The organism is Oryzihumus sp. JJN4-3R (assembly GCF_057747915.1).
The window spans coordinates 3,320,669-3,436,011 of sequence record NZ_CM173229.1; the positions used below are offsets into that span (position 1 = coordinate 3,320,669).

The following is a 115,343-nucleotide window of genomic DNA, read 5'->3' on the forward strand; positions in this document are numbered from 1 at the left end:
AAGGCGCCGCTGGGCGTGGCGTGGTCCCGGTGGACCACCGCGACCTCCCAGGTGTCGACCTCGCTGGGGCTCGCGGCGAGGACCTGCTCCGCCTTGCTGCGCAGCGGGCGGACCGCCTCGGCTGTGGCCGCCATGGCCTCCTCGGACTGCCACGCGGCTGTGGCGATGCAGCGGCCGGACCCACGGTCCACCAGGACCGACATCCCGACACAACCGTCCATGCCCGTCACGGCAGGGAGGACCTCGTCGCGGATGACGGCGAGGCCGTCCTCGATCCGGGCGGGGTCCGCCTGCATGCTGCTGGTGCGTGCGTACACGACGCGCTCCTCTGCTCGAGGCAGCGCCACGACGGCGCTGCCGTCCCGGGCCACGCTTCTCTCCGAGGGTGCCCGGGTCAAGAGTCGCGGTGGCATGGCCCGCGGGACGCCACGGGACCCTCAGAGCAGGCCGCGGGACTTCAGCAGCAGGTAGTGGTCGGTCAGGGCCACCGGCAGGTCCTCCGGGGCCGCGTCGATGACGTGGACACCGAGCCGGCCGAGGACCTCGCCGGTGCGCTCCCGCAGCGTCGTCGTCCGCTGCGCCGCTGCCGCGTCGTAGACCTCCGGCACCGAGTCGCGCGCCCCGCCCATCCGCGCCAGCGCCGGGTCGGCCACCGACGCGAGGACCACGCGGTGGTGACGGGTCAGCGTCGCCAGGGTGGGCAGCAGGCTCTCCTCGACCGCGGCCGGCTCCAGGGTGGTGAGCAGCACCAGCAGCGAGCGGCGCCGGCTCATCGCGCTGACCGCCCCGGCGAGTGCCGACCAGTCGGCCTCCAGCAGCGCCGGCTCCAGCGGCGCCATCGCCGTGACGAGGTCGGCGAGCAGCTCGGTGCGCGAGGCGCCGCTCACCTTGGCCCGGACCACGCGGTCGCCGGCCAGGAGGTCCACGCGGTCGCCGGCGCGGGAGGCCAGCGCGGCCAGGAGCAGCGCCGCGTCCATCGAGGCGTCCAGCCGCGGCGCGTCGTCGACCCGGCTCGCCGACAGGCGCGAGGTGTCCAGGACGAGGATGACCCGCCGGTCCCGCTCGGGCTGCCACGTCCGCACGACGACGCTGCTGCGTCGGGCGGTCGCCCGCCAGTCGATGCTGCGCACGTCGTCGCCGACGACGTAGTCACGCAGCGAGTCGAACTCCGTGCCCTGCCCCCGCACCCGCACCGCCGAGCGACCGTCGAGCTGGCGCAGCGTGGCCAGCCGGCTCGGCAGGTGCTTGCGGGAGGTGAACGGCGGCAGCGCCCGGATCACGCCGGGGGCCTCCAGCGACCGCTGCCGGCCGGCCAGCCCGAGCGGTCCGATGCTGCGCACGGTGACCCGGTCACTGCGCCGGTCGCCGCGCCGGGTGGGCGTCAGCACGGTCGTCACCGCGGCCCGCTCACCGGCCGCGACCGAGACGGTATGCCGTGCGGTCGCCGCCCCGGCCGAGGGCTGCCACGCGTCGCGCACGACGGCGCGCAGGCGCCGTCCCATCGGGTTGGTCACCAGCAGCGCGGTCGACCCGGACTCGCCCAGACGCACCTGGCCGCTGGGCCGGCGCTCCAGCACGAGCCGGCGCGGGCTGACCGCCAGCAGCAGGTCGAGCACCACCCCGACGAGCACCAGACCCCACCACAGCAGGACCGTCTGCTCGTGGGGCGAGAGCACGACGGGAACCAGGCCCAGCAGCAGCACCAGCGGGGTGCGCCCGGTCAACGCCACGGGAGCCCCCGTGGGGCGGTCGCGCCGCAGAGGTGCGCACCCGGCATACCGGTGGGGGCCATGCTCAGCGGGGCACCGGGACGGCGGAGAGGGCGCTGGCCAGGACGGAGGCGACGTTGACGCCCTCCAGCTCGGCCTCGGGGCGCAGCTGCAGCCGGTGCGCCAGGGTCGCCTGCGCGAGCGCCTTGACGTCGTCGGGGGTCACGAAGTCGCGGCCGTTGAGCCACGCCCACGCCCGGCTGGTCGTCATCAGCGCGGTCGCGCCGCGGGGGCTCACGCCCAGGGCCAGCGAGGGTGACTGCCGCGTGGCGCGGGCGATGTCGACGATGTAGCCGGCCACCTCCGGTGAGACACGGACCTCGCGCACCGCCGCGGCCCCGGCCGCGAGGTCCTCGGGGCCGGCGACCGGGCGGACGCCCGCCGCCGCCAGGTCGCGCGGGTCGAACCCGTCGGCGTGCCGGGTCAGCACGGCCACCTCGTCCTCGCGGGGCGGCAGGGGCAGCTGCACCTTGAGGAGGAACCGGTCGAGCTGGGCCTCGGGCAGGGGGTAGGTGCCTTCGTACTCGACCGGGTTCTGCGTCGCGGCAACCAGGAACGGCGCCGGCAGCGGCCGGGGCCGGCCGTCCACGGACACCTGCCGCTCCTCCATCGCCTCCAGCAGCGAGGCCTGGGTCTTCGGCGGCGTCCGGTTGATCTCGTCGGCCAGCAGCAGGTTGGTGAACACCGGCCCCTCGCGGAAGGAGAACTCCGCCGAGTGCGCGTCGTAGACCAGCGACCCGGTGATGTCGCCGGGCATGAGGTCGGGCGTGAACTGCACGCGCTTGGTCTGCATGTCCAGCGCCGCGGCGAGGGTGCGCACGAGCAGCGTCTTGGCGACGCCGGGCACGCCCTCGAGCAGGATGTGGCCGCGGGCGAGCAGGGCGATGATGACGCCGGAGACGGCGGCGTCCTGGCCGACGACGGCCTTGGCGACCTCCTGGCGGACGGCCATCAGGGCCTCGCGCGCCCGGGTCGCGGTCTCGACGGGGACGGTGTCGGTCATGGTCGGCGGACCTCTTTCTCCAGGGTGGCCAGCAGTTGGGCCAGGGCGAGCAGCGACGGGTCGTCGTGCGGGGCGCCGCTCAGCGCCGCCGCGACCTCGGTGTGGGGGCGTCCGGTGACGCCGGCGACGGCGGCGGACAGGGTGGCCGGGTCGGTCCCGCGGGGCAGGCCGAGGTATGCCGCGAGGCGGGTCCGGGTGCCGGCCTGCAGGACCGCGGCGGCCCGGGCCCGGTCCCCGGCCTTGTGGTACATCCGGGAGCGGCTGCGGGTCGTCTCGGTGGCGCTGACCACGGCGGGCAGCGGCTCGGTCACGAGCCGGCCGAGGCGCCGGCCGCGCCAGAGCATCAGGGCCAGGAGCGCGCCCGCCCCGACGGCCAACCCGGGCCAGACCCAGCGGGGGACCAGCGTGTCCATCGAGGTCGGGTCGTCGGCGGGCACGTCCGCGGGGTCGGCGACGTACCACAGCAGCCGGGGGCTGGCGCCGAGGAGCCGGAGCGCGACGGCGGCGTCGTCGGCCTGCAGGACGCTGCCGTTGGCCAGGACGTCAGGGCTGCCGAGCAGGGTCACTGCCGGGCGCTGCGCCGACGCGGGCAGGGTGAGGACCACGCCGCCACCGCCGTCGATGAAGCACTGCTCGGCGCCCTCGGCCGCCCGTCGCGGCCGGTAGGTGTGGTCGCCCCCGGAGATGTGCAGCTCGGGAGTCAGCCCGGCGGTGCGGCAGCCGGCCCGGACGACGTCCCACACGGCCGCCGGGGTGGCGTCCACCGGCAGGCCCATGCCCTCGACCGCGTCCCCGCCGGGGGAGAGCAGCACGACCCGGTCGGCCCGGGCCGCGTAGGCGAGGACGCGGGCCGCCACGCTGCGGGAGAGGTATGCCGTGCTGGTCACCAGGACGGTGGTGCCCGCCCCGACGTCGCTGGACTGCAGCGCCGACAGGGAGCGGACCACCTCGACGTGGACACTGTGGTCGGACAGGACGCGGGCCACCGCCTGAGCGCCCTGCGGCCCGGGGTTCTCCGGGTCCGAGGGGGTGGTCACCTGACCGGTGGTCCCGGTCATGACCGTGAGCAGGGCCGTGCCGAGCAGGACGAGGGCGACGACGACGGCCAGGCCGCGGCGACGGCGCAGGGCCGCTCGCCAGCCCTGGGGCGCGCCGGGGCCGTGCCCGGCGGCCCGCTCGGGTGGCTGCGTGGCACCGGTCGCCGCGGGCCTGATGGGCGAGGACGTCTCCTGCCCGGTGACGGGGGCGGTCACGGCGCGACCACCGCTGCGCCTGGGGCCACGGTCAGGGCCGGCCGGGTGCGCGCCAGGTGGCGGTCGAGCTCGGCGACCTGCTCCGCGTCGGAGCGGGAGATGTGGCGCGACCCGTAGCGCACGGCGTCGAAGAGGTCGGCCGCGTGGTGCAGCCTGTCCCGGTGGTCGGGGAACACCGGGCCCAGGGCCAGCGCCACCTCGTGGGCGGTGCGGCCGGGACCGTCGTCCAGCAGGGTCCGCTCGGTCGCACCCCGGGCGATGGCGCGGTAGGCGTCGGCCAGGGCGTCGTCGAAGCGGCCCCGGGCGAGCGCCTCGGCGGCCCGCGCGCGATACATGGCGGCGGTGACCGAGGGGTCGGTGAGCACGGCCTCGTCGCCGCCGGCCCGGCGGCGCTCGCGTCGGACGCGGGGCAGGACGAACACGAGGAGGGCGAGGACCGCGGCGGCCACCAGCGCGGTCACCACCGGTGACCAGCCGGAGCCGTTGGCGCCCTGGGCCAGCAGCCGGTCCCACTGCTCGTGGATCCAGTGCATGATCCGCTGCACCAGGGAGTCCTGGTGGTAGGCGCCCTTGCTGAGCTCGTGTCGCAGCCAGCTGCGGGCCTCGTCCGGCGAGGGCTCGAGGCCGCGGGGCAGCATCAGGGACAGCGACGGTGTCAGGGCTCAGCCCTGCCGGGAGGTGGCGTCAGCCTGGGCGGCGCGGATCAGCGTGACGTCCAGCCCCTCGAGCCGGATCCGCCGGTCGATGTAGAGCAGGCCGGTGACCCCGGCGACGAACGGCGTGGTCAGCGCACCGGAGAGCAGCTGTCCGAGGTGGGAGACGAAGACCATCGTCAGCAGCGGCGCCAGCCCGTCGCCGCCGAAGGCCAGGGCTGCCACCGCCCCCACGACCGAGAACGGCACGGCGAGCATCGAGGCGGCGACCGAGGCCATCACCGAGGCCAGCAGCAGGATGCCGAAGGTGCGCCAGAACGCGTTGCGGGTCAGGGCGAGGGACCGACGCAGCGCAGCGCGGACCCCCAGGCCCTCGAGCACGATCGCCGGCGCGGCCATGCAGGTGCGCACCGACAGCCACACGCCGAGGGCGAGGCAGGCCAGGCCGCCGACCACGGCGACGGGCACTCCCACGGCGGGCGGGCCGGTCAGCGCGATGGCGACGCCTCCGCCGACGAGGACGAGCAGCGGCAGGAGGACAACCAGGCCGACCAACAGCGCCGCCCCCAGCACCGGCAGCAGGCGGCCACGCGTGCTCGACCAGGTGCGGCCCAGGGTGGTGTGCCGGCCCAGGACCGCCTCGCCGATGACGTGGACGAGCATCCCGCTGAGCAGCACGGTGGCCAGCTCGGTGAACAGCACCTGCACCAAGGAGGCCGGCAGGGTGCCGACGCCGCCCCCGTAGGGGCTCTGGTCGCTGTCGAAGGCGAGGGTCGTCAGCAGGGCGGAGAGGGCGGCGGACGGGATGAGGCAGGCCGCGGTGACCAGCGCGGACAGCCCGATGGTGGCGCCGGGGTTGCGCCGGATCGCCTTGACCGCGCCGTCGAGCAGGTCGCCGAGGCCGAGGGGACGCAGCGCGACGATGCCGGGCTTGTGCAGCATCGGCAGGCCGTAGGCGGCGGACGGTCCGGCCGGGTAGCCGGGCGCGGCCATGCCGGGGTGACCCGGTGCCGCCGCCGGCCCCACGGGCGCCGGGGCGCCCACGGAGCCGGCTGGCGGCCACACGAGAGAGGGCGTGGCTGCCCCGGGCGGCGGGAAGGCCTGCCCGGGTGGCGGGAACCCGCCGTCCTGCGTCATCTGATCCCCCTCCGGCGTGATGGCTGGTGCCATGATCGCCCATCGCGCGACTGCGCGCAGGCAGACCCGGCGGCCGAGTCACATCCCGGGGATCGTGGCGATCTGCGAGGCGCGGGGGACGGTGATGGGCTTGACGGCGTCCCACTCGGTGAAGTCCATCGTGCCCTTGTCCTTGCCCTTGGGCATCGCGATCCGCAGCACGTGGTAGGCGCCGTCGGCGCTGACGTAGAGCTTGGCGTCCTCGCCGCCGACCCGGTCACTGAGCACCCAGGCGTCCTGGCCGTTGACGGTGCCCGCCTCGACCTTGGTGGTGAGCCTGGCGAAGGTCGGCATGCTCTCGTCCTCGAACATGCTCTTGAGCAGCCCGGTGACCGACAGGTCGTTCATGTCCTTGGCCGAGTCCGCAGGCAGCTTGATGTACTTCGTGCCGATCATCCGGGCGGCCTCGGCGCCGGCGTTCTTCTTCCAGTACTCCTGGGTGGAGCGCAGGTAGGTGGTGCCGGAGACGCGGCGCAGCTCGAAGGTGCCGTCGCTGGCCATACCGATGCTGCCGTTCACGTCGCCGGACTTCGTCCCGGCGAGGTCGAGCACCATGTGCTGGCCGTCGGTCGTCATGTCGCCCTTGAAGTGCACGCTCTTGGCGGCCAGGGCGCTGGCCCGGGCCTTCTTGTAGAGGACGTCGGCGGCCGGCTTGGCAGGAGCGGTCCTGGCCCCGGCCTTCGCCGAGTCGGACGCCGCAGGACCGCAGGCGGTGAGTCCGGCGACAGTGAGGACGCCGGCGGCGGCGAGGGCAACGGGCGTCAGGGCACGACGAAGAGAGCTGGTCACAGGAATCCCCCGGGGAAGGTGACGGCTTGTGTCATCCGTCACGAATTGTCCGAAACGAGCGGAACCTATCAGTTTGCTGTGAGTCCGGACCAGAGGGTCGGTCAGTGCCGGGAGGCGGGCCGGGAGGGGTGCCCGGCGAGGATCCGCTCGGCCCGAGACGGCGAGCACGGGCGCGCGCCCAGTGACTCCTGCCGGGCCACGATCGCGGGCTCCTGGTGGCAGAGGAGCAGCCCGCGCCGCCACAGCCCCAGCGGCGGCTTGCGCCGCTCGGACAGGTCCCGCAGGAACCGCCGCCAGAAGGTGAGCCACCGGTTGTGCCGGACGCAGAACGCCTCGAGCAGCAGGCCCTGCGCGGCCAGCAGCGGCACGATCTCGGCGGCGAAGATGCCCTCGGCCAGGATGACGTCGTCCGGCCCGGCGTGGACGGTGGCGTGACCGGCCGCCTGCGAGGCGGCGATGTCGTACTGCGGCACCCGCACGCGGCCGTGGGTCACCAGCTCGGTCAGCGCCGCGACCGCCTTGTCGGCGTGCCACGAGTCCGGGTGGTCCCAGTCGACGATGCCCATCTCGAGCACCGGCAGGGCCGGGTCGTCACCGTCGCGGTAGAAGTCGTCGAGCCGGACCACCGGCCAGCCGTGCTGCTCAGTCAGCCGCCGGGCGAGGCGGGACTTGCCCGAGCCGCTCGGCCCGGCGAGGACGACCACCCGGCGCCGGTCCGGCGTCGCCGGAGGGGGCTCGACAGGGGGTGCGGCGTGCACGGTCACCGGGGCGGGATCAGCTGGCACGGACCCAGATTGTATGCCGTCCGGTCACCTCCCGGCCGCCCCGAGGTCGCGCGACGGGACGGGTCGGCAGCGCAGGTCACGGATGGGTAGCGGTGCTGGCGCACCCGGCACGGCGGGGCGCATGCTGGACGGGTGGCGAGGTTCCCCCGCGCTCGGGTGGCGATGCTCCGCGCGCTGCTCGCGCTGGGGCAGGCGCTGGGTGTCTCGCGGGTGCCGCCGCAGCCGACCGGCCCCTCGCTGGAGCGGATCTGTGCCGACCTGCACCGGCTGGACCTCGAGCGGGCGTTCCTGCTGTCCAACCCGCACATCCCGGCGCTCTACCACCGCCTCGTGGCGGTCAGCTGGGCCTACGACCGGGCCCTGCGCGATGCGTGCGAGGCCCTCGGGCTGCCCGCTCCCGAGCGGGACCCGTTCGGCTACGCCGAGCGCCTCGCGACCGAGGCGGAGCTGAGCGCGGCCGGCCTGCGCTGGTGAGGCGCCGCAGGCACGAACGCGCCGAGGGACCCCGCGCCGTGCGCGAGGTCCCTCGGGTCGGGGTCGTGGCGGGTGCTCAGACGCCCTTGGGGTGCCAGACCGTCTTGGTCTCCAGGTAGGCCCGTACCGAGGACAGGTCCGGCGTGGCCGACCAGTCCGGCTCGACCGCGGACTCGCCGCTGCCGGCCGGCCGCACGACGCGCTTGAGGTTGTCGCTCGCGGCGAGCTCGAGGTCGCCCCACGCGACGCCGTCGGCGTCGGCGGCGCCCGCGAGGTTGATCGCGTTGACGTCCATGTGCGAGGCCAGCCACGGGGCCACCTCGGCGGTGCGGCCGGTGACCAGGTTGATCACGCCTCCGGGCACGTCGGAGGTGGCGAGCACCTCCGAGAGGGTGATCGCCGGGAGCGGGCGCTCCTCGCTGGCGAGGACGACGGCGGTGTTGCCGCTGACCACGATCGGCGCGAGCACCGACACCAGGCCCAGCAGCGAGGACTTCTGCGGCGCGAGCGCGGCGACGACACCGGTCGGCTCGGGCGCGGAGATGTCGAAGTAGGGCCCGGCGACCGGGTTGAGGTTGCCGAGGACCTGGGCGATCTTGTCGGTCCACCCGGCGTACCAGACCCAGCGGTCGATGGCCTGCGAGACCAGCGACTCGGCCAGGGCAGCGGTGACGCCCTCGGCGGCACCGACCTCGGCGACGAACTGCGCCCGACGGCCCTCCATCAGCTCCGCGACCCGGTAGAGGACCTGCCCGCGGTTGTAGGCCGTGGCGCCGGCCCACTTGGGGAAGGCGCCCCGCGCGGCGACGACCGCGTCACGGGCGTCCTTGCGCGAGCCCATCGCGGCGTTGGCGAGGAACCGCCCGCGGGAGTCGGTGACCTCGTAGGTGCGGCCGGACTCGCTGCGCGGAAAGGCGCCGCCGACATACAGCTTGTAGGTCTTGCGGATCTCGACCCGCTGCTCCGCGGCCGGGGCCGGGGCGGTGGCCTTCTTCGTCGTGGCCTTCTTGGCGGCGGCGGGGCTCACTTGGCGGCTCCTGTCGTGACGTAGGCCTCGAGGCCGTGGCGGCCACCCTCGCGGCCGTAGCCGGACTCCTTGTAGCCACCGAAGGGCGAGGTCGGGTCGAAGCGGTTGAAGGTGTTGGCCCAGACCACGCCGGCGCGCAGCTGGTCGGCCATCCAGAGGATGCGCGAGCCCTTCTCGGTCCACACGCCGGCGGAGAGGCCGTAGGGGGTGTTGTTGGCCTTGGCCACCGCCTCCTGCGGGGTGCGGAAGGTCAGCACCGACAGGACCGGCCCGAAGACCTCCTCCTGGGCGATGCGGTGCGTCTGGGAGACGCCGGTGAACACCGTGGGGGCGAACCAGAAGCCGCGCTCGGGCAGGTCGCACGGAGCGGTCCAGCGCTCGGCGCCCTCGGCCTCGCCGATGTCGGACAGCTCGCGGATGCGGGCGAGCTGAGCGGCGGAGTTGATCGCGCCGACGTCGGTGTTCTTGTCCAGCGGGTCGCCGACGCGCAGGGTCTGCAGGCGGCGCTTGAGCCGGCTGACCACGTCCTCGGCGACGGACTCCTGCACCAGCAGGCGCGAGCCGGCGCAGCAGACGTGGCCCTGGTTGAAGAAGATGCCGTTGACGATGCCCTCGACGGCCTGGTCGACGGCGGCGTCGTCGAAGACGATGTTGGCCGCCTTGCCGCCGAGCTCCAGCGTCGCGCGCTTGCGCGTGCCGGCGATCGAGCGGGCGATGGCCTTGCCGACGTCGGTGGAGCCGGTGAAGGCCACCTTGTCCACGCCGGCGTGCTCGACGACCGCGCGGCCGGTGTCACCGGCGCCGGTGATGATGTTGACGACGCCGGCCGGCAGGTCGGCCTGCTGGCAGACCTCGGCGAAGAGCAGGGCCGTCAGCGGCGTGGTCTCGGCCGGCTTGAGCACGACCGTGTTGCCGGCGGCCAGGGCCGGGGCGATCTTCCACGCCAGCATCAGCAGCGGGAAGTTCCACGGGATGACCTGGCCGACGACGCCGATGGCGCGCGGGTTGTCCCCGAGGCCGGCGTACTCCAGCTTGTCCGCCCAGCCCGCGTGGTAGAAGAAGTGCGCCGCGGCGAGCGGGACGTCGACGTCGCGCGACTCCTTGATCGGCTTGCCGTTGTCGATGCTCTCCAGCACGGCGAACTCGCGGGCACGCTCCTGGAGGATGCGCGCGATACGGAAGAGGTACTTGCCGCGCTCGGCGCCGGAGAGGCGACCCCACGGGCCCTCGAACGCCCGGCGGGCCGCGCGCACGGCGCGGTCGACGTCGGCGTCGCTGGCCTCGGTGACCTCGGCCAGGACCTCCTCGGTGGAGGGGCTGATGGTCTTGAAGGCGGAGCCGCCCTCGGACTCGACGAACTCACCGCCGATGAACAGCCCGTAGGAGGGCTTGATGTTGACGATCGCGCGCGACTCGGGGGCGGGCGCGTACTCGAACTTGGACACAGTTATCGCCTCGAGGCTCTCAGTCGATCGTGACGTAGTCGGCGCCGGAGTAGTGGCCGGTGGCCAGCTTCTGGCGCTGCAGGAGGAGGTCGTTGAGCAGGCTGGAGGCGCCGAACCGGAACCAGTCCGGGTCGATCCAGTCCTCGCCGGCGATCTCGTTGACCATGACGAGGTACTTCATCGCGTCCTTGGTCGTCTTGATGCCGCCGGCCGGCTTGACGCCGACCATGCGACCGGTGAGGGCGCGCCAGTCGCGCACGGCCTCGAGCATGATCAGCGTGACCGGCAGGGTCGCCGCGGGGGAGACCTTGCCGGTGGAGGTCTTGATGAAGTCGCCGCCGGCCAGCATCGACAGCCACGACGCACGGCGGACGTTGTCGTAGGTGACCAGCTCGCCGGTCTCCATGATGACCTTCAGGTGGGCGTTGGCACCGTCCTCGGTGCACAGCGCCTTGATCGCCGCGATCTCCTCGAACACCTGCAGGTAGCGCCCGGAGAGGAACGCGCCGCGGTCGATGACCATGTCGATCTCGTCGGCGCCGGCCCGGATGGCATCACGGGTGTCGGCCAGCTTGACCTCCATCGAGGCGCGGCCGGAGGGGAAGGCGGTGGACACCGCGGCGACGTGGATGCCGGTGCCGCGCAGGGCGTCGACGGCCACCGGGACCATGTCGTTGTAGACGCAGACCGCCGCGACGCGCGGGGTGTCGGGGTTGCCCGGGTCCGGGTTCTTGGCCTTGGCACACAGCGAGCGCACCTTGCCCTCGGTGTCGGCGCCCTCGAGGGTGGTCAGGTCGATCATGCCGATGGCGGTGTCGATGGCCCAGGCCTTGGCCGTCGTCTTGATGCTGCGGGTGCCCAGACCGGCGGCGCGCGCCTCGGCGCCGACCTGGTCCACGCCCGGGAGGCCATGGAGCCACGTCGTCAGCGCGGCGTTGGTCAGGGTGCCGACTCCGAGCAGGTCAGCTGCTCGCTCGGCTGCGGGGGATGAACTCACCACGGGAGTCTATCGGCCTATGCTCGAGGGGTAGGACGCCCCGATCGGTGGCCGCCGGGTGCGGCGCCGACGCCCCTTGAGAACCCGAGGTCATGACCCCTTCCGCCTCCACCAGCAAGACGTACCGGCAGCGGTCGTCCCAGCTCCTCGCCCTCCTGTTCATCGCCGCCGCGGTGTTCCTCATCCTCTCGATCCTGCGTTCGTGGGGCCAGGACCCCTCACCGCTGTTCCTGTCGGTCATGCTGCTGGGCATCGCCGGCTCGTGGGCGCTCTTCCTGCGCCCGGCGGTCGTGGTCGACCAGCAGGGGGTGACGCTGCGCAACGTCCTGCGCGACATCCACGTGCCGTGGCACCTGCTCGACGACGTCGACGCGCGCTGGAACGTCCGGGTCTTCGTCGGCGAACGGCCCTACATCGCCTGGGCGGTCGCGACGCAGATCGAGCGGCCCAAGGGCGGCGGGCTGCTCGGCGGCTCCTCGGCCCTGTCCCGCTACGTCAAGGAGGACTCCGCGGGTGCCCCCGAGCCCGGTGGCCGCAAGGTCACCTCGCGCATGGTCGCCGACGTCATCGAGCGGACGCGGGAGGAGTATGCCGCGGCCGTCGCCGACGGGCAGATCGTCCCGCCGGCCGACCCGCGCGTCTCGGTGACGTGGGTGCCTCCGGTGATGGCGGCCCTCGCCCTCCCGGCGCTCGCTGTCCTGGTGTTCGCCCTCACCTGACGGGCGCGTCCCTCGCGGTGACGGTCGGCCGGCGGGACACTGACCGCCATGGCGTATGACGAGGAGCTGGCCCACCGCATCCGCGAGGTCCTGCAGGACGAGCCGGGCATCCGGGAGAAGGCCATGTTCGGCGGCCTGGCCTTCCTGGCCCGCGGCAACATGGCCGTGGCGGCGAGCGGGCAGGGCGGGCTGATGGTCCGGGTCGACCCCGCCGACACAGCAGCCCTGGTCGACGGCACGGGTGCCAGCCGGATGGTGATGCGGGGGCGCGAGATGGACGGCTGGCTGCGGGTGGACCTCGCGGCGGTCGACCGCGACGAGGACCTGCGCGGCTGGGTCGGGCGGGGCCTGGCCTACGCGCGCTCGCTGCCACCGAAGTAGGCGATGCGCCAGGGCGGCGACCTCGGAGCCCGCGAAACCTCGTGGCGACCGATGACCCCCGTCCCTAGGGTGTGGCCCATGGCATCGGTCAAGCAGGTCCAGGTCACCTTCGACTGCGCCGAACCGGAGCGCGTCGCCCGGTTCTGGTGCGAGGTGCTGGGTTACGTCGTCCCGCCGCCGCCGGAGGGCTTCGCCAGCTGGGACGACGTCGACCGCGCGCTGCCGCCGGAGCGCCAGGGCTCGGCGTTCGCCTGCGTCGACCCCTCAGGGGTGGGCCCGCGACTGTTCTTCCAGCGCGTCCCCGAGGGCAAGGTCGTCAAGAACCGGGTGCACCTCGACGTGCGGGTCGGCACCGGCCTCGTGGGCGAGGAGCGCCTGGCCGCACTCGAGGCCGAGTGCGCACGACTGGTCGAGCTCGGCGCGGCGCGCGTGCGACTTCTGCGCGCCGACGGGTTCAACGAGTCGTGCCTCGTGATGCAGGACGTCGAGGGCAACGAGTTCTGCCTCGACTGAGGGTGCTCAGACCGCGGTGAGCTCCTGCATCGCCGAGCGCATCGCCGCGAGCCGGCGGCGGCCCTCCTCCCGGGCAGCGCCCAGGCCGGCCTCGCCGACCGGCACGACCGCCTCGAGGTAGACCTTGAGCTTGGGCTCGGTCCCGCTGGGCCGGACGATCACCCGGCCGCCGTCGGCCAGGTAGTAGCGCAGCCCGTCCGTCGGGGGCAGCTCCGCCGAGCCGGTTGCCAGGTCGTCGGCCCGCTCGACGGCCACGCCGCCGACCTGCGCCGGCGGTGCGGAGCGCAGCCGCTCCATGACGGTGCCGATCAGCGACAGGTCGGCCACGCGCACCGAGAAGGAGTCGGTCTCGTGGGCGCCGTGGGCCACTGCGAGGTCGTCCAGGACGTCGAGCAGTGTGCGGCCCTGCGCCTTGAGCGTCGCCGCCATCTCGGCCACCATCAGCGCGGCGCTGACACCGTCCTTGTCGCGCACGGTCTCCGGATCGACGCAGTAGCCCAGCGCCTCCTCGTAGCCGTAGCGCAGCCCCGGCACCCGGGAGATCCACTTGAAGCCGGTCAGCGTCTCCTCGTGCCGCAGCCCGGCCGTCTTGGCCATCGCCGCGAGCAGCCGCGAGGACACGATCGAGTTGGCGAGGACCGCGTCGGCACCGACTCCGCGCTCGAGCACGTGGGCGCCCAGCAGCGCGCCGACCTCGTCGCCGCGCAGCATCCGCCAGCCGGCGGGGTTGGCGTCGGTGACGGCGGCCGGGTCCGGGACGGCGACGGCGCAGCGGTCCGCGTCCGGGTCGTTGGCGAGCACCAGGTCGGGGTGGACCCGGCCGGCGAGTTCGAGCGCCGCGTCGATGGCGCCGGCCTCCTCCGGGTTGGGGAAGCTCACGGTGGGGAACTCCGGGTCCGGGGCGGCCTGGCTGTCCACGACCGCCGGCGCCGGGAAGCCCGCGCGCTCGAACGCGGCGAGCACCACGTCGCTGCCGACGCCGTGCAGCGCGGTGTGCACGACGGACACCTCGCGCGGGGTGTCCGTGGCGACCACCGCCGCGGTCGCGGCCAGGTAGGCCTCCAGCACCTCCTCGCCCAGGGTGGTCCAGCCCGACTCCGCCCGCGGCACCGAGGCCACCGTGTCGACCCGGGAGATCCAGGTGGCGATGTCGGCATCGGCCGGCGGCACGATCTGGCTGCCGTCGCCGAGGTAGACCTTGTAGCCGTTGTCCTGCGGCGGGTTGTGGCTGGCCGTGACCATGACGCCGGCGGCCGCGCCGAGGTGGCGCACCGCGAACGCCAGGACGGGCGTGGGCAGCGGTCGGGGCAGCACCACCGCGCGGCCACCGGCCGCGGTCACCACCGCCGCGGTGTCGGCCGCGAACACGTCGGAGTTGTGGCGGGCGTCGAACCCGACGACGACCAGCGGGCTGGGGTCCTTCTCCTTGAGGTATGCCGTGAGGCCGGCTGCCGCGCGGATGACCACGCTGCGGTTCATCCGGTTCGGGCCGGCGCCGAGGGCGCCGCGCAGGCCGGCGGTGCCGAACTCCAGCATCCCGGAGAACCGGTCGGCCAGGTCGGCGGTCGCCGCCTCGTCCCCGCCGCGGGCGGCCCGCACCACGGCCTCGAGCTCGGCGCGCGTCGCCTCGTCCGGGTCGTCCTCCAGCCACGCCTGCGCGGCCTCGACCAGCTCGGAGTCGCGCGCCTCGGCGCTGGTGGGCGCGGCGCCCGCCCGGCCGTGCCGGCCGGCATACGGCGTCTGCGGCGCCATCAGATGCGGCCCACGACGGCGGCCAGCAGGCGACCGCAGCGCTCGGCGGCGGCCTGACCGGCCTCGAGCACCTCGGCGTGGTCCAGCGGCTGGTCGGAGATGCCGGCCGCGAGGTTGGTGACCAGGGAGATGCCGAGCACCTCCATGCCGGCCTGGCGGGCGGCGATCGCCTCGAGCGTGGTCGACATGCCGACCAGGTCGCCGCCGATGACCTTGGCCATCTGCACCTCGGCCGGGGTCTCGTAGTGCGGGCCGCGGAACTGGACGTAGACGCCCTCGTCGAGGCCGGCGTCGACCTCGCGGGCGACGGCGCGCAGGCGGGGGGAGTACAGGTCGGTGAGGTCGACGAAGTTCGCGCCCTCGATCGGGGAGGCGGCCGTGAGGTTGATGTGGTCGCGGATCAGCACCGGGGTGCCGGGACCCCACGCCGGGTTGAGCCCGCCGCAGCCGTTGGTCAGCACGATGGTGCGGCAGCCTGCGGCGGCCGCGGTGCGGACGGCGTGGACGACGGCGCGGACGCCGCGGCCCTCGTAGAAGTGGGTGCGGGTGCCGTAGACGAGCGCGCGGCGGCCGGTGTCGCCGATGGCGACCGAGCGCATCACGCCGGAGTGGCCGGCCACGGCTGCCTTGGCAAAGCCCGGAACGTCGGCGTTGTCGATGCTCGCGAGGGTCTCGCCGATGAGGTCGCCGGTCTGGCCCCAGCCGGAGCCGAGGACGAGGGCCACGTCGTGCTGCGCCGCCCCGGTGCGCTCCGCGATGACCGCAGCGGCCGCCCGGGCCACCTCGAACGGGTCGGTCGCGGGGTCGTTGAGGTCTAGGGCGCTCTGGGCTGTCTCAGTCACGGCGGAACTCTACTCAGCGCGCGGGCCGGCGGGATCCGCCCCGGCGGCGGCCCCCGCGAGGGTCGCCCGCCTCCGCCCACCGGGCTCTGAGAAACGGGTGCAACACTGCGCCCGTGACCGACGACACGACCCGTCCCACACCCGAGCCCGCGCGCCTGGACCGGCGTACCGCCCTGGTGTCCCTGGCCGCGGTGCTGGGCACCGCCGCCTGCGCGGGACCGGCGCCCAAGCCGGCCGCCGGGGGGTCGACCGGGGCCACGACCTCGGCCGGCTCGCCCACCACGGCACCGACGAGGGCCACGCCGGCCGCGACGCCGTCCGCGACCCGACAGCCGGCCGGCCCGGCTCCGCGGCCGAGCATCGCGAGCACCAGCGGACCGGACATCGTCCACGGCCCGCGCACGCGCCACGAGGTCGCCCTGACCTTCCACGGGGCGGGCGACCCGGCGCTGGCGCGCGGCATCCTCCGGGCCTGCGCCGCGCACGACGCCCGGATCACGGTCTTCGCCGTGGGGCAGTGGCTCGCCGCCGAGCCGCACATGGCCACCGAGATCCTGCGGGGCGGGCACGAGCTGGGCAACCACACGTGGAGCCACCAGCAGATGAAGCAGCTCACCGCCGACCAGGCCCGGTCCGAGGCCGTGAAGGGAGCGGCGGCGCTGCGCGCCGCCACCGGCACGGAGGGCTGGTGGTTCCGTCCCTCGGGCACCCTGCACAGCACGGCGACGATCCGCGCGGCAGCCGAGGCTGCGGGATACCGGCGGTGCGTGTCCTACGACGTGGACCCGGAGGACTTCCGCGACCCGGGCGCGTCCCTGGTCCACAGCCGGACGCTCGCGGCAGTGCAGCCGGGGTCCATCGTCAGCCTGCACTTCGGGCACGCGGGCACCCTGCAGGCCCTGCCGGCGATCCTGGAGGGCCTGGCGGCCAAGCGACTCGAACCCGTCACGTTGTCGCGACTCCTGCGCGACGGCGCCTGACCTCTGCCACCATGTCGAGGACTCCCTCGCCCACCCCTCGAAAGGGACGCTCAGTGCTGACCCCGCACCGCCCCGGCCACCGCACCGCGGCCGCGCTCGCCGTCACCGTCGCCGTGCTCCTGTCGGCCTGTGCCAGCGGCGGTGGCTCCACCGCGGCCACGACCCGGGCGACGTCCGCTCCGGCCAGCAGCGCCCCGTCCAGCCCGAGCGCCACGGCCGCGGCAACCGGCTCCGGCGAGGCGGAGGCCGCCTCGGTCTACGCGCACACCGGCCCCGGCGACCTCACCGGCGCGGCGACCTCCGCCAAGCCGCTGGTCTACGTGCCCAACACCGTCTCCGACACGGTGCAGGTGATCGACCCGAGCACCTACAAGGTGATCGGGCGCTTCCACACCGGTCGCGAGCCACAGCACGTCGTGCCGAGCTGGGACCTGAAGACCCTCTGGGTCAACGACGACCAGGGCAACGACCTCATCCCGATCGACCCGCGCACCGGCAAGGCCGGGCGCAAGGTCGCCGTGGACGACCCCTACAACCTGTACTTCACCCCGGACGGCAAGTACGCCCTCGTCATGGCCGAGCGCCTGCACCGCATCGACGTGCGCGACCCGCACACGATGAAGCTCATCCGGTCGCTGCCGGTGCCCTGCTATGGCGTCAACCACGCCGACTACTCGGCCGACCAGTCCTTCTTCGTCGCCAGCTGCGAGTTCAGCGGCAAGCTGCTGGTCATCGACAAGCACGCGACGCGGATCCGCAAGGTCATCGACCTCAACGCCATGAAGACGCCCGGGGCGACCTCCCCGGCCATGGCGCACAGCATGGGCGGGGCCAAGAGCAACCTGCGCCCCGGCGCGTCGGCCATGCCGCAGGACGTGCGCCTGACCCCCGACGGCACGCGCTTCCTCGCCGCCGACATGCTGCGCAACGGCGTGTGGGTGATCGACGCCAGGACCCTGAAGATCCAGCGGTTCCTGCACCTGGCCACGGGCACCCACGGCATCTACCCCTCGCGGGACGCCACGAAGCTCTACGTCAGCAACCGCGACGCCGGCTCGATCTCGGTCCTGGACGCCAGGACCTTGAAGGTGCTGCACACGTGGACGATCCCGGGCGGCGGCTCGCCCGACATGGGGGGCGTCAGCCTCGACGGCACGAAGCTGTGGCTGTCCGGGCGCTACCACGGCGTCGTCTACGTCTTCGACACCGCGACCGGCAAGGTGCTGCGCCGGATCCCCGTCGACGCCGGCCCGCACGGCCTTGCCGTCTGGCCGCAGCCCGGCCGCTTCTCCCTGGGGCACACCGGCAACATGCGCTGACCGCGCCCGCAGTGCCGCCCCCGCAGCACTGCGGACGGTGAGGGACCCCGGTATGCCGTCCACACGGCATACCGGGGTCCCTCACCATCTAGCGGGTCAGCGCAGCGCGGCGAGCCCTCCCCTCAGGGCGAGGCGCAGCGAGCCGCTGCCCGAGGACGTCCCCGACGCCGCGGTCGGCACCGGCGGCGGCAACGGCGCGCACGTCGCGTCGGCCCGCGAGCCCGACTTGCGGTCCGGCAGGGCGCCGGTGGACAGGTAGGCCGCGATCTTCGTGTCCAGGCAGGTGTTGCCGGACAGGGAGAAGGCGTGGTTGGTGCCGCCAGGCAGGGCGATCAGCGAGGCCTTGGGGAAGCGGCGGCGCACCTCGAGGCTGCCCGGGTACGGCGTGGCGGCGTCGAGGGTCTCGTCGATGAGCAGGATCGGCGGCACGGCGCTGCCGTCCACGTGCACCGGTTGCTGCGCGGGTGCCGGCCAGACGCGGCAGGGCGCGTTGAACCAGGCGTTGGCCCAGGTCAGGAACGGCGCGTCCTTGGCCACGCGGGTGTTGTCCCGCATCCAGACGTCCCAGCTGTGCGGCCAGGGGGCGTCGGTGCACTGCACGGCGAGGTACATCGCGTAGCCGTTGTCGTCACCCACGCCGGCCGCGCTGTTGTAGGCGTCGACGAGGGCCTTCGAGTTGGGCGTGTGCACCCAGCCGGTGAACAGCGCCGCCAGGTCGGGCCAGAGGAACTGCACGTAGCCGGCGCCGGTGAAGATGTCGGTCCACTCGGCCGCGCCGACGACGCCTCCTGCCGGGTTGTGCTGGAGCTTGTCCTTGACCTCGTACCACCGCTCCTCGACGGCCCGCTCGGTGGTGCCGAGGTGGTAGGTGGAGTCGTACTTCGCGATCCACGCGAAGAACTTGGTCAGCACGACCTCGAAGGCGACGTCCTGGCCGAGGTTGTCCTGGTACCAGACGCCGCGCGGGTCGACGTTGGAGTCGAGCACGAACCGGCGCACCTTGCCGGGGTAGAGCGTGGCGTAGACCTGGCCGAGGTAGGTGCCGTAGGAGAAGCCGTAGAAGTTGAGCTTGCTCGCCCCGAGGGACCTGCGGATGCTGTCCATGTCCTTGACGGCGTCGACGGTGGTCAGGTGCCCGAGCAGGGCGCCCCCGGACCGCCGGCAGTCCTGGGCGTAGCCGGCGACCTTGGCCAGCCACTTGTTCACGGTGCCCTTGGACACCGGGTCGTAGGGCGGCCGCGGCCCGGCCGCGTAGCTCGGGTCGCAGGACAGCGCCGGCTTGCTGTTGCCGACGCCGCGCGGGTCGAAGCCGATCCAGTCGTAGGCGTTGCCGGCCCCACCGGGCACGAAGCTGCCCAGGATGGAGTAGATCTGCCCGGACCCGCCCGGCCCGCCGGGGTTGACGAGCATGACGCCCTGGTACTGGCTGGCGGGGACCGTGTGCTTCACGCGCGACACGGCGAGCTGGATCTTCGCCCCGGAGGGGTGCGCGTAGTCCAGCGGCACGGTGAGCATCCCGCACTGGGCGTGGGCCTGCACCAGCGTCGGGTCGGAGCAGGAGCCCCAGGTGATCGGTGCCGGCGACCACGCGGCCGTGGTGGCGGCCCGTGGTGCGGCTGCGGCCTGCCCGCCCGGCGCCACAGCGAGGGTGCCCGCTGCCGCCACCAGCGCGGTGACCGCGACTGTCAGCTTCTTCATGACCGTCTCCCTCCGGGCGGTCCCGGTTGCCCGCCCCGGGGACAGGTCTAGACCCAGCCGGCGGGAGCGGCGTCCGCAGAAGGGACGACGGCGGCTACGGCGCGTGCCGCACCACCACCCACGGCAACGGTCCCCGGTATGCCGTGGGCACGGCATACCGGGGACCGTTGGGGGAGAGAGGTGTTCAGTCCGCGACGGCCAGGGCGGGCGTGGGTCGCGCGGTGAGGCGGACCCGGTCGCCGGGGGTGAAGCGGGCGACGGCGTCGTTGTCGACCTGCGCCATGATGTCCAGGCCGTCGTCGGTGCGGACGTTCACCCGGCCCCAGGAGCCGAGGAAGCTGGCCGTGACCACACTGGCCGTGCCCTGCGGGTCGGGGGTGACGGCCACGGCCTCCGGCCGGATGAGGACCACGGCGGGTCCCGAGGCGGCCGAGCCGGGCAGCAGCGGCACCCGGCCCCCGAACACGACGGCGTGCTCGCCCTCGACGGTGGCCGGGACCCGGTTGGTGACCCCGACGAAGTCGGCCACGAACGCCGTGGCGGGCCGGGAGTAGAGCTCCTCGGGGGCGGCGAGCTGCTCCAGGTTGCCGGCCCGCATGACCCCGACCCGGTCGGCGATGGCGAGCGCCTCCTCCTGGTCGTGGGTGACGAACAGGGTGGTCGTGCCGACCTCGAGCTGGATCCGCCGGATCTCGTCGCGCAGCTGGACGCGGACCTTGGCGTCGAGGGCGGACAGCGGCTCGTCGAGCAGGAGGACCTGCGGCTCGATCGCCAGCGCCCGCGCGAGGGCGACGCGCTGCTGCTGCCCGCCGGACATCTGGTGGGCGTAGCGGTCGGCCTGGGTGGACAGGCCGACCAGGTCGAGCATCTGGGTCACCCGCTCGCGCCGCTGGGCTGCCGCCCGGCCGCGCATCTGCAGGCCGAACTCGACGTTCTGCCGCGCCGTCATGTGCGGGAAGAGGCTGTAGGCCTGGAAGACCATGCCCATGTCGCGCTTGTTGGTCGGGACCCGGGTCAGGTCCCGGCCGCCGACCTCGACCCGGCCCGCGTCGGCGTCCTCCAGGCCGGCCAGCACCCGCAGGGCCGTGGTCTTGCCGCAGCCCGACGGCCCGAGCAGTGCCACGAGCTCGCCGGGCTCGATCTCCAGGGTGAAGCCGTCCAGGGCGTTGATGCTGCCGTAGGTGCGGCGCAGGTCGGTGAGCCGGACCCCGACGCCCTTGGTGGTGGCGCCGGTGGGGGTGGTCGTGGTGGAGGTGGACATCAGCTCTCCTTGGCGCGGCGGCGGCCGCGGCGGGTGAAGGGGGAACGCGACTCCCGGCGGGTGACGCCCACGAACGACAGGGCGAACAGCACGGCGAACGCGAACGCGAGCGCGGCGAGGGCGACGGCCACCGAGACCTGGGCGTCGCTCTTGCCGAGGCGGAAGATCGCCACCTGCAGGTTCACCCTGCTGTAGAGGTTGGCGATGGTGAACTCCCCGAGGACGAGGGCCACGGCGAGGAACGACGCGGACAGCACCGCCGTGCGCAGGTTCGGCAGGATCACGCGGGTCATGATCGTGAACCACGACGCGCCCAGGGAGCGCCCGGCCTCCGAGAGGGTCTTGACGTCGATCGCCCCGAGCCCGGCGTCCAGGGCCCGGTAGGCGTAGGGCAGCACCAGCACGACGTAGGCGAAGCAGAGCCAGATCGTGTCCTCGCTGAGCAGGTAGGTCACCCAGGCGTAGACCGGGGTCAGGCCGACGACGAGCACGATCGCCGGGATGGTCAGCGGGAGCAGGCAGATGAACTCCACCGTCCGCCGCAGCCCGGGCAGGCGCAGCCGCACCCATGTCATCGTCGGCAGGAGCAGCAGCAGCATGATCAGCACGGTCAGCACGGCCAGGCCGGCGGACGCGACCAGGCCGTCCTTGAGGTCGGGGTAGTTGGCGTTGATCGCGCCGAAGTCGGCCAGCTTGGCCCAGGTGTCGAGGCTGCGGCCCTTGCCGGCGGGCCCGCGGGTGGTGAACTCGAGCATGCCCACCAGGGGCAGGGCGAAGAACAGCAGCACGAGGCCGACGACGACCCAGCGGAAGGTGGCCTGCTTGCGGCGTCGCGCCGCCTGCAGGCTCATCGGCCCAGCCACTTCGACGTGCGCCGCTCGAGCAGCGCGTAGCCGGTCATCACGACAGCGACGACGGCGACCATGGCCAGGGCCATGGCCTTGCCGACGTTCTCCTGCCCGAGGATGACCTCGGAGCTGAAGGTGCCGGCGATGTTCAGGGGCAGGATCGGCGAGCCCTGGGAGACCAGGGCCGCGGCCGTGGCGTAGGCGCTGAAGGCGTTGGTGAACAGCAGCAGGGTGGCCCCGATGAACGAGGGGGCCAGGATCGGGCCGCCCACCTTGCGCCAGTAGTCCCAGGAGCTGCCGCCCAGGGTCTCGGCCGCCTCCCGCCACTGCGGGCGCAGGCCCTCCACGGCGGGCAGGAACACGATGAGCATCAGGGGGATCTGGAAGTAGGTGTAGACGAGCATCAGGCCCTTGTCCCACTCGAACAGCCAGGTGCTGTTGCCCAGGTCGATCCCGATGGATTGCAGGCGCAGGGTCAGGAAGCCCTGGAGGCCCACCGTGGCGATGAACGCGAAGGCGAGGGTGACCCCGCCGAACTGCGCGAGCACGCCGCACAGGCTGGTGACCAGGCGGCGCAGGGTGCCGCCCTCGCGGGCGGTGGACACGGCATACGCCAGGAGCGCGCCGACGACGGCACCGATCACCGACGTCACCGCCGAGAGGATGACCGAGTGCTCCAGGGAGGACAGGATCGCCGGCTGGGACAGGGCCGAGATGTTGCTGGTGGTGAAGGTGTTGTCCTTGCCCAGGAAGGCCCCGATGGCGACAACCAGCGTGGGGATGAGCAGGAAGATCGTGGTGTAGGCGAAGAAGGGGAGGACGCCCATGAGGGCGCCCACCGGCATACCGCCGGTGAGCGCCCCCGTGCGTCGTCGGTCAGCCAACGGCGTTGGCCCAGTTGGCGGACAGGTAGGTCTTGGCCTTGTCCTCCTGCTCCTTGGTCAGGAACACCGGGGTGCCCTGCGTCGGGGGCAGCGCGGCGTGGGCGGCCGCGTCGATGGTGCCGGCCTTGGTCATGGCGTCCTCACGGGCCGGGCGGGCGCCACCCTTGAGCCAGAGGTTCTGGCCCTCGTCGGAGTAGAGGAACTCCTCCCACAGGCGCGCGGCGGCCGGGTGCGGGGCGTCCTTGCTGACGGCCTGGACGTAGTAGCCACCGACGACCGCGTTGGCCGGGACCACGGTCTTCCAGTCCATCTTCCCCTTGAGCTTGGTGCCCTGGGCGACGTTGAGGTAGTCCCAGTCGATGACCACCGGGGTCTGGCCGGACTCGATGGTCGCCGGCGTGGGGTCGACCGGCAGGAAGTTGCCCTTGGCCTTGAGCTGCTTGAAGAAGTCGACGCCCTTGCTGATGTCGTCGGCGCTCCCGCCGTTGCCGAGGGCGGCCATGACGACACCGCTGAACGCCGCGCCCGCCTTGGTCGGGTCGCCGTTGAGGGCGACCTTGCCCTTGTAGGCGGGCTTGAGCAGGTCCGTCACCGACGTGGGCGCGGGCACCTTGCCGGCGTCGTAGCCGATGCTCATGTAGCCGCCGTAGTCGTTGACCCAGGTGCCGTTGGCGTCCTTCAGCTTGTCCGGCACGTCGGCGAACGTGGCGACCTTGTACGGCGCGAACATGTCCGTGCTGGTGCCGGCCACCGCCGCGCTCAGGTCGAACACGTCCGGCGCCTTGGTCTGGCCCTTGAGGTTCTTGGCCGCGGTGATCTCGTCGGCGCTGGAGGCGTCCGGCTGGGCGCTGTCGACCTTGATGCCGTACTTCGCGGTGAACGCCTTGATGATCTCGCCGTAGTTGGCCCAGTCCGGGGGCAGGGCGATGACGTTGAGGGTGCCCTCCTTCTTCGCCGCGGCCACGAGGGCGTCCATGCCGCCCAGGTCCTTGGCGGACGTCGCCGAGGCCGCCTTGTTGCCGCTGGAGGAGCTGGTCTTGGCCGGCGGCGAGCACGCGGCGATGCCGAGCGCGGTGAGCGCGACCAGCGCGGCGACTCCGGTGCGGCGGGTGGCAAGGGTCTTCACGTCAACCTCCTGGGGTGACTGCAGTCTGTGGCGCGGGGACGGGGTCCCTGCGCCGCGAGGGGGACTAGACCGGACACTGACCAATGCGGGTAAACGGATCATGACGTGTCGGCGTCGATCTGGCCACAGTCCGGGACCAACCTGCCGGATGGTTGGATAGCGGGCGTGACTGATCGGAAGACCTCTGTTGTCGTGCTCGGCGGTGGCCCCGGTGGCTACGAGGCCGCCCTGGTGGCCGCCCACCTCGGGGCGTCGGTGACCGTGGTGGACCGCGACGGACTCGGCGGCGCGGCCGTCCTGACCGACTGCGTCCCGTCCAAGACGCTGATCTCGGTCGGTGACTTCATGCAGCGCTTCGAGGCGGCCACCGACCTCGGGGTCGGCTTCGAGGCCGCCCGGGCCGGTCACGAGGCGTCCGCCGACGCCACGCGGGTCAACCAGCGCATCCTCGCGCTCGCGGCCGCCCAGTCCCACGACATCGAGTCGCGCCTCCTCTCCGAGGGGGTGCGGGTATGCCGTGGTGTCGGTCGCGTGCTCGCGCCCGGCCGGGTGCGCATCGAGGCCGAGGGCGGGGGCACCGAGGACGTCGACACCGACGTCATCCTCGTCGCCACCGGGGCGACCCCGCGGGTCATGGACACCGCCCGCCCGGACGGCGAGCGCATCCTCACCTGGCAGCAGATCTACGCCCTGAAGGAGCTGCCCGAGCGCCTCGTGGTCGTCGGTTCCGGCGTCACCGGCGCGGAGCTGGCCCACGCCTACCTCGGCCTGGGCAGCGACGTCACGCTGGTCTCCTCCCGTGACCGGGTGCTCCCCGGGGAGGACGCGGACGCCGCCGAGGTCATCGAGGACGTGTTCCGCCGCCGCGGCATGACGGTGCTCAACCGCTCCCGCATGGCCTCCGCCGAGCGGGTCGGCGACGGCGTCGTCGTGACGCTGGAGGACGGCCGCACCGTGGAGGGCACCCACTGCCTGCTGGCCGTCGGCTCGGTCGCGCAGACCCGGGGCCTGGGCCTGGAGGAGGCCGGCGTCGAGCTGACGCCGTCGGGCCACGTCCAGGTCGACCGCGTCTCGCGCACGTCGGTCCCGGGCATCTACGCCGCCGGCGACTGCACGGGGGTGCTGCCGCTGGCCTCGGTGGCCGCCATGCAGGGTCGGATCGCCATGGCCCACGCGCTCGGCGACGCGGTGGCCCCGCTGAACCTGCGCGGCGTCAGCGCCAACATCTTCACCGACCCCGAGATCGCGACCGTCGGCTACAGCCAGAAGGACATCGACGAGGGCAAGGTCGACGCGCAGACGGTCATGCTGCCGCTCTCGACCAACCCGCGGGCCAAGATGCAGAACGTGCACGACGGCTTCGTCAAGCTCTTCGCCCGCAAGGGCATCGGCACGGTGGTCGGCGGCGTCGTCGTGGCCCCGCGCGCCTCGGAGCTGATCTTCCCGGTGACCCTGGCGGTCCAGCACCGGCTGACCGTCGACCAGCTGGCGGCCACGTTCACGGTCTACCCGTCGATGTCCGGCTCGATCGCCGAGGCTGCCCGTCGCCTGCACTCCACCGACTGACGAACCCGCAGCACGAGCCAGGCGGGGATTGGGTCAGGCGTCGGGGCCCGGCTCCTCGTGGCGGGTCTGGCGCTCCTCCTCGGCCCACCGGGCCCGGCGCTTCTGCGAGGTCCGGCGCCGCAGCTGCCCGACCAGGGGCACCACCACGAGGATCACGACCGCGATGATGAGCAGGTTCACCACACGGAACCCGGTCGCCGAGGCGGCAGGGGCGGACGCGGCGAGGGCGATGAGCATGGGCGGCAGTCTAGGCAGTGGGCCCGCGGTCGCCGAGGGTTGCGCCGTCACTGTGGCCGGGTAGTGTCCGAACCGTTGCCGGCCGGGCACCCCGGCCCCGGGGAGGCGAGCACATGACCCAGCCACACGACATACCGCCGCGGCGACCCGCAGGGTCCGAGCCCCCGGTCGAGCCGCCTCCGGTGCCGCCGCCGACACCCGAGCCCCCGGCCCCGCAGCCGGAGCCGCTGCCCGGCCAGGAGCCCCCGCAGCAGCCCACGCCGGCGGACCCCGACGCCGACCCCCACCGTCCCGGGTGGGGCGTGCCGACCCCCGAGTGAGACGACGACGGCCCCGACCAGGTGGTCGGGGCCGTCGTGACGGGTGGTGCCCGGGGTCAGTCCTTGATCTCGGCGATGACCGCACCGTTGGTCACCGTGTCGCCGACGGACGCGACGATGCCGGTGACGGTGCCCGACTTGTGGGCGTTGATCGGCTGCTCCATCTTCATCGCCTCGAGCACGACGACCAGGTCGCCCGCGGCGACGGTCGCGCCCTCCTCGACCGCGATCTTGACGATGGTGCCCTGCATGGGAGCGGTGAGGGCGTCACCGGACACCGCGCCGCCGCCCTTGCTGCCGCCGGAGCGCTTGGGCGCCTTCTTCTTGGCGGCGCCGCCGCCACCGAGAGCCAGGCCACCGGGCAGGACGACCTCGAGCCGCTTGCCGCCGACCTCGACGACGATCTGCTGGCGCTCGCCGTCCTCCTCGGGAGCCTCGGCCGTGGGGCCGGCATACGGGGGGATCTGGTTGTCGAACTCGGTCTCGATCCACCGGGTGTGCACCGCGAAGGGCTGCTGCGGGTCCGCCGGCGCGAATGCCTCGTCCTCGACCACGACGCGGTGGAAGGGCAGGACGGTGGGCATGCCGTCGACGACGAACTCGGCCAGGGCGCGGCGCGAGCGCTGCAGCGCCTCCTGCCGGCTGCTGCCGGTGACGATGAGCTTGGCCAGCATCGAGTCGAACGCACCGCCGATGACGTCACCGGCCTCGACACCGGAGTCCAGACGCACGCCCGGGCCCGAGGGGGCGCGGAACTCCGCCACGACGCCCGGCGCGGGCAGGAACCCGCGGCCGGCGTCCTCGCCGTTGATGCGGAACTCGAAGGAGTGCCCGACCGGCTCGGGGTCGGTGAAGTCGAGCGCCTCGCCGTTGGCGATCCGGAACATCTGGCGGACCAGGTCGATGCCGGTGACCTCCTCGGTCACCGGGTGCTCGACCTGGAGGCGGGTGTTGACCTCGAGGAAGGAGATCGTGCCGTCCTGGCCGACGAGGAACTCGCAGGTGCCGGCGCCGTGGTAGCCCGCCTCGCGCAGGATCGCCTTGGAGGCGCGGACCAGCTCGGCGTTCTGCTCATGCGAGAGGAACGGCGCGGGCGCCTCCTCGACCAGCTTCTGGTGCCGCCGCTGGAGCGAGCAGTCGCGGGTGGAGACGACCACGACGTTGCCGTGCATGTCGGCCAGACACTGGGTCTCGACGTGGCGCGGCTTGTCGAGGTAGCGCTCGACGAAGCACTCGCCGCGGCCGAAGGCGGCCACGGCCTCGCGGGTGGCCGACTCGAACAGGTCGGGGATCTCCTCCAGGGTGCGGGCGACCTTCAGGCCGCGGCCGCCGCCGCCGTAGGCCGCCTTGATCGCGACCGGCAGCCCGTGCTCCTTGGCGAAGGCGACGACCTCGTCGGCGCCCTCCACCGGGTCGGGGGTGCCCGGCACCAGCGGGGCGTTGGCGCGGGAGGCGATGTGGCGGGCCTTGACCTTGTCGCCGAGGGAGTCGATGGCCTCGGGGGAGGGGCCGATCCACGTCAGCCCGGCGTCGATGACGGCCTGGGCGAACGAGGCGTTCTCGGCGAGGAAGCCGTAGCCGGGGTGGACCGCGTCCGCGCCGGCCTTGCGGGCGGCGTCGAGGAGCTTCTCCTGCACGAGGTAGGAGTCGCCTGGCGTGGTCCCGCCGAGGGCGAAGGCCTCGTCGGCCACCTTGACGTGCAGTGCGTCGCGGTCGGGATCGGCATAGACCGCAACGGATCCGATGCCGCTGTCCTTGCACGCGCGCGCGATGCGGACGGCGATCTCGCCGCGGTTTGCGATCAAGACTTTGCTGATGGGCGCCATGCGCCGGAGCCTAGCGCCTCCCGTGGGGGGCGTCGGGAGGGGAGTTAGGGTCGACACATGACTTCTGTTCCGAACGTGACCCTGACCGCCGGTAACAGCACCATCCACATCCCCCAGCTCGGCTTCGGCGTGTGGCAGGTCTCCGACGAGGAGGCGACCGCCGCCGTCACGACCGCCCTCGAGGTCGGCTACCGCAGCATCGACACCGCCCGCATCTACGAGAACGAGGACGGCGTGGGCCGGGCGCTGGCCACCACCGACGTCTCCCGTGACGAGATCTTCCTGACCACGAAGGTGTGGAACGACGACCAGGGCTACGACTCGACCCTGCGCGCGTTCGAGGCGTCGGCCAAGCGGCTCGGGCAGGACTACGTCGACCTCTACCTCATCCACTGGCCCACCCCGGCCAAGGACGCTTACGTCGACACCTGGAAGGCGCTGCTGCAGCTGCGCGCCGACGGCCGCATCCGCGCCGCCGGTGTCTGCAACTTCCAGTCGGCGCACCTGCAGCGGCTCATCGACGAGACGGGCGAGGCACCGGCCATCAACCAGGTCGAGCTGCACCCGCGCCTCCAGCAGCAGGAGCTGCGCCGCTTCCACGCCCAGCACGGCATCGTCACCGAGGCCTGGAGCCCCCTTGCCCAGGGCGGTGACCTCCTCCAGGACGAGTCCATCGCCGGTATCGCGCGCAAGCACTCCCGCACGCCCGCCCAGGTGATCCTGCGCTGGCACCTGCAGCTGGGCAACGTCGTGATCCCCAAGTCGGTGACGCCCTCGCGCATCGCGGAGAACTTCGACGTGTTCGGCTTCGAGCTCGACGAGGCCGACATGGCGGCGATCGCGGGCCTGGACGACGGCGGCCGGATCGGCCCCGACCCGGACACCATGAACCCCGGGGCCTGAGCACCTGACGCCGCGGCGCGGCCCCTGAACCCGCTGGTCAGGGGCCGCGTCGCAGCCGGGCGTTCCAAGGCTGGTGGGCTATGGTGCGGCGGCAAGTGACCGGCAGCTTTCCGCTGCGTGTGACCCAGGGGCCCCGAGCATGAACACCAGAACAACGATTGCGGCGATCGTGCCTTGCTACAACGAGGAAGCCGCCGTGGCCAAGGTGGTCAACGACCTGCGGGCGGCCGTCCCCGGCGCCGTGGTCTACGTCTACGACAACGCCAGCAGCGACCGGACGGCCGAGGTGGCCGCCGCCGCCGGCGCGGTGGTGCGCCAGGAGACGCTCAAGGGCAAGGGCAACGTGATCCGCCGGGCCCTGGCCGACGTCGACGCCGACATCTACCTGATGATCGACGGCGACGACACCTACGACGCCGACGCGGCGCCGCGGATGATCAAGACGATGCTCGAGGGTCCCTACGACCACGTGACCGGCGTGCGCACCCCCGAGGGGGACGGTGCCTACCGCTCGGGCCACGAGATGGGCAACCGCTTCTTCAACCGGGTCGTCTCGGTGATCTTCGGCCACCCGGTCAACGACATGCTCAGCGGCTACCGCGTCTTCTCCCGGCGCTTCGTGAAGTCCTTCCCCGCGGTCTCCCGGGCCTTCGAGATCGAGACCGAGCTGACCGTGCACGCGATCAACAACCGGGTGCCCCAGGCCGAGGTGCCGGTGGGCTTCCGGGACCGGCCCGAAGGCTCGGAGAGCAAGCTGCGGACCTACCACGACGGCTTCCGCATCCTGCGGATGATCGCCCGGCTGCTGCACCACGAGCGCCCCCTGGCCCTCTACGGCGTGCTGTCCGCGGCCCTGGTGCTGGTCGGCCTCGGCCTGGGCGCCCCGGTCATCGTCGAGTTCGCCCGGACCGGGCTGGTGCCGCGCTTCCCGACCGCGTTCCTGGCCGCCTCGGTGATGCTGCTCTCGGTGATCACACTGCTGATCGGCATCCTCCTCGACGGCCTGCGCAAGGTCCGTCAGGAGAACACCCGGATCGCCTACATGAGCCTGCCGGCTCCGCCCAGCGAGGCCTGAGGGCGCGCGATCGCCACGGCCGGGTCAGCGACCGGCGCCGGGTCAGTGACCCAGTGCCGCGTCGGCCCGGGCCAGCACGACGGGGGCGACCCGCCGGGCGAACCGCGACGTGAAGTGCACGCCGTCGGCGCGCACCACGACGCCGTCGATGAGCGCCGGGCAGGTCCCGCCGGGGCAGACCACGTCCGAGACGTCGACGACCACGGCCGCACCCGCGCTGTCAGCGGCCACCCGCCGCAGCACGTCGTTGAACCCCGCGACGTAGCTGCCGCCGGGCGCCAGCGGCTGCGACGAGCCGGCCGGCCGCCCGCGCGCGACCACCGTGCCCAGCGAGGGCCCCGGCGGTGGCAGGGCCAGGAAGACCACGCGCCCGCCCCGGGCGCGCACCTCCTGCACGAGCTGCCGGTATGCCGTCTCGACCGCCTGCGCGTGGGCGGCAGTCCCCGGCGACACCAGGGTGCCCCCGGCGAGGATGCCCTGGTGGTGCGACCAGAAGTCCGCGACCAGCACGACCGGGGTCCGTCCGGCGGCGCGCTCGGCGTCAAGGACCTCCAGCTGGCGCTGCCGGGCCCGGTCGTGGCAGGTCTGCGCCGGCGCGTCCGGGGCCGGTGAGCCGTTGGGCACCACGAGCAGCGCGGTCGGGGTGCACCGCACCCAGGCGGACTGCACGTAGCGGGCGTCGTGGGTGGCGGCCCATGCGCGCAGCCCCGGGTCCAGCGCCCGGGCCGTGGAGTCGCCGAAGAGGACCACCGACCTGGAGGCCCCGGAGACCTTGACGCAGGACGTCAGCGGGTCGGCGTCCTCGCCGGGGCAGGGGGAGTCGGCGCGGTCGGCGAGCTGGGCCCCGAGGCCCGAGGGCAGGGCGGTGGCGGTCACCGACGCGCCGGCCACGACGGCCGAGGCCAGGGCCGCGGCCACGGCGAGCCGGGGCACGGACCGGCCGGCCCACGGCATACGGCCCTGCTGGACGGGGCGCTCGACGAGGCGCCAGGAGGCCACGGACAGGGTCAGGGCGATGGCGACGCGGGCGGCCTGGCGCAGCCACCAGGACGGCTCGCCCGGCGAGCCGGTCACCGGCAGGGCGACGATGACCGGCCAGTGCCAGAGGTAGACGCCGTAGGAGATCGTGCCGAGCGCGACCAGCGGCCGCCACGACAGGGCCCGACCCAGGGGCGAGCCCGGCGCGAGCTCGACGCCGGCGATGACGGCGGCGACGGCCACGCAGACCACGAGCGCCCCGCCGCGGTAGAACAGCGGCGAGGAGTCGGGCAGCAGCACCAGGCCGGCGGCCAGCACGACGGCGCCGGCCAGCGGCACCAGCGTGAGCCCGCGGCGGGCCACGCGCTCGCGCAGGCGCGGCAGGGCCACGGCCAGCAGCACCCCGACCGCGAGCTCCTGGACCCGGCCGTCGGTGCCGTAGTAGGCCCGCGAGGGCGTGGTCAGCGCGTGCTCGAGGGCCATCGCCGCCGCGGAGAGCACCAGGCCCACGCCGGCGGCGACGGCGACCCGGCGACGCCCGCCGAGCCCCCGGCGGCGCCCCCACGACAGCAGGGCCCAGACCAGCGCCGGCCAGAGCAGGTAGAACTGCTCCTCGACGGCCAGGGACCAGGCGTGCCGCAGCGGCGAGGCGCCGGCGTAGGCCGCGAAGTAGTCCTCGCCGCTGCCGGCGAAGTGCCAGTTGGCGACGTAGAACAGGGTCGCCAGCAGGTCGCCGCGCCGGTCGGCCCAGTGCTCGACCGGGCCGGTCCACCAGACCCACCCGGCGCAGGCCAGCAGCACGAGGACCAGTGCGGGGAAGAGCCGCCGGACCCGCCGTCCCCAGAAGGCGACGAGGTCGACCCGGCCGGTGCGCTCGTGCTCGGCCAGCAGCAGGCTGGTGATCAGGTAGCCGGAGAGGACGAAGAAGGCGTCGACGCCGAGGTAGCCGCCGGGCAGGACGGCGCCGGAGCCGCCGCCGAGGTGGTAGACCATCACCGCGCCGACGGCGACGGCGCGCAGGCCGTCCAGCGCAGGGCGGCGTGAGCTCACGAGGGGATCCTTCGGCGGCGGGTGCAGGGCGCGACGGCCCTTCACGGTAGACGACCCCGGTGGGCCCGGCCCAGATGGTGCGGCACGGCTGGTCGGCCCCGGCCGGCGCAGGACGCCGGCGGTCAGCCCAGGTGCCGCAGGTCCTCGCGGCAGCGCCGCTCGAGGTCGTCGAGCTCGGTCAGGGAGTCCTCGATGTCCTTGCGCCGGCGCTCCAGCTCCAGGCGGCGGTCCCCGATCTGGTCGAGCAGGTAGGTGAGCTGGCCCGCCTCACCCGGCTGCTCGTCATACATGTCGACGATCTTGCGGATCTCCTCCAGCGGGAAGCCGAGGCGCTTGCCGCGCAGGATCAGGTTGAGCCGGGTGCGGTCGCGGCGGTGGTAGACGCGCTGGGTGCCGCGGCGCTCGGGGGAGATCAGGCCGAGGTCCTCGTAGTGGCGCACCGTGCGGTGGGTGACGCCGAACTCCTCGGCGACCTGCGCGATCGACCAGGTGGGGGACTCAGGCCTTGTCATGGGCCTGATCGTGCTTTACGTTGACGTCAACGTCAAGCAGTCGTCGGCCCACCCCTCGCCGGCGCGATCGAAGGGCCCCTGGATGTTCGAGCTCAGCAAGGACCATGAGGACTTCCGCGCCGTCGTGCGCGAGTTCGCCGAGGCCGAGGTGGCCCCGCACATCGCGCAGTGGGACCGCGACCACTACTTCCCCTCCGAGCTGGTGCCCAAGATGGGCGAGCTGGGCCTGTTCGGCCTCGTCGCGCCGGAGGAGTTCGGCGGTGCCGACGCCGACTTCACCTCGCTGTGCGTGGCGATCGAGGAGCTCGGCCGGGTCGACCAGTCGATCGGCATCACCCTCTCGGCCGGCGTCGGCCTGGGCATCAACCCGATCCTGACCTACGGCTCCCAGGAGCAGAAGGAGCGCTGGCTGCCCGACCTGGTCGCCGGTCGCGCGCTCGCGGCGTTCGGGCTGACCGAGCCCGAGGCCGGCTCCGACGCCGGGGCCACCCGCACCAAGGCCCGCCTCGAGGGGGAGGAGTGGGTCATCAACGGCGCCAAGGCGTTCATCACCAACTCCGGCACCGACATCACCTCGGTCGTCACCGTCACCGCCCGCACCGGGGAGAACCCCGACGGCTCGGCGCAGCTCAGCGCGATCATGGTTCCCGCCGGCACGCCCGGCTTCACCGTCGAGCCGGCCTACGACAAGCTCGGCTGGCACGCCTCCGACACCCACGGCCTCTCCTTCGACGGCTGCCGCGTCCCTGCCGGCAACCTGCTCGGCGAGCAGGGCTCGGGCTTCAAGCAGTTCCTCAAGACCCTCGACGACGGCCGCATCGCCATCTCGGCGCTCGCCGTCGGCCTGGCGCAGGCCTGCCTGGAGGCCTCGACCTCCTACGCGAAGACCCGGATGGCGTTCGGCCGCCCGATCGGCGCCAACCAGGGCGTCTCCTTCCAGGTCGCCGACCTCGCCGTCATGGTCGAGGCCGCCCGCACGCTGACCTACAAGGCCGCCTGGCTCAAGGACGAGCTGCACCACGGCCGCCGCTCGGTCGCCGAGGTCAAGCAGGCTGCCGCGATCGCCAAGCTCTACTCCACCGAGGCCGCGGTCTCCGGGACGCGCATCGCCACCCAGGTCTTCGGTGGCAACGGCTTCATGGAGGAGTTCCCGGTCGCCCGCTTCTACCGCGACGCCAAGATCCTGGAGATCGGCGAGGGCACCAGCGAGGTCCAGCGCATGGTCATCGCCCGCGGCCTCGGCCTGCCCACCGCCTGAACCCGTTGTCCTTCAAGGAAGATGTCGGTATGACGAGCCTGAGCTCCCAGCCCAAGCGCCCCTTCGCCGGTCCCACCGACGGGGGAGACCCGCGGGTGGCCAACGTGCGCCAGCGCCTGTCGGCGGCCTACGACGCCTCGGCGCTGCCGCCGGAGAAGGCGGCGGCCAAGCTGGCCTCGCAGAACAAGCTCTACGTCCGCGAGCGGATCGCGCTGCTGTTCGACGAGGGTTCGTTCGTCGAGGACGGTCGCTACGCCAACGCGATGGCGGCCGGCCTTCCGGCCGACGGCGTGGTCACCGGCCGGGGCACGGTCGACGGCCGGCCGGCGATCGTCGTGGCCAACGACCCGACGGTCAAGGCGGGCTCGTGGGGCGCGCGCACCGTGGAGAAGATCGTGCGCGCCACCGAGATGGCGCTGCGCGAGGAGCTGCCGATCTTCTGGTTCGTCGACTCCGCGGGCGCCCGGATCACCGACCAGGTCGAGCTGTTCCCGGGGCGCCGGGGCGCGGGCCGCATCTTCCACAACCAGGTCGCGCTGTCGGGCAAGGTGCCGCAGATCTGCTGCCTGTTCGGGCCCTCGGCCGCCGGTGGCGCCTACATCCCGGCGTTCACCGACATCGTGATCATGGTCGACGGCAACGCCTCGATGTACCTCGGCAGCCCGCGCATGGCCGAGATGGTGGTCGGCGAGAAGGTGTCGCTGGAGGAGATGGGCGGGGCGCGGATGCACTGCACCGTCTCCGGCTGCGGCGACCTGCTGGCCTCCGACGACACCGACGCCATCGAGCTGGCCAAGCTCTACTTCTCCTACCTGCCCCCCAGCTGGCGGGTTGAGGCGCCCTCCTACGTGCCGGAGGAGCCCTCCCGGCCGCTGACCCGCACGACGGTCCCGGAGAAGGAGAGCCAGCCCTTCGACATCCACGAGGTGATCGACGGCCTGGTCGACGAGGACTCCTTCTTCGAGGTCAAGCCGCTGTTCGCCGCCGAGCTCGTCACCGGGTTCGGCCGGATGGCCGGCGAGACGGTCGGCATCGTGGCCAACAACTCGATGGTCAAGGGCGGGGTGCTCTTCTCCGACAGTGCCGACAAGGCCGCCCGGTTCATCTGGCTGTGCGACGCCTTCAACATCCCGCTGATCTACCTCGCCGACGTGCCCGGCTTCATGATCGGCTCCGAGGTCGAGCGGGGCGGCATCATCCGCCACGGCGCCAAGATGATCACCGCCGTCTCCGAGGCCACGGTGCCGCAGTTCTCCGTGGTCGTCCGCAAGGCCTACGGCGCCGGGCTCTACGCCATGGCCGGGCCGGGCTTCGGTCCGGACGCGACGCTGGCCCTGCCCACCGCGCGGATCGCCGTGATGGGTCCGGAGGCCGCGGTCAACGCGGTCTACGCCAACAAGATCAACGAGATCGAGGACCTCGACGAGCGCGAGCGCTTCGTCCGGGACAAGCGCCGGGAGTACGAGGAGGACGTGGACCTCGAGCGCCTGGCGGCCGACCTGGTCCTCGACGGGATCATCGAGGCCGACGCGCTGCGCGAGGAGCTGCTGCACCGGCTGCGCTACGCGGCCCGCCGCGACCGCGCCTTCAGCCAGCGCCGCCGGGGGGTCCCGCCGGTCTGAGGGTGGGCGGGATTTGACCCGCACAGGAGGTTAGGTAAGGCTAACCTTCGTGAATCCCCGCGTGGTCCTCTCCTTCGTCCTGCCTGCCCTCGCGGCCACGGCCTGCGGCAGCCCTGCCGCAGGCCCGTCGGCTGGCACCCCGTCCGCCGACCGGACCGGTGCGGCCCGTCCGGCCGTCGTCGTCACGTCCACGGCCAGGGTGTGCAGGGCCGACGTGGCGTCGGTCCCCGCCGGCACGCAGGTCGTGCGGGTCCACAACGGCGGCAGGGAGGTCACCGAGCTCTACGTCCTGCGCCCCGACGGCACCCAGGTGGTCGAGCGCGAGGGCATCCAGCCCGGCACCTCCCAGGACATGACCCTCGAGCTGACCGCCGGCACGCACACGCTGCAGTGCCTGCCCGGCACGAGCGGCACCCCGGTCAACGGCAGCCTCGTCGTGACGGCGGCGAAGGCGGGCGGCAGCACGGACCCCCGCCTCGCCAGGGCGGTCGCGGCATACCGCGCGTATGTCGCGCAGCAGGCGAGTGCCTCCCTCACCGGGGCACGCCGGCTCCAGGCGGCGATCGCCGCCGGCGACGTCGCGAAGGCCCGGGAGCTGTACTGGACCAGCCGGGTCGGCTGGGAGGCGATGGAGCCGGTGGCCGAGGCGTTCGGCGACGTGGACCCCAAGGTCGATCTGCGCGAGGCTGACCTCGAGGCGGGGCAGCGGTGGACCGGCTGGCACGTCATCGAGAAGCAGCTCTGGACCAAGGGCAGCACGGCCGGCCTGACGCCGGTCGCGACGGCGCTGGTGCACGACCTGACCGACCTCGTCGCCCGCATCCCGAAGGCCGGGATCACCCCCACCTCGATGGCCAACGGCGCCAAGGAGCTGCTCGACGAGGTCGCCACCGGCAAGGTCACCGGCGAGGAGGAGGCCTTCAGCCACACCGACCTGTCGGACTTCGCCGCCAACGTGGCCGGCGCGAGGCGGGCGTTCACGCTGCTCAGGCCGGTGGTGGCCGAGCGCCGGCCGGAGCTGGCGGCCCAGCTCGACCAGTGGTTCGCCGCTGTCGAGGCGCTGCTCGCGAAGTACCGCAGGGGCGCGGGCTACGTCTCCTACGACACGGTCACCCAGGCCCGGCGCTCGGAGCTCTCCCAGGCCGTCGACGCCCTGGCCGAGCCGCTGTCCCACCTCGCCGCGGCTGTCGCATGAGTGCGCTCAGCCGCCGCCAGGCGCTCGGCTTCGGCGCTGCCGCAGCGGCGGGTGCCGTCGGGGTCGCCCTGGCCGAGGGGAGCGGGGCCTCGGTCTTCCGGGTCGGTCCCGGGGAGGCCGCCGCGCCGCAGGGGAGCCCGGTCCCGTTCCACGGGGAGCACCAGGCCGGCATCGCCTCGGCGGTGCAGGACCGGCTGCACATGGCCGCGTTCGACGTCACCAGCGACAGCCGCGAGGACGTCATCGCCCTGCTGAAGGCCTGGACCGCGGCCGCGGCCCGGATGACGCAGGGCCGCGAGGCCGGACCGGGTGGGGCGATCCCGTCGGTCAAGGAGGCGCCCCCGGAGGACACCGGCGAGGCGCTGGGCCTTCCCGCGAGCCGCCTGACCATCACCATCGGCTTCGGCCCGACCTTCTTCGAGAGGGACGGCAAGGACCGCTTCGGCCTGGAGGGCAGGCGGCCGGCCGCGCTGGTCGACCTGCCGCACTTCCCGAAGGACGCGCTCGACCCGGCCCGCAGCGGCGGCGACCTCGTGGTCCAGGCGTGCGCCGACGACCCTCAGGTCGCCGTGCACGCCGTGCGCAACCTGGCCCGCATCGGGTTCGGCACGGTCGCGGTGCGCTGGAGCCAGCTCGGCTTCGGCAAGACCTCCTCGACGACGCCGCAGGCGCAGACCCCGCGCAACCTCTTCGGGTTCAAGGACGGCACCAACAACATCGCCGGCGACGACGCCGACGCGCTGCGGCAGCACGTCTGGGCCGACGCCGGCGACGGGGCCGCCTGGATGACCGGTGGCAGCTACCTCGTCGCGCGCCGGATCCGGATGCACATCGAGACCTGGGACCGCACCTCCCTGGACGAGCAGGAGCAGGTGACCGGCCGGCACAAGGCGAACGGCGCGCCGCTGGGCGGGGTGCAGGAGCGCGACGCCGTGCAGCCGGCGAACCTGCCGAGGGACTCCCACGTGGCGCTGGCGCACCCCGACGGCAACGGGGGGCACCGGATCCTGCGACGCGGCTACAGCTTCGTCGACGGCTCGGACGGGTTCGGCCACCTGGACGCCGGGCTGTTCTTCGTCGCGTTCTGCCGCGACCCCCGCACGCAGTACGTCCCGATGCAGAACCGGCTCTCGCGCAACGACACGATGATGGAGTACCTCCAGCACACCGGCTCAGGCCTCTGGGCCGTCCCGCCGGGCGTGCGTCCCGGCGGGTGGGTCGGCCAGACCCTGTTCGAGGCCTGAGCCCGGCCGGGACCCCTCAGAGCGCCCGCGCGAGGGAGAGGGCGAAGCGGCCGGCCTCGTCGGTCCACCACTGGTCGAGTGCGAACCCGGCGGAGTCCAGCTCGGCGGCGACCTTGTCGCGGCGGAACTTCGCCGAGATCTCGGTGCGCATCTGCTCGCCCTCTGCGAAGTCCACCGCCAGGCCGATCTCGGGCAGCTCCACGTGCATCGCCCGCGTGGCCACCAGGCGCATCTCGATCCACTCCTGCTCGGCGTCCCACACCGCGCGGTGGCGGAAGGCTGCGACGTCGAAGTCGGCCCCCAGCTCGCGGTTGAGCACGTGCAGCACGTTGCGGTTGAACTCCGCCGTGACCCCGGCCGCGTCGTCGTAGGCCGCCACCAGGGTGGCCTCGTCCTTGACCAGGTCGGTGCCGAGCAGCAGCCACTCGCCGGGCTCGAGGACGTCGCGCACGCCCTGCAGGAAGGTCGCGCGCTCGCGCGGCAGGAGGTTGCCGATCGTGCCGCCGAGGAAGGCGACGAGCCGGGGTGCCTCACCGGGCAGCCGGTGCAGGTGCTGGGTGAAGTCGCCGACGACGCCGTGGATCGCCAGCCCGGGGTAGTCGGCCGTGATCGCCTCGACGGCCTCGCGCAGCGCCGATCCCGACACGTCCAGCGGCACGAACGTGCGCAGGGAACCGTTGTCCCGCAACGCATCCAGCAGCAGGCGGGTCTTCTCCGACGAGCCCGACCCCAGCTCGACGAGCGACCGCGCGCCGGTGTGCGCGGCGATCTCGCCCGCCCGGGTCCGCAGGATCTCCCGCTCGGCCCGGGTCGGGTAGTACTCCGGCAGCCGCGTGATGTCCTCGAACAGCTCGCTGCCCCGGGCGTCGTAGAACCACTTCGGCGGCAGCCACTTCGGCGAGCCGGTCAGCCCGTGCTCGGCGTCGGCCCGCAGCGCCTTGCCGGCGTCGTCGGCGGTGAGGTACGTGTCGACCTGCGCTTGGCTCATGCCCGTCCCTTGTCATCGATCGGATGCATCTCGAACGTCGTCGGCGTCGCGTGCAGCACGTGCCGGTCGGGCACCGTCACCCACGAGGCGTCATCGGGGTCCCACGGCTCGGAGCTGACCGCCACCGAGCCCTCGCCGCGGCGCACCCACAGCGAGTGCCACCACGTCGTCGCTGTGACAGCCTGCCCGTCGGTGAGCAGCAGGTTCAGCCGCGAGTCGGGGGCGGCCGACGCGACCTCGGCGACGACCCCCTCGAGGGCCTCCACCGCGTGCTTGCCCGCCCGCAGCCGGTGCCGCACCAGCGCCCACAGCAGGGCCGCGTCGGTGGGGGCGTCGAGCGTGGCCAGGTCGGTCACCGGCAGCCCGCCGGCGAGCTCGGCGACCGAGCCGGGCCAGCCCCGCACGACGCCGTTGTGGCTGAACAGCCAGCGCCCCTCGGCGAAGGGCGCGCACGCGGACTCCACGACCGGCATACCGACCGTGGCGCTGCGGGCGGCCGCGAGGACCGCGGTCGAGCGCAGCGACGTGGCCAGGTCGCGCAGCGACCCGTCCGCCCACATCGGGCAGGCCCGGCGGTATCGCGCGCCGTCACCACCGGGGGAGGGGTACCACCCGAGGCCGAACCCGTCGGCGTTGATCGTGCCGCCCTGACGCATGTCCTGCGGCGCCCAGCTCTGGTGCAGGAGCGAGTGCGGCGGGTCGAGCACGACGTCGGCGAGCGCCACCTCGGGGCCGACGTAGGCCAGGTGCCGGCACATGGCTCAGCCGAGCTCCTCGGGTCGGGCGTCGCGGGCGCATCGGAAGCCGGCGAAGATCTGCCGCCGGATCGGGTGGTCCCAGTTGCGGAACGTGCCGCGGCAGGCGACCGGGTCGGTGCCGAAGGAGCCGCCGCGCAGCACCTTGTACTTCGGCCCGAAGAAGACCTGCGAGTACTCGGCGTAGGGGAAGACGGCGAAGCCGGGGTAGCCGGCGAAGTCGCTGCTGGTCCACTCCCACACGTCGCCGATGAGCTGCTCGACGCCGAGCGGGGAGGCCCCGAGCGGGTAGGCGCCGACCGCGGCCGGGCGCAGGTGGCGCTGGCCGAGGTTGGCGTGGGCCGGCGTCGGGTCCTCATCGCCCCACGGGTAGCGGCGGGAGCGGCCGGAGGCGGGGTCGTGGCGCGCGGCCTTCTCCCACTCGGCCTCGGTGGGCAGCCGCTTGCCCGCCCACGCGGCGTAGGCCTCGGCCTCGTGGAAGCTGACGTGCACGACGGGCTCGTCCAGCGGCAGCGCCTCGCGCACGCCGAAGCGGGTGCGCACCCAGCGGTCGCCGTCACGCTCCCAGAACCGGGGGGCGTGGATGCCGGCCTGCTGCCGGTGGGACCAGCCGGAGGGGGACCACCACTGCGGGTCGTGGTAGCCGCGGGCCTCGACGAAGGCGAGGTAGTCGCCGCAGGTCACCGGTGCGGTGTCGATCACGAAGGCGTCGACGTGCACCTGGTGGGCGGGGCGCTCGTTGTCCAGCGCCCACGGCTCGGTCGAGGTGCCCATGGTGAACGCCCCGGCGGGCACGAGCACCTCGCGGGCGGGGAGCCGGCGTCCCGGCGGGGGCGGGGGCGCGTCGAGCACGGGCGCTCCGGCGCGCAGCTGGTGGGTCGCCAGCATCGTCTCGTCGTGCTGCTGCTCGTGCTGGGCGATCATGCCGAACGCGAAGGCACCCTCGAGCAGCGGCCGGCCCCCGAGCGCCGCGTGGTCCAGCACGTCGAGGACCTTGTCGCGGACCTCGCTGACGTAGCCGCGCGCCTCGGCCGGGCCGAGCAGCGGCAGCGCCGGCCGGTCGGCCCGGGCGTGCTTGAACGCGTCGTAGAGCTCGTCGATGTCCTGGCGCACGGGGTCGCGGCCGCCCACGTCACGGACCAGCCAGAGCTCCTCCTGGTTGCCGATGTGGGCCAGGTCCCACACCAGCGGCGACATCAGGCGGGAGTGCTGCCGGGTGAGGTCCTCGTCGTCGACCGCGTCGGTGAGCGCGGCACTGCGCACCCGCGCCCGGGTGAGGACCTCGGCGACGTGGGAGCGCAGCTTCTCCTGCTCCATGCTGGTCAGGTCCGGTGTTGCGGTCATGCCGAGCACCTCCGGCTCAGGGCGTGGTCGAGTCGTTGCTGCAGCTGGTCGCGCACCTGCGCCTCCAGCTGTGACGGGAGGGCGGCGCTGTCGAGGGCGGCCAGGGCCATCGTGAGGACGGTGGTCGCGGTCCGGGCGAGGGCGTCGTCGTCCAGCCCCACCCGTGCGGCGGTCAGCCACTGGTCGGCGCTCTCCTGGGTCACCTCGAGCACCTGGTCGACCCGCGCCGGGTCGGCGAGCAGGGTGGTCAGCACGGTGACCGGGGCGAGCCACGTGTCGCCGGTCTGCGCGTCGAGGTAGCGCACCTCGAGGTAGCCGTGCGGGCGCACCGGTGGGAAGAGCGTGGTCAGGTGGTAGTCGAGGTCCTCGGCCGTCGGCCGGCGCCCGATGGTGTCGGGCCGCGCGACCCAGTCGGCGAAGGTCAGGCCGGCCGGCGCGGTCCACGCGCCCTGCTCGCGCCGCACGCACAGGACCGGGGAGTCCAGGGCCATCCGGGCGTACTGCCCGACCGGGTCGGGCGTCCGGGCGGGGGCGAACGTCGCCGGGGGCGCGGTCGCGAGCGTGGAGCGCAGCCGCGCCGACACCCAGCCCGTGTCCTGCCCGGCCAGGACGCGGGAGTTGCCGAAGACGGCGGTCAGCACGGGGCCGAGCGCGTGGACGGCGTCCCACCGCGCGACCGCCTCGTGGGCCTCGCCGAGGTCGACGCAGACCTGCAGGCTGGCGGTGCTGGTCATCATGCGGGGGCCGTGCGGCCCCAGGAGGGAGAAGAACTCCTCCATCGCGTCGTAGCGCGGCGTGCGCAGGATGCGCCGGGTGGGCCGGTGCGGGTCGAGGCCGTGCTGGCCACGGGTCAGGCCGTGCGGGGCCAGGAGGGCGCCGAGCGCGTCGGCGTCGGCGAGGGCCGCCTCGAGCAGCGAGCCGAGGGAGGTGCTGGGGGCCGAGGAGATCTCGACCTGACCGCCGGGCTCCACGGTCACCAGGGAGCCGGCGGGGAGGGGCAGGTGGGGGCTGTGCGGGTCGATCGTGGTGGGCGCGTGGGTCCCGAGTGCCCGCACCAGGTCGGTGACCTCGACGGGGCGCGTCGGGTCGTCCTGGTGGTGGAGGGTCCACTCGAGCTCGACCCCGGTCAGCCGCGGAGGTCCGTGCTTGAAGCACACCATCGCGACGTAGCCCTCGGCCTGGTCACGCGACAGCATCGGCAGCGCGCGGACGTCGTCGTCCCCGGCCGCCACCGCGCCCCTCGGGAGGTCCATCGGGATCACCATGACCCGAAGAACCTAACCGCCGCCCCTGACAGCGACAACCGCATTCGGCGTATGTCGGGTGACGGCTCGGTGACGGCCCCGCAAGCGGGTGCCGTCCCCGGCCCAGCCGGTCCTCAACCGCGCCTGAACCGCGTCTCAGGCGCGGGAGAGCTCGGACCAGGTCACGCCGATCTCGCCGAGCAGCTCGCGCAGCAGCGGCAGGCTGACGCCGATGACGTTGGAGGGGTCGCCCTCGACGCTGGTCACGAACGGGCCGCCGAGGCCGTCGAGGGTGAACGCCCCGGCCACCAGCAGCGGCTCGCCGGTGGCCACGTAGTCGGCGATCTCCTCGTCGGTGAGCTTGGCGAAGTGGACGGTCGTGGAGGCGACCGCGCCCAGGGTCGCCCCGGTGCCGCCGTCCTCGGCGTCGCGGTCGTCGATCAGCCAGTGGCCGGTGTGCAGGACGCCGGAGCGCCCGCGCATCCGCTGCCAGCGTTCGGTCGCCTCGGCGGCGTCAGCGGGCTTGCCGTGCATCTCGCCGTCGAGCTCGAGCACGGAGTCGCACCCGAGCACGATCGCCGCCTCGGGGGCGTCCCCCGGCGCGTCCTCCGACTGCAGCAGGTCCGAGACCGCCTCGCACTTGGCCCGGGCGAGCAGCAGGGCCAGGTCATCGGGCGTGAGGTCGCCGTAGACCTCACGGGCCCGGGCCACCACCGCGTCCTCGTCGACCTCGCTGACCAGCACGAAGGGGTCGATCCCGGCCTTGCGCAGGGTCTCCAGGCGGGCGGGGGAGGCGGATCCGAGGACGAAGGGGGTGGCGCTCGCAGGCATGCGGGGAGGCTACCCGGAGACCGTCCCCGAGCCGGTGCCCGCTCCCGCCGAGGCCCCCGTTGCCTGCTGGGCCCTTGCCTGTTGGCTCGTCGCGTGCAGTCCCGCTGCCGCGTCCTGCCCGTCGGCCGGCCCGGGCCCGGCCGGCCGGGACGGGGCGGCCTTGATCGCGACCGCGACGGCACCGGCGAGGACCATCGCCAGGCCGACCACCCACAGCCCCGTCTTCTGGCTGCCGGTCAGGTCCGCCAGCCACCCGGTCACATAGGGGGCCACGAACCCAGCCGTGTTGCCCACCGAGTTGACCAGCGCGATACCGCCTGCGGCTGCCGCCCCGGTGAGGAAGGTCGTCGGGAGGGCCCAGAACGTCGGCAGGGCGCACATCACCCCGGTGGCGCACACGGTCACGGCCACCATCGCCGCGAGCGGACTGCCGAGGTAGAGCGCCACGGGGATCGCCGCGCCGCCGACGAAGGCGGGCAGCGCCACGTGCCAGACGCGCTCGCGGGTGCGGTCGCCGTGGCGCGCCCAGAGCACCATCGCGACGGCGCCGACGACGTAGGGGACCGAGTTGATCAGTCCCCGCTCGAGGAGGGAGTAGCTGGTGCCGAACTGGGTCTCGAAGCCCTTGATGATCGTGGGCAGGAAGAAGCCGAGGGCGTAGAGGCCGTAGACGATGCCGAAGTAGACGAAGGCCAGGGCCCAGACCCGGCCGCGGGTCAGCGATGCGCGCAGGCCGACGTGGTACTCCCGCTCCTTGGCCGCGTCCTCGGCCTCCATCACCGTGGCCAGGGCCTCGCGCTCGGCGGGCTCCAGCCAGGCGGCGTCGCGCGGGCGGTCGGTGAGGAACCACCAGGTGACCACGCCGAGCAGCACCGCCGGCACGCCCTCGAACAGGAACATCGTGCGCCAGCCGGACAGGCCGAACAGCCCCTGGCCGTGCTCGATGAGCAGCGAGGACAGCGGCGCGCCCAGCGCGGAGGAGATCGGCACCGCGGCCATGAACAGGGCGGTGACCCGGGCGCGGTCGCGCTGGGGGAACCAGTAGGTCAGGTAGAGGATGATCCCGGGGAAGAAGCCGGCCTCGGCGATACCGAGCACGAACCGGAGCGCGACCAGCGTGGTCCCGTTGGGCACGAAGGCGATCGCGCCGGCGACCAGGCCCCACGTGAGCATGATCCGGGCGATCCAGCGGCGGGCGCCGAAGCGGTGCAGCGCCATGTTGCTGGGCACCTCGAGCAGCAGGTAGCCGATGAAGAAGACCCCGGAGGCGAAGCCGAACGCCGTGGCGCTCAGCCCGAGCTCGTCGTTCATGCCGTTGGGGCCGGCGAACGCGATGTTCGTGCGGTCCAGGTAGTTCACGAAGTACAGCAGCGCCAGGTAGGGCGAGAGCCGGCGGGCGACCTTGCGGGTCGCCGATCCCAGCTCGGCCTCGTGCATCGTCGCGGTCATCCGCCGGTCCTCCCCTGTCGGTATCGCGGGTGGCCGGGTCCCTGCGTCAGCCCACGATGTTGTCCACGTAGCACCATCTCCACGCCTCGCCCGGCTCGAAGCTGCGCACCACGGGGTGCCCGGTGTTCCGGAAGTGCCGTTCGGCGTGACGGCCGACGGACGAGTCGCAGCAGCCGACATTGCCACAGGTGAGGCAGAGCCGCAGATGGACGGGCACCGTCCCCTCGCGCTCGCAGTCGGGGCAGCCGGCCGGCGTCTGCGGCTGCACGTGGATGCCGGCCTCCTCCAGGTGGGGGCACTCACCGCCGACGGGCTCGGGGGGCAGGAGCGGCTCGCCGCGCAGGTCCTGGGTGCGCCGTTCGACCCGGTCGAGCATGGACTCCTCGAGGTCGAGGGCAGCCATGACGTGCTCGAGGACCTCGTGGTCGGCGCGCCCGTCGTCCCGGATCTCCAGCACCGCGTCGCGCTCGGCGGCGAGCATCGCCAGGCGCAGCCGCCGGTAGGTCTCGCTGGGTGTCTCGCGGTCGGAGTCGGGGCTGCCGAGGCGCTCCCAGACGATGTTGGTGCGGGTCTCGGCGCGGGCCCGGAGCACCTGCACGGTGTCGGCGTCGGTCTCCTCCGCGACCTTGTCGAGCTCGAGGAGGCCGGCCTTGACGGCGGTCTGCAGCACCGTCGCCTCCTGGAGGGCGTCCTCCCGCGGGTCCGGGCCGTGCACGCCGAGGCGGCGGGCCACCCAGGGCAGCGAGAAGCCCTGGACCAGCAGGGTGCCGGCGACGACGACCAGGGCGGCCAGCACGAGCACCTCGCGGTGGGGCGTGCCCTCCGGGAGGACGAAGGCGGCGGCGAGGGTGACCACGCCGCGCATCCCGGCCCAGGACACGATCGCGGTGTGCGTCCACGGGGTGGACCGGCCGAGCCGGTCCGGCCCCGGGCGGATGGCCAGGTAGCGCGAGGGGAAGATCCACAGCGGCCGCAGCACGATGACGGCCACCAGCACGGCCAGGCAGGCGCCGACGATCTGGCCGATCCCGAGGTGGGAGTGCCGGACGTCGTCGAGCACCCAGCGCACCTGCAGGCCGATGACCAGGAACACGACGTTCTCCAGCAGGAACTGGATGGTGCTCCAGTTGATCCGCTCGCTCAGCCGCGAGGAGGCGCTCTGCAGCACCGGGGCCTGGTGCCCGAGCAGGAGCCCGGCGACCACGACGGCCAGCACGCCCGAGGCGTGGATCGCCTCCGCCGGGAGGTAGGCGAGGAACGGGGTCATGAAGGACAGCGAGGTGTCCAGCACCGAGTCGGTGACGTGCTTGCGGACCAGGCCGACGAGGGCGGCGACCACCACGCCCACGACCAGGCCGCCGACGGCCGAGAGGGCGAACTGGGCGGCGACCCCGCCGACGCTGACCGACCCGGCGATGGCGGCGATGGCGGTGCGCAGGCAGACCAGCGCGGTGGCGTCGTTGACCAGGGACTCGCCCTCGAGCACGGTCACGACCCGGCGGGGCAGGCCGATCCGGCGGGCGATCGCGGTCGCGGCCACGGCGTCCGGCGGGGCGACGACGGCGCCGAGCGCGAACGCCGCCGACAGCGGCACCGGCAGCAGCCACCAGGCGACCAGCCCGACGCCGGCGGCCGTGAAGATGACCAGGCCCACCGAGAGGAAGCCGATCGCGCGGCGGTTGTCCTTGAAGTCGACCAGGGAGCTGCGGATCGCCGCGGCATACAGCAGGGGAGGCAGCAGGCCGACCAGCACGACCTGCGCGCTCAGGTGCACCGGCGGCACGAACGGCAGGTATGACGCCGCCACGCCCACCAGCGTGAGGACCAGCGGGGCGGACACGTCGTAGCGGCGGGCCAGCCCGGCGACGGCGGTGACCGTCCCGACCAGCGCAAGAACTGCGGCGGCGGCATGCACGCGTCGATCCTCGCACCCGGGGTAGGCCGGTTCGGTCACGACGGGCGGCCGCGGGTGTCCGTCGGGTGAACGGTGGCCCAAAGGGCGAGACGGGCGTGACCCGGCACACACCCATCCCGTTGTGCAGCCCGGACCCGGGGCTGGCCGCTGTCCCCGGGCTGACGAAGGGAACACAGCAGCGATGCGATGGACACGCAGGACGACCACGGCGCTCGCGGGGGTGCTGGCCCTCGGGACGGCTGCGCTGGCCGCACCGTCGGCCCAGGCCGCGACCAACGACCCCCTCTACGGCAAGCTCTGGGGGCTCCAGCAGATCCACGCCGAGCAGGCGTGGGCGAGGACCACGGGCGCGGGGGCCGTCGTGGCGGTCGTCGACACCGGCATCGACTTCAGCCAGCCGGATCTGCAGGGTCAGATCCTGCAGGGGGCGACCTTCACCGGCTGCGCGAACACACGCCCGTGCGGCAACGGCGACTTCCGCGGTCCGGACGGCACCAACAACGGCGACGAGCACGGCACCCACGTGGCCGGGACCATCGCCGCGGTCCGGGGCAACGGCATCGGCGTCGTGGGGGTGGCGCCGAACGCCAAGATCCTGCCGGTCAAGGTGCTCGAGGCGGGCTCCGGCTCCAGCCAGGACATCGCCGACGGCATCCGCTGGGCGGCCGACCACGGCGCGAACGTCATCAACATGAGCCTCGGCTCGCTGCCCGGAGGCCAGGTCCTGTCGATCACCGGCGTGGACACGGCGATGAAGGACGCGATCGCCTACGCGCGGTCCAAGGGCGTCCTCACGGTGGCCGCGGCCGGCAACAGCTCGACGGCCCTGTGCAACGACCCGGCCTTCGACAGCGTGGCCATCTGCGTGGGCGCGACCGACAAGCGGGGGCTGCACAGCTGGTACTCCGAGCTGCCCAACAAGCTGGACCACAAGTCGGTGTCGGCACCCGGCGGTGCCGGTCTGTCGGCCCTGGGCCTGCCGGGCCAGTGCGACGAGGACATCTGGTCGACCGTGCCGGTCGGCACCGGGTCCGCCGGGTGCGGCCAGAAGGACTACGACGCGTATGCCGGGACCTCCATGGCGACGCCGCACGTGGCCGGCGTCGCGGCGCTGCTGTACGCCCAGGGGCGCTCGGTCGACCAGGTCGAGAACGCGCTGCTGACGACGGCGGTCACGCCGGCCACGGGCACCCGGGGGACCTACACCCCGGTCTACGGCTACGGCGTCGTCGACGCGCAGGCTGCGGTCAACAGCTGAGCCGGATCCGCGTGTGCGACAAGGCCGCCCGGGGCATCGACGCCCCGGGCGGCCTGCGTCGTCCGAGGGCTGGACCGGGGGTGGTCAGAGCACCCCGGAATCACTGCTAATGTTTTCCCTGCGTTCAGCGCGAGGGACACCTCGAGCGGGCCGGATCCCCTCCCGGGAGCCAGCCGGCCGGGTTTGACCCGGAAGCGCAGAGCGAGTAAGTTTGAAGGGTTGCCAGCGAGGCGGTTCGCAAGAACGGCCGGGTAGCTCGGACAACAACAAGAACGGTAGCCCCGGATCCAGGCGTGAGTCTGGTGGTGGTGCGCGTCCGCTCCTTGAGAACTCAACAGCGTGCCAAAAATCGATGCCAATTACCTCGTCCCGGCGTCCTTGGTGATGTCGGACGAATTTCCTTTGGTTGATTAACGAGATATCAAGTCCAGCGGGCTTGGTTCTGTTTCAGCCGGATTTTTAACCCTTCGGGGTCTGTTTTCCCGCGGCTCCTTGTGAGTCGTTGGGTAGCAAACATCAACGGAGAGTTTGATCCTGGCTCAGGACGAACGCTGGCGGCGTGCTTAACACATGCAAGTCGAACGGTGACGGAGGGAGCTTGCTCCTTCCTGATCAGTGGCGAACGGGTGAGTAACACGTGAGCAACCTGCCCCTCACTCTGGGATAACTCCGGGAAACCGGGGCTAATACCGGATACGACACGGACCCGCATGGGTATCGTGTGGAAAGTTTTTCGGTGGGGGATGGGCTCGCGGCCTATCAGCTTGTTGGTGAGGTAGTGGCTCACCAAGGCGACGACGGGTAGCCGGCCTGAGAGGGCGACCGGCCACACTGGGACTGAGACACGGCCCAGACTCCTACGGGAGGCAGCAGTGGGGAATATTGCACAATGGGCGAAAGCCTGATGCAGCGACGCCGCGTGAGGGATGACGGCCTTCGGGTTGTAAACCTCTTTCAGCAGGGAAGAAGCGCAAGTGACGGTACCTGCAGAAGAAGCACCGGCTAACTACGTGCCAGCAGCCGCGGTAATACGTAGGGTGCGAGCGTTGTCCGGAATTATTGGGCGTAAAGAGCTTGTAGGCGGTTTGTCGCGTCTGCTGTGAAATTTCGGGGCTTAACCCCGAACTTGCAGTGGGTACGGGCAGACTAGAGTGTGGTAGGGGAGACTGGAATTCCTGGTGTAGCGGTGAAATGCGCAGATATCAGGAGGAACACCGATGGCGAAGGCAGGTCTCTGGGCCATAACTGACGCTGAGAAGCGAAAGCATGGGGAGCGAACAGGATTAGATACCCTGGTAGTCCATGCCGTAAACGTTGGGAACTAGGTGTGGGTCTCATTCCACGAGATCCGTGCCGCAGCTAACGCATTAAGTTCCCCGCCTGGGGAGTACGGCCGCAAGGCTAAAACTCAAAGGAATTGACGGGGGCCCGCACAAGCGGCGGAGCATGCGGATTAATTCGATGCAACGCGAAGAACCTTACCAAGGCTTGACATGTACCGGAAACGTGCAGAGATGTGCGCCCCGCAAGGTCGGTACACAGGTGGTGCATGGTTGTCGTCAGCTCGTGTCGTGAGATGTTGGGTTAAGTCCCGCAACGAGCGCAACCCTCGTTCTATGTTGCCAGCACGTGATGGTGGGGACTCATAGGAGACTGCCGGGGTCAACTCGGAGGAAGGTGGGGATGACGTCAAATCATCATGCCCCTTATGTCTTGGGCTTCACGCATGCTACAATGGCCAGTACAAAGGGCTGCGATACCGCGAGGTGGAGCGAATCCCAAAAAACTGGTCTCAGTTCGGATTGGGGTCTGCAACTCGACCCCATGAAGTCGGAGTCGCTAGTAATCGCAGATCAGCAACGCTGCGGTGAATACGTTCCCGGGCCTTGTACACACCGCCCGTCAAGTCACGAAAGTCGGTAACACCCGAAGCCGGTGGCCCAACCCCTTGTGGGAGGGAGCTGTCGAAGGTGGGACTGGCGATTGGGACTAAGTCGTAACAAGGTAGCCGTACCGGAAGGTGCGGCTGGATCACCTCCTTTCTAAGGAGCACTGGCACCCCGCCCGTCACCGATGGTGGTGGGTGGTCATGGTGTCCAGGTGGCCCGCCTCGACCGAACGCGTCGAGGGGGTTGCTCAAGGGTGGAACATCGATTAGTTGGCGCCGTGACGGTTGGTCCGTCCGTTAGTACAGCCCCTTGGGGCGTGGAACGCGGTGACTGGTCGGGACGGTGCTTGGCACGTTGTTGGGTCCTGAGGGATCGGCCGTGGAGGGTGAACCTCCTGCCGTGCTCCTCGGATCAGTACCCGTCACCGGCTCTCCTCTCCTTCGGGTGGGGCGCGCTGGTGGGGTGGACTGGTTGGACCTCACCTGATCGCGAACCGCCGGCCTGGAACAGGGCTGGTAGGCGGGTCAACGGGTGGGGGACCGATCGTTGGTTGAGAACTACACAGTGGACGCGAGCATCTTTGTGGCCAAGTTTTTAAGGGCACACGGTGGATGCCTTGGCACCAGGAACCGAAGAAGGACGTAGGAATCTGCGATAAGCCTCGGGGAGTCGATAACCAGACTGTGATCCGAGGATTTCCGAATGGGGAAACCCGGCTGGAGGCAAGTCCAGTCACCCGCATCTGAACACATAGGGTGCGTGGAGGGAACGTGGGGAAGTGAAACATCTCAGTACCCACAGGAAGAGAAAGCAACCGCGATTCCGTGAGTAGTGGCGAGCGAAAGCGGATGAGGCTAAACCGGGCGTGTGTGATAGCTGGTAGGCGTTGCATGTCCGGGGTCGTGGGACTTTCCCGAGAGGTCTACCAACCTCTCAAGGAGTGAGAAATCTGCGTCATAGTCGAAGGGTCTTGAATGGCCCGGCACAGAGGGTGCGACCCCCGTAGACGAAATGGTGTGGACTCCTGGGAAGTATCCCAAGTAGCACGGGGCCCGAGAAATCCCGTGTGAATCTGGCGGGACCACCCGCTAAGCCTAAATATTCCCTGGTGACCGATAGCGGACAAGTACCGTGAGGGAAAGGTGAAAAGTACCCCGGGAGGGGAGTGAAATAGATCCTGAAACCGTGTGCCTACAATCCGTCGGAGCCTCCTTGTGGGGTGACGGCGTGCCTTTTGAAGAATGAGCCTGCGAGTTAGTGCTCCGTGGCGAGGTTAACCCGTGTGGGGAAGCCGTAGCGAAAGCGAGTCCGAATAGGGCGTTTTTAGTCGCGGGGTCTAGACCCGAAGCGAAGTGATCTACCCATGGCCAGGTTGAAGCGCGGGTAAGACCGCGTGGAGGACCGAACCCACTTAGGTTGAAAACTGAGGGGATGAGCTGTGGGTAGGGGTGAAAGGCCAATCAAACTTCGTGATAGCTGGTTCTCCCCGAAATGCATTTAGGTGCAGCGTCACGTGTTTCTTGCCGGAGGTAGAGCTACTGGATGGCTGATGGGCCTCACCAGGTTACTGACGTCAGCCAAACTCCGAATGCCGGTAAGTGAGAGCGTGGCAGTGAGACTGCGGGGGATAAGCTCCGTAGTCGAGAGGGAAACAGCCCAGACCACCAGCTAAGGTCCCTAAGCGTGTGCTAAGTGGGAAAGGATGTGGAGTTGCTGTGACAACCAGGAGGTTGGCTTAGAAGCAGCCACCCTTTAAAGAGTGCGTAATAGCTCACTGGTCAAGTGATTCCGCGCCGACAATGTAGCGGGGCTCAAGCACACCACCGAAGCTGTGGCATTGACACTTTGCCCGGCCCCTTGTGGGTCCAAGCGTGTTGATGGGTAGGGGAGCGTCGTGTGGCGGGTGAAGCGGCGGAGTGATCCAGCCGTGGACGCTACACGAGTGAGAATGCAGGCATGAGTAGCGAATGACGGGCGAGAAACCCGTCCGCCGAATAACCAAGGGTTCCAGGGTCAAGCTAATCTGCCCTGGGTAAGTCGGGACCTAAGGCGAGGCCGACAGGCGTAGTCGATGGACATCGGGTTGATATTCCCGAACCGGCGAAGAACCGCCCATATCGAACCATGTGATGCTAAACGCCCAAAGCACCAGGTGAAGCCTTCGGGTGGAGTCTGGTTGTGGCGGCCGTGACCCGAGCATGTAGTAGGTAAGCGATGGAGTGACGCAGGAAGGTAGCCTCCGCGTGGCGATGGTTGTCCACGTCTAAAGGTGTAGGGCGAGAGGTAGGCAAATCCGCCTCTCACATAGCCTGAGACCCCATAGTGACCGCGTTAGCGGGAAGAGGGTGATCCTATGCTGCCAAGAAAAACTTCTAGCGAGGTTCGAGCCGCCCGTACCCCAAACCGACTCAGGTGGTTAGGTAGAGAATACCAAGGCGATCGAGTGAATCGTGGTTAAGGAACTCGGCAAAATGCCCCCGTAACTTCGGGAGAAGGGGGGCCCGGATCGTGACCCCACTTGCTGGGTGAGCGTGAACGGCCGCAGAGACCAGGGAGAAGCGACTGTTTACTAAAAACACAGGTCCGTGCGAAGTCGCAAGACGATGTATACGGACTGACGCCTGCCCGGTGCTGGAACGTTAAGGGGACCGGTTAGCCTCACGGCGAAGCTGAGAACTTAAGCGCCAGTAAACGGCGGTGGTAACTATAACCATCCTAAGGTAGCGAAATTCCTTGTCGGGTAAGTTCCGACCTGCACGAATGGCGTAACGACTTCTCCACTGTCTCAACCACGAACTCGGCGAAATTGCACTACGAGTAAAGATGCTCGTTACGCGCAGCAGGACGGAAAGACCCCGGGACCTTTACTACAGCTTGGTATTGGTGTTCGGTACGGCTTGTGTAGGATAGGTGGGAGACTGTGAAGCATGCACGCCAGTGTGTGTGGAGTCAACGTTGAAATACCACTCTGGTCGTTCTGGATATCTAACCTCGGTCCGTGATCCGGATCAGGGACAGTGCCTGGTGGGTAGTTTAACTGGGGCGGTTGCCTCCTAAAAGGTAACGGAGGCGCCCAAAGGTTCCCTCAGCCTGGTTGGCAATCAGGTTTTGAGTGTAAGTGCACAAGGGAGCTTGACTGCGAGACAGACATGTCGAGCAGGGACGAAAGTCGGGACTAGTGATCCGGCGGTGGCTTGTGGAAGCGCCGTCGCTCAACGGATAAAAGGTACCCCGGGGATAACAGGCTGATCTTGCCCAAGAGTCCATATCGACGGCATGGTTTGGCACCTCGATGTCGGCTCGTCGCATCCTGGGGCTGGAGTAGGTCCCAAGGGTTGGGCTGTTCGCCCATTAAAGCGGTACGCGAGCTGGGTTTAGAACGTCGTGAGACAGTTCGGTCCCTATCCGCTGTGCGCGTAGGAAACTTGAGAAGAGCTGTCCCTAGTACGAGAGGACCGGGATGGACGAACCTCTGGTGTGTCAGTTGTCCTGCCAAGGGCACCGCTGATTAGCTACGTTCGGAAGTGATAACCGCTGAAAGCATCTAAGCGGGAAGCACGCTTCAAGATGAGGTTTCCAGGCCCGTAAGGGTGAGAGGCTCCCAGCTAGACTACTGGGTTGATAGGCCGGATGTGGAAGCACAGTAATGTGTGGAGCTGACCGGTACTAATAAGCCGATAACTTGATACAAAGATGCTACGCGTCCACTGTGTGGCTCCCGAGCAACGGCCGGGACCACAACTCAATACTGCACAACTTCGTGTTGTGAGCAGCCGTAACGCTCGACAGGGTTACGGCGGCCATAGCGAAGGGGAAACGCCCGGTCCCATTCCGAACCCGGAAGCTAAGCCCTTCAGCGCCGATGGTACTGCACTGGTGACGGTGTGGGAGAGTAGGACGCCGCCGGACAAACATTGAACGAAAGGCCCCACCACTGGTGGGGCCTTTCGCATTTCCCGGGAACGGGATGTGTCGATCCCGGGAACGTGATGTGTCGACTCGCACTTCCCGATTCTCGCTTTACGCCCGGGTCACGTGACGCCCTTCATGGACGTAGCGAAGGGGGCTGCCGGGTGATCCCGGCAGCCCCCTTCTGTCGTCATGGTGCCGACGTCATGGTGCCGTCTTCATGGCGCCGACGTGATGGCGCCGACGTGATGGCGCCATCACGTCGGCGCCGGCTCAGCCCAGGACGGCCTCACGGAGCACGTCGAGGCCGACACCGCCGATGTCGAGGGCGCGACGGTGGAAAGCCTTGATGTCGAAGGCATCTCCCTCACGCTGCTTGACCTCGTCGCGCAGCTGCATCCAGAGCCGCTCGCCGATCTTGTAGGAGGGGGCCTGCCCCGGCCAGCCGAGGTAGCGGTTGAGCTCGAAGCGCAGCATGCCCTCGGACTCGAAGGCGTGAGACGTCAGGAACGTCCAGGCCTTGTCATAGGTCCACTCACCGCCGCCGACCTCCTCCGGTGCCTCGAAGCCGCAGTGGACGCCGATGTCGATGACGACGCGGGCGGCGCGCAGGGACTGTCCGTTGAGCATGCCCATGTAGTTGCCCGGGTCATCCAGGTAGCCCAGCTCGGCCATGAGCCGCTCGGAGTAGAGCGCCCAGCCTTCGCCGTGGCCGGAGGTCCAGGAGAAGAGCCGGCGCCAGCGGTTGAGCAGCTCGGACCGGAAGACGGTCTGGGCGACCTGGAGGTGATGCCCCGGCACGCCCTCGTGGTAGACGGTCGTCAGCTCGCTCCAGGTGCCGAACTGCGTCTCGCCCTTGGGGATCGACCACCACATGCGGCCGGGGCGGCTGAAGTCCTCGCTGGGGCCGGTGTAGTAGATGCCGCCGGTCTGGGTCGGCGCGATCATGCACTCGATGGTGCGCACCGGACCGGGGATGTCGAAGTGCGTGTCGGCGAGGTTGCTGATGGCCTCGTCGGCCTTCTCCTGCATCCAGGCCTTGAGCGCGTCCGTGCCGTGCAGCTGGTAGGCCGGGTCGGCCTTGAGGTGGGCGATCGCCTCCGGGACGCTCGAGCCGGGCTTGATCCGCTCGGCGACCTTCTGCATCTCGGCGGTGATCCGGGCCAGCTCGGCCTTGCCCCACTCGTAGGTCTCGGCCAGGTCCACCTCGGCGCCGAGGAAGTAGCGGGAGAGCAGCGCGTAGCGCTCCTGGCCGCAGGCGTCGGACTCCGGTGCCCGGTCCAGCAGGTTCGCGGCCAGCCACTGCCCGAGGTCGGCGTAGGCGTCGGAGGCGGCCTGCACCGACGCGCGCAGCTCGCCGGCCAGGGGCTCCTCCAGGGCAGCGTCCCCGGTGGTGGCGCCCGCGACCAGGGTGGCGAAGTAGCCGTCGGGTGCGGTGTGGTCCTGGCACTGCTTGATGCACTCCTGCACCTGGCGGCGCGGGGTGACGTTGCCGGCGTCGGCGGCCTTGCTCAGGGACTGCTTCCACAGCTCGAGCGCCGCGGGCACCTTGGCCATGCGGCGGGCGAAGACGCCCCACTGCTCGGCGGTGTCCGTGGGCATGAGGTCGAAGGAGTCGCGGATCTCCTGCATCGGCGAGGCGATGACGTTCAGCGACATCTCGTCGAGTCCGGCGGCGTGCATCTCCTCGGCCAGGCCGAGCCGCTCGCGCATCGCAGCGATGGTCACGCGGTCGATGTCGTCGACCGGGACGGCCTCGGCCAGCGCAGCCAGCGTCTTCTGGCGCAGGCTGGCGTGGGCCTGGTGGCCCGCGGGCGAGAAGTCGTCGATGTCCTCGTCGTGTCCGGGGATGCCCAGGTAGGTCGCCGTGAGCGGGCTCAGCTCGACGACGGCGTCGAGGTAGCCGTCGGCGATGCGGTCGAGGTCGGTGGTGGGTCGCGCGGTCTGCGCGTGAGCTTCGTTGGTCACGCGCTCGAACGTATCGCGGGTGGTCGCCGATATCGACGGCTTTGGTGCGCAACGTGCCGGGCACCGACAGGGCGCCCAGGGCCGCGGCGAGCACGCCACGGCTGCGGGGTGCAGGTTCTCGCTACTCGAGCCAGGACGCCGTGGTCCGCGTCCGCAGCCGCCACAGGGCCAGCGCCTCGCGCTGGTCGGGGGAGGCCCATTCCTGCACGAAGGCGGTCAGCCGCTCGCAGGAGGCCACCATCTGGGCCTGCCGGTCGGCCCACACCGGGCGTGCACCGTAGCCCTCGAAGAGCGCGTCGAGGTCGTCGACGCGGTCAGGGTGGTGCATGCGCACGATCCACTCCGCCCACGCCAGGTCCTGCAGGGGATGGCCCACGTCGACCATCTCCCAGTCGAGCAGGGCCGTGACCTCGCCGCTGTCGGGGTCCAGGAGGAGGTTCTGCGGGCCGAAGTCGCCGTGGCAGCGCACCAGTGCCGGGGAGGGCGCTGGGTCGTCGCCGGGCAACCCGGTGCGCGGCAGCGTGGCCACCGTCGCGGCCAGCGCGCCACAGGCCCGCAGCACCAGGGCCCCGTGGCCGGCGTCGAGCAGGTCCTGACCCGGGGTGCCGGGTGCCAGCTCGGTGACCGTCTGGGCGCCCGTGCCGGACACCAGCACCGGAACGGGCACCACCCCGGCGAAGGCGCGCAGCGCCGCCTGCTCCCGGGCGGCCCGCCGGGCTGGGTCCGGACCCTGGTAGGTCTTGGTGACCAGCCGGCCGTCGGTGTCGGTCAGGTTCGTGTAGCCGTGAAGCATGAGCGACTCTCGAGATCGCGGGAGCCGGGCGCGGCGCGCTCGGACGGCAGGTGGGTCAGCGCGGCCAGGCCGAGGCGCGCCAGGCGCCCCGACCGTGGACGTGCGGCGCCCGCACGAGCCGCTCGCGCGACGCCCACACCGAGGTGTGCCGGGGTGCCGGCTCCTCGGTGGCGGAGCCGGCCGCAGCCGCCAGGACGGCCACCAGCGCGGCGACCTCCTCGGGGGTCGCGTTGCCGCGGGCCACCGAGATCGGGATCACCTGCGCGGTGGCCTCCGGCGTGGTCGCGTCGTCGCCGCTCACAGCGGGATGTTCCCGTGCTTCTTGGGCGGCAGCGTCTCGCGCTTGTTCTTCAGCGCGCGCAGTGCCTTGATGACGTACGAGCGCGTGTAGGACGGCGGGATCACCGAGTCCACGTAGCCGCGCTCTGCCGCGACATACGGGTTGGCGAGGGTGTCCTCGTACTCGGTGATGAACCGCTGGCGGGCCTCGGCGAGGTCCTCGCCGCGCTCGGCGGCGGCCGCGAGCTCCTTGCGGTAGAGGATGTTGACCGCGCCCTGGGCGCCCATCACGGCGATCTGGGCGGTCGGCCAGGCGAGGTTGATGTCGGCGCCGAGGTGCTTGGACCCCATGACGTCGTAGGCGCCGCCGTAGGCCTTGCGGGTGATGATCGTGACCTTGGGGACGGTGGCCTCGGCGTAGGCGTAGATGAGCTTGGCGCCGCGGCGGATGATGCCGTTCCACTCCTGGTCGGTGCCGGGCAGGAAGCCGGGGACGTCCACGAAGGTCAGCACCGGCACGTTGAACGCGTCGCAGGTGCGCACGAAGCGCGCGGCCTTCTCGGAGGCGTCGATGTCGAGGGTGCCGGCGAACTGCATCGGCTGGTTGGCCACGACGCCCACCGAGCGGCCCTCGACCCGGCCGAAGCCGCAGATGATGTTGGGCGCGAAGAGCGGCTGCACCTCGCAGAAGTCACCGTCGTCGACCACGTGCTCGATGACGGTGTGCATGTCATAGGGCTGGTTGGCCGAGTCCGGGATGAACGTGTCGAGGAAGGCGTCCTCGTCGGTGACCGTGACGTCCACGTCGACGTCGAACGCCGGGGCGTCCTCCATGTTGTTGGACGGCAGGTAGGACAGCAGCGACTTCACGTAGTCGATCGCGTCGTCCTCGTCGCTGCCCATGTAGTGGGCCACGCCGGACTTGGTGTTGTGCGAACGGGCGCCGCCGAGGTCCTCGAACGCCACGTCCTCGCCGGTGACCGTCTTGATGACGTCGGGGCCGGTGATGAACATGTGGGAGGTCTGGTCGACCATGACGGTGAAGTCGGTGATCGCGGGGGAGTAGACCGCGCCGCCGGCGCAGGGCCCCATGATGAGGGAGATCTGCGGGATGACACCCGAGGCGTGCACGTTGCGCTGGAAGATCTCGCCGTAGAGGCCGAGGGAGACCACGCCCTCCTGGATGCGGGCGCCGCCGGAGTCGTTGATGCCGATGACCGGGCAGCCGGTCTTCATCGCCAGGTCCATGACCTTGACGATCTTCTCGCCGAAGACCTCGCCGAGGGAGCCGCCGAAGACGGTGAAGTCCTGGGCGAACACGCAGACCGGGCGGCCGTCGACCGTGCCGTAGCCGGTGACGACCCCGTCGCCGTAGGGGCGGTTCTTCTGCTGACCGAACGCGGTCGAGCGGTGTCGCGCGAGCTCGTCCATCTCGACGAACGAGCCCTCGTCGAGCAGCTGCTCGATCCGCTCCCGTGCGGTCTTCTTGCCCTTCGCGTGCTGCTTCTCGACCGCACGCGCCGACCCGGCGTGGACCGCCTCGTCGTTGCGCTGGTGCAGGTCGGCCAGCTTGCCCGCGGTGGTGTGGATGTCGATCGCCGGGGCGTCGACGGCATCCGGACTCTGAACAGCATCAGCCATGCCGGGCAGCCTAGCCTTAGCAGCGTGCGAGAACCTCTGCGCGTCCCTGCTCTGCAGGAGGCGTTGCTCACCCCGGAGGGCCCGTGGAGTGCCCTCGACGTGCTCGAGAGCGTCGACTCGACCAACCTCGAGGCCCTGCGCGACCCCCGTCCGTGGCGCGTGGTGGTCGCCGACCACCAGAGCGCCGGCCGCGGCCGGCTCACCCGCCAGTGGGAGGCGCCGGCCCGCGCGTCGGTCGCCGTCTCCGTGGTGCTGCCCGTGGGCGGCAGCCAGGATCTGGGCTGGTTGCCCCTGGTCACCGGTATGGCGATGGGCCGGGCCCTCGCCGACGTCGCCGGGGTGCCGGTCGGGTTGAAGTGGCCGAACGACGTGCTGATCGAGGAGCAGAAGGTCAGCGGCGTGCTCTGCGAGCTGACCGCCTCCGGCTCGGTCGTGGTCGCCGGGGCGGGCGCCAACGTCGACCAGGAGCGCGAGGAGCTGCCGGTGCCGACCGCCACCTCGCTGCGCCTGGCGGGGGCTCCGGAGGCCACCCGGGAGGACGTCATCGTCGCGTTCCTGCGGCACCTGGCGGACCTGCACGGCCAGTGGGTGCTCGGGGGAGCGGCGCTGGGCGGCGTGCGGACGGCATACCGGGCCTCCTGCGTGACGATCGGGGCGGAGGTGGACGTCCACCAGCCCGGGGGTGGCCTGCTGCGCGGCACCGCGACAGGGGTGGACGACAGCGGCCGGCTGGTGCTGGACACCGAGCGGGGACGGGTGGTCCACGCGGCCGGTGACGTCGTCCATGTGCGCCCCGTCACATGAGCACAGCCGGACAGGGCATGATCGGGCGTGTGCCCACCATCACCATGACGCGCTGACGCGTGCCCCGCATCGGTCGACACCGTGCCCGCCCCGGAGGTGACATGACCGGGGGGTTCGAGCCTGCCGCCGACGAGGTCGAGGCCCGGCTGCTCGGGCGGGCGCGCTCGCTGCGCCGCCGCGAGGTGAGCTCGGGTGCCGGGCTCTCGCTGCGCAGCGCGCGCAAGTTCTGGCACGCGCTGGGCTTCGCCAACGTCGACGACGACGAGGACCGCTCGTTCACGGAGGCCGACGTCGTCGCGCTGCGCTCGGTGGCCGACCTGGTGCGCGAGGGGGTCTTCGACGAGCCGACCGCGCTGGCGATGACCCGGGCGTTCGCCCGCACGACCGACCGCCTAGCGGTGTGGCAGACCCAGCTGATGGCCGAGGCGCTGGGCGACCTCGGCGCCGGGGACGTCGACGGCGAGGAGCCGACCGGGACCAGCCGGGCCGTGCCCGACCTGGAGACCGCGCGCAAGGCGGCGGCCAAGCTCGCCGACGTCGCCGACGACCTCGAGCCGCTGCTGGTCTACGCGTGGCGGCGGCACCTGGTCGCGGCGATCGAGCGCATGGTCGCGGACGCCGACCCCGACCAGGACCACGCCGGGGTGGTGCGCAACGTCGGCTTCGCCGACCTGGTGTCCTTCACCCGCCTGGTGCGCCGGCTCTCCGAGCGTGAGCTGGCCTTGCTGGTGCAGCGCTTCGAGGAGCTGGCCTCCGACATCGTCACCGCCCACGGCGGGCGGGTGATCAAGACCGTCGGCGACGAGGTGCTCTACGTGACAGTGACGCCGGCCGCGGCCGCCGCGATCGCGCTCGACCTGGTGGAGGCGATGGCCGAGGACGCGGTGCTCCCGGACGTGCGGGTCGGGATGGCCAGCGGGCGCGTGGTGCCACGCCTGGGCGACGTGTTCGGCACCACCGTGAACCGGGCCTCCCGCCTCACGGCCGTGGCCCGGCCCGGCTCGGTGCTGGTCGACGACAGCCTCGCCTCGCAGCTGGCCAGCCTGTCCGGCTTCGAGATGACCGCGCTGCGGCGCCGGTCGCTGCGCGGGATCGGGCCGGTCACGCCGTGGCTGCTGCACCGCACGGGCGAGGCACGGCGACGGGGCAAGGCCGAGACGCAGACCCTTTCGGAGAGCAAGGAGAGTCAGTGAGCACGCAGGATCAGGCGCAGGACCTGGCCGGGGACCGCCGGCTGGTGACGATCACCCGTCACGGCGAGGGCGGTCACGTGGCCGAGCTGGCGCTGGACCGGCCGGAGGCGATGAACGCGGTCTCCACTGCCATGGCCCGGGACCTGGCCGCCGCGACCGCCGAGCTCGCCGCGGACGAGACGGTGCGTGCGGTGATCGTGACGAGCACCAGCCCCAAGGCGTTCTGCGTGGGCGCGGACCTGAAGGAGCGCAACTCCTTCAGCGACGCCGACCTGATGCAGCAGCGGCCGGTGGCGCGCGCGGCATACACGGGGGTGTTGAACCTGCCGGTGCCCACGATCGCGGTGGTCGAGGGCTTCGCCCTCGGCGGCGGGCTGGAGATCGCGCTGTCCTGCGACCTGATCGTCGCGGGGGAGGCCGCGGTGGTCGGGCTGCCGGAGGTGTCCGTCGGCGTCATCCCCGGGGGAGGGGGCACCCAGCTGCTGACCCGCCGGATCGGGTGGTCGAAGGCGGCCGGCATGGTGTTCACGGCGCGCCGGATGGCGGCGGCCGAGGCGGCGGCGCTCGGGGTGGTCGACGAGGTCACCGCAGCCGGGGAGGCGCGCGCGTGGGCGCTCCACCTCGCGGGGGAGATCGCGGCCAACTCGCCGGTCGGGCTGCGCAACGCCAAGAAGGCGATGCGGCTGGGGATGGACGTCGACCTGGCCACCGGGCTGGAGGTCGAGGACGCCTGCTGGCGCGCTACGGCCTTCTCCGGGGACCGCAAGGAAGGCGTTGCGGCTTTTGCCGAGAAGCGTCGACCGGCGTGGCCCGGTCGCTGACGACGTACCCGTTCCCTACGATGCCCGATATGACCCGCGTCCTTCTGGCCGAAGACGACCCCGCCATCTCCGAGCCCCTCGCCCGCGCGCTGCGCCGTGAGGGCTACGACGTTGATGTGCGCGGGGACGGACGAGCGGCCCTCGAAGGGGCCAACGAAGGCCCCGACCTCGTTGTCCTCGACCTCGGCCTGCCGCACATCGACGGTCTGGAGGTGTGCCGCCGGATCCGCGCCGACGGGCGCACCGTCCCGGTGCTGATCCTCACCGCGCGCGCCGACGAGGTGGACACCGTGGTGGGCCTGGACGCCGGCGCCGACGACTATGTCACCAAGCCGTTCCGGCTCGCCGAGCTGCTCGCCCGCGTGCGGGCGCTGCTGCGCCGCCACCCGCTGGACTCGGCCCCGACCAACGAGCTGGTCCGCATCGACCCCGAGGGTCGGCGCGCCTGGTTCAACGACGAGGAGCTGCAGCTCACCGCCAAGGAGTTCGACCTCCTGCGTGTGCTGGTGCGCGAGCAGGGCAAGGTCGTCTCCCGCGAGCAGCTGATGCGCGAGATCTGGGAGACCGCGTGGTTCGGGTCGACCAAGACCCTGGACATGCACATCTCGGTGCTGCGCAAGAAGCTCGGTGACGACGCGACCCAGCCGCAGTACATCTCGACCGTGCGTGGAGTGGGCTTCCGCTTCGAGCGCGGCGACAAGAGCTGAGCCCGACGATGCGTGAGCGGCTCGTCCGCTCCACGGTGGTCGCCGTCATCCTGTCGGTGGTCATCGTGGGTCTGCCGCTCTACCTCGCGGCGGTCTGGATGCTGGCCGACCAGGGGGCGCGGCTGCGCGCCTGGCTCGCCGGTGGTGACGCGCTCGGGCACTACCTCGAGCTGCTCGGCGTCATCACCGCGCTGTCGGTCGTGGCCGTCGTGGCCGGGGTGTGGGTCGCCTCGGCCCAGGCCCGCAAGTTCGCCGAGCCGATGACCGAGCTGGCCGAGCGGGCCGAGCGGCTGGGGGCCGGGGAGTCCCGCTTCCAGCCGCTGGTCTCGGGGATCGCCGAGATCGACCGGGTCTCCCAGGTGCTCTCGCGCAGCGCGCAGCAGCTGACCCGGTCGCTGGCCTCCGAGCGGGACTTCGCCTCCGACGCCTCCCACCAGCTGCGCACGCCGCTGACGGCGCTGCTGATGCGGCTGGAGGAGATCTCGGTGACCGACGACCCGTCGGTGGTCCAGGAGGAGGCCAACATCGCCATCGCGCAGGTCGAGCGGCTGACCCGGGTGGTCGACGACCTGCTCTCGCGCACCCGTCGCGGCCACGACGCGCCCCGGCCGTCGGTGTCGCTGGACTCGGTCATCGCGGCGTTGCAGCGGGAGTGGCAGCCGGCGTTCGAGCAGGCGCGCCGCTCGGTGCGGGTGCACGGCGAGCGGGGACTGTCCGTGCAGGCGACCCCGGTGGCGCTGTCGCAGGTGCTCTCGACGCTGCTGGAGAACTCCCTGGCCCACGGGCGGGGCACGGTCGACGTGCATGCCCGGCGCAGTGGCCCCTCGGTCGTCGTCGAGGTCGGCGACCAGGGTGAGGGGGTGCCCGCGGCGATCGCCCCGCACATCTTCGAGCGCTCGGTCACCACGACCGGCACGGGACTGGGGCTGGCGCTGGCGCGCGACCTGGCCGAGGCCAACGGCGGCCGGCTGGAGCTGATCCAGACCCAGCCGGCGGTCTTCGCGCTGTTCCTGTCCGAGGACCAGAGCCTGAACTAGCCGGGCCGGCGCGAGGGGTACGCGAGGAGCCCCCGGACCCGGCCACCCGGCATACCGGGGTGGGTCTGCTCAGGGTGGTCTGCTCAGGGTGGCTCGTTCAGCAGGGTCTGCTCAGACCTGGATGCTGGACTCCACGACGGGCTCGTTGCCGGAGAACACGAACCGGCGGTAGGCCCAGAAGCGGAACAGCGTGCCCAGGACGAGGCCGACGCCGTTGGCGCTGATGTTGTCGGCCAGCGGCGAGCGCAGGTCGAGCACGTAGTGGGAGAAGCCGAGGCAGCCCAGGGCGATGCCCATGCCGACCACGTTGAAGACCACGAACAGGGCGAGCTCGTGGTGGACCGAGGCGCGACGACGGTGGCGGAAGGTCCAGTAGCGGTTGCCGGCCCACGCGGTCAGCGTCGCCAGGGTCACCGAGATGACCTTGGCGGTCAGCGGCTTGTCGTAGAAGGGGCCGTGGCCGCCGGCGAAGCGCAGGGCGTTGAAGACGCCGACGTCGACCACGAGCGCGACCGCGCCGACCACGCCGAACTTGACCATCTCCCGGATGAGGACGTCGACGGCCCCGCGGAGGCGTCGGAACAGCGTGGGGCGGTCGGCGGGCACTCGATGAGCGTATCGGCGAACAGGCGGAGGGGCCGAATCCCCGCCCGGATAGGCTCGGGGTCGTGACTTCTCCGCAGCGTGCCCCCGGAGGCTTCCCCGTCGTCGGCATCATCGGCGGCGGCCAGCTGGCGCGGATGTGCCAGCCGCCAGCAGTCGGCCTGGCGATCACGTTGAGCGTCCTCGCCGAGACCGCGGACGCGTCGGCGGCGCTGGTGGTGCCGTCCTCGCCGGTGGGGGACTACACCGACGTCGAGACGGTCCGGGAGTGGGCGCGCGGCTGCGACGTCGTGACCTTCGACCACGAGCACGTCCCGGCGCCGGTGCTGGCCGCGCTGGAGGCCGACGGCGTGCGGCTGCACCCGAGCCCGGCGGCGCTGCGCTTCGCCCAGGACAAGCTGGCGATGCGGGCCCGGCTCTCCGAGGTCGGCGTCGGGGCGCCGCGCTGGGCGGCGGTGCGCACGGCCGAGGAGCTGGGGTCGTTCGGCGACGAGGTGGGCTGGCCGGTCGTCCTGAAGACCCCACGCGGTGGGTATGACGGCAAGGGGGTCCGCGTCGTCGACTCGCCGGAGGAGGCCAAGGACTGGCTGGAGGCGAGCGAGCGGGACCGGGCCTCCGGAGGGCCCCTCGAGGACGGCCTGCTGGTCGAGGAGAAGGTCGAGTTCACCCGCGAGCTGGCGGTGCTGGTGGCGCGCAGCCCCAGCGGGCAGGCCGCGACGTGGCCGGTCGTGGAGACGGTCCAGACCGACGGGATCTGCACCGAGGTGCTGGCGCCCGCTCCGGGGCTGTCCGAGGAGATGTCGGCCGAGCTGACCGAGGCGGCGCTGAGGGTGGCCGGGGCGCTGGACGTCACCGGTGTCATGGCCGTGGAGATGTTCGAGGTGTCCCACCCGCACACGGGGGAGCCGGACTACGTGGTCAACGAGCTGGCGATGCGCCCGCACAACAGCGGGCACTGGAGCATCGACGGGGCGGTGACCAGCCAGTTCGAGAACCACCTGCGCGCGGTCCTGGACCTGCCGCTCGGCTCCACGGAGCCCCGGGCGCCGTGGACCGTGATGGCCAACGTGCTGGGTGGGGACTACCCCGAGCTCTACCCGGCCTACCGGCACATCATGGCGCGCGACCCCGGCGCGCGAATCCACCTGTACGGCAAGGGAGTCCGCCCCGGTCGCAAGATCGGGCACGTCAACGTCAGCGGTGAGGACCTGGCCGACCTGCGCGAGCGGGCCCAGCACGCCGCCGACTACCTGAGGGGAGTGGTGACCGAGTGAGCGCATCCGAGGCCCGCGCCGTGGTCGGCGTCGTCATGGGCAGTGACAGCGACTGGCCGGTGATGGAGGAGGCCGCCAAGGCGCTGGAGGAGTTCGGGATCGGCTACGAGGCCGACGTGGTCTCTGCGCACCGGATGCCTCAGGAGATGGTCGCCTACGGCGAGTCCGCGGCCTCGCGTGGCCTGCGGGTCATCATCGCCGGCGCCGGCGGTGCGGCGCACCTGCCGGGGATGCTGGCGTCGGTGACCCCGCTGCCGGTGATCGGCGTGCCGGTGCCGCTGAAGTACCTCGACGGGATGGACTCGCTGCTCTCGATCGTGCAGATGCCGGCGGGCGTGCCGGTTGCGACCGTGTCGGTGGGCGGGGCGCGCAACGCTGGCCTGCTGGCGGCGCGGATCCTGGCCTCCGGGGTGGACGAGGAAGCCGAACGCCTCCGGGCGAAGATGCTGGAGTTCCAGGGGAACCTGCGCGACGAGGCCCACGCCAAGGGTGAGCGGCTGCGGGCGCGACGCTCGCAGCAGACGGGGTTCGGCTCGGCACGCTGAGGGCCCTCGGCCTGCTCCCCGATCCGCTTGGGCCGTAACGGATTCCGACGGGTCGAGAAGGGTGCCGGTGCGGTGCGCGGGGCTCGTCGCTGCGTCCCTGAGCAGGCCGTATATCACGGCAGGCCCCCTCCCTGCCCTCAGGCCGGGCCTGCACTCCGCGTCCGATCTGGGGCAGGATGTGCCCGCTCGTCCGTTTGGGCGCGCGCCTCGCGCGCTCTCGTGATCTTCAGGGGGAAGACCATGAACCGGCCCTCGACGGCCCTGGCCGTTGCCTGCGCCGCTGCGTCGGCGCTTCTTCTCGCCGCGTGCGGCGGAGGGGATGCTTCGCCCGCGAAGTCCCTGTCCGCCATACCGGCTCCGACCTCGGTCGGGGTGCAGACGTTCGGGGGGACCACCCTCGACGAGGAGGCGATGTCCGGGTTCGCGGCGAAGCTGACCAAGGACCTGTCCGGGAGCCGGGCCGCGTTCCTGGCGGACTTCGCGCCGTCGATGGCGGCCCAGCAGGGCCAGTGGTACGACAACGTCCACACGGTGCCGTTCGCGGTGCGCCAGATCCAGATCGCCCTGCCGCAGAACCGGGTGAACTACGGAACCCAGAAGCTGTCGGCGCTGCTGTCGTTCCGGCACCAGATCTCCGGGATCGACCCTGCGCCGGTCGATGAGTGGTACGAGGCGACCTTCGCCAAGACGGGCGACAAGGTCGTGGTCACCTCGCTGAGCGGCGGCGCGCCCGGCGTGGACGACAGCGGCCGGAAGTATGCGCGGTACTACCCGGCAGCGTGGGACGTCGGGCCGATCGCCTACGTCAAGGGTGACGGCGTCGCGGCCATCGGGCCGGCGAGCCAGGTGGCCAGGCTACGTTCCATCGCGGCCGTCGCCGGCTCGACGTTGAAGCAGGACCGCAGCGTGTTCGCCCAAGCGGGGGTGCCCGCCCAGTCCCGGCACGGGTACCTCTGGACCCTGACGCGTCCCGGTGAGGACGTCTTCAAGTACTTCGGAGGGTCCGTGGTGAAGCACGAGGCCGGCTACGACGGTCTGACCAACCCCACGTTCGCGACTGACCCGGAGACGGCCGACCTCGAGCTGAGCAAGGGGGCCGTGACCTCACGGATCACCGTCAAGCCGGTCGACGACGCCTCGCTGGCCGAGATCGCCCGGCATGAGCAGGTGCACGCGTTGGCCCAGGAGTGGGTGGGCGACGGTTGGGCGGATGCGCCCACGTGGGTGGTCGAGGGGCTGGCGAGCTACCTCGAGGTGCCGGCGGGGAGCGGGGCGGCGTCCGGCCGTCTCGTGGACGCGAGCCGCACCCCAGCCAGCCTGTCGATCGCGGACAAGGGTTTCTACGAGGGCACGAACGCCCAGGTCGCCGGCCGCTACGGCCTGGCCTACGCGGCGATCGCGTCGGCCGTCGACTCGGTGGGGATGCACCGGATGATGGCGGCGGTGCGCTCGCTGTACCTGAACGGCTCGGACGAGAACCTCGCCAAGCAGCTCCACGCTATGGGGTTCGCGAGCGAGAAGGACGTGACTGCCAAGGCGCGAGCCTGGGCAGCGCGACACTGAGGGGGAGTCGTGCGTATCGGCGTTCTGAGGGCAGGCGTGATGGGGGCAGGGGTTGTGAGGACGGCCGTGTCGAGGGCACGGGGACTGACCGGGCTGGTCGCGGCCGTGGCCGTGGTGGCGCTGGCGGCGGCCGGCTGCGGTGGTGACGGGAGAGCCAAGGCCGGGGCGTCCGGGCTGCAGACGGTGAAGATGCCGTTGTACTGGAGCACCAAGGAGGGCGCGGAGAAGGACAACTCCGAGTTCTTCGAGCGGCTGCCGGAGGTGGTCTACAACCACGACGTCGTCGCCTACAACGGCATCGGCGTCGTGCGCGCAGTCGATGCCCGCACCGGCAAGCAGCTGTGGAGCCGGACCCCCAAGAAGGGCATCGTGTGCGGGCTCCAGCCCAACCGTGACATCAGCGAAGGGGTCGTCGTCTTCAGCGTCGACACCGACGGCACCGCCGGTGTGCTCAAGGGCGACGTGGCCCACTGCAACGAGGTCATCGGGCTCGACGCGCGCACCGGCAACGAGCGGTGGTCGTGGAAGGTCTCGAACAGCCAGTCCTACGAGATGGGGCGAGCCGGCAAGTACATCACCTTGCGGTACGACCAGGGCGACAAGGGCACCACCATCCAGGGCGTCTCGGTCGCGGACGGCAAGACCTCGTTCCAGCTCAAGGTCTCCAGCTTGTTCACGATGAACATCAAGGACTTCTCCCGGATGGACTGCGAGAGCGAGGGCGGCGGGGTGCCCGGCCTGCAGGTCGCGGTGCTCTTCGTCAGCTGCGGCAACATCATCACCGACGAAGCGCCGAAGGTCATCGGCGTGGACGAGTCGAACGGCAAGGTGTTGTGGAGCTCGCCGTGGTGGGGCTCGACGTGGGACAGGGATGGGTACTTCAACACCACGTCGATGATCAGTCCCGGGCAGGACTCCTCGCTGTGGATGGACGTGCAGAAGCAGTGGGGCAAGACCGGGGGCGTCCCCGACATCACGACGCCCGGAGCGTGGTTCGACCCGCGCACCGGCAAGCGGGTCGCGCAGCCGGCCACGGACCGCCTGCTCAGCCAGGGGCAGCCGCTGGAGTCCACCGGTGACTTCGGTGGCGTGATGCCGTGGACGGGGGAGTGGTTCCTCGGGGGCACGACGAACATCAGGGCCAAGTTCGACGCCAACGGCGCGGGCCGGGTGGTCGGCTACGTCCTCCAGGCGGTCGACGTGCGCACGGGCAAGCAGATCTGGACCGCCGAGGATCACAAGACCTCGGCGTGGGCGCTGCCCGTCGGTTTCACGCCGGACCACAACGAGTTCTGGCTGCTCATCGGAGAGATGTACGGCACCAAGAAGGTCCTGCGACTGGACGCCCACACGGGCAAGCCGATCGCGACCGCGACATTCGGCGACAACGACGAGCTGCGGGGCATGATGAGCCTGACCATCGGCGACCAGTACGTCTATGTCCGCACGGGTGCGATCAAGAACGACGCCAGCGTCGTGGGCGGTGTGTCGGCGTATCGCTGGCGCTGACCGGAAGGCTCGCGACGTCCGGGTCTTCGCCTCAGCCCGCAGGTCCCGAGGGCACGCTGACCCGACCGCGAGGTGGGCCCGGGGGCGTGCGTTCTCAGGTCGCGAGCTCGCGGTGGTCGAATGGCGTTGTCCGGTAGACCTGTCCGGTCGGTGAGGTCCACGTGCAGATCGCTTCGTCGTCCATGGTCACGCGCCATCGGGTGTGGTGCTTGAGCCGGTGATGGTGCCGGCAGAGGGAATGGAGGTTGCCCTCGTCGGTCGGGCCGTCGGGGAACCGGATCACGTGGTCGAGGTCGCAGCGCCGGCTCGCCATCGAGCATCCCGGGAACCGGCACGTGCGGTCCCTGACGCGCACCGCGCGATCCATCGGGGCCGAGGGGCGGTAGCGCTCGGCAGCTGACCCGACTGTGTTCTGTGACGCCGGTGGGGTCGCCTGCTCTGACTCTGCTGACCTCGCTCCTTGGTCTGACTCTGCTGACCTCGCTCCTTGGTCTGACCCGGCTGATTTCGTTGCGTTGGCCGGTTCTGCTGCCTCCGCGGAGCCGTCTTGGGTTGAGCCCCGCATCCGTTGCGGTGGCGCGTCCTGGCCGGGGAGCCGCCGCCCTGACCTGGCGTCGATGTACAAGGCCGTGAGCGTGGTGCCAGTCTCCGCGGCCAGCTCCTGCGCCTGGGCGAGGGGGAGGACCCCGTGGCGGAGGACCTCGATACCCACCGGGACCACTGCGCCGGGATCGGTGGAGGTCCCAGGGGTGGTCGAGGTGGTGGTGGCTGTTGAGGGTGCCCTCGTCGTCGCGGCTGGAGCGGGGGAGACCGTGGACCTTGCAGACGCCATGGGTGCCGCCTCAACGGTGCCACGGGTGGGGAGCTCGGCGAGGTGGGTGAGGGTAAGGCGCCGACGGCGCGCCTCGACGGGTTGCGGCTGCGGGGACTGGCGTGTGACCGGCGCGAGGGCCTCGACCGGGACCGTGACGTGCATCGAGGTCGTGACGGTCGCGGTGCCCAGGAGCAGGGCGACCATGGCATCCGCCCGCGCCTGGGCGAGCGTCCGCTTGGGACCGTCGGGCTGTGGGGGCGCGTGGACGTAGTCGTGGGCGAGGGCGTCGACGGCGGCCCACGCCTTCATGCTGTCCTCGACGGGTAGGTCAGCGGTCCAGTGGGTGATGCCGGGCTCCACGCCGGGCGCGATCGCGACGAACCGCTCGCGCCGGGCGCGCTTGCAGCGCTCGCCGATCGACTGCGGGTCGATCCGGGCCGCGAGTCGGGTCACCTTGGCCCTCAACCTGCTCGAGGGCAGGTCCCGGGCGTCGGGCACCGCAGGGCACTCGCCGTCAGCCGGCGGGTCGGGGAAGAGCCTCTCCTCGAGCGTCGGCACCAGGTGGGGCCGCACGAGTGAGGCATGGCTCGCGATGATGCCCGCGCGATAGGTGTCGAGAGCGCCCGAGCGCATCGCCGCCAGCGTGCGCGGCAGCCGCCGGGTGAGCTCGAAGGCCAGCTCAACCCGGCTCTCGGCGCCCGTCCGGGTCATGGCCAGCAGCGGGGCGATCCGGTCGGCGAGGAACTCCCACTCGTCGATCGGCCCGCAGGCGCCGGTCGTGATCCCGGCGGACTGCGTCTCGGCCACCGCGGCGTCATGCTCCGCGCGCTCGGACGCTGCCAGGGACGCGATCGACTGGGCCTGAAGTGCGCCCATGGCGTTGATGACCCGCTGCGACGCCAGCACTACCGCTTCGGCCGTGCTCTCGTCGGCCCCTGCGATCTCGGCGGGGCTCAGGGCATCGAGCATCGCCGCCAGCCTGCCGACCGGCATCTGGCGCGCCTGCTCAACCCCCAGTTCGAACATGTGTCCAATCTAGAAGAAGGGTCTGACAGGTCCCGGCCCATCCACAGACGCACCGGCTCAACCTTTGTCATCATCATCGGCAGGGAGGTCATGAGGGCATCCCTGGTGGGGGAATGCCTGAGGGGGTTCGGGATGCGTCGACCGTTCGCGATCAACGTCGCTGCTGTTCTGGTCGTGCTCTACGGCATCGTCCTCGCCGGTGAGGGGGCCATGATCCTGTTCGAGCTCGTCACCGGCACGGGCGCGATCGGGCACGACCGCACCAACGCAGCCGCCGTCAAGGGCATGGTCACCGTGGGTCTTCTGCTCCCGGCAGGTGCCGTGGCCCTGTGGGCTGGCTCGTCCCGCCTGACCAGGGCCCGGGACCCCCGGCTGCTGGCGCTGCCGCTCCTGGCGGTCCTGCTCTTCGGCTCCATCGGGGAGACGGTCGACCTGTTCGGCTCCGCCTCCGCGAGGAGCGACCTGATCGGCGCAGGCATCCTGGTCCTCGCGGCCCTCCCGCTGGCGCTGCTCTCGCTGCCGCGATCACGCGCGTGGCTCGGAACCAGCTGGTGGCCCGTCCGACGGTGAGCCCCCGGCTCCAGACCCGCCCGCAGTGAAGACCCACTCGCCGGTGAGGACCGCCCGGGGGGACTGCGGCCGACCTCAGAGCGCGGGGTACTCCATCTTCGGGCAGGTGTCCATGACGACGTCGAGCCCGGCGTCCATCGCCCGCTGCGCCGCCGCCTCGTCGACCACGCCGAGCTGGAGCCACACGGCCTCGATCCCGAGCCGGTCCTTCTGCTCGATGGCCTCGTCGACGACCGCGCCGACGCGCGAGGAGTTCACGAAGCAGTCCACGACGGCGACCTTCTCCCCGTCGGGGAGGTCGGCGAGCCGCGCATACCCGGTCTCCCCGAGGACTGCCTCGGCCCGCGGGTGCACGGGGATGATGCGGTGCCCCAGTGCGCTGCGCATCCAGGCGGACACGCCGTATGCCGTGCGGCTCGCATCCGTGGACAGGCCCACCACGGCCCACGTGGCCGGGGTCTCGAGCAGGGAGCGGATCACGTTGCGGTCATTGAGGGCTCGCGTACTCATGCGATCACCGGGTGAGGACGGCCGAGGGCGCGGTAGGTCCAGCCGGCGCCGCGCCAGAGGGTGGGGTCGAGGGCGTTGCGGCCGTCGATGATGCGCGGGGTCCCGACGACCTGCTTGAGGACTGCGGGGTCGATCTCGCGGTAGTCCTTCCACTCGGTCAGGTGCAGCACCACGTCGGCGCCCTCGCAGGCCTCCTCGATCGTGTCCGCGTAGGACATGTCCGGGTGCACCCGGCGCGCGACCGGCAGCGCCTTCGGGTCGTGCACGGTCACCGTCGCGCCGGCCAGGTGTGCGGCGCGCGCCACGTCGAGGGCGGGGGAGTCGCGGATGTCGTCGCTGTTGGGCTTGAAGGCCGCTCCCAGCACGCCAATTCGCTTGCCGATCAACGTCCCTCCGCACTCGGCGCGGGCCAGGTCGACCATGCGCGAGCGGCGGCGCAGGTTGATCGCGTCGACCTCGCGCAGGAACGTCAGCGCCTGGTCGGCGCCCAGCTCGCCGGCGCGGGCCATGAAGGCGCGGATGTCCTTGGGCAGGCAGCCGCCGCCGAAGCCGAGGCCGGCGCCGAGGAACTTGTGCCCGATGCGGTCGTCGTGGCCGATCGCCTCGGCGAGGGCCACCACGTCGCCGCCGGCGGCCTCGCACACCTCGGCCATGGCGTTGATGAACGAGATCTTCGTCGCGAGAAAGGCATTCGCCGACACCTTGACCAGCTCGGCGGTCGCGAAGTCGGTGACCAGGCGCGGGGTCCCGGTGGCGAGGGGCGCGGCATACACCTGGTCCAGGAGGGCGACGTCCGCGTCCGCGGACGGGCCGTCGACGCCGTAGACGAAGCGGTCGGGGGCGACGGTGTCCTCGATGGCGAAGCCCTCGCGCAGGAACTCCGGGTTCCACGCCAGGCGCACGCCCTCACCGGCGGGGGAGCCCTCGCGCAGGCGGGCGCGCAGGCGGGCCGCGGTGCCGACCGGGACGGTGGACTTGCCGACGACCAGCGTCGACGAGCTCAGGTGCGGCGCAAGGGATTCGGCGGCCTTGAAGACGTAGGAGGTGTCGGCGGCGTTCTCGCCGCGCAGCTGCGGCGTGCCCACGCAGATGAAGTGGACGTCGGCGTCGGCGGCGGCCGAGTAGTCGGTGGTGAAGGTCAGCCGGCCGGTGGTCAGGACCCGCTCGAGCAGCTCGTCCAGGCCCGGCTCGAACAGCGGCGCCTTGCCCTGCGCCAGCGCGTCGACCTTGTCCTGGTCGACGTCGATCGCGGTGACGGTGTGGCCGAGGTCGGCCATGCAGGCCGCGTGGACGGCACCGAGGTAACCCGTGCCGATGACAGTGAGGCGCAAGGACATGGTGCCGAGGATAGATGGCGCTCGCCGCGGGAGCAGAGCCTGCAGGGCAGGCCCGCCGTGGTGAGTGCGGTGGGGCGCGCCTGGGACGCGCCCCACCCACAGCACCCCCCGTCAGACACGGCGGAGGCCTGTCCGCCCCGACAGCATTGGCGCCGAGGGTGAGCATAGGGGGCTGAACCCCTTGCCTGACAATCTTTCGGCAAATCCCGCGCGGTTCTTTCATGGAATACCCAAAGGTGAACGGCGGCATTCGGATTGCCCAACTTCAGGTTATGGTCACGAATGTCCGGTTTGCGTATTCGCGGGACGCGCCGAGGTTGGGCCGGCTGCGGCCCGGCATGTCGGGTCAGCCTGAACGGACTGATCAGGAATCGGACAAAACGCCACGTCAGAGGGCTGCTAGCACCAGTGGTGGCGGGTTGTCCATAGTCCTCGATAACCATCTTTGATGACCAAAGCGGCCCAAAGTCACCGTCCAGCTGGACCTGGTGGGAATCGATTTCCAAAAAACGGTTGTGACGCCTGTGGCTCGTGTATGTTCTGATCCGGTCGGAGGGGAACGCGATCATCGGGGAAACGATCATCGGGGGAAAAGCCGACTGCTCAGGGGGGAGCCATTCCTTGCTGAGCCCTGCATTGGCATTGCATCCAATGAAGTTCGTTATGCCTTTCAAGGAGGCCAACAAGTGAGTTCTGCAGCTAAGCGCGCCCGCCGCGCTGGTGTGGGTGGGGTCTCGGCGCTCATCGCCGTCACGTCCTTCCTCGCCACCGCCGGCACCGCGCACGCCGACTTCGCCGTCGCGAACGGCTCCATCGGTGTCGTCGACACCTCTTCGGCCACGGACAACCAGGGCGCCAAGCTCGTCCAGGCCGGTCAGAGTGGCCAGTCGATCGGCGACATCCGTCTCGCCATCCCCAACTCGTTCAAGAACGGCGACACGATCGACCTCGCCATCTTCGACCGTACGGCGACGGCGACCAGCAACGGTCAGATCAACGCCGACACCGCGCACCGCCTGGGCTTCAGCTCGGCTCCGAGCGTCTCGGTGGACCAGACCCCCTACCTCGCGGGCACGACGGTCCAGAACGACACCGACGCCACGGTCAACAACACCGAGCACGGCACCAAGCAGGCCGACACCACGCCTGCCAAGGCGACGACCCCGCCGGTCTTCAACGCCTCGCTCGTCCAGTCCTCGCGGGCTCACGGCCTGGCCAACGACATCATTCGCCTCACGGTGAACGGTGTTCAGGCTGCTGGCGACGGCACCGACATGTGGATCGTCACCCTGTCCGGTCTGAACGTCGACCTCGGCTCCGCCGTCAGCCCCGGCGAGCTCCGTGTCGTGCCGTTTGCCTACAACGGCACGCCGAGCACCACGGCGTCGAACGCGTCCACGGTGTTCAACGGCAACCTGGTCGACACCGACCACGACCCGTCCACCTACGACCCGACGATCGGCATCTACACCGTGCCGGCGTACGTCTCGCCGGTGAACTTCTCCGTGGGTGCGCCCAACAACATCGTTGCCGATGGCACGGTCCAGAACGTGGGTGACATCACCCTGAGCGAGACGAACAACAACTCGCTCCAGGACGGCACGTACACGGTCACGGTCTCGGGCGCGGACGTGGACAGCAGCAGCCCGATCAAGGTCACGGCGACCAACGCTGCGACCAACGAGAAGGTCACCAGCCCTGCCACGATCAACGGCAACCAGGTCTCCTTCGACCTGTCGGGCGCCAGCAACAACGGCAAGCTCACGGTCACGCTGTCCGGTATGCGCCTCAGCGCTACGACCCAGGGCCCGATCAAGTACACCCTCTCCGGTGGCAGCATCGACTCCAGCCCCAACGGCTGGCTCGTGACGGCCGGTCAGTCGGGCGCCTTCGCGGGTGTCGCGGCCGACTCCGCCTTCAGCGCCGGTGTCAACCAGGGCGACATCCTCGCCCCGAAGGCGCAGCTGACCCAGACCGGTCTGGCGCAGGCCCTCACCACCCGCCTGGGTGGAGCGGACCGTTACCAGACGGCTGCGAAGATCGCCCTCTCCAAGACGTCGTCCAGCAAGACGATCGTCCTGGCGTCCGGCGAGAACTTCCCCGACGCGCTGTCCTCGTCCTACCTGGCCAGCTCGCTCAGCGCCCCGACGCTGCTCACCACGCGCGACTCCATCCCGGAGCCCACGCGTGCGGCGCTTGCTTCGCTCACCTACAAGGTGACGGGCGACGTGACGGTCTACATCGTCGGTGGCACCGGTGCGGTCAGCAACGCGGTCGTCTCGCAGCTGCGTGACATCGTTGGCCCGCTCCAGGTTGTCCGCCTCGCCGGCGTCAACCGCTACGAGACCAACCGCAAGGTCAACTCGTACGTTGCCGGCAAGTACGGCGTCGGCCGCACGGTCACGACGTACGGCAAGCCCTCTCAGGCCACCGCGATGATCGCGACCGGCGAGAACTTCGCCGACGCCCTGTCCGCCGCCCCGGCGACGGCTGCGGGCATCCCGCTCATCCTCACCCAGTCGGGCACCCTGTCGTCCGACGCGGCCGAGCAGCTGGACGACTTCAACATCGGCCGCGCCGTCATCATCGGTGGGACCGGTGCCGTCTCCAGCGCAACGGAGTCGGCCATCAAGGGCCACGGTGCCAGCACCGAGCGCCTTCAGGGCTCGGACCGCGCCGCCACGGCGACCGCGGTTGCCGACTGGGAGCGTTCGGACGTCCTCCCGACCGCGACCACCAAGGGTGGCGGCCTGGGCTTCGACAACCCGACGGCTTACCTGGCCAACGGCTGGAGCTTCGCGGATGCTCTCGCTGGTGGTGCTCTTGCCGGTATGGGTGGCAGCCCGATGCTGCTCGCCCAGCCGAAGAGCCTGACCAACGCGACGACCAACTGGCTGAAGGACCACGCTGGTGACTACGACACCGTCGTGGGCCTCGGCCTCGCGGCTGCGATCAGCAACAGCGTTCTCCAGCAGGCGAATGACATCGTCGCTGCCAAGTGATGATGCGCTCACCTCGGTGAGCACACGCAACACCTAGAACACCGGGCGGGCCGGGACCGAGAGGTCCCGGCCCGTCTGGCGTGTCATGGCCCACACCGCCAGCAGCCCGCGCGGACCGGGTCACAGCCACGTCTGACAGGCTGGTGAGTGATGAGCCTGTCGACATCTGTCAGACCGACCGTCCCCACCACCGAGAGCACGACGACGAGCACGCCCGAGCCCACCGTGGCCCGGCGTGACGGCCTGTCGTGGGTCTCCTGGCTGCGATTCGCCGGCATCACCGGCGTCGTGCTGATCCACACCAGCGGCCTCAGCTCGGCCGAGCCGCCGCCGCGCACGACCGTGGGCTACCTCGCCGTCGCCCTGGACTTCGCCAGCCGCTGGGCCGTGCCGGTCTTCGTCATGCTGAGCGGGGCCCTGCTCCTGGAGCCCGCGCGATACCGGGGTGGTCGCGACTTCATCCGCAAGCGGGCCGTGCGCCTGCTGCCGCCGATCATCGCCTGGCACCTGATCTACCTGGGCTACAAGATCGCCACCGAGGGCACGATGGCCCCGACCGAGGCGCTCGGGCTGATCCTCAAGGGCAAGCTGTGGACCGCCCTCTACTTCTTCTGGATCGTCCTCGGCCTCGCGCTCATCACCCCCGTCCTCGTCCCGTGGATCAAGGACACCGGCCGCCGCGTCGTGGCCGTCGTCGGGCTCGGCGCCTCGATCATGCCCGCGCTGAGCCTGCTCAGCTCGCCGGTGCGCCACGAGGACGCCTTCATCGAGACCCCGTGGACCTGGTGGGTGCCCTACGTCGGGCTCTACCTGCTCGGCTGGGTCCTGCGCGACGTGGTGCTCAAGACCTGGCAGGTCGCCCTCGCCCTCCTCGTCGCCGCGGGCGGCTCCGCCCTGCTCGCCTGGCAGTGGGCCAGCAGCCGTGGCGTCGGCTCGACCCTGGACCACTGGATGCCGGCCGAGTCCTACTACTCCCCGCTGGTGCTGCTGGTCTCGCTCGCGGTGTTCCTCAGCGCCCGCGCGCTGATCCGCCCCGACGGCCTGCTGCGCGCCGCCACCACGCCCCGCGCCAGCCGTCTCGGCCGGCGCCTGGGCGGCGCCACCATGGGCGTCTTCGCCGTGCACCTGCTCGTGCTCGAGGCCGTCCACCGGATCCCGGGCCTGCCGCAGGACGTCACCCATGACAACGTCTTCACGCTGCTGACCCGCGCCGGGCTGACCCTGGCCGGCGCCTACGTCATCGCGCTCCAGGGCGCCAAGGTGCCCTACCTGCGCCGCATCCTCTGAGGCAATCCCGAGCAGCCGCAGGGCCCATGGCTCCGGCGGCTACCCTTCACCCCATGCCGACCCCCCTCTCGCTGCGTGCCATGGTGCGCCCGCTGCGCCTGGACCAGCCCTCCATGGGGTCGATGCGCACCCGCGCCGTGCTCAGCACCGTGGGTGTCGGCGTGCAGGGCGCGCTGCGCTTCATCTCCAGCGTGCTCATCGGCCGCCTCGGCGGCGCCGCCGTGCTTGGTGTCGTCAACAGCGCGATCTCCACCGCGATGTTCCTCAGCCTGCTCTGGCCGACCTCCTCCGGCAGCGCCGCGAGCAAGTACGTCGCCCGCGCCCGCGGCGCCGGCAACTATGAGGAGACCGCCGCGGTCGCCGCCCACCTGGGCAAGCGCACCCTCCTCGTCACGCTCGGCCTGGCGGTCGTCGGCGTCGCCGCGTGGATGACCGTCGGCCACGGCACCTTCGCCGGCGGCCTGTGCGTCGCCGCCCTCGTCATCGGCTACTCCGGCTACTCCTTCGTCCGCGGCCTGCAGTTCGGCGCCGGCCAGGTGCCGCGCGCCACCAGCTGGGACCTCACCAGCGCCGGCCTCGGCGTCATCGGCCTGCTCGCCGCCCTCGCCGCCGGCGCGCGGGGCCCGGTCCTGCTGCTGCCGCTCGCCACGGCATACGGCCTGTATGCCGTCGCCGGCTGGCCGCGCGGCGCGCACGGCCGCCCCGAGCCGGCGCTGCGCCGCGAGCTGGACCACTTCGTCCTGCTCGGCGTCGCGGGCACCGTCGCCAGCACCGGCTTCCTCCAGCTCTCCATGGTCGTCGCGCGCGGCGCCGACACCGCGGTCGCCGCCGGCCAGTACGCCTCGGCCCTGACTCTGGCCACCCCCGCCTCGCTGCTGGCCGGCTCGCTCAGCCTGGTGCTCTTCCCCGTCATGGCCGAGGCGTGGGGCCGCGGCGACCACGAGACCTTCCGGCGGCAGACCGACCAGTCCATGCGGCTGCTCACCCTGGTCCTCGTCGCGATCTTCGGCGCGCTCGCCCTGTGCAGCCGGCTGCTCATCGACGTCGTCTTCGGCCCCGCGTTCAGCGAGGCCCAGCAGCTGCTGCCGATCCTGCTGCTCGCCGTCATGGCGACCTCGCTCGGCGTGCCCTCGGTCAACAGCATCACCACCCGCTCCCACCGCGGCATGGTGCTGACCAGCAGCGCCAGCACCGCCGGCCTGGCGCTCGGCGCCGCCGTGTGGGCCGTCCTCGCCCCGTCCCTGGGCGTGCTCGGCGTCGCGATCGGCTACGCCGCCGGCACGTTCGTCATCGCCGGCGTCCCGGTCATCACCGTCTGGCGCCGGGACCGCCACCACTGGACCCTGCTCATGATCCGCCTCGCCGGGGCCGTCGCCGCCGCGGTCGCCCTGCTGGCGCTGGAGCACCAGCTCGGCACCAGCCCGTGGCTCGACCCGGCCTTCGCCCTGGTGTTCGTCGCGGCCTGGCTGCTCGCCTCGGCCCACGACGCCAAGATGCTGCTCCCGGGGCTGCTGCGCCGCCGGCGCTGAAGGACGGTCCTTTCGGCTGATCCGGGCGCTCCCGACGTGGGCCTACCCTGCGAGGCATGGTCGTGCGGGAGACCCTGCGCCGGCTCGGCACCACCCCCGTCGGGCGGTGGCTGCGCCGCCGCCGCTTCACGGGCAGCGGCAGCTACTGGGAGCAGCGCTATGCCTCCGGCGGCAGCTCCGGCTCGGGGTCCTACGGCGCCGCCGCACAGTGGAAGGCCGAGGTCATCAACGCGTGGGTCGCCGAGCGTGGCATCACCTCGGTCATCGACTACGGGTGCGGTGACGGCAACCAGCTCTCCCTGGCGAGCTACCCGCGATACCTCGGTCTGGACCGCTCGGCGACGGCCGTGCGGCGCTGCATCGCCCGCTTCGCCGACGACCCGACCAAGTCCTTCCTCGCCTACGACCCCGCCACCACCGCCGACCCGGCCGGCTGGCTGCGCGCCGACGCGGCCCTGTCGCTGGAGGTGCTGTTCCACCTCGTCGAGGACGACGTGCGCGAGGACTACCTGCGTCGGCTGTTCGCCGGCGCCGAGCGCTACGTGGTCATCTGCTCCACCGACGGACCCGTGGCAACCCAGGGTCCGCACGAGCGTCACCAGGCGTTCACCCCCTGGGTGCAGGCTCACGCGCCGCAGTGGCAGCTCGTGGAGCGGGTCAGCCCGCCGGCCGGTGTGGCACTTGCCTCAGACCTGTTCCTCTACCAGCGGGGGTGAGGGGCGGCGCGGACGAGGCTGCTGGGTTGACCCCCTAGGATCGCCCTCGGACGTTTGCTGTCGACGAGCAGAGGTAACTCGTGAAGATCACCGTGGTCGGACTGGGCAAGATCGGCCTGCCCCTGGCAGTCCAGTTCGCGAACTCGGGGCATGAGGTCCTCGGGGCCGACGTCAACCAGGCGGTCGTCGACCTGGTCAACGCCGGGACCGAGCCGTTCCCCGGCGAGGCGCACCTGCAGGAGCACCTGTCGGTCGTCGTGCCGGACGGTCGGCTGAAGGCCACCACCGACACCGCCGCCGCCGTCGCCGAGAGCGACGCCGTGGTCATCGTGGTGCCGCTGTTCGTCGACGCCGACAGCAAGCCGGACTTCGGCTGGATGGACTCCGCCACCGCCGACATCGCGCGCGGCCTCAAGCCCGGCACCCTCGTCTCCTACGAGACGACGCTGCCGGTCGGCACCACCCGCACCCGCTGGAAGCCGATGCTGGAGTCCGGCTCCGGGCTGACCGAGGGCGAGGACTTCCACCTCGTCTTCTCGCCCGAGCGCGTGCTCACCGGCCGGGTCTTCGCCGACCTGCGCAAGTACCCCAAGCTCGTCGGCGGGCTCACCGACGCCGGCGCCAAGCGTGCCACCGAGTTCTACGAGGCGGTGCTGCAGTTCGACGAGCGGCCCGACCTCGAGCGCGGCAACGGCGTCTGGGACCTCGGCAGCGCCGAGGCGGCCGAGATGGCCAAGCTTGCCGAGACCACCTACCGCGACGTCAACATCGGCCTGGCCAACCAGTTCGGCACCTTCGCCGCGGCCCACGGCATCGACGTCTACCAGGTCATCGAGGCGTCCAACTCCCAGCCCTACAGCCACATCCACCGCCCCGGCATCGCCGTCGGCGGCCACTGCATCCCGGTCTACCCGCGGCTCTACCTGTGGAACGACCCCGCGGCGACCGTCGTGCGCGCCGCGCGCGAGGCCAACGCCGGTATGCCGGTCTACTCCGTGGGCCTGGCCAAGGGCGCCCTCGGGGACCTCTCCGGTGCCACCGTGGTGGTGCTCGGCGCGGCCTACCGCGGCGGCGTCAAAGAGACCGCGTTCTCCGGGATCTTCCCGACCGTGGAGGCGCTCGAGGCCGAGGGTGCGACCGTCCTGGTCGACGACCCGATGTACACCGACGAGGAGCTCGCCACGCTGGGCTTCACGGCATACAGGAAGGGCACCCCGGTCGACGCCGCGATCCTGCAGGCCGACCACGCGGAGTACGCCGCGCTGACCGCCGCGGACCTGCCCGGTGTCAAGGTCGTCGTCGACGGCCGCCGCTCGCTGGACCCGGCGAGCTTCGAGGGTGTGCGCTTCCTCGTCATCGGCAAGGCCGAGTGATGGCGGCCCGCATCCAGCCCAGCGCCGACGTCTCCGAGGAGGCGACCCTCGGCGAGGGCACGACCATCTGGCACCTCGCGCAGGTGCGCGAGGGCGCGACCCTGGGCGAGAACTGCATCGTCGGGCGCGGCGCCTACGTCGGCCCCGGCGTGCGCATGGGCGACAACTGCAAGCTGCAGAACCACGCCCTCGTCTACGAGCCCGCGGTGCTGGAGGACGGCGTCTTCGTCGGCCCGGCCGTGGTGTTCACCAACGACCACTACCCGCGCTCGGTCGACCCCAGCGGCAAGCTCAAGCGCGGCGACGACTGGGAGGCCGTCGGCGTGACGGTCCGCACCGGCGCCTCCATCGGCGCCCGTTCGGTCTGCGTCGCGCCGGTCACCATCGGCCGGTGGGCGCTCGTCGCCGCCGGGTCGGTCGTCACCAAGGACGTGCCCGACTTCGCCCTGGTCGCCGGAGTCCCCGCCAAGCGGATCCGCTGGGTCGGCAAGGCCGGCGTGCCGCTGGAGCCCGCCGGTGACGGGCAGTGGCGCTGCCCGCAGACCGGAGAGACCTACACCGAGCAGAACGAGTGCCTGACGGAGGCCACGCAGTCATGAGCGAATTCATCCCGCCCGCCAAGCCGCTGATCGGCGACGAGGAGCGTGAGGCCGTCGACCGCGTCCTGCGCAGCGGCATGCTCGCGCAGGGCCCGGAGGTCAAGGCGTTCGAGGAGGAGTTCTCCGCGCACTTCGGCCTCGACCGCGCCTGCGTCGCCGTCAACTCCGGCACCTCCGGCCAGCACCTCGGCCTGCTCTCCAGCGGCGTCAAGGCCGGCGACGAGGTCATCGTGCCGTCGTTCACCTTCGCCGCCACCGCCAACTCGGTCGCGCTGACCGGGGCCACGCCGGTGTTCGCCGACATCTCGGCGTCCGACTTCTGCCTCGACCCGGCCGCCGTGGAGGCCGCCGTCACCGAGCGCACCGTCGGGATCATGCCGGTGCACCTCTACGGCCACCCGGCCGACATGACTGGCCTGCAGGCCGTCGCCGACAAGCACAACCTGCAGATCTTCGAGGACGCCGCGCAGGCGCACGGCGCCTCGCTGCACGGCAAGCCCGTGGGCACCTTCGGCACGTTCGCGATGTTCTCCCTCTACCCGACCAAGAACATGACCTCCGGTGAGGGCGGCATGGTCTCGGTCGCCAACGCCCAGGTCGAGCGCCTCATGCGCCTCTACCGCAACCAGGGCATGGAGCGGCAGTACGAGAACGAGGTCGTCGGCTTCAACAACCGGATGACCGACATCCACGCCGCCATCGGCCGCGTCCAGCTGACCAAGGTCGGCGCGTGGACGAAGAAGCGCCAGGACAACGCGGCGTTCCTGTCGGCCAATCTCGAGGGCGTCGTGACCCCTCCGGTGGCCGAGGGTGCGGTGCACGTCTACCACCAGTACACGATCCGCGTCGCCGAGGACCGCGACGGCCTGGCCAAGGCGCTGCGCGAGGAGCACAACATCGGCTCGGGCATGTTCTACCCGATCCCCAACCACCGCCTCGCGCCGTTCAACGTCGACGTCGACCTGCCCGAGACCGAGCGCGCGGCACGTGAGTGCCTGTCGCTGCCGGTGCACCCGTCGCTGAGCCAGGACGACCTCGAGCGCATCGTCACCGCGGTGAACCTCCTCGCGAAGGCCGGTGCCTGAGATGGCGAACCTGCGCGCCGGCCTCGTCGGCATCGGCATGATGGGCCGCCACCACGCGCGCGTGCTGCGCGAGATGGACGGCGTCGACCTCGTCGGCATCGTCGACCCCAGCGGTGACCCGCACGGCGTCGCCGGGGCCACCCCGCTCTACTCCCAGCTCGCCGAGCTGATCGAGGCCGGCGTCGACATGGCCGTCGTCGCCGCCCCGACCGGCATGCACGAGGAGATCGGGCTGGCCCTGGCCGACGCCGGCGTCCACGCCATGATCGAGAAGCCGCTCGCGGCCACCTCCGAGGGCGCCCGGCGCATCACCGCCGCCTTCGCCGAGAAGGGCCTGGTCGGCTGCGTCGGCCACATCGAGCGCTACAACCCGGCCCTGCAGGAGCTGCGCCGCCGCCTCGAGGAGGGCGAGCTCGGCGAGGTCTACCAGGTCGTCACCCGCCGCCAGGGCCCGTTCCCGGCGCGGATCGCCGACGTGGGCGTCATCAAGGACCTCGCCACCCACGACATCGACCTGACCGCGTGGGTCGCCCAGAGCCCGTTCACCTCGGTCGCCGCGCGCACCACGCACCGCAGCGGCCGCGAGCACGAGGACCTGGTCACCGCGATCGGCACGCTGGAGTCCGGCGTGGTCACCAACCACCTGGTCAACTGGCTCTCGCCGTTCAAGGAGCGGATGACGCTGGTCACCGGCGCCAAGGGTGCGTTCATCGCCGACACCCTCACCGCCGACCTGACCTTCCACGCCAACGGCACCCTGCCCACCGACGGCTGGGGCACGTTCGCCTCCTTCCGGGGCGTCACCGAGGGCGACATGGTCCGCTACGCCTTCCCCAAGCAGGAGCCGCTGCGGGTCGAGCACGAGGCCTTCCGCGACGCTGTCCTGGGCACGAAGTCCGGCTTCGTGACCATGGAGGAGGGCCTGCGCACCGTCGTCGTCGCGGAGGCGATGATCGCCTCCTCCAAGGAGCTCTCCTCGATCTCGGTCGCCTGAGCGGCTCGCAGACACACCACGACGAAGGCCCGCCCCCTCACCGGAGGGGGCGGGCCTTCGTCGTGCCCGGGTATGCCGGGTGGCCGGGTCAGGCGCGGCTGCCGGCCTCCAGGGCGGCGACCGTGGCGGCCGCGGCCACGCCGGTGCCGTAGGGCGCGGCGTCGGTCGGTGCGGGGGCCGGGCGGGTCAGCAGCGTCCCGACCTCCGCCGGGTCCTGCACGAGGACGTTCCAGCCGAGGTCGACCGTCTCGGTCCACTCGGTCTCGGTGCGCACCGTGGTGCACGGCACGCGCAGCAGGAAGGCCTCCTTCTGCAGGCCGCCGGAGTCGGTGACCACGCCGGCGCTGGACATCGTCGCGCGGACCAGGTCGGGGTAGGGGACCGGGTCGCCGACGCGCAGCGCGCCCTGCTCGAGGTCCAGGCCGAAGTCTGCCGCGCGCTGCCGCAGCCGCGGGTGGGCCAGCAGCACCACCGGCGCGTCCACCGACGCCAGGCCCTTGATGATCGCGGTGAGCCGCTCGGGGTCGTCGGTGTTCTCCGCGCGGTGCAGCGTCGAGACGTAGTAGGGCTGCTCCGGGTCCACGCCGTCGGGCAGCGCCACCGGCCGGTCGGCGACCAGGTCGCGGACCTTCATCAGCACGTCGGTCATCACGTCGCCGACCAGGACGCTGCGCGCGGCCAGGCCCTCGGTGGCCAGGTGGCCCATGGCGACCTCGGTCGGGGCGAGGCACAGGTCGGCGGCGTGGTCGGTCAGGACGCGGTTGTGCTCCTCGGGCATGCGCCGGTTGAACGAGCGCAGCCCGGCCTCGAGGTGGGCCATCGGGATGTGCATCTTCACCGCGCTGAGCGCGCCGGCGACGGTGGAGTTGGTGTCGCCGTAGACCAGCACCCAGTCGGGGCGGTGCTGCTCGAGCACCTCGTCCATGCCGGCGAGCATCGCGCCGGTCTGGCGGCCGTGCGAGCCGGAGCCCACCGCGAGGTGCACGTCGGGGGCGGGGATGCCGAGGTCGCGGAAGAAGACGTCGGACATGTTCACGTCGTAGTGCTGCCCGGTGTGCACGATCACGTGCTCGTGCCCGTGCTCGGACAGGGCCGCCGCGACGGGGGCGAGCTTGACGAACTGGGGCCTGGCGCCGACAACGCTGAGGATCTTCACGCAGGCGAGTGTAGAAGGGGACCGGCGTGCCCCCGGCATACCCCGTCCGGGCGCTGACGCCGGGCGGAAGCCCTCAGGGGGTGCGGGGCTAGAGTGACCAACCGCGTGCAACACCCCAACCACACCTCAGGGAGCGCCTGACATGCGATTCGGACTGTTCATCCCCCAGGGCTGGCGCATGGACCTGGTCGGCATCGAGCCGGACATGCACTGGGGCGTCATGGCGGGTCTCGCCAGGCGCACCGACGAGCTCACCCGTGAGTGGGAGTCGATCTGGGTCTACGACCACTTCCACACCGTGCCCGAGCCGTCGAACGAGGCCACGCACGAGGCGTGGACGCTCATGGCCGGCCTCGGCGCGATCACGAGCAAGGTGCGCCTGGGCCAGATGTGCACCTGCATGAGCTACCGCAACCCGGCCTACCTGGCCAAGGTCGCCGCTACCGTCGACATCATCACCGAGGGCCGCATCGAGATGGGCATCGGCGCCGGCTGGTACGAGCACGAGTGGAAGGCCTACGGCTACGGCTTCCCGCGGGCGGGGGAGCGCATCGGCATGCTCGAGGAGGGCGTGCAGGTCTTCCGCGACATGTGGACCAAGGGCTCGGCCACGCTGCACGGCAAGTACTACGACATCGACGGCGCGCTGTGCGCCCCGCGCCCGCTGCAGGGCACGAGCCTGCCCGGCTCGGCCGAGAACGGGATCCCGATGTGGATCGCCGGCGGCGGCGAGAAGAAGACGCTGCGGATCGCCGCGAAGTACGCCGACTACACCAACTTCGACGGCAGCCTCGAGGGCTTCACGCACAAGAGCGAGGTCCTCAAGGGCCACTGCGACGACCTCGGCCGCGACTTCGGCTCGATCGTGCGCTCGGCCAACTACAACGTGGTCATCGGCGAGAACGAGAAGGAGGTCAAGGACCGCCTCGCGTGGAACCGCGACCACTTCATCAAGGCCGGCCTGTCCGAGGCGCGCGCCGACGAGCACGTGGCCAACCTCGCCACGCAGCCCGCGGTCGGCACGCCGGACCAGATCGTCGAGACGCTCAAGGGCCTGCAGGAGCAGGGGATGACCTACGCCATCACCTACTTCCAGGAGGCGGCCTACGACACCTCCGGGATCGACCTGTTCGAGAACTACGTCATCCCGGAGCTGCTCGGCTGATGACGCAGCACACCCGGCGGCCGCGCGTCGCCATCACCAGCCGGCTCTTCACCCCCGAGGTGGCCGCTGCCCCTGCCCGGCTGAACTGGCTGGCCCGGGGCCTCGTGGCCGCCGGGTGTGACGTCGAGGTGCTGACCACCCGGCCGCCGGCCGCCGCAGGCCCCGCCACGGACCCCGCCGGCGTGCGGGTGAGCCGGTGGCCGGTGCTGCGCGACGAGAACGGCAACATCCGCGGCTACGTGCAGTACCTCAGCTACGACATCCCGCTCGTGCTGCGGCTGCTGACCCGGCGCGCGCCCGACCTCATCGTCTGCGAGCCGCCGCCCACCACCGGCCTCGTGGTCCTGGCGCTGAGCCGGCTGCGCCGCCGGCCCTACGCCTACTACGCCGCCGACATCTGGAGCGAGGCCTCCGAGAGCGCCGGCGCCCCCGGCTGGGTGGTGCGCCTGCTGCGCAAGGCCGAGTCGGCGGTGCTGCGCGGCGCCTGCCACGTCCTGTCGGTCAGCGACGGCGTCGCCGAGCGGCTCTCCGGCCTGGGCGTGGACCCCGCGCGGGTCCAGGTCGTCGGCAACGGCGTCGACACCGACGTCTTCGGCCGGCAGCCCGTCGCGGCCGCCTCACCGGCCGTGAACCTGCCCGAGGGCCCGTATGCCGTGTACGCCGGCACCATGTCCGAGTGGCAGGGGGCCGACGTGTTCGTGCGCGGCTTCGCCGCGGCGCTCGACCGGCTGCCCTCCGACGCGCGGCTGGTGTTCCTCGGCCAGGGCAGCGAGCTGCCGCACCTGAAGAAGGTCGCGGCCGAGCTGGCGCCGGGCCGGGTGGACTTCCTCGGCGTGCTGCCGCCGGCCCAGGCCGCCCAGTGGCAGCGCGGGGCACGCTGCGCGCTGGTCTCGATCACCCCGGGCCGGGGCTACGACTTCGCCAAGCCGACCAAGATCTACGCCGCCACCGCCGGTGGGACACCGGTGGTCTTCGCTGGCGTAGGGGCGGGCGCGGCCCTGGTCAACGGCGAGGGGCTCGGCCAGGCCGTCGACCACGAGCCGGCGGCGGTGGCCGACGCGCTCGTCACCGCCCTGGCCGCGGCGCCGGACGAGGCGACGCGCGTGCGCCTAGCGCAGTGGACGCTGGAGAACGCCAGCCTGGCGCGGGTCGGCATCGCCGCCGCGGAGGGCGCCCTGGCCGGCGCGGGCCTGCCGGCTCAGCCCAGCACGGTCGCGTAGACCCCGAGCACGGTGTCGACCGCACGGTCGACACCGTGCTGCTCGCGCACCCACCGCCGACCCTTTTCCGGGTCGTGCGCCCCGGTCCCGGCCACCAGCGCCGCGACGGCCTCGGCGGCCGCGGCAGGGGTGCCGCCGAGCACGGGAGGCGCGGACTCGGCATACAGGGGGAGCCCCACGGGCAGGACCAGCGGGGCGCCGGTGCCCATCGCCTCGAGCTCGCTGGCGGACAGGATGCCCGCCGACTGGCCCACGACGGCCGTCGAGGAGGCCAGCAGCGCCAGGTAGGTGGCGTGATCGACCTTGGGGCGCAGGCGCACCCCGACCTCCTCGGCCGCCGCGGCCTCCGGGCCCCACTGCAGGCCGACGACGTCGGCGGTGTCCCCGACGGCGGCGACGATCCGCTCGGCTGTCTCCAGCTGGGTCTCCACGCCCTTGACGGCCTCCCACCGCGAGGCGAAGAAGACCTGCGGGCGGGTGCCGGACGGCGACCACGCCGGGAGTCGGTCCACGTCGATCGGCACCGGAAGGTAGGTCGCGTCCGGGCGCAGGGGGAGGGTGTGCTCGGCCAGGTCGGGGGTGGAGTAGAGCACGGCCTCGGCCGCGGCCACACCCTTGCGGATCACCGCGGTCCAGGCCGGGTCGTACTGCAGGGTCCGGATGTCGGTGCCGTGCAGGTGCAGCACGTAGCGCTTGGGCACCAGCCGGCTGTGGCGCAGCATGCTGCCGGAGTGCACGTGGAGCAGGTCGTGGCGCAGCGAGCGTGCGCCGAGCCGGGCGAGCCAGGACGCACCCAGCAGGGCCTTCTGCGCCTGCCCGACCGGGCCGGACCAGCTGCGCCCGACCTCGGCCGCCAGCGGCATGTAGTGCCACGGCAGGCCGCGCCGGTGCGCCTCGACGAGCATCCGCTCGGCGGTGAAGGCGCAGTCGTTGACGTGCAGGACCCGTGCGGTGTCGCTCATCCGGCGGTGACCCCGAGCAGGCGCTGCACCAGGTCGACCTCGACCTGCTCGTCGGTCTCGGAGCTGAGCGGCCGGGCGGCCACGTCGGAGGCCTGCTTGTAGCGGACCAGCGAGTCCCGGTCGATGGTGGACAGCGCCGCCGCGAAGGACTCCTCGCTGAAGTCGTCGGAGACGACGCCGAGGTCGTGCTCCTTGACGAGGCGGGCCATCTCGTCGGCCGGGCCGACCGCGACGGCGAGGCGGGCCTGGACGAAGTCGAAGAACTTGTTGGGCAGCGCGTAGCGGGCGTTGGTGTTGATCGGCGGCATGCAGAACACGCCGACGTCGAAGCGGTTCAGCGTGGCCGGCAGGTCCGCCGGGGCGACCGGGTCGTGGAAGGTGATCCGGTCGCAGTCTCCGGCCAGGTCGCGCAGCACCTGCAGGTGCTTGCCGCCGTCCCCACCGGCGACGAGGAACAGGTCGAGGCTGTAGCGCTCGCCGAGCGCCTTGGTCGCGGCGATGAGCAGCTCGATGTAGCGGCCCTGCTGTGCCCCACCGCTGTGGACCAGGCGCACCTTGTCGCCGTCCGGCGGCGTCGGCGCCAGGTCGACGAAGGCCCCGGCGTTGCGGACGACCGAGGCGGTCACGCCGTAGCGCTCCTGGTAGCGCTCGGCCAGGGCGTCACAGACCGTGGTGACCGCCGCGGACTGCGGCAGGTACTTCTTGCAGGCGTGGTCCATCAGGGGGGCCACGAAGGTGCGCCAGATCGGGTCGTGGGAGAACTCCTCGGCCGCCCACTCGTGCATGTCCGCCCAGACCGGCGCGCCGTGGGCGACCTTGTGCGCCAACGGAAGCGCGCGGGCGTCGTTGGAGACCACGAGGTCGTAGCGCTCGTCGCCGATCAGCTGCTCGGCGCGGGCGACGCCCGGCGCGGAGCGCTCCACCGAGGTCAGCTGGCGGGTCGCCAGGCGCAGGACGCCGCCGGGCGTGCGCGGCAGGGAGTTGAGGTCGGCGGGGATCTCGAGGTGGTGGGTCGCGGCCGGCGGCTTGGGGCCGTAGCCCACGGTGGTCACGTCACCGAGGCGCGCGAGCACCGAGACCTGCCGCATCACCCGCGCGTCGCGGATGATCGGCGAGAAGGAGATGTCCAGGATGCGGGGTCGACGACTCACCCGGGCATCGTAGACGGGCGCCCGCGGACGGCTCCGGGGCGGCGGTCGGCCGGCCGCCTCGGTGAGGTGCGTCATGGGCCGCGACCCCACGGCATACCCGCGGGTAATATCCGCCGGGTGAGCACCGGTAACCCTGACTTCGACCTGTTCAAGATCTCCGAGGACCACGAGGCGCTGCGCGAGGCGATCCGGGCGATCGCCGAGGACAAGATCGCCCCGTTCGCCGCGGCGGTCGACGCGGACGCGCGCTACCCGCAGGAGGCGCACGACGCCCTGGTCGCTTCGGACTTCTTCGCCCCGCACATCCCCGAGGAGTACGACGGGGTCGGGGCCGACGCGCTCGCGACGTGCATCGTGATCGAGGAGGTGGCCCGGGCCGACGCCTCCGCCTCGCTCATCCCGGCGGTCAACAAGCTCGGCACCATGCCGCTGATCCTCGGCGCCTCCGACGACGTCAAGCGCCGCTACCTGCCGCCGGTCGCCCGCGGCGAGTCGACCTTCTCCTACGGCCTGTCCGAGCGGGAGGCCGGCTCCGACACCGCCTCCATGAAGACCCGCGCCCGCCGGGACGGCGACGACTGGGTCCTCAACGGGCAGAAGAGCTGGATCACCAACGCCGGTATCTCCGAGTACTACACCGTCCTCGCCGTCACCGACCCCGAGGGCAAGCGCGGCTCCAACGTCAGCGCGTTCGTCGTCGAGAAGTCCGACGAGGGCTTCACCTTCGGGGAGAAGGAGCGCAAGCTCGGCATCAAGGGCAGCCCCACCCGCGAGCTGCACTTCGACAACGTGCGCATCCCCGGCGACCGCATGGTCGGCGGCGTCGGCGAGGGCCTGAAGATCGCCCTGCGCACCCTCGACCACACCCGCGTCACGATCGGCGCGCAGGCCGTCGGCATCGCCCAGGGCGCGCTCGACTTCGCCCTCGGCTACGTCAAGGAGCGCAAGCAGTTCGGCACCCGCATCGCCGACTTCCAGGGCATCCAGTTCATGCTCGCCGACATGGCGATGGAGCTCGAGGCCGCGCGGCAGATGGTCTACGTCGCCGCCGCCAAGTCCGAGCGCGGCGACAAGGACCTGCCCTTCTTCGGCGCCGCCGCCAAGTGCTACGCCTCCGACGTGGCCATGAAGGTCACCACCGACGCCGTCCAGCTGCTCGGCGGCTCCGGTTACGTCACGGACTTCCCGGTTGAGCGGATGATGCGCGACGCCAAGATCACCCAGATCTACGAGGGCACCAACCAGATCCAGCGCGTCGTCATGGCGCGGCAGCTGCTCAAGGGCTGACCCGGCATACCGGCTCGTGCGTGAGAGCCCCTGTCCCGCAAGGGGACAGGGGCTCTCGCCGTGTATGCCGTGTGCTCGCCCGCGCGGACGGCAGATGCGCACCTTCGTCACACTCACGCGCCGACGTAGCGGGGGATGTGTGACGAACCTGCGCGAAACCCACGCTCGGTCCGATGCCGAGCCATTTCGTTGCAGGAGAGCGGACTTCCGCCCGTATGACGTGCATCGCTGCGCGCATTCGAGCGTATTGCCGCCCCCGGGGAACCGGTGAAGAGTGAAGGGCGTCCGGCCGCGCCCGGCGACCGGCGAGATGACCGGCTGGAGGTGGTCCCATGGCTGACGTGATGGTCAGCAACCTGGACACGCAAGGCGAGCGGCGACCATTTGCGGCCCACGGGCACGCGGTCATCGCCAACGCGGGAGCGGCCGCCGTCCTGCGCGGGGAGTTCGAGCCGGGGTGGCGCTGGTCCACCGACATCAAGCCGCTCGCCGGGACGGCCAGCTGCCAGATGCACCACCTGGGCTACGTCGAGTCGGGGTCCATGCGGATCCGGCTCGAGGACGGCACGGAACGCGAGCTGGCCGCCGGTGACCTGTTCGACATCGCGCCCGGGCACGACGCCTGGACGACCAGTGACGTCCCCTGCGTGATGCTGGACTTCTCCGCGGACGCGACCCGCTACGCGACGGGACGCCCCAAGGACATCCCCGAGGCCGCCGACACCGCCATGAAGGCCGTGGTCCGCGGCTACGAGGCGTTCAACATCGGGGACCTCGAGACGCTGCGCTCGCTGTTCTCCCACGACGTGATGCAGCACGTGCCGGGCTCAGGCCCCCTGGCCGGCACGTACAAGGGCGTCGACGCCGTGCTCGGCTACTACGGCCGGCTCGCCGAGCTGACCGGCGGCACGTTCCGCGCCGACCTGCTCGAGGTCCACGGCGACGGCATGGGACACGTCACGGCCGTCCACCAGATCTCGTCCACCCGTGGCGGGACCAAGCGTGTGGTGCACGGGTCGATCCTGTTCACCTTCATGGGTGAGAAGGTCACGGACCTGCTCGAGCTGCACGCCGACCTTGCCGGGGACGACGCCTGGCTGGCCTGAGCCCCGGTTAGCGGCCCCGCCCGCGCAGTCCCTGCCCCTTCGCGGGGCAGGGACTCGTCCGTGTATGCCGGGTGCCCACCGGCGCGGGGCCGGCCCCCGGCCTGCTCGCGGGGCTGCGCGTCGCTCCATCGGGCGGTCCGGTCAGGTGCTGCGGACCGCGCACCGGTGCGTGAGGTCGATGACGAGCACGCGGCTTCCCGCCACCGGCGTCACACAGCCGTGGGCGCGCGCCCACCGGATGAGCCGTTCCATGCCGGTGTGCTCGAACGGCGCGGGGTCCGTCGACTCGCGGGAGGCATAGGGCCCGGCCAGGACGAGGTAGCGCAGACCACCGCGCCGAACCCAGGCCTGGACCTGACCGGCGGTCGGGCTGTTGACGTAGCCGGTGAAACCACCCAGGGGCAGCACCGGCCGACCGGTCTGCAGCTGCAGCCGCGCGGCAGCGGTCGCCGTCGGCACGGCGGCCAGCCAGGTCCGCGCGGCGTGGGCGTCCAGGAACCGCACCACCGCCGGGTCGTACGGCCGCGGGGTGGCTTCGGGCGCCGGGCCGGCCAGGGGGTTGGCGCCGGTCACCGGTCGGCTCACGGTGGACACGGCGAACCACGTGGGGGCTGCGAGGAGGCCGACCGCGAGGGCGGCCGCGGCGGCGCCGCGGGCGACGTGGGCCAGGCGGGCACCCGGGGCGGGCCGCGCGCGATACCAGTGGGCCGGCAGCAGGAGCAGGCCCATGCCGGCCGCCAGCGACAGCCCGACGGCCGGGGTGAGCCAGCCGGGGGTCCCGGTCCGGGACTGGAGCACCACCAGCGCGTAGCCACCGCCGAGGACGGCCAGGGCGGCGCTCGCGAGCCGGGCCCGCGGCAGGTCCCAGTCGTCGTGCAGGCGCGCGGCCGCCAGACCGACGAGCGCCGCGACGGCGGGCGCCAGCAGGACGGTGTAGTAGGGGTGCATGGGGCCGGTCATCAGGCTGAACGCAGCGAGGGCGACCAGCAGCCAGCCACCCCACAGCACCCAGGCCTCGTGCGGTCGGCGCGGGCGCGGCCCGGCACGCCAGCGGAGCAGCGGCAGGAGCAGCGCCGCCAGGACCAGGGGGACCAGCCAGCCGACCTGCGTGTCGAAGGGGGCGACGAGCAGCCGCAGCGGACCGGGGGCGCCGCTGACCGGGTTGGCGGCGGTGGGTGCGCTCGAGACCAGGCGGTCCACGCCGTTGCGGCCCAGCACGAGGTTCCAGACGCTTCCGCCGCTGGCGTCCTCGAACGGCCGGGCACGCGTGGGCAGCGCCCACACCACCAGCGGCCACCACAGGCCGCACACGAGCGCTGCCGCGAGGGCGGACGCCACCCTGAGCCACCGCTCCCGCACCGGCAGGGCGGGGGAGCGCACGAGGTAGGCCACGAGCGCCGGGACCGGGAGCAGCGCCGCGAGCCACTTGGTGAGGAAGGCGGCTCCGACGAGCGCGCCGGCGGAGACGGCCCATGCCCGACCGCGACCCGTCGACCCCGCCGCCCGGACGACGCAGTAGGCGGCGGCCAGCACCAGCAGCGTCAGCGGCGCGTCCGGGTCGTTGAAGCGCGCCAGCACGAAGAACACCGGGGTGGTCGCCAGGACCGTCGCCGCCACCAGCGCCGCCTTCGGCCCCGCCAGCCGTCGCACGGTGCGGTGGAGCAGGAGCACGCTGAGCAGGGCCTGGGCCACCTGAGGCACCAGCACGCTGACCGGGGTGAGCCCCCACAGGCGGACCGAGGCCGCCATGACCCACAGGGCCAGTGGGGGCTTGTCGGTCGCGACGGCGTTGCCCGTCTCCAGGCTGCCGAAGAACATGGCCCGCCAGCTCGTGGCGCCGGCCTGCGCCGCCGCGCTGTAGTAGGCGTTGGCCCAGCCGTTGCGGTCCAGGTCCCACGCATAGGCCACCGCGGCCAGGAGCAGGACGACCACCAGGGCGGCCAGCTCACCCGGCCTGGACGGGGCGCCGCCCGCCCGCCGGGACCCCTCGCCCGTCGCCCCCGACCCGCTCGCGTGCACCCTCGCCGTCCGTTCCGTCGCCACAGACCCCCTCACCCCACGATGCTGCGCCGCGACTCCTGAACATCGCCTGACCAGACGTGCCCGGCGCCGGGTGGTGACCGCTCCCGGACACCGGCCCGGGGCCCGACCTGTGCTCCGCGGAGGGCGGGGAACGCATTTCGTCACACTCACGCCCGAACGTAGCCGGAAGTGTGTGACGAACCTGCGCGCCGACCTGTATGCCGGGTGCCCGCCCGGGTGAGGCAGGCGCCCCTTGGTGACCACCCGGCATACCCCGCCCCGACCTGCCAGGACGGTGTCCACGCAGTGGGGTGCGGCGTATCGTCGGACGACGATGACGTTGCTCCCCACGCTCCCGCGACAGGGAGAGGGACGGGACGTCCAGCTCCTCGCCGCGCAGCTCGAGCTGCTGGCCGGTGTGGTCGCGGGGCACACCCTCCCTCAGGCCCTCGAGTCGCTGCTGCACGTGGTCGAGGACGTCTCGACCGACCGGATGCTCGCCTCGATCCTGCTCCTCGACGAGAGCGGCCGGCACCTGCTCCACGGGGCCGCGCCCAGCCTGCCGGCGGACTACAACGCCGCCATCGACGGCGTCGAGATCGGGCCCGCGGTCGGGTCCTGCGGCACCGCCGCCTACCTGCGCCGCCAGGTCATCGTCGAGGACATCGCCACCGACCCGCTGTGGGTGGACTTCAAGGACCTCGCGCTCGCGGCCGGCCTGCGCGCGTGCTGGTCGACGCCGATCGTCGGGGTCGGCGGCCGGGTGCTGGGGACCTTCGCCATGTACTACCCGCAGCGGTCCCGGCCCAGCACCAGCGACCTCGCGCTCATCGACGTGCTGGTCCGCACCGTCGCCATGGCGATCGAGCGCAGCCGCAGCGACGAGCAGCGCGACCGTGAGCTCGCCGAGGAGCGCGCCCTGGGGCTGACCTTCCAGCGCAGCCTGCTGCCGGAGGTGCCCTCGCGCATCGGCTCGGTGCAGCTGGCCGCGCGCTACCGCACCGGCGACCCCGGGGTGCACGTCGGCGGCGACTGGTTCGACGCGATCGCGGTCGACGACGGGCTCGTGCTGGTCGTGGGCGACGTGCAGGGCCACGACGTCCAGGCAGCCGCCCTGATGGGGCAGCTGCGGACCGTCATCCGGGCCACGGCCTGCGAGGGGCACCCGCCCTCGGGGGTGCTGGGCCGGGCCGCGGACTACCTCGAGCGGCTCGGCAGCGAGCTGCTCGCCACCGTGCTGGTCGTCCACCTCGACCTCGACGCCCGCCTCGCGACGGTCGCCTGTGCCGGCCACCTGCCTCCCGTGGTGCTCGGGTTCACCGACATGGGCAGCGTCCTGAGCGACGTGGCCGTCGAGACCGGCCCGCCGCTGGGCATCGGCGCCCGCTGGGAGGAGCGCAGCTCGCACCTGCCGCCGAACGCCGTCATGCTGCTCTACACCGACGGCCTCGTGGAGACGCGGACGTGGGGGATCGACGAGGGGATCCACCGGCTCGGCGTGCTCCTGGAGACCCTGCCCCAGGGCACCGGTCCGGCCCGGGTCCTCGACACGGCCCTGAGCCTGCTGCCCGCCGGCAACCGCGGTGACGACGTGGCCGTGCTGGCCGCGTTCATCCCGCCGAGCAGGGGGACGCACACCGTGCGGATCGAGCGCTCGCTGCCGGCGCAGGCGATGTCGGTGCCCCTCGCCCGCTCGTGGACGCAGGGTTGGCTGGCGGGCTCGCCCGTCCCGGAACGCCTGTGGGACAACGCCTTCCTCGTGGTCACCGAGCTGCTGACCAACGCGGTCCGCCAGAGCGACCGGCCGGTGCGGGTCGCCCTCGACGTCTCGGCAGCGGACTCGCTGGTGATCAGCGTCTACGACAGCGGGCACCGCCTGCCGATGCTGATGAGCTCGGCTGCCGACGCCACCAGCGGCCGCGGGCTGCACCTGGTCGAGACGCTCTGCGACGCGTGGGGCGTGGACGAGCAGCTCGAGGGCAAGACCGTCTGGGCCCGCCTGCGCTGGTGACCGGGCCGCGCATACAGGGCCATTGGCCGTATGCCGCGTGCCGCCGCCCGCGTCAGTCGATCCGTGCGATCGGGGTGCCCTGGGTGACGGCGGTGTCCTCGTCCACCAGGAGGTGGACGGTGCCGGCGCACGGCGCCGGAACCTCGGCGGCGACCTTGTCGACCTGCACCTCGGCGAGCAGCTGGTCGGTCTGCACGCTCTGTCCCTCGAGGACGAACCACGTCGAGAGGACCCCCTCGGCGCCGGCGTTCTCCTTGGACAGCAACGGGAACGGGACGTCGGTCATGCCCGTGCCACGCGGTGCACGGCGGCCTCGATCCGGTCCTGGCGGGGGAGCACGGCGTACTCCAGGGAGTGCGCGTAGGGGACGGGGGTGTCGGGGTTGCACACCCGGGCCACCGGCGCGCGCAGCATGCTCGGGTCGACGTCGGTGATCGTCGCGGAGACCTCGCCGGAGACGCCGAAGGAGCGGTAGTCCTCGTCGACGACCACCAGCCGGCCGGTCTTGGACACCGAGCGCAGGATGGTCTCCCGGTCCAGCGGGACCAGGCTGCGCAGGTCGATGACCTCCACGTCGATGCCCTGCCCGGACAGCGACTCCGCGGCGTCGAGCGCGTGGTGCACCGACAGCGACAGCGTGACGATGGTGACGTCACCGCCCTCGCGCACGACGTCGGCCTTGCCGATCGGCACGGTGTACTCCCCGTCGGGCACCTCGCCGGTCGAGCGCGGGTTCTTCACCATCCACGGCAGGCCCATGACGCCCTTGTGGAACATGTAGACCACGGGGTTGTCGTCCCGGATCGCGGAGGTCATCAGGCCCTTGGCGTCGGCCGGGTTGCTCGGGACGACGACCTTCATGCCCGGCAGGTGGGCGAACGTGCCCCACAGGCACTGGGAGTGCTGCGCCCCGTCGGAGTAGCCGCCGCCGACCGCGGTGGTGAGCACCATGGGGACCTTGACGTTGCCGCCGGACTCGAAGTGGATCTTGGCCATGTGGTTGTAGATCTGGTCCAGGCACACGCCCATGAAGTCGGCGAACATCAGCTCGGCGATCGGGCGCATCCCCTCGACCGCGGCGCCGATCGCCAGGCCGATGAACGCAGACTCCGAGATCGGGGTGTCGATGACCCGGTCCTTGCCGAACTTCTCCTGCAGGCCCAGCGTGGAGCTGAAGATGCCGCCGTAGGGCCCGACGTCCTCGCCGAGGTAGAACACCGACGGGTCGCGCTGCATCTCGAGCTCGATGGCCTCGACCATGGCCTTGGCCGTGGTGAGCCGGTGGCTGCCGTGCCCGGTCTCGCGGACGGGGGTCTCGGTGATGGTCATGACGACTCCTGAAGGCTCAGTTGAAGACGTAGGACGAGGCGGCGGCCGGGTCGGGGACCGGGCTGTGCTTGGCGAAGGCGATGGCCTGCTCGACCCTGGCTTCCGCCTCCTGCCGGATCCGGGCGACGAGGGCGTCGTCGAGGACCCCTGCGTCGCGCAGGGCCTGCTCGTAGCGCGGGATCGGGTCGTGCGAGGGGACCTCGGCCAGCTCGGGCCGGTAGCCCTGCGCGTCACCTTCGAAGTGCCCCCACAGCCGCAGGGTGTGCACCTCCAGCAGCGTCGGGCCCTCGCCCGCGCGCGCCCGGGCCACGGCCCGGCCGGCGGCCGCGTAGACGGCCTCGACGTCGTTGTCCTCGACCCGCTCGGCCGGCATGCCGTATGCCGCGCCTCTGCTCGCGTTGGAGGGCACCGAGGTGGAGGCGTCACGGGGGACCGAGATGCCCCAGTCGTTGTCCTCGATGACGAAGACCACGGGCAGCTTCCACAGCGCCGCGAGGTTGAGCGACTCGTGGAACGCGCCCTGGTTGGCTGCGCCCTCGCCGGTGACCGCCACGGCCACCCGGTCGGTGCCCCGCTGCTTGAACGCGTAGGCCTGGCCCAGCGCCGGCGGGTAGCCCTCGGCGATGATCCCCGAGCAGGAGAAGTGCACCGCGGGGTCAAACAGGTGCATGTGTCCGCCGCGTCCCTTGCCCAGACCCGTCTCGCGGCCGAAGATCTCCGCTGCCATCGCGTTGAGGTCGACGCCGTGCGCGATGGCGAAGTGGTGCGGGCGGTGGGTGGCGGTCACCGCGTCGTCGCCGGTCAGGTGGGCGCAGACCCCGGCAGCCACGGGCTCCTGCCCGGCGGCGAGGTGCATCTCGCCCGGCACCAGGCCCTTGCCGATGTCGAAGCCCGGCCCCTTGTCGGCGTGGTACTCACGCAGGACCGCCTCCTCGAAGGTGCGCGCGAGGACCATCGTCCGGTAGAGCTCGAGCCGGGTCGCGGCGTCGAGCGGGGCGAGGACCTGGGGTGTGTCGTGTGCGGTGGTGCTCATGCCGTGCCTCCAGACGCCGGGACCTCCGTGGCCGGTGCTCCTGACGCGGATGCCCCGATCCCGTGACCTTCCGAACCCCCGTCGCCAACCTATGGCGGGCGCCGTCGCGGGCTGCACGGACCTTGGTCCTCCCGGCCCGGCGCCCCCACGCGGGAGCCTCGGAGCATGGACGAGGACACGCAGCTCACACCCGGGCCCCAGGGCTCATCCGCCAAGGGCCACGGGGGCAAGGTGGTCGTCGGGGTCGACGGCTCGGAGGGGTCGCTCATGGCGCTTCGCTGGGCGCTGGAGGAGGGCCGGGTCCGCGGCGCGACCGTGCACCCGGTGATGGCCACCTCACGGCACCACAGCTACGCCTCACCCGAGGTCGAGACCCTGTATGTGCCCACGGCGGCCCTGCCCAGCGCGTCGACGCCGGAGCGCAAGGTCGACGCCGGCGAGAGCTTCAGCGCGGAGAACGACGCCGAGGCGGCGGCACACAACGAGCTCGACCAGATCGTCGAGAAGGTCCTCGCCGAGGGGTGGCACAACACGGTGAGGGTCGTCACGGCCGCGGTGGAGGGCCACCCGGCCCAGGTGCTCATCGACTCCGCCGGCCCCTCGGACCTGCTGGTGATCTCCTCCCGCGGGCAAGGGCGGTTCTCTGCGGCGCTGAAGGAGTCTGTGGCCCAGCACGTGCTCAACCACGCCCAGAGCCCCGTGGTCGTGGTGCCGCACGACCGCTGACCCCGGAGCCCGCAGGGCGGCATACACGCCTTGTGGCTGTTCAGGATTCGCACAGGCAGGCTCGGCATGATGCCCGCCCGTGAGCACCGACACCCGCCGCCCGAGCGCCCTCCCGCGAGCCGCCCTGAGCACGGTGCCCGAGGTCACCGCGGTCTTCTGGGTCACCAAGGTCCTGACCACCGGCATGGGTGAGACGGCCTCGGACTTCCTGGCCCACCACCTCGACCCCGTCCTCGCCGGCGGCCTCGGCCTGGTCGGGCTGGTCGCCGCCCTGGCGCTGCAGTTCCGGGCCCGGCGCTATGTCCCGTGGGTCTACTGGCTGGCCGTCGCCATGGTCAGCGTCTTCGGCACGATGGCCGCGGACGTCGTCCACGTCATCCTCGGGGTGCCGTATGCCGTGTCGACCGTCGCCTTCCTGCTCGCCCTGGGCGTCGTCTTCCTCCTCTGGCACCGCAGCGAGGGAACCTTGTCCATCCACAGCATCACCACGCGCCGGCGCGAGCTCTTCTACTGGGCGACCGTGCTGACCACGTTCGCGCTCGGCACCGCCGCCGGCGACCTGACGGCGAACTCGCTGCACCTGGGCTACCTCGCCTCCGGCCTCCTCTTCGCCGTCGTCATCGCCGTGCCGGCGATCGCCCACTGGCGGTTCGGCCTCAACCCGGTGCTGGCGTTCTGGTTCGCCTACGTCGTGACCCGCCCGCTCGGGGCGTCCTTCGCCGACTGGATGGGCGTCCCGCCCTCGCGCCAGGGCCTGGGCTGGGGGACCGGTCCGGTCACGCTGGCGCTGACCGCCCTGATCGTGGCGCTGGTCGGCTACCTCACGGTGACCCGCGCCGACCGCCCGGCCGCGTAGGCGCCTCGTGGTGGGCGGTCCGCTGGACCTACCTCGCGGCGCTCCGGGGTGGATATCCGGCCCGGACCCCCGCAAGGTAGGTCGGGCGTGCCCGACCGGGCCACCCGGCATACCCGTGGCTCCCAAGGCAAGAGCCCCTGTCCCGCAAGGGGACAGGGGCTCTTGGCGCGTATGCCGGGTGGCCGGCTCAGGGCTGGACGCTGAGCGGCTCGTCGTTCTTGAGCGCCTTGAACAGGGCCAGGGCCTTGGCGCTGTCCCACTTGACCGCGCTGCCGGCGTAGGTCTGCAGGTTCGGGTTGCTGATCGGCATGGTGATCGACTGGCCGTCGCCCTGGGAGATGGAGCGCAGCGCCCACAGCGCCTTGCCCACCTCGAGCATCGAGTCGTTCTGGTCGACGGTCAGGGACGAGGCGACCGCGGAGCCGAAGTCGTTGAGCTTCCACGGCAGGAGCACGTTCGACGGGGTGGCGGCCTTCTTCATCAGCGCGCCGAGGAACTGCCGCTGGCGCTGCACGCGACCGAGGTCGCCGAGCGGGTCGGAGTAGCGGGCGCGCACGTAGCCCAGTGCGGTCGCGCCGTTCATGTCCTGGCAGCCGGGCTTGAGGTTGATGCCCGCCTTCTTGTCGTTCATCGCGTGCTTGACGCAGATGTTCACGCTGCCCACGGTGTCCACGACGTTGGAGAAGCCGCCGAAGCCGATCTCGATGTAGCCGTCCATGCGCAGGCCGCTGACCTGCTCGACGGTGTCCATGAGCAGCTTCGCGCCACCCTCGGAGTAGGCGGCGTTGATCTTGTTGCGGCTGTGCCCCGGGATCGGCACGAAGCTGTCGCGGGGGATGGACACGAGCGTGGGCTTCTGCCCGTTGCCCGGGAGGTGCAGCAGCATGATCGTGTCGGTGCGCGCGCCGGCGGCGTAGCCGGTGGACAGGGCCTTGCGCTGGGCCTTGGTCAGGCCGGCGCGGCTGTCGGACCCGACGAGCAGGTAGTTCTTGCCCGACGCGGCGGCCGGACGGTTGGCGGAGGTCGGCTCGGCCGCGATCTTCACCACATGGCCCCAGGCCGAGTTGGCGGCCCACACCAGGGCGCCGACCCACGCCACGAGGACGACGAGGACGATGATGAAGGCGTTGCGCACGGGGTGGCGGCGGCGCTGGCGCGGTGCTGCGGCGGCAGCCCGCGTGCGGCGCGGCGGCGGGCCGCCCACACCGGCCGGGGCGGGTCGCTGACGGCGGGTGTCGACGGTGACGATGTCGTCATCCCCCTGCAGCGGGATCTGGCGCGATCGTGTCGGGTCGTAGTCCTCAGGCACGGCACGAGGGTAGAGCCTCCCGCTGAAAGTGGAAGAGCGCCGCGCATGACGTCCCCCACAGCAGCGGTAACCTGACCCGACCCCAGCGACGCCTGCACCCCGAGGAACCCGCCCTGACCATGTCTGCCGCTGAGCCCACCGCCGCCGAGCCGACCCCCGTCGTCGAGCCCCCCGCACGCGACGAGCAGGTCGCGACCGCGGGGCTGCCGGCCGTCTCGGTGGTGATGCCGATCCTCAACGAGGAGCGTCACCTCGAGGAGGCGGTCGCGGCCGTCCTCGGCCAGGACTACGCCGGCTCGGTCGAGGTCGTGCTCGCGCTCGGGCCCAGCACGGACCGCACGGACGAGATCGCCGCGGCGCTCGCGGCGGCGGACTCCCGCGTCCAGACGGTGCCCAACCCCAGCGGTCGCACGCCCGAGGCGCTCAACGCCGCGCTCGGCGCGAGCCGCTCCGACATCGTCGTGCGTGTCGACGGCCACGGCGTGCTCGACCCGGACTACGTGCGCACCGCCGTGGAGCTGCTGGAGGAGACCGGGGCCGCCAACGTCGGCGGGCTCATGGACGCCGAGGGCGTCACCACCTTCGAGCGCGCCGTGGCCGCGGCCATGACCTCGCGCCTGGGCGTGGGGGCCTCCCGGTTCCACACCGGCGGCGACTCCGGCCCGGCCGACACGGTCTACCTCGGTGTCTTCCGGCGCGAGTGGCTGGACCGGATGGGCGGCTACGACCCCCGCTTCGTGCGCGCCCAGGACTGGGAGCTCAACCACCGCATCCGCGAGGCCGGCGGCCTGGTCTGGTTCTCGCCACGGCTGCGGGTCTCCTACCGCCCACGGCCCACGCTGTCCCGGCTCGCCCGGCAGTACCGCGACTACGGGCGCTGGCGCCGCGTGGTCGCCCGCACCCACAGCGGCACCATCAACGCGCGATACCTCGCCCCGCCGGTGGCCCTGCTCGGCGTCGCCGTCGGCGGCGTCTCCGGGCTCGCGTGGGCGCCCGCCTGGCTGGTGCCGGCCGCCTACCTGGTCCTCACGACCGTGGGCGGGCTCAGCATCCGGGCCGCGCTCAGCTGGCGTGAGCGGCTGCTGCTCCCCGTGATCCTTCCCACGATGCACCTGTCCTGGGGATGGGGGTTCCTGACCAGCCGGGTCCGCATCGGCGAGGGGTGAGACGCCGCGGCACGCGGCATTCGCGTGTTGCTGGGCCGGTGTTCAGGTTCTGTACAGTCGACGGGTGCCGCTGCTTTCCGTGATCATCCCCGTCTACAACGTCCAGGCCTACCTCGAGGAGTGCCTGGACTCCGTCCTCGGGCAGCGCTTCGATGACCTCGAGGTCATCGCGGTGGACGACCGCTCTCCGGACCACTCCCCGGCGATGCTGGACGAGCGCGCCGCGCGTGAGCCGCGCCTGAAGGTCGTGCACCTGGAGCAGAACGTCGGCCTCGGTCCGGCCCGCAACGCCGGCCTCGAGCACGCCACCGGCCGCTACGTGATGTTCCTCGACAGCGACGACTCGATCACCCCCGGCAGCCTGGCGGCGATCGCCGAGCAGCTGGAGAAGGCCCGCTGGCCCGAGATGCTGATCGTCGACCACGCCCGCACCTACTGGTGGGGCAAGGTCCAGCGCAACCTCAAGTCCGACCTGCTCGAGGAGCTCTCCCACGGCCCGGCGTTCACGACCGAGGAGCACCCCGAGCTGTTCGACCTGCTCCACGTCGCGTGGAACAAGGTCAGCCGCCGCGACTTCCTCGAGCGCGAGCAGCTGGAGTTCCCGCCCGGGTACTACGAGGACACCCCGTGGACCTACAAGGCGCTGCTGACCGCCAAGTCGATCTCCACGCTGGCCTACCTCACGGTCCACTACCGCCAGCGCCGCCACGGCAACATCCTGGGCACCAAGTCCCGCCGGCACTTCGAGGCGTTCGCCCAGTGGGAGCGCATCTTCGACTTCCTCGACAGCCGCCCCGACCTGGCGCACTGGCGGCCCCGGGTCTACCAGCAGATGATCGCGCAGTACATGACCGTCCTGCGCCACCCCAAGCGCGTCCCCGACGACGCGCGCGCGGACTTCTTCCACGCGGCCTCGGAGCACGCCCGCCGGTTCAGCAACGGCCAGGAGTCGATGGGCAGCCCGCGCCAGGACCAGCTGCTGGCGATGCTGAAGAAGGACAACTACAACGGCTTCCGGGCGCTGCGGGTCGTCAACAACACGGCCTCGACCTCCAAGAAGAAGCTGACGAAGTCGAAGAAGAACGCCCGCCGGGTCGTCTCGCGCGGCAAGAGCCTGGTCAAGCGGATCGACTACCGCCGGGAGGCCGCCACCGTCGACCTCGACCCCAACCTCGCCGTGTTCGCGGCGTACTGGAACCGCGGCTACGCCTGCTCGCCCAAGGCGATCTACGAAGCGATGCGCGAGCTGGCCCCCCACATGCACGGCGTGTGGGTCGTCCGCGAGAAGAACGCCGACACCATGCCCCCGGGCGTCGACTACGTCATCCCCGGCAGCCGCCGCTACTGGTCGGTCATGGCCCGGGCGACCTACTTCGTCAACAACGTCAACTTCCCCGACCAGATCGTCAAGCGGCCCGGCCAGGTCCACATCCAGACCCAGCACGGCACCCCGCTGAAGCACATGGGCATCGACCTGATGAAGCACCCCGCCGCGATCGGCAACCTCGTCTTCGAGGACCTGCTCCGGCGCAGCGACCGGTGGGACTACAACCTGACGTCCAACCGCTTCTCCAGCGTCGCCTGGCAGCGCGCGATCCCGAGCCGCTACGAGACGTTCGAGTCCGGCTACCCGCGCAACGACGTGCTCGTCAACGCCACCGCGCAGGACGTCGCCGCGGCGCGGGCCCGCCTCGGGATCCCGACGGACAAGCGGGCGGTGCTCTACGCGCCGACGCACCGCGACCACGACCTCGACTTCACCCTGCGGGCCGACCCGGTGCGCCTGGCCGAGCAGCTCGGGGAGGAGTTCGTCGTCCTCGTGCGCGCCCACTACTTCTACGAGTGGGACACCGAGCAGAGCGAGCTCGAGCGACGCAAGCAGCTGCTCAACGTCTCGCGGGTGGAGAGCGTCGAGGACCTCATGCTCGCGGCCGACGTCCTGGTGACCGACTACTCGAGCATCATGTTCGACTACGCCAACCTGGACCGGCCGGAGATCATCTTCGCCCCCGACTGGGAGACCTACCGCGACGTGCGCGGCGTCTACTTCGACCTGATGGAGCTGCCGCCCGGCCACGTGGCCACCGAGCAGCAGGAGCTGGCCGAGCTGCTGCGCAGCGGCCGCTACGACGACGCGGAGTCCGACCGGCTCCGGGCCCGCTTCCGCGAGACGTTCTGCGAGTTCGACGACGGCCACGCCGCCGAGCGCGTCGTCCGGCGCGTCTTCCTCGGCGAGGAGTCGCTGCCGATGGTGCCGGCGTCCGAGCGCCCCGTCGCCCCCCGCCCCGCCGAGATCCCCGAGGAGCTCGCCCTGGCCGCGGCCGCGGTGGGCGAGGGCGCCTGGGACGCTGCCACGGAGCGGGCCCGGGTCGAGGAGAAGAAGGCCGCCCACGAGGCACAGCGGGCGGCCGCGGCCGGACCGGAGGGCGAGGAGCGCCTGGAGCCAGACCCCGGCCTCGAGCCCGATGACGAGGAGATCGAGGACGTCGTCGAGGACGCGGACGAGGACGAGGACAGCGAGCTGTCCCGCGACTGGGACTCCGACAGGGTGACCCCGACGGCACGCCGGGCAGGCCAGAGTGACTGACACCAGGGACGCGGCGACCGTGGACACCACCCCAGCCGACGCCGCGACGGTCGAGCGCACGGCAGTGGACGGCTCGACCGCGACCACGACGGCCTCGAAGCCGGCCAAGGCCCGCGACCACTGGCTCGACAACGTCCGCTTCATCCTGCTGGCGTTCGTGGTCATCGACCACTTCAGCTGGCCGCTGCTCTCGGGCAGCCGGACGATGCACGTCCTCTTCTACTGGATCCACCTGTTCCACATGCCGGCGTTCGTCATGGTCACCGGCTTCTTCTCGCGCAGCCTGGTCGTCAACGACTCACGCGCGCGGGGCCTGGTCACGCGGATCCTCGTGCCCTACCTCATCTTCCAGACCCTCTACCAGCTCGGTGACCCGCTGCTGCACCACGGGCAGCTGGTGCGCTGGGCGCCGCTCACCCCGGCCTGGCTGATGTGGTTCCTCATGGCGATGCTCGTGTGGCGCCTCATGACGCCCTACCTGATGCGGATCCGCTGGATCTTCCCGCTGAGCATCCTCATCTCCCTGGGGACCGGTGCCATCGCCGGCGTCAACCACCTGCTGTCGATGGACCGCGTCCTGTCGTTCCTGCCCTTCTTCGTCCTGGGCCTGGTCATCCGCCGCGAGCAGCTCGACGTGCTGCGTCGCGTGCCGGCGCGGGTCGCGGCCGTCGTGGTGCTCGTCGCCGCGTGGCCGGTGTCGGCGGTCGCGGCCAACCACCTCGGCGTGCACTGGATCTTCTGGGACCGCTCCTATGCGAGCCTGCACGTCTCCACCCTCGAGGGCGTGGCCATCCGATCCGCCCTGATGGTGCTCGCGTTCGCCACCTCGGCAGCCGTCCTGGCCCTGACCCCCTCGGGCAAGACCTGGATGTCGGTCCTGGGGATGGGCTCGCTCTATGGCTACCTGCTGCACGGGTTCATCGCGTGGGGTTTCAAGTGGACCTCGATCCACACGTGGTTCAACTCCCCGGTGCGCTACGTGCTCTTCCTCGTCGGGTGCGTCGCGCTGACCGCGGCGCTGTGCTCGCCGCTGACCCAGCGGGTCCTGCGCCCGGTCATCGAGCCGCGCTCGGACTGGCTGCTGCGCCGGCGCGACGCCGAGGTGCGCACCCCGGCCTGATGCCCACGCCGGAGGACCTGCGGGTCCTCCGGCGGCGTCAGCCCAGGCCGCAGGCGGTGATCTTGTAGAGCGCGTAGTGGCCCTCGACGGCCACGCGCTCGAACCCGGGCTTGCCGGCCAGGTGGACCATGCCCATGCGGTCCTCGCGGCCGATCTTGGCGGCCCAGAACGTGGACGGCCCCGTCACGGCGTACGTCACGCGCATGCGGCGCAGCGCGGCGCACACGTCCGGACGGTGCGCGACCTGGTCGAGGTAGCGCCCGATGGTCAGCCGGTCCGCGCCGCTGGAGGGGTTGAGCGAGGTGAACAGCACCTGGCGACCCCCGAGGGCGTAGATCAGGGCCGAGCCGTTGGCCGGGAAGTCCGACACGACGGCGCCCTTGGGGATCTTCTGCGCGATCCGCACCCACGACTCGATCTGCGACGCGGAGACGTAGCGCCGCGCGGTCTCCTTCGGGTGGTAGTACGCGTCGATCATGCGCGCCTCGGGGCCGTGGTTGGCCCCGACGGTCGCCGCGACGAAGAGCAGCCCCACCAGCGCCGGTATGCCGGCCCGCAGCGCGAGCGGGCGCCGCGCCTCCGCGGCGGCCGGGGTCCGGTCGACGAGGCGGCGCAGGCCGGTCAGGACGGCGCCCATCCCCACGACCGCGAGCAGGCAGCCCGGGATCGCGTTGGACGCCGCGATCCGGACCGAGTCGTTGTACCAGTAGCCCGTGAACAGCTGCGTGACCGGCGTGCCGACCGCGGCGGCCATCATGTAGAGCACCGAGAACACCACGAAGCTCACGACGGCCCACAGCAGGCTCCGGTAACGCGCCACCACGACGACGGCGCCCAGCAGGACGAACGCCGAGAGCCCCCAGAGGAACGGCCCGTCGTGCGGGGCGTTGAGCAGCATGTCGATGCCGGCGTCGGGCACGGTCTCGGTCGGCTTCCAGTCGTAGGCCGAGACCGCCGCGACGCGGGAGGAGATGCGGGGCAGCACCACGACGGCGACCAGGGTCGCCACGACCATCGTCGTCAGCCACAGCGCGCCGCGCCGGCGCCGTGCCGGGTCCCCCTCGATCATCGCCTGGATCGCCGCGGCGGCCAGGACGGTGAGGACCAGCACGCCCAGGGTCAGGATGGCGTTGGGGTGGGCCAGGAAGATGCCGGGCACCGCCAGCACCAGCGCCAGCCCAGCGGTGCGGCGACGCAGGCCGGTCTGGTGGACCGGGCGCACGGCGGCGACCGCCATCGCCAGGGCGGCGGGGACCAGCGCGAGGCCGAGGGTGTTGGGCCAGAGCACGCCCCAGCTGAGCAGGAACGAGGGGAAGGCCAGGAAGGCGGCGGAGGTCAGACCGGTGGCCACGAGCGCGAGGGGGCGCGGACCGAACACCTGGCGGGCGAGGGCGACGCAGCCCAGCGGCCAGATGAGGGCAGCCATCAGCACGGCCGCGACGTTGGTGGCCTCGATCAGCCCGAGGGGGTGCAGCTGCAGCCAGGTGACCATGAGGTCGTGCCACCCGCTGGGGTAGAAGCCGCCGTTGACGGAGGAGATGTTGGACAGGTCCATCATCAGCCGGATCCGGTTGAGGTGGAACGTCGAGTCGGGGCTGTTGGACAGCGAGTCCGGCAGGCCGATGCCGCGCATCGTCGCGGCGCCCTGCAGGACCGCGCCGAGCAGGACGCCGAGGAGGCCGGCGACGCGCACCTGCGTGCTGTCGACGAACTTGTGGCGCCAGACCCGCAGGTGGAAGAGCCGCGCCAGCAGCGCGGCGACGACCGCGAGGACGACGGTGCCCGCGACGAGCACCAGCGGGCTCCAGTGCACGTGCGCCAGGCCGGCGACCACGCCCAGCACGGAGAGCAGGCTGACCGTCAGGGGAGGAGCCATGCCCCAGGCGGACAGGCCACGCAGGCCCAACGCGTAGCCGACGGCCAGGCCCGGCACGAGGACCAGGGCACCGAGGGCGAGGAAAGCCGGAAGCAGGCTGAACCACATGGACACTGCTCGACTCCATCTTCGCTGTCGGCCGGGCAGGCCCAGCGCCGGTTGACGTCGCGATGCTAACAGCGGGATCGGGCCGGCAGCGGGCGCCGATGGAGGGGCGAGTGGCCGTTGTCACGGTGGGCGTGCACGGCGGCCGGGGGACCGGCGCCTGCACGGTACCGTTGCGGGGTGCCAGCCGCCCTCAGCGTCATCGTCGCCGTGCACGATGTCCAGCCGTGGATCGGCGAGTGCCTCGACTCGGTGGCCGAGCAGGTCCCGCAGGACGCCGAGGTGATCCTCGTCGACGACGGGTCGACCGACGCCAGCGGCACGATCTGCGACGCGATGGCGGCCGGGCGCCCCGGCTGGCGCGTGCTGCACCAGGCCAACGCCGGCCTCGGCGCCGCCCGCAACGCGGGCCTGCGCGAGGCCTCCGGCGACCTGGTCTCCTTCGTCGACGGCGACGACGTGCTCCTGCCGGGCTACGCCGAGCTCGTGCGCGCCGCCACAGACAGCGGGTATGCCGTGGCCACCGGGCCGGTGCTGCGCACCGACGGCTCGCGCAGCTGGGTCTCCGGCCTGCACGCCAAGGCAGTCGACCGGCTCGGCGACGTCGCCGACATCACCCGGGACACCTCGCTGGTGTTCGACACCACCGCGTGGAACAAGGTCTACCGGCGCGACTTCCTGCTCCAGCACGACCTGCGCTTCCCCGAGGGCGTCCTCTACGAGGACCTGCCGCTGACGATCCCGGCCTTCTGCCTGGCCGGCCCGGTCGCGGTCGTCCACGAGCCGGTCTACTCCTGGCGAGCGCGCAGCCAGGGCCTCTCGATCACGCAGCGCCGGCACGAGCTCGACAACCTGCGTGACCGCTTCGCCGCGGTGCGGGCGGTCGACCGCTTCCTCGAGGAGCACCGGCTCCACGCGCTGCGGGCGACCCACGACGACAAGGTGCTGCGCCTCGACCTGCCCCTCTACACCGCGGCCCTGCCGGAGGCGGACGAGACCTACCGCGCGGCATACCTGGAGTTCTGCGAGCACCTGCTGCACGGGGTGAGCGAGCAGCGGCGGCGCGCGCTGCCGCCGACGCTGCGGCTGTACGTCGAGCTCGCCGCGGCCGGGCGCATGGACGACCTGGTGCGCGCGGTGCGCGGCCGCCGCGGGCCTCGCCCGTGGGCGCCGGAGACCCGCAGCGGCTGGCAGCGCGTGCGCGACGACCTCGCCGTCTACGGCCTCGAGCGCGAGCTCGGCCTGGCCGGGTGGGCCCAGGTCCTGCGCCGCGCGCCCATCCGGGCTGGCAAGCTCGTGCTGCCGCCGCGGGCCCGACGGCAGCTGGGGGCGCTGCGCCGACGGCTGCGGGGCGGCCGGACGCCGACTGCCGCTCCGCGCGCGGGTGGCGTACCCTCGGTCGCCGGCACCAGCCGCGCTGCTGCCCCCGCGAGCCCGGAGCCGCTCCGCTCCCCGGAACGACAGGCAACGAACGAATGACGCTCCTCACCCGCACCAGCGCGGTCATGGCCCGCCGCCAGGTGCTCTGGACCCTCGTGGTCCGGGACCTGAAGGTCCGCTACTCCCGCAGCGTGCTCGGCTACGTCTGGACCATCCTGGACCCGCTGGCCATGGCCGGGGTCTACTTCTTCGTCTTCACGTTCATCTTCAAGGCCCGCAAGATCGGCGAGCAGCCCTACATCCTCTTCCTCATCGCGGGCCTGCTCGCGTGGCAGTGGTTCTCCGGCTCCCTGACCGACACCTCGCGGGCCCTGCTCGCCGAGGCCAAGCTGGTCCGCTCCACCAACCTGCCAAGAGAGCTCTGGGTGGTGCGGGTCGTCATCGCCAAGGGCATCGAGTTCCTGCTGTCCCTGCCGGTGCTGGCCGGGTTCACGATCTACTACATCGTCAAGGGCCAGACCCACGTCAGCTGGGGGCTGCTGCTCATCCCAGTCGGCTTCGTGCTGCAGTTCTTCCTGCTGGTCGGGATCGGCCTGCTCCTGGCGCCGGTGACCGCCCTCGTGACCGACACCCAGCGGGTCGTGCGGATCTTCCTGCGGATGTTCTTCTACCTCACGCCGGTGATCTACGGCGTGCACGCGGCCCCCGAGCGGGTCCGCGTGCTGCTGGAGCTCAACCCGATGACGGGGTGCATGGAGCTCTACCGCGCCGGGCTGTTCGCCCGCGAGGTCAACTGGGAGTCGGTCTTCGTGGGGACCGCCGTGACGGTCCTCATCGTGGGCGCCGGTGCCATCGTCTTCGCCCGTCTCGAGCGCGCCGTGCTCAAGGAGATCTGAGCCATGTCCGTCGTCATCAAGACCGAGAACCTCGGTGTCGAGTTCTACCGGTCGCGCCGCCGCAAGATGCAGCTGCGCGAGATGCTCTTCCACGGCCGCAACAGTGCGCCGCGGGAGACCTTCTGGGCGCTCAAGGACGTCAGCTTCGAGGTCAAGGAGGGCGAGGCGGTCGGCCTCGTCGGCGCCAACGGCGGTGGCAAGTCCACGCTGCTGAAGATGATCGCCGGGGTGCTCATCCCCGACGAGGGCAAGGTGACCGTCACCGGCGGCGTGGCCCCGCTCATCGAGCTCACCGGCGGCTTCATCGGCGAGCTCTCCGCCCGCGAGAACATCTACCTCACCGCCGGCCTGCACGGGCTGAGCCGCGACCAGGTCGACGACCGCTTCGACGACATCGTGGACTTCGCCGGCCCGCAGGTGCGCGAGGCGCTGGACACCCCCTACCGCCACTTCTCCTCGGGCATGCAGGTGCGGCTCGGCTTCTCGGTGATCACGACGCTGGACGAGCCGATCGTCCTGGTCGACGAGGTGCTGGCCGTCGGCGACCGCAACTTCAAGGAGAAGTGCTACAAGCGGATGGAGTCGCTGCTGGAGAACGGGCGCACCCTGTTCCTGGTCTCCCACAACGAGAACGACCTCAAGCGCTTCGGCACGCGAGGGCTCTACCTGCAGTCCGGCCAGCTGGTGATGGACGCGCCCATGGGCGACGTCCTCGAGCGCTACAACGCGGACGTGGACGCCGCGAAGTGACGCCGCCCCCGACGGCGCTCGTCGGCAACGCGGCGGCGCGGGCGGTCCACGGGCTGACCGCAGGGGCGGACCTCGCCCTCATCGGGGAGCAGGACGCCTCGGGGCTGCGCGCCGAGCTCGCCGGCGTCGGGCTGTCCGGGGCGCCCACGGTGGTGAGCGGGCCGGGCTGCTCGGTCCTGGAGCAGCTTGCCGACCTCGCCGAGTCCGACCCGGGCACGCCGCTCGTCGTCGCGGCGGCCGACCTGGAGATGCCCCTGGCGGCCGTGCTCGACCTGCTCGACAAGCCCGGCGTCGGCACCGGTGTGCTCACGGTGCTGCCCGCGGTGCTGGAGTCCGGCCGTCAGGCCGCGACCCCCGCACGGGTCGGTGGTGACGGTGCGCTCGTGGAGTCCGTCGGCACCGCAAGGCACACGGTGACCGCGCCCAACCGCGCGCTGCCCGGCCTGTTGCGCGTCTCGGCCGCCGACCGGTCGCGGGCCGCGAGCCTCTGGCGCGCCGGCTCGGCCACCAGCGTGGGCTGGGACGTCGACGGCTTCGCCCTGGCGGTGCTCGCCCTCGTGCGGGGCGGCCTGCCCGTGCAGGCCATCGCCCTCGGCCCGTTCACCTGGGCCCGCGACGGCGTCCGGGGCGCCGGCGCGGCCGGAGGCCCGTGGCGGCAGCGCCTGCGCGGCTCCTCGCGCGGTGGCGACGGCTTCTACTCCACGTATGCCGTGCGGCCGCTCTCGCGCCGGCTCACCGGGGTGGGGCTGCGCCTCGGCTGGGCACCCAACGTGGTGACCGTGACCAGCCTGCTCGCCGGCGTGCTCGCGGCGTTGCTGGTGGCCACCGACAACCGGTGGGCGTGGGTGGGCGCCGCCGTGCTGATCCAGCTGGCCCTCGTGGTCGACTGCGTCGATGGCGAGATCGCCCGGTTCACACGGCGATTCAGCGCCCTGGGCGCCTGGCTCGACGCCGTGGGCGACCGGGTCAAGGAGTACTCCGTCTTCGCCGCGTGTGCGTATGTCGGGGTCCGGCACGGCGCCGACCTGTGGCTGGTGGCCGTTGCGGCGATGGCGGTCGTGACGCTGCGCCACCTCGAGGACGACGCCTACGGCCGCCGGCTGCGGCCGTCGCGACTGAGCCGGCCGGACGGCATACCGCTGGAGCGGGAGCGTGACCTCGGCCCGGAAGGGGCGCGCACGAGCTTCGCCCCCGAGCCGGACGCCCGCGCCCGGCGAGGGCACTGGGCCCGCAACATCATGCACATGCCGATCGGCGAGCGATACCTGCTGATCTCGTTGGCGTTGTTGACGTTCAGCCCGCAGGTCGTGCTGTGGTCCGTCATCGTCGCGGTCGGCGCCTCGATGATCTGGACCGTCGGCGGCCACACGGCCAAGGCTGTCACCGGCCGCGACGGCGTGGCCCCCGAGCACCCCGTGCCGGGCGCCGGGTGGGGCCCTCTGGACCACCAGGCCGACCTCGGCCCGCTGGCCCGTCTCGGGGGCCGCCTGATGCGCCTGCCGTTCCTCTCGGTCGCGGTCACCGGTGCCCTGCTCGTGGTCGCCGTGGTGCTGGCCGCGCGGACCGACCTGCTGTGGGTGGCGTTCGTGGCCGCCGTCGTCGCCGCGCTGCTGCTCGGCGCCGCGACCCGGCCGCCGGTGCACCACACCCTGGCGTGGCAGCTGCCGTGGCTGCTCTGGGTGGCCGAGGTGCTCGTCCTCGCGGTCGTGGTCCAGGACCGGCTGCCGGTGCGGGACCTCGGCGTCCTCTTCGCCTTCCTCGCGGCCGTGGCCTACCACCGCTACGACACGATCTACCGCCTGCGCGACACCGGCGAGGCCCCGCCCCGGTGGCTGTCGACCCTGGGGCTAGGCGTGGACGGCCGGATCGTCCTGGCCACCGCGGTCGCCGCCCTCGCGCCGTCGCTGCTGGAGCCGCTGCTGGCGGCCGGCGCCGCCTACCTCGCCGCGCTCTACCTCACCGAGTCGACCGTGGGCTGGCGACGCTGGATCCGCTCCGCCGGCGAGGTCGGCGACGACACGGAAGGGGGAGCGGCCGCGTGACCAAGGCCCTGACCCACGACCCCTCGGACAACCACCCGACGATGGCCCAGCTGCGCGCCGTCGCGCAGCCCGAGGAGCACATCGCGCGCTACAACGCCGAGCACTGGTCCGGCGGGCTCTACGTGCGACACCTGAGCATCCGCGCGACGAAGCTGTTGCTGCCCACCGGGATCAGCCCCAACGGCGTGACCTGGCTGATGACGGTCATCGGCGTGCTCGGGGCGCTCTGCCTGCCGCTGCCCGGGCTCACCGGCCCGCTGGTCGCCGTCGTGGCGATGCAGCTGCAGATCATCCTCGACTGCAGCGACGGCGAGGTCGCGCGGTGGCGGCAGCGGTTCTCCCCGGCCGGTATCTACCTCGACCGGATCTGCCACTACGTCACCGAGGCGGCACTGCCGGCGGCCCTGGGCCTGCGCGCCGACGGGTGGACCCTGGCGCACCCGCTGGACGTCGGCGGGTGGACGGTGCTCGGCCTGCTCACGGCCGTCATCGTGCTGGTCAACAAGGCGTTCACCGACCTGGTCGTGGTGGCCCGGGCCAAGACCGGCCGCCCGATGCTCGACGACGTGGCCGCCACGACCCGCTCCAAGGTCTCCGGCGTGGCGAAGGTCCGTCGGGCCTTCGGCTACGTGCCGATCTTCCGCGCCTTCGTGGCCTTCGAGTTCTCCCTGCTGACCCTCGTCGCCGGGATCGTCGACGTGGTCGCGGGCGACCTGACCGGCACGCACGCGCTGGCCCTGGTCATGGTGCCGCTGGCGCTCGTCACCGCCGGCGGCCACCTGGTCGGCGTCCTCACCAGCTCGCGGCTGGACTGAGCCATGGGGGAGCGGCGCGTCCACGCCTTCCAGTGGGCCCAGGTGCCCGGCCCGGTCGGCGGGGTGACCACCAGCGTGCACGCCCTGACGGCGGGGCTGCGCGAGGCGGGCGCCGTCGTCCACCAGGTCGACACCGGCTCCGCCGCCAACGCCCTGCGTGCCTTGCCGTCGCTGCGGCTGCGCCCGGCGCTGCACCTGTTCCACATCACCCGGCTGTGGCGGGCGATCGTCCTCGCCCCGCTCTTCGCGCTGCTGCCAGGCCGCACCGTGCTCGTCCTCCACTCCGGGTCGACCCGGCGGCAGCTGGAGACGATGCCGGGGTGGCGGATGCGCCTGCTGCGGGCGAGCCTGCCCGCCTACGACGCGATCTGGGCGGTCAACGACGAGATCCGCGACGTCCTGCCGGCGCGGATGCAGGGCCGGGTCACCGTGGTCTCTCCCTGGGTGCCGCCGGGGCGCGCGCCCCAGGCCCCGGTGGAGCGCGACCCCGACCTGGTCACGGTGGCCACGAACTCGGGCCTGGCGCACTACAACGCCACCCTGGCGGCGGAGGCGGTCGAGCTCGCCCGGCGCGAGCGCCCGAGCCTGCGGCTGTGGGTGCTGGCCTACGACCAGGACGGCCCGGCGATGGCCGAGCTGCGCCGCGAGGTGGCCGGCCTGGACTGGGTGCAGGTCTCGATGAACCTCTCCCCGCAGGAGGTCAGCGCCGCCCTCGCCCGCTCGGCGGTGTTCCTGCGCCCGACCGCCTGGGACGGCGACTCGGTCATCGTGCGGGAGGCCCTGGCCGCCGGGGCCCGGGTGGTGGCCAGCGACGTGGTGGCCCGTCCCGTCGGGGTCGAGCTCGCGCCGCTGGAGGCCGGTGCCCTGGCGCAGGCGCTCCTGCACGGCGGTCGGCCCAGCGACGGCGCCGGGCTGGCCACGGGCTCGGTCGTCGACGCCGCGCGCGCCGCGCTGGCGCAGCTTCGCGACGACGGCTGAGCCGCACCGGGACGGTCCCCGGACAGCGGGTGGACAGCCCCCGGACAGCCCCCGGACAGCCGGCGGCCACCCAGCGGTCACCCGACGGTACGCTCGGGGTCTCCTGGCGTCCTCCCGTGACGGGTGGTGCCGACCCCCACCCCCTGAGGAGCAGGTCCTTGAGCGAGCGCACGGTCATCACCTTCGGCACCTTCGACGTGCTGCACGTCGGGCACATCCGGGTGCTGCAGCGGGCCGCGGCGCTCGGCGGCCGGCTCGTCGTCGGTGTCTCCGCCGACGCGCTGAACATCAGCAAGAAGGGCCGCGCGCCCGTCTTCTCCCAGGAGGAGCGGCTGGAGATCGTCGGCAACCTGAAGATGGTCGACGAGGTCTTCGTCGAGGAGAGCCTGGAGCTCAAGCGCGACTACGTCACCCAGTTCGGCGCCGACGTCCTCGCCATGGGCAACGACTGGGAGGGCAAGTTCGACTTCCTCAACGACATCTGCGAGGTCGTCTACTTCCCGCGCACCCCGTCGGTGTCGACGACCGCGCTCATCGAGCACATCGCCCGGATCGCGCCCGACCTCGCCTGAGCAGCCGTATGCCGTGGGGCCGGCCGGGAGCCGGCCCCACGGCATACAGGGGGTGGTTCAGTCCCCGGTGGGACCGGCCGGGCCTGCCTCGTCGAGGGCGAGGCGACGGGCCAGCTTGGTGTAGCGGGCCTCGAAGTCGCGGAAGCGCAGGTAGGTGGTCAGCGTGAAGCTGAGGAAGGCCACGACCAGCGCGTAGAGCACCAGGTCGGTGCCTCGGCCGACGCCGATGCCGTGGGCGATGCGGGTCCACACGCCCGGCACGAGGATCGACCAGATGGCGAAGGCGGCGAAGAGCACCAGGCCGATGCGGCGGATCGCCTGGGTGCGGGCGCCGGAGCCGCGCAGCAGCCGCAGGGCCACCGCGATGACCACGATGATGAGCAGGATCTGGATCAGCAGGATGGTCATCGGCGCCGTCCTCCGGTGGTGCTGGTCTGGCCGGTCATCGCAGGATCAGCTCGGCCAGGATGTTGATGGAGTTCCACAGCGACTGCCCCTTGGAGCGGGAGTAGTCGGTGTAGAGGATGTGGACCGGCTCCTCGACGTAGCGAGCCTGGGTGGCACCGATCTGGGCGACCAGCTCGGAGGCGTGGGCCATGCGGTTCTGGGTGATGTCGACCTTCTCCAGCACCGGGCGGGAGATGGCCCGCAGGCCGTTGTGCGCGTCGGTCAGCCGCGTGCGCGTCGTGAGGTTGGTGTAGCCCACGGCCGCGCGCAGGACCATCTTCTTGGCGAAGCTGGGCTGGGTGCGCTCGTCGAGGAAGCGCGAGCCGAAGACCACGTCCGCGTCCCCGGCGCGCAGCCGGCTGACCATCGCCACGGCGTCGCTGACCTGGTGCTGGCCGTCGGCGTCGAAGGTGACGACGAAGCGCATCCCCGGGTCGCTCAGGGCGTAGTCGAAGCCGGTCTGCAGCGCTGCGCCCTGGCCCAGGTTGACCGGGTGGCGGACCACCCGGGCGCCGGCGGCCTCGGCGAGGTCGGCTGACCGGTCGCTGCTGCCGTCATCGACGCAGACCACCTGAGGAAAGACCTCGCGGACGTCCTTCACGACGTCGGCAATGACCTGGTCCTCGTTGTACAGG

The 115,343-nt window shown here is 71.8% G+C and carries 97 protein-coding genes and 3 rRNA genes (2 of these 100 running past the window's edge); 52 read left to right on the forward strand and 48 right to left on the reverse strand.

The window, feature by feature from the left end:
- From AC3ANM_RS15905 to AC3ANM_RS15940, 8 genes are all read right to left on the reverse strand, one after another.
- Positions 1-317 carry the 5' portion of a hypothetical protein gene (locus AC3ANM_RS15905; protein WP_488285390.1) on the reverse strand. It extends 307 nt beyond the left edge of the window, so only the first 317 of its 624 coding nucleotides appear in the window; the start codon lies at positions 315-317; the stop codon falls past the left edge of the window.
- Between the two features lie 120 nt (positions 318-437).
- On the reverse strand, positions 438-1,730 hold the full coding sequence (locus AC3ANM_RS15910) for a DUF58 domain-containing protein (RefSeq protein ID WP_488285391.1): 1,293 nt from the start codon (positions 1,728-1,730) through the stop codon (positions 438-440).
- 64 nt (positions 1,731-1,794) lie between these two features.
- Positions 1,795-2,772: an AAA family ATPase gene (locus tag AC3ANM_RS15915; protein WP_488285392.1), complete on the reverse strand. Its 978-nt coding sequence runs from the start codon at positions 2,770-2,772 to the stop codon at positions 1,795-1,797.
- Positions 2,769-4,025 (reverse strand): DUF4350 domain-containing protein, encoded by a 1,257-nt coding sequence (locus tag AC3ANM_RS15920; protein ID WP_488285393.1) that lies wholly within the window; start codon positions 4,023-4,025, stop codon positions 2,769-2,771. Before AC3ANM_RS15920 ends, AC3ANM_RS15915 begins: the two co-directional genes overlap by 4 nt.
- A complete protein-coding gene (locus AC3ANM_RS15925; RefSeq protein ID WP_488285394.1) occupies positions 4,022-4,663 on the reverse strand; it encodes a DUF4129 domain-containing protein in 642 nt (213 codons plus the stop codon). The genes AC3ANM_RS15920 and AC3ANM_RS15925 overlap by 4 nt, the downstream gene beginning before the upstream one ends.
- Positions 4,664-4,687: 24 nt before the next feature.
- Complete coding sequence (locus AC3ANM_RS15930) at positions 4,688-5,671, reverse strand: DUF7847 domain-containing protein (RefSeq protein WP_488285395.1); 984 nt, start codon at positions 5,669-5,671, stop codon at positions 4,688-4,690.
- Between the two features lie 222 nt (positions 5,672-5,893).
- Positions 5,894-6,643: a hypothetical protein gene (locus AC3ANM_RS15935; protein WP_488285396.1), complete on the reverse strand. Its 750-nt coding sequence runs from the start codon at positions 6,641-6,643 to the stop codon at positions 5,894-5,896.
- A gap of 101 nt (positions 6,644-6,744) precedes the next feature.
- Complete coding sequence (locus tag AC3ANM_RS15940) at positions 6,745-7,428, reverse strand: uridine kinase family protein (protein WP_488285397.1); 684 nt, start codon at positions 7,426-7,428, stop codon at positions 6,745-6,747.
- 132 nt (positions 7,429-7,560) lie between these two features.
- On the opposite strand from AC3ANM_RS15940, the gene AC3ANM_RS15945 reads away from it, so the two are divergent.
- On the forward strand, positions 7,561-7,902 hold the full coding sequence (locus tag AC3ANM_RS15945) for a hypothetical protein (protein WP_488285398.1): 342 nt from the start codon (positions 7,561-7,563) through the stop codon (positions 7,900-7,902).
- A gap of 76 nt (positions 7,903-7,978) precedes the next feature.
- Here AC3ANM_RS15945 and AC3ANM_RS15950 read toward each other — a convergent pair whose 3' ends face one another.
- From AC3ANM_RS15950 to deoC, 3 genes are all read right to left on the reverse strand, one after another.
- Positions 7,979-8,851, reverse strand: coding sequence for an aldehyde dehydrogenase family protein (locus AC3ANM_RS15950; RefSeq protein ID WP_488287966.1), 873 nt, complete (start codon positions 8,849-8,851; stop codon positions 7,979-7,981).
- 74 nt (positions 8,852-8,925) lie between these two features.
- Complete coding sequence (locus AC3ANM_RS15955; RefSeq protein WP_488285399.1) at positions 8,926-10,374, reverse strand: aldehyde dehydrogenase family protein; 1,449 nt, start codon at positions 10,372-10,374, stop codon at positions 8,926-8,928.
- Between the two features lie 19 nt (positions 10,375-10,393).
- Complete coding sequence (gene deoC / locus AC3ANM_RS15960) at positions 10,394-11,371, reverse strand: deoxyribose-phosphate aldolase (protein ID WP_488285400.1); 978 nt, start codon at positions 11,369-11,371, stop codon at positions 10,394-10,396.
- 92 nt (positions 11,372-11,463) lie between these two features.
- On the opposite strand from deoC, the gene AC3ANM_RS15965 reads away from it, so the two are divergent.
- The 3 genes from AC3ANM_RS15965 (at position 11,464) to AC3ANM_RS15975 (ending at position 12,984) form a co-directional block, all read left to right on the forward strand.
- Positions 11,464-12,090, forward strand: coding sequence for a PH domain-containing protein (locus tag AC3ANM_RS15965; RefSeq protein WP_488285401.1), 627 nt, complete (start codon positions 11,464-11,466; stop codon positions 12,088-12,090).
- Between the two features lie 48 nt (positions 12,091-12,138).
- Entirely contained in the window at positions 12,139-12,471 is a 333-nt protein-coding gene (locus AC3ANM_RS15970) for a TfoX/Sxy family protein (RefSeq protein ID WP_488285402.1), read from the forward strand.
- Positions 12,472-12,549: 78 nt separating this feature from the next.
- On the forward strand, positions 12,550-12,984 hold the full coding sequence (locus AC3ANM_RS15975; protein ID WP_488285403.1) for a VOC family protein: 435 nt from the start codon (positions 12,550-12,552) through the stop codon (positions 12,982-12,984).
- Between the two features lie 6 nt (positions 12,985-12,990).
- On the opposite strand, the gene AC3ANM_RS15980 is transcribed toward AC3ANM_RS15975, so the two are convergent.
- Both AC3ANM_RS15980 and AC3ANM_RS15985 read right to left on the reverse strand, forming a co-directional pair.
- Positions 12,991-14,736: a phospho-sugar mutase gene (locus AC3ANM_RS15980; protein WP_488285404.1), complete on the reverse strand. Its 1,746-nt coding sequence runs from the start codon at positions 14,734-14,736 to the stop codon at positions 12,991-12,993.
- Positions 14,736-15,578, reverse strand: coding sequence for a purine-nucleoside phosphorylase (locus AC3ANM_RS15985; RefSeq protein WP_488285405.1), 843 nt, complete (start codon positions 15,576-15,578; stop codon positions 14,736-14,738). The genes AC3ANM_RS15980 and AC3ANM_RS15985 overlap by 1 nt, the downstream gene beginning before the upstream one ends.
- A gap of 113 nt (positions 15,579-15,691) precedes the next feature.
- Here AC3ANM_RS15985 and AC3ANM_RS15990 point away from each other — a divergent pair, with 113 nt between their 5' ends.
- On the forward strand, positions 15,692-16,558 hold the full coding sequence (locus AC3ANM_RS15990; RefSeq protein WP_488285406.1) for a polysaccharide deacetylase family protein: 867 nt from the start codon (positions 15,692-15,694) through the stop codon (positions 16,556-16,558).
- 53 nt (positions 16,559-16,611) lie between these two features.
- A complete protein-coding gene (locus tag AC3ANM_RS15995; protein WP_488285407.1) occupies positions 16,612-17,877 on the forward strand; it encodes a YncE family protein in 1,266 nt (421 codons plus the stop codon).
- Positions 17,878-17,973: 96 nt separating this feature from the next.
- Here the strand turns inward: AC3ANM_RS15995 and AC3ANM_RS16000 are convergent, their stop codons facing one another.
- The 5 genes from AC3ANM_RS16000 to AC3ANM_RS16020 form a co-directional block, all read right to left on the reverse strand.
- Complete coding sequence (locus AC3ANM_RS16000) at positions 17,974-19,575, reverse strand: alpha/beta hydrolase (protein ID WP_488285408.1); 1,602 nt, start codon at positions 19,573-19,575, stop codon at positions 17,974-17,976.
- 184 nt (positions 19,576-19,759) lie between these two features.
- The gene (locus AC3ANM_RS16005) at positions 19,760-20,836 is read right to left on the reverse strand and encodes an ABC transporter ATP-binding protein (protein WP_488285409.1); all 1,077 of its coding nucleotides are present in this window, start codon (positions 20,834-20,836) and stop codon (positions 19,760-19,762) included.
- Positions 20,836-21,687: an ABC transporter permease gene (locus AC3ANM_RS16010; protein ID WP_488285410.1), complete on the reverse strand. Its 852-nt coding sequence runs from the start codon at positions 21,685-21,687 to the stop codon at positions 20,836-20,838. The genes AC3ANM_RS16005 and AC3ANM_RS16010 overlap by 1 nt, the downstream gene beginning before the upstream one ends.
- Positions 21,684-22,568 (reverse strand): ABC transporter permease, encoded by an 885-nt coding sequence (locus AC3ANM_RS16015; RefSeq protein ID WP_488285411.1) that lies wholly within the window; start codon positions 22,566-22,568, stop codon positions 21,684-21,686. Before AC3ANM_RS16015 ends, AC3ANM_RS16010 begins: the two co-directional genes overlap by 4 nt.
- On the reverse strand, positions 22,561-23,694 hold the full coding sequence (locus AC3ANM_RS16020; RefSeq protein WP_488285412.1) for an ABC transporter substrate-binding protein: 1,134 nt from the start codon (positions 23,692-23,694) through the stop codon (positions 22,561-22,563). Before AC3ANM_RS16020 ends, AC3ANM_RS16015 begins: the two co-directional genes overlap by 8 nt.
- Positions 23,695-23,859: 165 nt before the next feature.
- On the opposite strand from AC3ANM_RS16020, the gene AC3ANM_RS16025 reads away from it, so the two are divergent.
- Complete coding sequence (locus tag AC3ANM_RS16025) at positions 23,860-25,260, forward strand: NAD(P)H-quinone dehydrogenase (RefSeq protein ID WP_488285413.1); 1,401 nt, start codon at positions 23,860-23,862, stop codon at positions 25,258-25,260.
- A 33-nt stretch (positions 25,261-25,293) separates the two neighbouring features.
- Here AC3ANM_RS16025 and AC3ANM_RS16030 read toward each other — a convergent pair whose 3' ends face one another.
- Together AC3ANM_RS16030 and AC3ANM_RS16035 are read right to left on the reverse strand one after the other, a co-directional pair.
- A complete protein-coding gene (locus tag AC3ANM_RS16030) occupies positions 25,294-25,497 on the reverse strand; it encodes a hypothetical protein (RefSeq protein ID WP_488285414.1) in 204 nt (67 codons plus the stop codon).
- A gap of 376 nt (positions 25,498-25,873) precedes the next feature.
- Positions 25,874-27,643 (reverse strand): acetyl/propionyl/methylcrotonyl-CoA carboxylase subunit alpha, encoded by a 1,770-nt coding sequence (locus tag AC3ANM_RS16035; protein ID WP_488285415.1) that lies wholly within the window; start codon positions 27,641-27,643, stop codon positions 25,874-25,876.
- Positions 27,644-27,700: 57 nt separating this feature from the next.
- Here AC3ANM_RS16035 and AC3ANM_RS16040 point away from each other — a divergent pair, with 57 nt between their 5' ends.
- Positions 27,701-28,546, forward strand: a complete 846-nt coding sequence (locus tag AC3ANM_RS16040) for an aldo/keto reductase (RefSeq protein WP_488285416.1) — start codon at positions 27,701-27,703, stop codon at positions 28,544-28,546.
- Positions 28,547-28,685: 139 nt separating this feature from the next.
- On the forward strand, positions 28,686-29,621 hold the full coding sequence (locus tag AC3ANM_RS16045; RefSeq protein ID WP_488285417.1) for a glycosyltransferase: 936 nt from the start codon (positions 28,686-28,688) through the stop codon (positions 29,619-29,621).
- Positions 29,622-29,663: 42 nt separating this feature from the next.
- On the opposite strand, the gene AC3ANM_RS16050 is transcribed toward AC3ANM_RS16045, so the two are convergent.
- Positions 29,664-31,649, reverse strand: coding sequence for an acyltransferase family protein (locus AC3ANM_RS16050; protein ID WP_488285418.1), 1,986 nt, complete (start codon positions 31,647-31,649; stop codon positions 29,664-29,666).
- Positions 31,650-31,771: 122 nt separating this feature from the next.
- Positions 31,772-32,161, reverse strand: coding sequence for a MerR family transcriptional regulator (locus tag AC3ANM_RS16055; RefSeq protein WP_488285419.1), 390 nt, complete (start codon positions 32,159-32,161; stop codon positions 31,772-31,774).
- An 82-nt stretch (positions 32,162-32,243) separates the two neighbouring features.
- Here AC3ANM_RS16055 and AC3ANM_RS16060 point away from each other — a divergent pair, with 82 nt between their 5' ends.
- Genes AC3ANM_RS16060 through efeB form a run of 4 tightly spaced genes read left to right on the forward strand, consistent with a single transcriptional unit; the run spans position 32,244 to position 37,480 of the window.
- Positions 32,244-33,419 carry an acyl-CoA dehydrogenase family protein gene (locus AC3ANM_RS16060; protein ID WP_488287967.1) on the forward strand — a complete coding sequence of 392 codons (1,176 nt, stop codon included), beginning with the start codon at positions 32,244-32,246 and terminating at the stop codon, positions 33,417-33,419.
- Positions 33,420-33,448: 29 nt separating this feature from the next.
- Positions 33,449-35,041, forward strand: a complete 1,593-nt coding sequence (locus AC3ANM_RS16065) for an acyl-CoA carboxylase subunit beta (protein WP_488285420.1) — start codon at positions 33,449-33,451, stop codon at positions 35,039-35,041.
- A gap of 49 nt (positions 35,042-35,090) precedes the next feature.
- Positions 35,091-36,236, forward strand: coding sequence for an iron uptake system protein EfeO (gene efeO / locus AC3ANM_RS16070; protein WP_488285421.1), 1,146 nt, complete (start codon positions 35,091-35,093; stop codon positions 36,234-36,236).
- Entirely contained in the window at positions 36,233-37,480 is a 1,248-nt protein-coding gene (gene efeB / locus AC3ANM_RS16075; RefSeq protein ID WP_488285422.1) for an iron uptake transporter deferrochelatase/peroxidase subunit, read from the forward strand. The genes efeO and efeB overlap by 4 nt, the downstream gene beginning before the upstream one ends.
- A 16-nt stretch (positions 37,481-37,496) precedes the next feature.
- Here the strand turns inward: efeB and egtD are convergent, their stop codons facing one another.
- The 7 genes from egtD to AC3ANM_RS16110 form a co-directional block, all read right to left on the reverse strand.
- The gene (gene egtD / locus AC3ANM_RS16080) at positions 37,497-38,468 is read right to left on the reverse strand and encodes an L-histidine N(alpha)-methyltransferase (RefSeq protein ID WP_488285423.1); all 972 of its coding nucleotides are present in this window, start codon (positions 38,466-38,468) and stop codon (positions 37,497-37,499) included.
- Positions 38,465-39,226: an ergothioneine biosynthesis protein EgtC gene (gene egtC, locus AC3ANM_RS16085; protein WP_488285424.1), complete on the reverse strand. Its 762-nt coding sequence runs from the start codon at positions 39,224-39,226 to the stop codon at positions 38,465-38,467. The genes egtD and egtC overlap by 4 nt, the downstream gene beginning before the upstream one ends.
- A 3-nt stretch (positions 39,227-39,229) precedes the next feature.
- Positions 39,230-40,567, reverse strand: coding sequence for an ergothioneine biosynthesis protein EgtB (egtB, locus tag AC3ANM_RS16090; protein ID WP_488285425.1), 1,338 nt, complete (start codon positions 40,565-40,567; stop codon positions 39,230-39,232).
- Positions 40,564-41,820, reverse strand: coding sequence for an ergothioneine biosynthesis glutamate--cysteine ligase EgtA (egtA, locus tag AC3ANM_RS16095; protein ID WP_488285426.1), 1,257 nt, complete (start codon positions 41,818-41,820; stop codon positions 40,564-40,566). Before egtA ends, egtB begins: the two co-directional genes overlap by 4 nt.
- Before the next feature lie 147 nt (positions 41,821-41,967).
- Positions 41,968-42,642, reverse strand: coding sequence for a Maf family protein (locus tag AC3ANM_RS16100; protein WP_488285427.1), 675 nt, complete (start codon positions 42,640-42,642; stop codon positions 41,968-41,970).
- 9 nt (positions 42,643-42,651) lie between these two features.
- Entirely contained in the window at positions 42,652-44,091 is a 1,440-nt protein-coding gene (locus AC3ANM_RS16105) for an MFS transporter (RefSeq protein WP_488285428.1), read from the reverse strand.
- A gap of 46 nt (positions 44,092-44,137) precedes the next feature.
- Complete coding sequence (locus tag AC3ANM_RS16110; RefSeq protein ID WP_488285429.1) at positions 44,138-46,006, reverse strand: Na+/H+ antiporter; 1,869 nt, start codon at positions 46,004-46,006, stop codon at positions 44,138-44,140.
- Positions 46,007-46,187: 181 nt separating this feature from the next.
- On the opposite strand from AC3ANM_RS16110, the gene AC3ANM_RS16115 reads away from it, so the two are divergent.
- The 4 genes from AC3ANM_RS16115 to rrf all read left to right on the forward strand — a co-directional run bounded on the left by AC3ANM_RS16115 (position 46,188) and on the right by rrf (position 53,062).
- Positions 46,188-47,264, forward strand: a complete 1,077-nt coding sequence (locus tag AC3ANM_RS16115) for a S8 family serine peptidase (RefSeq protein ID WP_488285430.1) — start codon at positions 46,188-46,190, stop codon at positions 47,262-47,264.
- Positions 47,265-47,780: 516 nt separating this feature from the next.
- Positions 47,781-49,306 (forward strand): 16S ribosomal RNA (locus tag AC3ANM_RS16120).
- 431 nt (positions 49,307-49,737) lie between these two features.
- A 23S ribosomal RNA gene (locus AC3ANM_RS16125) occupies positions 49,738-52,843 on the forward strand.
- Positions 52,844-52,945: 102 nt separating this feature from the next.
- Positions 52,946-53,062: ribosomal RNA gene (gene rrf / locus AC3ANM_RS16130) — 5S ribosomal RNA — on the forward strand.
- Together the 16S, 23S and 5S rRNA genes form the textbook arrangement of a ribosomal RNA operon.
- A 273-nt stretch (positions 53,063-53,335) precedes the next feature.
- On the opposite strand, the gene AC3ANM_RS16135 is transcribed toward rrf, so the two are convergent.
- The 4 genes from AC3ANM_RS16135 to AC3ANM_RS16150 form a co-directional block, all read right to left on the reverse strand.
- Entirely contained in the window at positions 53,336-55,030 is a 1,695-nt protein-coding gene (locus AC3ANM_RS16135) for a DUF885 domain-containing protein (protein WP_488285431.1), read from the reverse strand.
- 121 nt (positions 55,031-55,151) lie between these two features.
- A complete protein-coding gene (locus AC3ANM_RS16140; protein WP_488285432.1) occupies positions 55,152-55,823 on the reverse strand; it encodes a phosphotransferase in 672 nt (223 codons plus the stop codon).
- Between the two features lie 55 nt (positions 55,824-55,878).
- Positions 55,879-56,124 carry an acyl-CoA carboxylase epsilon subunit gene (locus AC3ANM_RS16145; protein WP_488285433.1) on the reverse strand — a complete coding sequence of 82 codons (246 nt, stop codon included), beginning with the start codon at positions 56,122-56,124 and terminating at the stop codon, positions 55,879-55,881.
- Complete coding sequence (locus AC3ANM_RS16150) at positions 56,121-57,743, reverse strand: acyl-CoA carboxylase subunit beta (RefSeq protein ID WP_488285434.1); 1,623 nt, start codon at positions 57,741-57,743, stop codon at positions 56,121-56,123. The genes AC3ANM_RS16145 and AC3ANM_RS16150 overlap by 4 nt, the downstream gene beginning before the upstream one ends.
- Before the next feature lie 24 nt (positions 57,744-57,767).
- Here AC3ANM_RS16150 and AC3ANM_RS16155 point away from each other — a divergent pair, with 24 nt between their 5' ends.
- The 5 genes from AC3ANM_RS16155 to AC3ANM_RS16175 all read left to right on the forward strand — a co-directional run bounded on the left by AC3ANM_RS16155 (position 57,768) and on the right by AC3ANM_RS16175 (position 62,305).
- Complete coding sequence (locus AC3ANM_RS16155) at positions 57,768-58,547, forward strand: biotin--[acetyl-CoA-carboxylase] ligase (RefSeq protein ID WP_488285435.1); 780 nt, start codon at positions 57,768-57,770, stop codon at positions 58,545-58,547.
- A 101-nt stretch (positions 58,548-58,648) separates the two neighbouring features.
- A complete protein-coding gene (locus AC3ANM_RS16160; protein ID WP_488285436.1) occupies positions 58,649-59,740 on the forward strand; it encodes an adenylate/guanylate cyclase domain-containing protein in 1,092 nt (363 codons plus the stop codon).
- A gap of 23 nt (positions 59,741-59,763) precedes the next feature.
- The gene (locus AC3ANM_RS16165) at positions 59,764-60,561 is read left to right on the forward strand and encodes an enoyl-CoA hydratase-related protein (RefSeq protein ID WP_488287968.1); all 798 of its coding nucleotides are present in this window, start codon (positions 59,764-59,766) and stop codon (positions 60,559-60,561) included.
- A gap of 29 nt (positions 60,562-60,590) precedes the next feature.
- Entirely contained in the window at positions 60,591-61,268 is a 678-nt protein-coding gene (locus AC3ANM_RS16170) for a response regulator transcription factor (RefSeq protein ID WP_488285437.1), read from the forward strand.
- A gap of 8 nt (positions 61,269-61,276) precedes the next feature.
- Positions 61,277-62,305, forward strand: a complete 1,029-nt coding sequence (locus tag AC3ANM_RS16175) for a sensor histidine kinase (protein ID WP_488285438.1) — start codon at positions 61,277-61,279, stop codon at positions 62,303-62,305.
- 111 nt (positions 62,306-62,416) lie between these two features.
- On the opposite strand, the gene AC3ANM_RS16180 is transcribed toward AC3ANM_RS16175, so the two are convergent.
- The gene (locus tag AC3ANM_RS16180; protein ID WP_488285439.1) at positions 62,417-62,911 is read right to left on the reverse strand and encodes a GtrA family protein; all 495 of its coding nucleotides are present in this window, start codon (positions 62,909-62,911) and stop codon (positions 62,417-62,419) included.
- Positions 62,912-62,973: 62 nt separating this feature from the next.
- Between AC3ANM_RS16180 and AC3ANM_RS16185 the strand changes: the two genes are divergently transcribed.
- The 4 genes from AC3ANM_RS16185 (at position 62,974) to AC3ANM_RS16200 (ending at position 67,799) form a co-directional block, all read left to right on the forward strand.
- The gene (locus AC3ANM_RS16185; RefSeq protein ID WP_488285440.1) at positions 62,974-64,182 is read left to right on the forward strand and encodes a 5-(carboxyamino)imidazole ribonucleotide synthase; all 1,209 of its coding nucleotides are present in this window, start codon (positions 62,974-62,976) and stop codon (positions 64,180-64,182) included.
- A gap of 35 nt (positions 64,183-64,217) precedes the next feature.
- Positions 64,218-64,727 (forward strand): 5-(carboxyamino)imidazole ribonucleotide mutase, encoded by a 510-nt coding sequence (gene purE / locus AC3ANM_RS16190; protein ID WP_488287969.1) that lies wholly within the window; start codon positions 64,218-64,220, stop codon positions 64,725-64,727.
- Between the two features lie 240 nt (positions 64,728-64,967).
- Positions 64,968-66,290 (forward strand): hypothetical protein, encoded by a 1,323-nt coding sequence (locus tag AC3ANM_RS16195; protein WP_488285441.1) that lies wholly within the window; start codon positions 64,968-64,970, stop codon positions 66,288-66,290.
- Positions 66,291-66,356: 66 nt separating this feature from the next.
- Entirely contained in the window at positions 66,357-67,799 is a 1,443-nt protein-coding gene (locus tag AC3ANM_RS16200) for an outer membrane protein assembly factor BamB family protein (RefSeq protein ID WP_488285442.1), read from the forward strand.
- A 94-nt stretch (positions 67,800-67,893) separates the two neighbouring features.
- Here AC3ANM_RS16200 and AC3ANM_RS16205 read toward each other — a convergent pair whose 3' ends face one another.
- On the reverse strand, positions 67,894-69,639 hold the full coding sequence (locus tag AC3ANM_RS16205) for an HNH endonuclease signature motif containing protein (RefSeq protein WP_488285443.1): 1,746 nt from the start codon (positions 69,637-69,639) through the stop codon (positions 67,894-67,896).
- 132 nt (positions 69,640-69,771) lie between these two features.
- Between AC3ANM_RS16205 and AC3ANM_RS16210 the strand changes: the two genes are divergently transcribed.
- Positions 69,772-70,209 (forward strand): hypothetical protein, encoded by a 438-nt coding sequence (locus AC3ANM_RS16210; RefSeq protein ID WP_488285444.1) that lies wholly within the window; start codon positions 69,772-69,774, stop codon positions 70,207-70,209.
- Between the two features lie 75 nt (positions 70,210-70,284).
- Here the strand turns inward: AC3ANM_RS16210 and AC3ANM_RS16215 are convergent, their stop codons facing one another.
- Together AC3ANM_RS16215 and AC3ANM_RS16220 are read right to left on the reverse strand one after the other, a co-directional pair.
- Positions 70,285-70,719, reverse strand: a complete 435-nt coding sequence (locus tag AC3ANM_RS16215) for a CoA-binding protein (protein ID WP_488285445.1) — start codon at positions 70,717-70,719, stop codon at positions 70,285-70,287.
- Positions 70,716-72,050, reverse strand: a complete 1,335-nt coding sequence (locus AC3ANM_RS16220) for a UDP-glucose dehydrogenase family protein (protein WP_488287970.1) — start codon at positions 72,048-72,050, stop codon at positions 70,716-70,718. The genes AC3ANM_RS16215 and AC3ANM_RS16220 overlap by 4 nt, the downstream gene beginning before the upstream one ends.
- A 692-nt stretch (positions 72,051-72,742) precedes the next feature.
- On the opposite strand from AC3ANM_RS16220, the gene AC3ANM_RS16225 reads away from it, so the two are divergent.
- From AC3ANM_RS16225 to AC3ANM_RS16260, 8 genes are all read left to right on the forward strand, one after another.
- A complete protein-coding gene (locus AC3ANM_RS16225) occupies positions 72,743-75,058 on the forward strand; it encodes a cell wall-binding repeat-containing protein (RefSeq protein WP_488285446.1) in 2,316 nt (771 codons plus the stop codon).
- Between the two features lie 150 nt (positions 75,059-75,208).
- Positions 75,209-76,345 (forward strand): acyltransferase, encoded by a 1,137-nt coding sequence (locus AC3ANM_RS16230; protein WP_488285447.1) that lies wholly within the window; start codon positions 75,209-75,211, stop codon positions 76,343-76,345.
- A 53-nt stretch (positions 76,346-76,398) separates the two neighbouring features.
- Positions 76,399-77,874 (forward strand): lipopolysaccharide biosynthesis protein, encoded by a 1,476-nt coding sequence (locus tag AC3ANM_RS16235; protein WP_488285448.1) that lies wholly within the window; start codon positions 76,399-76,401, stop codon positions 77,872-77,874.
- A 56-nt stretch (positions 77,875-77,930) separates the two neighbouring features.
- Positions 77,931-78,590: a class I SAM-dependent methyltransferase gene (locus AC3ANM_RS16240; protein ID WP_488285449.1), complete on the forward strand. Its 660-nt coding sequence runs from the start codon at positions 77,931-77,933 to the stop codon at positions 78,588-78,590.
- A gap of 80 nt (positions 78,591-78,670) precedes the next feature.
- Positions 78,671-79,963, forward strand: a complete 1,293-nt coding sequence (locus AC3ANM_RS16245) for a nucleotide sugar dehydrogenase (RefSeq protein WP_488285450.1) — start codon at positions 78,671-78,673, stop codon at positions 79,961-79,963.
- Positions 79,963-80,562 carry an acyltransferase gene (locus AC3ANM_RS16250; RefSeq protein ID WP_488285451.1) on the forward strand — a complete coding sequence of 200 codons (600 nt, stop codon included), beginning with the start codon at positions 79,963-79,965 and terminating at the stop codon, positions 80,560-80,562. Before AC3ANM_RS16245 ends, AC3ANM_RS16250 begins: the two co-directional genes overlap by 1 nt.
- Entirely contained in the window at positions 80,559-81,647 is a 1,089-nt protein-coding gene (locus tag AC3ANM_RS16255) for a DegT/DnrJ/EryC1/StrS family aminotransferase (protein WP_488285452.1), read from the forward strand. Before AC3ANM_RS16250 ends, AC3ANM_RS16255 begins: the two co-directional genes overlap by 4 nt.
- A 1-nt stretch (position 81,648) precedes the next feature.
- Complete coding sequence (locus AC3ANM_RS16260; protein WP_488285453.1) at positions 81,649-82,641, forward strand: Gfo/Idh/MocA family protein; 993 nt, start codon at positions 81,649-81,651, stop codon at positions 82,639-82,641.
- 88 nt (positions 82,642-82,729) lie between these two features.
- Here the strand turns inward: AC3ANM_RS16260 and wecB are convergent, their stop codons facing one another.
- Positions 82,730-83,797: a non-hydrolyzing UDP-N-acetylglucosamine 2-epimerase gene (wecB, locus tag AC3ANM_RS16265; protein WP_488285454.1), complete on the reverse strand. Its 1,068-nt coding sequence runs from the start codon at positions 83,795-83,797 to the stop codon at positions 82,730-82,732.
- 142 nt (positions 83,798-83,939) lie between these two features.
- Between wecB and AC3ANM_RS16270 the strand changes: the two genes are divergently transcribed.
- Positions 83,940-84,962: an LLM class F420-dependent oxidoreductase gene (locus AC3ANM_RS16270; RefSeq protein WP_488285455.1), complete on the forward strand. Its 1,023-nt coding sequence runs from the start codon at positions 83,940-83,942 to the stop codon at positions 84,960-84,962.
- Complete coding sequence (locus tag AC3ANM_RS16275) at positions 84,962-86,182, forward strand: glycosyltransferase family 4 protein (RefSeq protein ID WP_488285456.1); 1,221 nt, start codon at positions 84,962-84,964, stop codon at positions 86,180-86,182. The genes AC3ANM_RS16270 and AC3ANM_RS16275 overlap by 1 nt, the downstream gene beginning before the upstream one ends.
- On the opposite strand, the gene AC3ANM_RS16280 is transcribed toward AC3ANM_RS16275, so the two are convergent.
- Both AC3ANM_RS16280 and AC3ANM_RS16285 read right to left on the reverse strand, forming a co-directional pair.
- Positions 86,161-87,144, reverse strand: a complete 984-nt coding sequence (locus AC3ANM_RS16280) for a glycosyltransferase family protein (RefSeq protein WP_488285457.1) — start codon at positions 87,142-87,144, stop codon at positions 86,161-86,163. The genes AC3ANM_RS16275 and AC3ANM_RS16280 overlap by 22 nt on opposite strands.
- Positions 87,141-88,295, reverse strand: a complete 1,155-nt coding sequence (locus tag AC3ANM_RS16285) for a glycosyltransferase (protein ID WP_488285458.1) — start codon at positions 88,293-88,295, stop codon at positions 87,141-87,143. The genes AC3ANM_RS16280 and AC3ANM_RS16285 overlap by 4 nt, the downstream gene beginning before the upstream one ends.
- Positions 88,296-88,412: 117 nt before the next feature.
- On the opposite strand from AC3ANM_RS16285, the gene AC3ANM_RS16290 reads away from it, so the two are divergent.
- A complete protein-coding gene (locus AC3ANM_RS16290; protein ID WP_488285459.1) occupies positions 88,413-89,582 on the forward strand; it encodes an acyl-CoA dehydrogenase family protein in 1,170 nt (389 codons plus the stop codon).
- 332 nt (positions 89,583-89,914) lie between these two features.
- Complete coding sequence (locus AC3ANM_RS16295; protein WP_488285460.1) at positions 89,915-90,688, forward strand: nuclear transport factor 2 family protein; 774 nt, start codon at positions 89,915-89,917, stop codon at positions 90,686-90,688.
- A 141-nt stretch (positions 90,689-90,829) separates the two neighbouring features.
- Here the strand turns inward: AC3ANM_RS16295 and AC3ANM_RS16300 are convergent, their stop codons facing one another.
- Positions 90,830-92,620: an ArnT family glycosyltransferase gene (locus AC3ANM_RS16300; protein WP_488285461.1), complete on the reverse strand. Its 1,791-nt coding sequence runs from the start codon at positions 92,618-92,620 to the stop codon at positions 90,830-90,832.
- A 424-nt stretch (positions 92,621-93,044) separates the two neighbouring features.
- Between AC3ANM_RS16300 and AC3ANM_RS16305 the strand changes: the two genes are divergently transcribed.
- Positions 93,045-94,721, forward strand: a complete 1,677-nt coding sequence (locus AC3ANM_RS16305) for an ATP-binding SpoIIE family protein phosphatase (protein ID WP_488285462.1) — start codon at positions 93,045-93,047, stop codon at positions 94,719-94,721.
- 52 nt (positions 94,722-94,773) lie between these two features.
- Here the strand turns inward: AC3ANM_RS16305 and AC3ANM_RS16310 are convergent, their stop codons facing one another.
- The 3 genes from AC3ANM_RS16310 to AC3ANM_RS16320 are packed head-to-tail and all read right to left on the reverse strand — an operon-like array spanning position 94,774 to position 97,083.
- A complete protein-coding gene (locus AC3ANM_RS16310; RefSeq protein ID WP_488285463.1) occupies positions 94,774-95,007 on the reverse strand; it encodes a biotin/lipoyl-containing protein in 234 nt (77 codons plus the stop codon).
- Positions 95,004-96,050 carry an alpha-ketoacid dehydrogenase subunit beta gene (locus AC3ANM_RS16315; protein WP_488285464.1) on the reverse strand — a complete coding sequence of 349 codons (1,047 nt, stop codon included), beginning with the start codon at positions 96,048-96,050 and terminating at the stop codon, positions 95,004-95,006. The genes AC3ANM_RS16310 and AC3ANM_RS16315 overlap by 4 nt, the downstream gene beginning before the upstream one ends.
- A 16-nt stretch (positions 96,051-96,066) precedes the next feature.
- Complete coding sequence (locus AC3ANM_RS16320; protein WP_488285465.1) at positions 96,067-97,083, reverse strand: thiamine pyrophosphate-dependent dehydrogenase E1 component subunit alpha; 1,017 nt, start codon at positions 97,081-97,083, stop codon at positions 96,067-96,069.
- Positions 97,084-97,248: 165 nt separating this feature from the next.
- Between AC3ANM_RS16320 and AC3ANM_RS16325 the strand changes: the two genes are divergently transcribed.
- Together AC3ANM_RS16325 and AC3ANM_RS16330 are read left to right on the forward strand one after the other, a co-directional pair.
- Positions 97,249-97,809, forward strand: a complete 561-nt coding sequence (locus AC3ANM_RS16325) for a universal stress protein (RefSeq protein ID WP_488285466.1) — start codon at positions 97,249-97,251, stop codon at positions 97,807-97,809.
- Positions 97,810-97,888: 79 nt separating this feature from the next.
- On the forward strand, positions 97,889-98,665 hold the full coding sequence (locus AC3ANM_RS16330; RefSeq protein WP_488285467.1) for a COG4705 family protein: 777 nt from the start codon (positions 97,889-97,891) through the stop codon (positions 98,663-98,665).
- A gap of 187 nt (positions 98,666-98,852) precedes the next feature.
- Here the strand turns inward: AC3ANM_RS16330 and AC3ANM_RS16335 are convergent, their stop codons facing one another.
- Complete coding sequence (locus AC3ANM_RS16335; protein ID WP_488285468.1) at positions 98,853-99,974, reverse strand: LCP family protein; 1,122 nt, start codon at positions 99,972-99,974, stop codon at positions 98,853-98,855.
- A 119-nt stretch (positions 99,975-100,093) separates the two neighbouring features.
- On the opposite strand from AC3ANM_RS16335, the gene AC3ANM_RS16340 reads away from it, so the two are divergent.
- From AC3ANM_RS16340 to AC3ANM_RS16350, 3 genes are all read left to right on the forward strand, one after another.
- Positions 100,094-101,140 (forward strand): glycosyltransferase family 2 protein, encoded by a 1,047-nt coding sequence (locus tag AC3ANM_RS16340; protein WP_488285469.1) that lies wholly within the window; start codon positions 100,094-100,096, stop codon positions 101,138-101,140.
- Positions 101,141-101,204: 64 nt separating this feature from the next.
- Positions 101,205-103,727 (forward strand): bifunctional glycosyltransferase/CDP-glycerol:glycerophosphate glycerophosphotransferase, encoded by a 2,523-nt coding sequence (locus AC3ANM_RS16345; protein WP_488285470.1) that lies wholly within the window; start codon positions 101,205-101,207, stop codon positions 103,725-103,727.
- Positions 103,720-104,847 carry an acyltransferase family protein gene (locus AC3ANM_RS16350; protein WP_488285471.1) on the forward strand — a complete coding sequence of 376 codons (1,128 nt, stop codon included), beginning with the start codon at positions 103,720-103,722 and terminating at the stop codon, positions 104,845-104,847. The genes AC3ANM_RS16345 and AC3ANM_RS16350 overlap by 8 nt, the downstream gene beginning before the upstream one ends.
- Before the next feature lie 37 nt (positions 104,848-104,884).
- Here AC3ANM_RS16350 and AC3ANM_RS16355 read toward each other — a convergent pair whose 3' ends face one another.
- On the reverse strand, positions 104,885-106,831 hold the full coding sequence (locus AC3ANM_RS16355; protein WP_488285472.1) for a DUF6541 family protein: 1,947 nt from the start codon (positions 106,829-106,831) through the stop codon (positions 104,885-104,887).
- Between the two features lie 177 nt (positions 106,832-107,008).
- On the opposite strand from AC3ANM_RS16355, the gene AC3ANM_RS16360 reads away from it, so the two are divergent.
- From AC3ANM_RS16360 to AC3ANM_RS16390, 7 genes are all read left to right on the forward strand, one after another.
- On the forward strand, positions 107,009-108,307 hold the full coding sequence (locus AC3ANM_RS16360; protein WP_488285473.1) for a glycosyltransferase family 2 protein: 1,299 nt from the start codon (positions 107,009-107,011) through the stop codon (positions 108,305-108,307).
- Positions 108,304-109,104, forward strand: a complete 801-nt coding sequence (locus tag AC3ANM_RS16365; protein ID WP_488285474.1) for an ABC transporter permease — start codon at positions 108,304-108,306, stop codon at positions 109,102-109,104. The genes AC3ANM_RS16360 and AC3ANM_RS16365 overlap by 4 nt, the downstream gene beginning before the upstream one ends.
- A 3-nt stretch (positions 109,105-109,107) precedes the next feature.
- Positions 109,108-109,854 carry an ABC transporter ATP-binding protein gene (locus tag AC3ANM_RS16370; protein WP_488285475.1) on the forward strand — a complete coding sequence of 249 codons (747 nt, stop codon included), beginning with the start codon at positions 109,108-109,110 and terminating at the stop codon, positions 109,852-109,854.
- Complete coding sequence (locus tag AC3ANM_RS16375; protein WP_488285476.1) at positions 109,851-111,896, forward strand: DUF5941 domain-containing protein; 2,046 nt, start codon at positions 109,851-109,853, stop codon at positions 111,894-111,896. The genes AC3ANM_RS16370 and AC3ANM_RS16375 overlap by 4 nt, the downstream gene beginning before the upstream one ends.
- Positions 111,893-112,711 carry a CDP-alcohol phosphatidyltransferase family protein gene (locus AC3ANM_RS16380; protein WP_488285477.1) on the forward strand — a complete coding sequence of 273 codons (819 nt, stop codon included), beginning with the start codon at positions 111,893-111,895 and terminating at the stop codon, positions 112,709-112,711. The genes AC3ANM_RS16375 and AC3ANM_RS16380 overlap by 4 nt, the downstream gene beginning before the upstream one ends.
- Positions 112,712-112,714: 3 nt before the next feature.
- Positions 112,715-113,689: a glycosyltransferase gene (locus tag AC3ANM_RS16385; RefSeq protein WP_488285478.1), complete on the forward strand. Its 975-nt coding sequence runs from the start codon at positions 112,715-112,717 to the stop codon at positions 113,687-113,689.
- Positions 113,690-113,847: 158 nt separating this feature from the next.
- Positions 113,848-114,261, forward strand: coding sequence for an FAD synthase family protein (locus tag AC3ANM_RS16390; protein WP_488285479.1), 414 nt, complete (start codon positions 113,848-113,850; stop codon positions 114,259-114,261).
- Between the two features lie 57 nt (positions 114,262-114,318).
- Here AC3ANM_RS16390 and AC3ANM_RS16395 read toward each other — a convergent pair whose 3' ends face one another.
- Together AC3ANM_RS16395 and AC3ANM_RS16400 are read right to left on the reverse strand one after the other, a co-directional pair.
- Complete coding sequence (locus AC3ANM_RS16395) at positions 114,319-114,669, reverse strand: DUF2304 family protein (protein WP_488285480.1); 351 nt, start codon at positions 114,667-114,669, stop codon at positions 114,319-114,321.
- 34 nt (positions 114,670-114,703) lie between these two features.
- Positions 114,704-115,343, reverse strand: partial view of a glycosyltransferase family 2 protein gene (locus AC3ANM_RS16400; RefSeq protein WP_488285481.1) — the 3' portion only. The gene runs 41 nt beyond the window's last position; the window shows 640 of its 681 coding nt (coding positions 42-681); its start codon lies off the right edge, out of view; its stop codon occupies positions 114,704-114,706.

Excerpts from the sequence above, each read along its gene's own strand:
- AC3ANM_RS16250 (WP_488285451.1), top strand. The coding sequence starts at position 79,963 with ATGGCGGCCCGCATCCAGCCCAGCGCCGACGTCTCCGAGGAGGCGACC.
- AC3ANM_RS16005 (WP_488285409.1), bottom strand. The coding sequence starts at position 20,836 with ATGTCCACCTCCACCACGACCACCCCCACCGGCGCCACCACCAAGGGC.
- AC3ANM_RS16055 (WP_488285419.1), bottom strand. The coding sequence starts at position 32,161 with ATGACAAGGCCTGAGTCCCCCACCTGGTCGATCGCGCAGGTCGCCGAG.
- AC3ANM_RS16170 (WP_488285437.1), top strand. The coding sequence starts at position 60,591 with ATGACCCGCGTCCTTCTGGCCGAAGACGACCCCGCCATCTCCGAGCCC.
- AC3ANM_RS16325 (WP_488285466.1), top strand. The coding sequence starts at position 97,249 with ATGGACGAGGACACGCAGCTCACACCCGGGCCCCAGGGCTCATCCGCC.
- AC3ANM_RS16215 (WP_488285445.1), bottom strand. The coding sequence starts at position 70,719 with ATGAGTACGCGAGCCCTCAATGACCGCAACGTGATCCGCTCCCTGCTC.
- AC3ANM_RS16240 (WP_488285449.1), top strand. The coding sequence starts at position 77,931 with ATGGTCGTGCGGGAGACCCTGCGCCGGCTCGGCACCACCCCCGTCGGG.
- AC3ANM_RS16100 (WP_488285427.1), bottom strand. The coding sequence starts at position 42,642 with ATGCCTGCGAGCGCCACCCCCTTCGTCCTCGGATCCGCCTCCCCCGCC.
- AC3ANM_RS15975 (WP_488285403.1), top strand. The coding sequence starts at position 12,550 with ATGGCATCGGTCAAGCAGGTCCAGGTCACCTTCGACTGCGCCGAACCG.
- AC3ANM_RS16295 (WP_488285460.1), top strand. The coding sequence starts at position 89,915 with ATGGCTGACGTGATGGTCAGCAACCTGGACACGCAAGGCGAGCGGCGA.
- egtC (WP_488285424.1), bottom strand. The coding sequence starts at position 39,226 with ATGTGCCGGCACCTGGCCTACGTCGGCCCCGAGGTGGCGCTCGCCGAC.
- egtA (WP_488285426.1), bottom strand. The coding sequence starts at position 41,820 with ATGGACCTCCCGAGGGGCGCGGTGGCGGCCGGGGACGACGACGTCCGC.
- AC3ANM_RS16040 (WP_488285416.1), top strand. The coding sequence starts at position 27,701 with ATGACTTCTGTTCCGAACGTGACCCTGACCGCCGGTAACAGCACCATC.
- AC3ANM_RS16355 (WP_488285472.1), bottom strand. The coding sequence starts at position 106,831 with ATGTGGTTCAGCCTGCTTCCGGCTTTCCTCGCCCTCGGTGCCCTGGTC.
- AC3ANM_RS16195 (WP_488285441.1), top strand. The coding sequence starts at position 64,968 with ATGAACCGGCCCTCGACGGCCCTGGCCGTTGCCTGCGCCGCTGCGTCG.
- AC3ANM_RS16255 (WP_488285452.1), top strand. The coding sequence starts at position 80,559 with ATGAGCGAATTCATCCCGCCCGCCAAGCCGCTGATCGGCGACGAGGAG.
- AC3ANM_RS16205 (WP_488285443.1), bottom strand. The coding sequence starts at position 69,639 with ATGTTCGAACTGGGGGTTGAGCAGGCGCGCCAGATGCCGGTCGGCAGG.
- AC3ANM_RS16160 (WP_488285436.1), top strand. The coding sequence starts at position 58,649 with ATGACCGGGGGGTTCGAGCCTGCCGCCGACGAGGTCGAGGCCCGGCTG.
- AC3ANM_RS16235 (WP_488285448.1), top strand. The coding sequence starts at position 76,399 with ATGCCGACCCCCCTCTCGCTGCGTGCCATGGTGCGCCCGCTGCGCCTG.
- AC3ANM_RS15925 (WP_488285394.1), bottom strand. The coding sequence starts at position 4,663 with ATGCTGCCCCGCGGCCTCGAGCCCTCGCCGGACGAGGCCCGCAGCTGG.
- AC3ANM_RS16150 (WP_488285434.1), bottom strand. The coding sequence starts at position 57,743 with ATGGCTGATGCTGTTCAGAGTCCGGATGCCGTCGACGCCCCGGCGATC.
- egtD (WP_488285423.1), bottom strand. The coding sequence starts at position 38,468 with ATGAGCCAAGCGCAGGTCGACACGTACCTCACCGCCGACGACGCCGGC.
- AC3ANM_RS16030 (WP_488285414.1), bottom strand. The coding sequence starts at position 25,497 with ATGCTCATCGCCCTCGCCGCGTCCGCCCCTGCCGCCTCGGCGACCGGG.
- AC3ANM_RS16340 (WP_488285469.1), top strand. The coding sequence starts at position 100,094 with ATGTCTGCCGCTGAGCCCACCGCCGCCGAGCCGACCCCCGTCGTCGAG.
- AC3ANM_RS16280 (WP_488285457.1), bottom strand. The coding sequence starts at position 87,144 with ATGAGCGACACCGCACGGGTCCTGCACGTCAACGACTGCGCCTTCACC.
- AC3ANM_RS16115 (WP_488285430.1), top strand. The coding sequence starts at position 46,188 with ATGCGATGGACACGCAGGACGACCACGGCGCTCGCGGGGGTGCTGGCC.
- purE (WP_488287969.1), top strand. The coding sequence starts at position 64,218 with ATGGGCAGTGACAGCGACTGGCCGGTGATGGAGGAGGCCGCCAAGGCG.
- efeB (WP_488285422.1), top strand. The coding sequence starts at position 36,233 with ATGAGTGCGCTCAGCCGCCGCCAGGCGCTCGGCTTCGGCGCTGCCGCA.
- AC3ANM_RS16365 (WP_488285474.1), top strand. The coding sequence starts at position 108,304 with ATGACGCTCCTCACCCGCACCAGCGCGGTCATGGCCCGCCGCCAGGTG.
- AC3ANM_RS15965 (WP_488285401.1), top strand. The coding sequence starts at position 11,464 with ATGACCCCTTCCGCCTCCACCAGCAAGACGTACCGGCAGCGGTCGTCC.
- AC3ANM_RS16310 (WP_488285463.1), bottom strand. The coding sequence starts at position 95,007 with ATGACCGACGTCCCGTTCCCGTTGCTGTCCAAGGAGAACGCCGGCGCC.
- AC3ANM_RS16270 (WP_488285455.1), top strand. The coding sequence starts at position 83,940 with ATGCGATTCGGACTGTTCATCCCCCAGGGCTGGCGCATGGACCTGGTC.
- AC3ANM_RS16175 (WP_488285438.1), top strand. The coding sequence starts at position 61,277 with ATGCGTGAGCGGCTCGTCCGCTCCACGGTGGTCGCCGTCATCCTGTCG.
- AC3ANM_RS15980 (WP_488285404.1), bottom strand. The coding sequence starts at position 14,736 with ATGGCGCCGCAGACGCCGTATGCCGGCCGGCACGGCCGGGCGGGCGCC.
- AC3ANM_RS16260 (WP_488285453.1), top strand. The coding sequence starts at position 81,649 with ATGGCGAACCTGCGCGCCGGCCTCGTCGGCATCGGCATGATGGGCCGC.
- AC3ANM_RS16370 (WP_488285475.1), top strand. The coding sequence starts at position 109,108 with ATGTCCGTCGTCATCAAGACCGAGAACCTCGGTGTCGAGTTCTACCGG.
- AC3ANM_RS16140 (WP_488285432.1), bottom strand. The coding sequence starts at position 55,823 with ATGCTTCACGGCTACACGAACCTGACCGACACCGACGGCCGGCTGGTC.
- AC3ANM_RS16010 (WP_488285410.1), bottom strand. The coding sequence starts at position 21,687 with ATGAGCCTGCAGGCGGCGCGACGCCGCAAGCAGGCCACCTTCCGCTGG.
- AC3ANM_RS16230 (WP_488285447.1), top strand. The coding sequence starts at position 75,209 with ATGAGCCTGTCGACATCTGTCAGACCGACCGTCCCCACCACCGAGAGC.
- AC3ANM_RS15915 (WP_488285392.1), bottom strand. The coding sequence starts at position 2,772 with ATGACCGACACCGTCCCCGTCGAGACCGCGACCCGGGCGCGCGAGGCC.
- AC3ANM_RS16035 (WP_488285415.1), bottom strand. The coding sequence starts at position 27,643 with ATGGCGCCCATCAGCAAAGTCTTGATCGCAAACCGCGGCGAGATCGCC.
- AC3ANM_RS16060 (WP_488287967.1), top strand. The coding sequence starts at position 32,244 with ATGTTCGAGCTCAGCAAGGACCATGAGGACTTCCGCGCCGTCGTGCGC.
- AC3ANM_RS16000 (WP_488285408.1), bottom strand. The coding sequence starts at position 19,575 with ATGAAGAAGCTGACAGTCGCGGTCACCGCGCTGGTGGCGGCAGCGGGC.
- AC3ANM_RS16315 (WP_488285464.1), bottom strand. The coding sequence starts at position 96,050 with ATGACCATCACCGAGACCCCCGTCCGCGAGACCGGGCACGGCAGCCAC.
- AC3ANM_RS15970 (WP_488285402.1), top strand. The coding sequence starts at position 12,139 with ATGGCGTATGACGAGGAGCTGGCCCACCGCATCCGCGAGGTCCTGCAG.
- AC3ANM_RS16065 (WP_488285420.1), top strand. The coding sequence starts at position 33,449 with ATGACGAGCCTGAGCTCCCAGCCCAAGCGCCCCTTCGCCGGTCCCACC.
- AC3ANM_RS16210 (WP_488285444.1), top strand. The coding sequence starts at position 69,772 with ATGCGTCGACCGTTCGCGATCAACGTCGCTGCTGTTCTGGTCGTGCTC.
- AC3ANM_RS16275 (WP_488285456.1), top strand. The coding sequence starts at position 84,962 with ATGACGCAGCACACCCGGCGGCCGCGCGTCGCCATCACCAGCCGGCTC.
- AC3ANM_RS16385 (WP_488285478.1), top strand. The coding sequence starts at position 112,715 with ATGGGGGAGCGGCGCGTCCACGCCTTCCAGTGGGCCCAGGTGCCCGGC.
- AC3ANM_RS15930 (WP_488285395.1), bottom strand. The coding sequence starts at position 5,671 with ATGGCCGCGCCCGGCTACCCGGCCGGACCGTCCGCCGCCTACGGCCTG.
- AC3ANM_RS16105 (WP_488285428.1), bottom strand. The coding sequence starts at position 44,091 with ATGACCGCGACGATGCACGAGGCCGAGCTGGGATCGGCGACCCGCAAG.
- AC3ANM_RS16320 (WP_488285465.1), bottom strand. The coding sequence starts at position 97,083 with ATGAGCACCACCGCACACGACACACCCCAGGTCCTCGCCCCGCTCGAC.
- AC3ANM_RS16395 (WP_488285480.1), bottom strand. The coding sequence starts at position 114,669 with ATGACCATCCTGCTGATCCAGATCCTGCTCATCATCGTGGTCATCGCG.
- egtB (WP_488285425.1), bottom strand. The coding sequence starts at position 40,567 with ATGACCGCAACACCGGACCTGACCAGCATGGAGCAGGAGAAGCTGCGC.
- AC3ANM_RS16305 (WP_488285462.1), top strand. The coding sequence starts at position 93,045 with ATGACGTTGCTCCCCACGCTCCCGCGACAGGGAGAGGGACGGGACGTC.
- AC3ANM_RS16045 (WP_488285417.1), top strand. The coding sequence starts at position 28,686 with ATGAACACCAGAACAACGATTGCGGCGATCGTGCCTTGCTACAACGAG.